The sequence below is a fragment of the Streptomyces sp. NPDC041814 genome, from assembly GCF_055590565.1.
On sequence record NZ_JBVJAM010000016.1, the window covers coordinates 55,328 to 167,863 of the forward strand.

Below are 112,536 nucleotides of genomic sequence, written 5' to 3' on the forward strand. Positions count from 1 at the left end.
GGTCCACGGCGGCCGTGATCGCGGCGACGACCTCCGGCTCGTTGGCCCGGATCGCCGCGCCGCCGCCGGCGACCGCCGACCGCGCGAGCCGCACCAGCGTGTCGGTGTCCCGCATCGGGTCGCCCGGGGGCGCCTGGCAGGACACGATCAGCTTGCCCCGGAGGGCGGTGGCCAGTTCCTGTGCGTTCATCGCAGAGCTCCCGGTTGGTGGAGGGGAAGGGTGAGGGTGAGGGCCGCCGCGCCGAGCACGGCCGCGTCGTGACCGAAGAGCGGGGCGCGCGGGACGAGGCCGCGCAGCGGGCGCATCAGCTCGGCCGCGAACGCCTCGCGCAGCGCGTCCCCGTACAGCGGTCCGATGCGCGGGACCCCGCCGCCGACGACGACCCGGTCGGGCCCGAGCGCGTTGGCGAGCCCGCCGAGCACCCGGCCGGCGGCCCGGGCGCCCGTGGTGATCGCGGTGACGGCGTCCGCGTCGCCCCCGGCGGCGCGCGCGGCGACCGTCTCCAGGCGGTCCACGGGCGCGCCGGTCAGCCGCTCGTAGTGGGCGGCGATCCCGGGCCCGGAGGCGATGACCTCCAGGTGGCCGGCTCCTCCGCAGGTGCAGGGCAGCCCGGCCGCCTCCGGGCTCGGCAGGTGGCCCAGGTGCCCGGCGATGCCGGACGCGCCGTGCACCATCCGTCCGTCGGCCGCGACCGCGCCGCCGACGCCGGTCCCGATCGCCGCGAACAGCAGCGAGGCGTGGCCGCCGTGCTCGGCGCGCAGCGCGTCCAGCTCGGGGCCCGCCGTGGCGCGTACGTCGTTGTCGCAGGCCACCGCGTATCCGGTGCGGTCCGCCAGGCCGGCGCCCAGCGGGGTCCCGGCCCAGCCCCGGATCGCGTCGGTGGCGCTGGTGACCGTGCCGGTGCGGGGATCGATGACTCCGGCCGCGGCGACGCCGAGCACGGACGCGGTGCGGCCGGGGTCGGCCTCGGCGACGGCCGCCGCGAGCGCGTCGAGCACCGCGGCAGCGCCGTCGCGGGCCGGGGTGGGCCGGGAGCACCGCGCGACCACGGTGCCGTCCGCGCCGAACAGCGCGGCGGCGATCTTCGTCCCGCCCAGGTCCAGGCCGACGACCGGCCGCCGCGTCGAAGGCGCCCCGGGGGCCGCCGTCGCAGCCGTCATCGGACCGGCGGCAGGCCCGCGTCGCGCAGCCGCCCGGAGACGTACGCGACGGACTCCGCCGACAGCTGGATCTGCGGGAACACCGTGTCGCCGCACTCGATGACCCCGAGCAGCGCGAGCGCCGCCTTGAACGAGCCGAGCGCGGACGAGCTGCGGCCCATGTCCGCCTCCGGGCCCGCGTCGACCATCGCGAACAGCTCGACCAGCCGCTCCTGCTCCTTGGCGGCCAGCGTCCAGTCCCCGGCGCGCGCGGCCTCGTAGAGCCGTACGTAACCGGCCGGGTCCACGTTGCCGATGCCCGGGACGACCCCGTCGGCACCGGCCAGCAGGGCCGCGTCCACGGTCAGTTCGGAACCGGTGAGGATGCTGAAGTCAGGGACCGGACCGTGCGCCCGGCCCTCGCGGCCGCCGAGCTCCACGACGAGCCGGCGCAGCCCGCCCTCGTCGCCGCTGCTGTCCTTGAGCCCGGCCAGCGTGCCGTCCTCGGCCAGCTCCCGGACCAGGGCGGTGGAGAGCTTGCTGTGCACGGCGACCGGGATGTCGTACGCGAACAGCGGCAGGTCCACCTCGGCGCGCAGCCGGCGGAAGTGCGCGGCGATCTCCCGGGGGTGGGTGCGGGTGTAGAAGGGCGCGGTCGCGACCAGGGCGTCCGCGCCGAGGGCGGCGGCGGCCCTGGCATGCCCGGCGACCCGGGCCGTGGTCGTGTCGATGACCCCGGCGAGGACCGGGACCCGGCCGTCGGCGGCGTTGACGACGGTCTCCAGGACCGTGGCGCGCTGGTCGTCGGTGAGGTAGGCGACCTCGCTGGTGGACCCGAGCGCGAACAGCCCGTGCACACCGCCGCCGATGAGGTGGTCGACGAGGCGGGCGAGCGATGCGGTGTCGATCTCCCCGCGGCGGTCGAGGGGGGTGCAGACCGGCGGGACGACGCCGCGCAGCGGTGCGGACAGAGACATGAAGAGGGCTCCAGACGTGAGACGTAAGATGTCTTATGTCTGCGGTACCTTAATCAGACGCTCCTGCGAACGGTCAAGGGGCACCAGCACCTCGGGAGGACGTTGTGGCGCGGCCCACCATGGCTCAGGACATCGAGCGCAGGGTCAAGGAGCTCATCCTGGAGCGCCGCCTCGCCCCCGGTGACGCCCTGCCCACCGAGACCGAGCTGATGGACCTCTTCGAGGCGGGCCGGGTCTCCGTGCGCGAGGCCCTGAAGTCGCTCCAGGCGGTCAAGGTCGTGGAGATCCGCCGGGGCTACGGGACCTTCGTGGGCTCGCTCTCCCTGTCGCCGTTCGCCGAGGGCCTGGCCTTCCGCGCCGCTGTCCGCCACCGCCAGGGCGAACCGGGCCTGGCCGAGCTGATGAAGGTGCGCGAGGCGCTGGAGGCCGGGCTCGTCGGGGCCGTCGCGGCGGGCGTCCCGCAGGACGACCTCGCCGTCCTGCGCGCGCTCGTCACGAAGATGGAGACCGAGGCGGCGGAGGGCGGCCGGGTCGCGCGCGCCACGGACCGGGCCTTCCACCTCGCGCTCTACGCCTCGCTCGACAACCACCTGCTCAGCGAGGTGCTGGACGCGTTCTGGGCCGCGATGGACCGGGTGCGCGAGGACTTCGACGATGGCCACCAGGACCCGTCGGTCACCTGCCGCCAGCACCGCGAGATCGTGGAGGCGGTCGCGGCGGCCGACGGCGAACGCGCGGTCCGCGCCATGCGCACCCACTTCGACGGCATCCGGGACCGGCTGGACGCGGGGTGACGGAGGGGGGCCTCAGGCGGAGGCGCCCGGTCCGCCCGTGACCGCCCTGACCGCCATGCGTACCGCCCGCCCGGAGACCGCCGCGTAGTCGTCGCCCGCCTCGATCGCCGTCGTGGCGGCGTTGACGATGCCCTGGAGCAGGACCGCCGTGCGGCGGGGATCGTCGTCGCCCAGCTCGGTGAGCGCCTCGGTCAGCGGGGTGAGCAGCGCTCCGTGCACCCGGCCCGCGCTCTCCCGCACCAGCTGGGCGTCCCGCACCCCGGTCAGCGCCCGCGCGATCCGGTGCTCGCCGCCGCGCACCAGTTCCAGCTGCGCGCAGACGTACGCGGCGATCCGTTCCCGGGGCGTGCGCGCCGCCGCCATGCCGGAATCGATGGCGTCCGTCCAGCGGGGCAGCGCGTCCTCGACCACGGCCGCGAGGAGTTCGGGCCGGCCCGGGAAGTACTTGTAGACGCTGTTGCGCGCCAGGCCCGTCGCCCGCGCGACCGCCGCGAAGGTGACCGCCTCCGCGTCGCCGCCCTCCAGCAGCTCGCGCGCCGCCCGCACCAGGGCCAGCCGCTGCTGGGCGTGGTGCTCGGCGACCGTGGCGGCGCTGATCCGGGGCATCCGCCCAGTCTAGGAGCCCCGCCCGGATGCGGACCCCACTTGGGGACGGTGCGTCCCCATCATCTATGTTGGCGACGCACCGTCCCTAAAACGAACCGTCCCTCCACCGAATCCTCGAAGGGAACCGCCGTGTTCCTCGCACTGCTGGAGCTGCGCGCCGCCCGAGGGCGCTTCGCGCTCATGGGGTCCGTCGTGGTGCTCGTCGCCGCACTCGTCGGCATCGTCTCCGGTTTCACCACCGGCCTCGGCGACGACACCGTCTCGGCCCTGCGGGCCCTGCCCGCCTCCCAGCTCGTCTTCTCGTCCGACGCCCGCTCCGACCAGTTCGCCCGCAGCCTCCTCGACGCGAGGACGGCCGCCGCCTGGCGTACGGACGCGGGCACCGACACCACGCCGCTCGGCGTCTCCATCACCCGCGGCACGACCGACCGGGGCGCCGAGGTCGACCTCGCCGCCTTCGGGGTCGAACCGGACGGCTTCCTCAGCCCCGCCGTCACCAGCGGCAGCCGGCTCACCCCGTCCGACACCGGCACCGTCGTCGTCTCCGACGCGCTCACCGACGAAGGGGTGGCCGTGGGCGACACCCTCGTCATCGACCGCCTCGGCATCCGGCTCCGCGTCGTCGGGGCCACCGGCCGCCTGAGCTACGGCCATGTGCCCGCCGCCTACGTCCCCCTGAAGACCTGGCAGCGGATCCGGTTCAGCACCCCCGGCGCCCCCGCCGCCACCTCCGTCCCCGACCAGGTCAGCGCCCTCGCCCTGCGCACCCCGCCCGGCACCCCGGCGGCGGACCTGGACGAGCGCCACTCCACCACCACGCTCAGCAAGGAGGAGGCGTACGAGGCGGCCCCCGGCTACACCGGCGAACGCGTCACGATGACCTCGATCCAGGTCTTCCTCTACCTGATCGCCCCGCTCGTCGTCGGCGCGTTCTTCGCCGTGTGGACCGTCCAGCGCGGCCCCGAACTCGCCCTGCTCCGCGCCCTCGGCGCCTCCCGCAGGCGGCTGCTCGCCCACACCGTCGTCCAGGCGGCCCTGGTCGTCGCGGCCGGCACCGCACTCGGCGCCGTCCTCGCGGCGGCGGTCGGGCTCCTCGTGGGGGAGCAGGTGCCCTTCAGCCTGCCGGCCACCACGCTCGTCACCACCATGTGCACCGTCGCGGCCGTCGGGCTCGCCGGCACCGCGCTCACCCTGCGGCGGGTCACCTCCGCCGACCCGCTGACCATGCTGGGAGCCAACCGATGAACGCCCCGACGCCCCGGACGCTCGAACTGGACGGCGTCACCGTCGCCTTCGGGCGGGGCGACACCCGTACCACCGTTTTCGAGGACCTGGCCCTCACCTTCGAACCGGGGGTCCTGACCGCCCTCGTCGGCCCCTCCGGCTCCGGCAAGTCCTCGCTGCTGGCCGTCGCGGGCGCCCTGCTGCGGCCCTCGGCCGGCCGGGTCCTGCTGGGCGGCGACGACCTCGCGGCCCTCACCGACGCCGGGCGCGCCCGGGTCCGCCGCGACCACATCGGCTACATGTTCCAGAGCGGCAACCTGCTCTCCGCCCTCCCCGCGGTCGAACAGCTCCTGGCCGCCGCGTACATCGGCGGCCGCAGCCCCCGCACGCACCGGCCCCGGGCCGAGGAGGCGCTGCGCGCGGTCGGCCTGGGGCACCGGCTGCGCCACCGCCCCGAGCAGCTGTCCGGCGGCGAGCGCCAGCGCGTCGCCCTGGCCCGGGCGCTCTTCCTGTCGCCCCGGCTCCTCCTCGTGGACGAGCCGACCGCGGCGGTCGACCGGTCCCAGGCGGGCGAACTGGCCGCGCTGCTGGCCGAACGCACCCGCGAGGACCAGTGCGTCACCGTCGTCGCCACCCACGACCCGGCGGTCGCCGAAGCGGCCGGCCGGGTCGTGGACATGGCCACGCTGACCGCGTGACCGGACGCGGCGGTTACGGCGTGACCGTCACCGTCGCGCTCCCCGACGCGGTCTTCCCGCCCGCCCGGTACGTCGCCGTCAGCTTCGCGTCACCGGAGGCGCCGGCCGGGATGGTGACCGGGACCTTCACATTGGCGCCCTCACCCGGCCGGGTCGCCGGGAACGCCACCGGCTTCGTCGTCCAGCCCGCGGGCACGGTCAGCTCGACCGTGCCCGCGTCGCGGCGGACGTCCATCCGGTTGACGACCCGGACGGTGATCTCCGCGGTCGTCCCGGCCTTCAGCGTGGCCGGCGGGGTGATGGTGATGTCCGCGCAGGTGCCGCCGAGCCACTTCAGGTCGAACGAGGAGTACGTGATGTGCTCGTAGTTCCCCCGCTCGTACAGCAGGCCGAGCCGCCCGCCCGGGAGCCGGGTCAGCGTCGAGTAGGCGGCGGCACCCGGGTCCACCACCTTCTTGATCGGCCAGGTCTTCCCGTTGTCGCAGGACATCTTGACCGTGAGGTTCTTGCGCGAGGTCGCCTCCGTGTTGCTGAACAGCAGCCAGGAGGACTGCGGGTCCGAGGCCGGAGCGTCGGGCGCGTACCGCATGACCGAGGCGTTGTTCGCCGGGTCCGGCAGCTCGGTGTCCTGGACGAACGGTGTGTACGTGACGCCGCCGTCCGAGGAGTACGCGACCGTACGGTACGGCGCCGAGCGGTTGTTGAGCATGACCGTGCCGTCGTTCAGCTCGACGGTCTTGTTCTCGTCGCCGCCGGGGCCGACCGGGGTGCCCATGTGCCAGGTCTCGCCGTGGTCGTCGCTGTACGCGCTGACCGCGTAGTTGGCCCCGTTGTTCCGGATGGCGTACTGCTGGATCAGCCGGCCCTTGTGGGGGCCGTTGCGCAGCTGGATGCCCTCGCCCGACGCGGCGAACATCCCGCCCCAGGCCGGGTTCTTGATCTGCCCGGTGATCCGGCGGTGGGTCCAGGTGAGCCCGTCGTCGTCGGAGTAGCTGTAGTCGGCCTGGAGGACGTTCGGATCGGACTCGTCGTTCCCGGTGGCCGAACCGAAGAAGCCCTGGTTCTCCCCGGCCGCGTAGAACAGGAAGATCCGCCCGGTGACCCGGTCGGCCAGCAGGCTCGGATCGCCGTACCCCTTGGGCGCGGCGTCCTTGCGGACCACCTGCTGCGCCTGCCAGGTCGTTCCGCCGTCGGTGCTCCGCCGCAGCACGATCCCGATGTTGGACGGCAGGTCGGCCAGGGTGGGCCGGGCGTCGTACGCGGCGAGCAAGGTGCCCTTGTTCGAGGTGGTCAGGGCCGGGATGCGGTAGTGGGGGGAGCCGACGCCGTCGACGGTCAGGTCCTGGGACGTGAGCGTGCCGGGGGCGGGCGACGCGGCCTGTGCGGTGCCGGTCGTGGTGACGACCAGCAGGGCGGCGCCGAGCAGGGCGACAGGGACGGTTCGCTGCATGGACGATCTCTCTTCTCGGAAGGGGTGGTGCTTCTGGAAGGGGGTACGCAGGCGAAGGAGGGTGCCTCCGGTCAGGAGCGGCCGGCCTGCCCCGATGGCAGGCCGGTGAACAGGGAGGCCACCCAGGCCAGTTGCTCCCGCTGCTGGTATTCCGCGCCGCCCTCGTGCCCGTTGAACGGATAGACCCGTACGTCCTTGGGCCCGGCATAGCCGTTGTAGGCGGTGAAGCAGGTGGAGGGCGGGCAGATGTCGTCCATCATCGCGATGGAGAACAGCGCGGGGGCCGTCGCCCGGGTGGCGAGCAGTGCGGCGTCGAAGTACGCGAGGGTGGCGAAGACCGACTCGGTGCGGTCGCGGTGCAGCCGGAGGTACTCGGCGATCTCGGTGTACGGCGGGCGCCCCGCGACCTCGGCGCCCCGGCGGACGTTGCACAGGAACGGCACGTCCGGCATGACCCCGGCGAGCCCCGGCACCAGCCCGGCGACCGCCAGCGTGATGCCGCCGCCCTGGCTGACCCCGGTCACCACGATCCGGTCCGGGTCGATCTCCGGGTGCTCGCGCACCGCGTCCACGCACCGCACCGCGTCGGTGAACAGCCGCCGGTAGTAGTACGTTTCGGGGCTCTCGATGCCCCGGGTCAGGAAGCCGGGCACCACTCCGGACGCGCCGCCGTCCGGATCGGCGGTCGCGCCGCCGGCCGCCGACCAGCCCTGCCCCCGGGTGTCCATCAGCAGGTGGGCGTAACCGGCCGAGGCCCACAGCAGGTTCTCGTGGGCCAGGCCACGGCCGCGCCCGTAGCCCAGGAACTCCACCACGCAGCCCAGGGGCTCGGCCGCCCCGGCGGGCATCCGCAGCCAGCCGCGCACCGGCTGCCCGGCGAAGCCCGGAAGCGTCACGTCGTACGTGCGGACCTGGGTGAGCCCCGTCCGCGTTTCCGTGAAGACGGGCTTGTCGGAGGCGTGGGTGCGGGCCTCGTCCAGGGTCCGGGACCAGAAGGCGTCGAAGTCCGCGGGGACGGGAATCGGCGGCAGGTAGTCGCGGCAGGCGTCGAGCGAGAGGTCCGTCAACGGCATGGGGGTGCCCTCCTGGGGCGCGGCGGGGGAGTGCCGGGAGCGTGAACTTCGACATCAGATGCATGACGTCAGATGTCCTATCGGCACACGGACCCTAGGCACCGCCCGAGGCGGCCGTCAAGGGGCGTTCCGGAGTCGCCCGCGCGCCCGCCCGGGCGACGGCCCCGCGCCGCGCGGCGGCTCAGCGCCGGGCGCGGGCCTCCGCGATCCGGCGGCGCACAGGCGCGTAGTGCTCGCCGAGCGCCTTCATGAATCCGGCGATGTCACCGGCCCGCGCGGCGTCCACGATGTTCTGGTGGGCGGTGATCGTCTCCGTCTCGTCGGCCTGCGTGAAGCCGTCCAGATGCGGCGCGACGATCGTGTAGACGTCCCAGAAGGCCATCGAGAGCTGGCCGATCAGTTCGTTGCCCAGCGGGGCCACGAGCTGGGCGTGGAAGGCGCGGTCGGCGTCCACGAAGCCGTGCCCCTCCTGGGCGCCCGTCTCGCGCATGGTGGCCACGAGGGCGTCCAGCGCGTCCAGCTGCTCCGCGCTGAGCCGCGAGACGATGCGGTCGGCCATCCCGCGCTCGAACAGCTCGCGCACGTCGACCAGATCGGCCATGACCTGGAAGTCGTCGTCGGGGGAGAGCAGGCCCCGGAAGGTCAGGCTCTCCACGAGCGCGGACAGGCTCAGCCGGCCGACGTAGGTGCCGTGGCCGTGCCGGACCTCCACGATGTCCAGCGCGTTGAGGATCTTGACGGCCTCGCGGACGCTGGAACGGCTGGCGCCGAGCGCCTCGCACAGGGCGGGCTCGGTGGGCAGCGGGTCCCCGGGACGGAGTCGTTCCTCCAGGATGTACCGCTTGATGCCGTCCACGACTTCCTGCCGGAGCAGCTGCCGGCCGGGTTTCGTTCCGGACATATGTGAACTCCCCACCTCTTGACCCCTCTCGATTGTCAAGCTACGTTCCCACGCTATCAAGGCATCAGACATCTGACGTCTGACGCTCAGGGTCTCGCGGTCCCCGTGAACCTGCGCCGGCCCCCGATTTCCGTCCCAGACGCCCCACCTCAAGTCCCTGGAGGACCCGTGCCCGAGCTGAGATCAGCCGGTGTCGAGCGCCGCACCTTCCTGCGTTACACCGGCGTCGTCGGCGCCGCGGCCGCCATCACGGCCGGCCTGTCCGCGTGCGGCGGGCCGTCCTCGACCGCCAACGGCTCGACCGACAAGGGCAGCGGCAGCGACCTCATCGAGGCCGGCCTGTCCTACCCGCTGTCGACCGGCTTCGACCCCATGATCACCTCGGGTGCGACCCCGTACGCCGCCAATATGCACATCTTCGAGGGCCTGGTGGATCTCGATCCGGCAACACTCGTGGCGCGGCCCGCCCTGGCCACCGAGATGCCGAAGAAGATCAACGCCACCACCTACCGCGCCACGCTCCGCAAGGGCGCCACCTTCCACGACGGCTCACCCGTCACCGCCGACGACGTGGTGTTCAGCTTCGAACGCATCCTGGACCCGAAGAACGCCTCCCTGATGGCCCAGTTCGTGCCCTTCATCGACGCGGTGAAGGCCGTCGACGCGGGCACGGTCGAGTTCAAGCTCAAGTACCCCTTCGCGCTCTTCCCGTCCCGCATCGCCGTCGCCCGGATCGTGCCCAAGAAGATCGTGGAGCCCGACCCCAAGGCGTTCGACGCCAAGCCGGTCGGCTCGGGGCCGTACAAGTTCGTGTCCGCCACCCGTGAGGACAAGATCGTCTTCGAGGCGTACGACAAGTACAACGGCGCCCACCCCGCCAAGGCCAAGAAGATGGTCTGGCGCCTGATGTCCGACCAGTCGGCCCGCGTCAGCGCCATGGAGTCGGGCCGCGTCCAGGCCATCGAGGACGTCCCCTACATCGACGTCAAGCGCCTCTCCGGCTCCGCCAGGACCGAGTCGGTGCAGTCCTTCGGCCTGCTCTTCCTCATGTTCAACACGGCCGACAAGCGGTTCGCCGACAAGCGGGTGCGCCAGGCGCTGCACTACGCCCTGGACACCGAGAAGATCATCTCCACCGCCATGGTCGGCAACGCCTCCGCCGCCACCGGCTACGTCCCCGCCACCCACCCCGACTACCACAAGGCCGCCACCGTCTACACGCACGACGTGGACAAGGCGAAGAAGCTCCTGGACGAGGCGGGCGTCAAGGGCCTCTCCTTCACCGTCCTGACCACCGACACCGGCTGGGTCAAGGACATCGCCCCGCTGCTCAAGGAGAGCTGGGAGGCCGCCGGCGTCAAGGTCACGCTCAACATCGCCCAGTCCCCGGCCCAGTACGCCAAGATCGACAAGGGCGACTTCGAGGTCCTCGTCGCCCCCGGCGACCCCTCCGTCTTCGGCAACGACGCCGACCTGCTGCTCCGCTGGTTCTACTACGGCTTCTGGCCCGAGAGCCGCTACGGCTGGGGCAGGTCCGCCGCGTACAAGAAGGTGCGGCAGACCCTCGACAAGGCCGCGCAGGCCGCCGACGAGGCGAAGCGCAAGGAGCTGTGGGGCCAGGTCACCGACCTCGTCGCCGACGAGGCCGCCCTCTACCCGATCCTGCACCGCAAGCTGCCCACCGCCTGGAACGAGAAGGCGCTCCCCGGCTTCAAGCCGCTGCCCACCACGGGCCTGTCCTTCCTGGACGTCAGCCGCGGCTGAGGGCTTCGTCAGCCCCCCGCCCGAAACCCCGGTCCGGGACGTACGACCCCACCCGGCGCGTCCCGGACCGGACCGCCCAACCGCAAGGAACCCGACGATGGTTGCTTTTCTCCGGCTCGCGCTGCGCCGCGTCGCGATGATGCCGGTGATGATCCTCGGTATCGCGCTGCTCGTCTTCGTGGTGCTGCAGTTCTCGCCGGTCGACCCGGCCTTCAACGCGCTCGGGGAGAGCGCCACACCCGAGGCCCGTGCGGCCTTCGCCGAGGCCAACGGTCTCAACGACCCGCTGCCCGTACGCTACTTCCACTTCCTCGGCCAGTTGCTCCACCTGGACCTCGGCATGACGGTCCCGCCCAGCCAGCCCGTCGCGGACCGCATCACCGCAGCCTTCCCGCTCACCCTCCAGCTGACGATCCTCGGCCTGATCCTCGCGATCGTCCTCGCCGTCGTCGCCGGTGTGCTCGGCGCGATGTACCGCGACCGCTGGCCCGACCAGCTCTTCCGGGTGCTGTCCATGGCCGGGGTCGCCATCCCCTCATTCTGGCTCGGCGTCCTGCTCATCCAGCAGTTCGCCCTGAACTCCCCGGTCTTCCCCACCGGCGGCTACACCAACCCCGCCGACTCCTTCGGCGGCTGGCTGCGCTCCATGGCCCTGCCCGCCGTCTCGCTCGCCGTCCCCGTCGCCGCCTCGCTCGCCCGCCTCGTACGGACCTCGATGGTCGCCGAACTCGACCGCGACTACGTCCGCACCGCACGCGGCAACGGCCTGCCCGTGTTCCTGGTGATCCGCTCGGTGCTGCGCAACGCGCTCGTCACCCCGCTCACCGTGCTCGGCGTCAAGGTCGGCTACCTGCTCAGCGGCGCCGTCGTCATCGAAGCGATCTTCGACCTGCCCGGCATGGGCAAGCTCATCCTCGAAGGTGTCACGGGCGGCGACGTCGCCCTGGTCCAGGGCACCGTACTGACCATCGCCATCGCCTTCCTGGTGGTCAACGTCATCGTCGACCTGCTCTACCTGCTGGTCAACCCGCGCATCAGGACGGTCTGACATGTTTGCCACCAGCCGGCTGACCACCAAGCTCTCCCGCCCCGGCATCGCCTTCCGCGCGCTGCCGGTCACCTCCCGCATCGCGCTCGGCGTGCTCGTCCTCGTCGTGCTCGGCGCGGTCCTCGCCCCGCTGCTCACCCAGAACCCGCTCACCACCGGAACGCCCGTCCAGGCACCGAGCGGTGACCACTGGTTCGGCACCGACCGGGCCGGACGCGACGTCTTCGCCCGCGTCGTCCACGGCTCGCGCTACTCGCTGGTCATCGGCCTCGGCGCCACCGCCGTCGCCCTGGTCGCGGGCTCCCTGCTCGGCGCGCTCGCCGCCACCTCGCGCAAGCTCGGCGACGAGTCCGTGATGCGCACCCTCGACGTGGTGATGTCGTTCCCGCCGATCGCGCTGGCCGCCGTCCTCGTCGCCGTCTTCGGCACCAGCATCCCCGTCATCATCTTCACCATCGCCTTCGTCTACACCCCCTCGCTCGCCCGCGTGGTCCGCGCCAACGTGCTGTCCCAGTACGGGGAGGACTACGTCGCCGCCGAGAAGGTCATCGGCGCCCGGCGCGGCTACATCGTGCTCCGGCACGTCGCCGTCAACTGCATGGCCCCGGTCATGGTGTTCGCCACCGTCATGGTCGCCGAGGCGATCATCTTCGAGGCCAGCCTCTCCTTCATCGGCGCCGGAGTGCAGGACCCGGACCCCAGCTGGGGGAGCGTCCTCGCCTACGGCCGGCAGATCCTCCTGGCCGGCGGCTGGTGGGCCACCTTCTTCCCCGGCCTCGCCCTGCTCGTCACCGTCCTCGCCCTCAACATCCTCTCCGAGGGCCTGACCGACGCGTCCGCCGCGCCCAGGTCCGCCCGCCCCGCGGCCCCCTCCGACACCCCGACCGCCCCGGACCCCGTCGAGGCCCGCTCCACCGTGGACATCGACGCCGCCCTGGCCAAGCTCGCCCGGCGTGTCAACGCCCAGGACGCCACCATCACCCCGGTCCCCGAGGACGCCGCCGAGCTCCTCGTCGTACGCGACCTCGCCATCCGCTTCCCCGACCGGTACGGCACGACCCCGGTCGTGGACGCGCTCTCCTTCACCGTCCACGAGGGCGAGACCCTGGGCCTCGTCGGCGAATCCGGCTGCGGCAAGTCCATCACCAGCCTCGCCGTCATGGGCCTCCTCGCCCGCAACGCCGAGGTCAGCGGCGAGATCCTGTACCGGGGCCGCAACCTCCTGGCGCTCCCGCCGAAGGAACGCCGCGCCCTGATGGGCCCCGAGATCGCGATGGTCTACCAGGACGCGCTCTCCTCCCTCAACCCCTCCGTACTCGTCGGCACCCAGCTCAGGCAGCTCACCTCGCGCGGCGGGACGAAGACACCGGCCGAGCTCCTCGAACTCGTCGGCCTCTCACCCGAACGCACCCTGCGCAGCTACCCGCACGAACTCTCCGGCGGCCAGCGCCAGCGCGTCCTGATCGCCATGGCCCTCTCCCGCAGCCCCCGCCTGCTCATCGCGGACGAACCGACCACCGCCCTCGACGTCACCGTCCAGGCCCAGGTCGTGGAACTCCTCGTCCGGCTCCGCGAGGAACTCGGCTTCGCCATGGTCCTCGTCTCGCACGACCTCGCCCTCGTCGGCGACCTCTCGCACCGCGTCGCGGTGATGTACGCGGGACGGCTCGCCGAGATCGGCTCCACCCGCTCCGTACTCACCGCCCCCACCCACCACTACAGCCGAGGCCTGCTCGGCTCCGTCGTCTCGCTGGAGGCCGGCGCCGACCGGCTGCACCAGATCCGCGGCGTCGTCCCGGCGCCCCAGGGCTTCGGCCCCGGCTGCCGGTTCGCCTCGCGCTGCGGCGCGGCCACCGAACTGTGCCGCACCACCACCCCGGCACTCACCGCGCGCGGCGCCGAGCAGGACCACGGCTTCGCCTGCCACCACCCCGCGAAGACCGCCCAGCTGGAAAGGAGCGCCCTGTGATCAGGCTCGACGGCGTCCACGTACGCCACAAGGCACGCAGCGGGGGCGTCTTCCGCCGCGACGCCGTCCACGCACTCACCGACGCGAACCTGGAGGTGAAGCGCGGCGAGATCGTCGGCCTCGTCGGCGAATCCGGCTGCGGCAAGTCCACCCTCGCCCGGGTCCTGACCGGCCTCCAGAAGCCCACCGAGGGCACGGTCACCTTCCACGGCCGCGACCTGTGGGAGATGACCGGCACCCAGCGCCGCCAGGACTTCGGCTCCGCCGTCGGCGTCGTCTTCCAGGACCCGTCCACCGCGCTCAACCCGCGCCTCACCGTCGAACAGATCCTCCGCGACCCGCTCGACGTGCACCGCCGGGGCACCCGCGAGGCACGCACCGCCCGGGTCGCCGAACTCCTCGACCTGGTCGGCCTCCCCGGCCACACCCTCGCCGCGCTGCCCGGACAGCTCTCCGGCGGCCAGCGCCAGCGCGTCGCCATCGCCCGCGCCCTGGCCCTGGAACCGGAACTGATCGTCGCGGACGAACCCACCTCCGCGCTCGACGTGTCGGTCCGCGCCCAGGTCCTCAACCTCCTGGTCGACCTGCGTGAACGCCTCGGCCTCGGCATGGTGTTCATCTCGCACGACATCCAGACCGTGCGCTACCTCGCCGACCGCATCGCCGTCCTCTACCTCGGCCGCATCGTCGAGGAGGGCCGCGCGGCCGACGTCGCCGGCGCCCCCGCCCACCCGTACACCGAGGCCCTGCTCTCCGCCACGCCCAGCCTGCTGGAGAGCACCGAGCGCATCGTGCTGACCGGCCCCGTCCCCTCGGCGACCAACCCGCCGTCCGGCTGCCCCTTCCGCACCCGCTGCTGGAAGGCGGACGACGCCTGCGCCACCGCCTTCCCGGAACGCGCCGAGGGGCCCGACGGGCACCGCCACCACTGCGTCCATCCCCAGACCCCCGCGTCCCCCGTACCGTCCGCAAGGAGCGCCGCATGACCGCCCGCACCCCCCGCCACACGGGAGTGATCCCGCCCGTCGTCACCCCGCTCACGGCGGACGGCGAGCTCGACCTCCCGTCGCTGGAGCGGGTCGTCGCGCACCTCATCGACGGCGGCGTCACGGGTCTTTTCGCCCTCGGCAGCTCCGGCGAGACCGCCTACCTCACCCCGGGACAGCAGGACCGGGTCATCGAGGCCGTCACGGCGGCGGCGGGCGGCCAGGTGCCGGTCCTCGTCGGCGCGATAGAGACCACCACCAACCGGGCGATCGAACGCGCCCGGCGCGCCGCGGAACTGGGCGCCGACGCCGTCGTGGTGACCGCGCCGTTCTACACCCGCACCCACGCCACGGAGATCGACCGCCACTTCCGGGACGTCGCCGCCGCCCTCGACCTGCCGGTCCTGGCGTACGACGTGCCGGTCTGCGTGCACAGCAAGCTCGACCCGGAACTGCTGCTGCCGCTGGCCGCCGACGGGGTGCTGGCCGGTGTGAAGGACTCCAGCGGCGACGACGGCTCGTTCCGCCGGCTGGTCATCGGCGCCCGCGAGCTACCGGACTTCTCCGTGCTCACCGGTCACGAGCTGGTGGTCGACGCGATGATGCTCGGTGGCGCCGACGGCTCGGTGCCGGGGCTCGGCAACGTCGATCCGCACGGGTACGTACGCCTGCACGAGGCGGCGGTGCGCGGTGACTGGGCGGCCGCGCGCACCGAGCAGGACCGCCTGGTCGCGCTGTTCGACATCGTGCGTGCCGCCCGTCCGGGCACGGCGTCGGCCACGGCGGCGGGGCTCGGCGCGTTCAAGACCGCGCTGATGCTGCGGGGGATCATCGCCACCAATGTGATGAGCCCGCCGATGCGCCCGCTGGACGCCGGGGAGACGGCGGCGGTCGCCGCCTGCCTGGACCGCGCGGGGCTCGGCACGGTCTGACCCGTACGCCGCGCGTGGCGGCGAAGACAAGAGGTCCGGCCGGACAGCTCAGGGCTGTCGGGCCGGACCTCTTCGTGCTCAGGGAGCGTCAGTTCACTTCTTCGCGGCGCGGGCGCGGCGCATCAGCAGGCCGCCACCGAGCACCAGCGCGGCACTGGCGCCACCGGCGATGCCCAGGTTCTCGTTGGCACCGGTGTGCGCCATCTGCGGCGGCTTGTGGTGCTTCGGAGGCGTGTGGTGCCAACCGGTGTGGGTCGGCGGGGTGTGCGTGGGCGGGTTCTCCACGGGCGGGGTCGGCGGGTTGTGGTGGTGGCTCGGCGGGCAGTCGTCGTTGTGGTGGTGCACCGGGGGCTTCGGGGGCTTCGGCGGGTGGTGCGGCTTCGGCGGGTTGTGGTGGTGGCTCGGCGGGCAGTCGTCGTCGTGGTGGTGCACCGGCGGCTTCGGGGGCTTCGGCGGGTGGTGCGGCTTCGGCGGGTTGTGCTCGTGGCCGCAGTTGCAGTCGTGGTCGTGGTGACCCTTCGGCGGCTTGTGGTGCGGCGGCTTGTGCGGCGGGTGCTCGGTCGGCGGGTTGCCCTCGTCGTCGCCGCCGTTCTCGCACTCGTTGCCCGCGGCCGGGTTCAGCAGGCCGACCACGTTGATGCTGTTGCCGCAGACGTTGACCGGGATGTCGACCGGGGCCTGGACCACGTTGCCCGAGAGCACGCCGGGGGACCCGGCGGCCACGCCCTGGGCGCTCGCGCCCTGCGAGCCGCCGTCGCCGGAACCGCCCTCGTTCTCGCACTCGTTGCCGAAGGCGGGGTTGAGCGCACCGATCACGTTGACCGTGTTGCCGCACACGTTGACGGGCACGTGCACCGGGACCTGAACCACGTTGCCCGAGGCCACGCCGGGCGAACCGACGGCCGCACCGTCGGCCGTGGCATCGGCGAAGGCATAGCCGCCGGAGGCGGTCAGGATGCCTGACGCCGCCGCCATGACGAGCATGCTTTTACTCAAGGCTTTTCGCATTGGTGCCCTTCCTTGGGACATTTCTTGAGGGCCCGGGGCCCTCAGTTCGTTCATCAGGCGGTGCAGCAGCCGTCGGACCCGCCCATCCAGAGGCGGCCCTCCTGGCGGAGCGGCTTGACGACACCCATAACGACGTCCGCGTGCATGGGAAACGTGAATGCCGTGAATTTTTCGTGCGCACGCGGCGGGGCTGCGAGTGAACGTTTCGTCTCTCGATTTCCGACAGTATTACTCGATCACTTTCGTACGGGCGTCCGTGTCTTCCAGGCATTCGGGTGAATGGCGATAACCAAACGTCGGTCCGCCAGTTGTTCAGGGCGCTCCGGCTACGGGGTATCCAGTACGAGAAGGGTTCATCGTGATCAAGAAGGTCCTGGCTACGGGTGCCGTCGCCGCCTCCATCCTCGGGCTCGGCGCCGCGCAGGCGATGGCCATCGGCAACGACGGTGGCACGACCTCGGTCAACGGCAACGGTGCCTCGCAGTCGTTTGGTAACGCCGTGACCAAGGGTGACGGCAGCCCGCAGTTCGACCTGGTCCAGGGCTCGCTCAACAAGCCCTGCGTCGGCCTGCCGCTCAAGGCGAACGTCGGTTCGCTCATCGGCCTCGTCCCGATCGCGGTCCAGGACGTCAACGTCCTGTCCAACCCGCAGAACCAGCAGTGCACCGAGAACTCCACCCAGGCCAAGGGCGACGAGCCGCTGTCGCACATCCTGGACGGCATTCCGGTCCTCTCGGGCAACGGCGCCGGCAACCGCTGACCCGGCCCGGCCCCCTCCCGGGCCCGGGTCGCCGGCGTTCCTCCTCCGGCCGGCCCGGGCCCGCTGCCGCCTCGCGCGGGTCGGGCGGGCACACGGTCGGCTGACCGGAACTGCATCATTCGGGCGTTATTCGAGCAATCTCCTCGCCGAGCAGTGTCGCGTACCGTCCGAAATCGTTACGAATGAGAGTGGCGGAGTTACGAGCGATCAGGTCCGCGCTCGTGCGGCACGAAAGCCGTGGCCGCTCCGGACTCCGCACAAGAAAGGGTTTCAAGTGAAGTACACCAAGATCGCCGCCGTCGCCGCCGGTACGCTCATGGCCATGGGTGCCGCCGCCCCGGCCTTCGCCGACTCGGGCGCCGAGGGCGCGGCCGTGGCCTCCCCGGGTGTCATCTCCGGCAACAACATCCAGGTGCCGGTCCACATCCCGGTCAACGTCTGCGGCAACACCATCGACGTGATCGGCCTGCTGAACCCGGCCTTCGGCAACGCCTGCGTCAACGACTGATCCACCTCGCCGAATTCTCTCGGCTCGAAAGGCCCCGGACCGCGTTCTGAACGGTCCGGGGCTTTTCCCGTGCCCAGAATTTTTCCCGCGCCCCGAGAAATCCCGCGCCGCACAGTTTCCCCGCCGTATCCGGTTCGTTAGCCAGGGAAAGGGCGGCCGGGAACACGGCCAAGAAGGCAACGTGCGGCGCGGGGACGCGACCGGAACGGCCGCCGCTGAGAAGGGAACCCGAAAGTGAAGTACGCGAAGACCGCCGCGCTCGTCGCCGGTTCCGTGGTCGCACTCGGCACGGCTGCTCCCGCCTTCGCCGTCACCACGACCACGGCCCCCAGCTTCAGCCTCGACGGAGGCGTCAACCAGATCACGGCGGCCGCCCCGCAGGCGGTCGACCCGGTGCTCGACACCGTGAGCGGCGCCGCCGAACGCCTGCACGAGGACGGCACCGTCGCGAAGGTCGCCGGCCAGGCCACCGACGCGGCCAACGGTGCGGCCCCGCTCCTCGGCGGACTCCCGCTCTCGAACTGACCCGCACCTTCGGGTGATGTGCCACAACCATTCCCGCCACGCCGAGTTGATCAGTGCGCTCGGCTCCGGCGGGCAAGTCAGAGAAAACCAGAAGGGCAGTTTCATGATCAAGAAGATGATGGCCTCGGCGGCCGTCGCCGCATCGATCGTCGGCGTCTCGGCCGCGGTCGCCCCGTCGGCCATGGCCATCGGCAACGACCAGGGCACCACGACCGTCAACGGCAACGGTGCCATGCAGGCGTACGGCAACTCCGCCACCCACGGTGACTGGAGCCCGCAGTTCGCCCTCATCCAGGGCTCGCTCAACAAGCCCTGCATCGCCCTGCCGGCCAAGGCCAACGTGGGCTCGCTGCTCGGCGTCGTGCCGATCTCGGTCCAGGACATCAACGTCCTGTCCTCGCCGCAGAACCAGCAGTGCACCGAGAACTCCACCCAGGCCAAGGGCGACGAGGCCCTGTCGCACATCCTGGACGACATCCCGATCCTCTCGGGCAACGGTGCCGGCAACAACTGACCGGCACTGACGGCGCACCACACGCGGCCCGGCGGTCGCCCGAAAGGGCGGCTCGCTGGGCCGCTTGCCGTAGTACGGGCGGCCGTTCCGCCCCGCAGCGGGTAGGGCCTGGGAATGGACCAGCACCACAGCCGGCAGCCCGACAGCGCAACCCCGATCTACGACCGGCTCCTCGCCGAGTGGCGCGCCGCCCGGGCCGAACCGGCCCCGGACCCCGGCCCCGCCCGCACGTGCGGACTCGTGCCCCCGGCGCGCACCTCGGCCGAAGCGGGCGGCCGGAGCTGACGCGGCCCGTCGAACTCATGCGGGATCGAACCCATTTGGGTGGATCAGCGGAACCGAAGCGTCCGCACGGGGTTGATCAGTACGTTCCAAACGGAACGCTCCGAAAGGTGAAGCGTGATGAAGAAGATGATGGCCGGCGCGGCAGTGGCCGTGTCCCTGGTCGGCTTGTCGGCCGCCGCGGCCCCCTCGGCCATGGCGATCGGTAACGACGGGGGCACCACGACCCTCAACGGCAACGGCGCCGCCAGCTCGTACGGCAACGCCGAGACCCAGGGCGACGGCAGCCCGCAGGCCCAGCTCATCCAGGGCTCGCTCAACGACCTGTGCCTGGGTGTCCCGGTCAAGGCCAACGTCGGTTCGCTGGTGGGCCTGCTGGTGCCCGTCGCGGTCCAGGACGTCAACGTCCTGTCCAACCCGCAGAACCAGCAGTGCGCCGACAACTCCACCCAGGCCAAGGGCGACGAGCCCCTGTCGCACCTGGTGGACGACATCCCGGTCCTCTCCGGGAACGGCGTCGCCAACAACTGATCGCGTGCCGCGCCCGCGTCGTCCGTCCTGTGCGACGCGGGCGCGTACGGCATGACGGAGGCCCACCACCCTCGCCGGGTGGTGGGCCTCTGCCGTGGTCCGGGTCAGCCGAGGCTGCGCACCGGGAGCACACAGTGCGCCGAGGTCGCGATGGTGTCCGGGTCGCCCGCGAAGGCCCGCAGCTCCGCCTCGCCGACGGGGAGGCCCGGAGCGCCCTGCGGCCAGGGACGGGTCGCGAACATCGCGTGCACCTCGCCCTGTTCGGTCGCCGCCGCCAGCCACTCGGGCGGCACCGGGTACTGCGCCTTGAAGTGCGGCAGGGTCAGGACGGCCTGGCCGGCCTGGACGAGGAGCTTCACGGGCAGCCCCGGCGTCTCGTCGGCACGCACCGGCGCACCGCCGACGGGGAGCCCGCAGCGCTGCAACGCGAGCCGCATGGCGTGCTCGCCGGCCGCCGGGCCGTCCGATCCGTCGCCCAGCGAATAGGCGAGCAGGAAGGCGGCGTCGCGCCCGCTCTGCCGGTACTCGCCGCTCCAGCCGATCAGGATGAGGGTGCCCAACTGGGCCTGGGTGAACGTGCCGGTGGCTGTCTGGGGGGAGGTCATGTGCGGCACCCTAACCGTCCGCGACCGGTCCAACTCCATGCGTATCACCCGATCGGGGGACGACTGCCACAACCGGATCCGCGCGGAATAATGCGTTGAGCCACCGCACCGCCGGGGGCTATGGTGTGCAACGAGACGGACGGCGGACCTGCCGCCGGTACCGGACCTGGACGAATGCGGAGGTGAGGACATTGACGACGGTCGTTGCGATGGGCGCTGCCCACGAGTCGAAGTTCCTCTTTGTCACCTCCGTGGCCACCGGCTGACCTCTTCGCGCTCTCACGCGCACCGCCGGGCCACCCTGTGAAGGGTTTCCCTTGTCTTTCCCGTCCTCCTCCGCTTTCTCCTCCTCCCACTCCACCGCTTCCCACCCGCTGGCCGCGTACGGCTGGGACGACGACTGGGCGGCCGAGTTCGCCCCGTACGCCGCCCAGGGACTGGTGCCCGGACGCGTGGTGCGGGTCGACCGCGGGCGCTGCGACATCGTCACGCCCGAGGGCACGATCTGGGCGGACACCGCCTTCGTCGTGCCGCGCGACCCGATGCGGATCATCTGCACCGGCGACTGGGCGGCCGTCGACGCCGACGGCGACCCGCGGTTCGTCCGTACGCTGCTGCCGCGCCGCACCGCCTTCGTGCGCTCCACCTCGTCCAAGCGCTCCGAGGGCCAGGTGCTCGCGACCAACGTCGACCACATCGTCATCTGCGTCTCGCTGGCCGTGGAGCTGGACCTGGGCCGCGTCGAGCGGTTCCTGGCCCTCGCCATGTCCAGCTCCGGCGGTGACGCGCTGCTCGGCGACGCCGCCGGGGCGGGCGAGCGCACCGCCGAACCGGTCGTCGTCCTCACCAAGGCCGACCTGGTCCCGGACGCGACCACCCTCTCCCACCTGGTCCAGGACATCGAGCGCATCGCGCCCGGTGTGCAGGTGCTCCCGGTCAGTTCCGCCACCGGCGAGGGCATCGACGTGTTCTCGGCGATCGTCTCCGGCGGTACGAGCGTGCTGCTCGGGGTGTCCGGCGCCGGGAAGTCCACGCTCGCCAACACGCTGCTCGGCCAGGACGTGATGGAGGTCCAGGCCGCCCGCGACGTGGACGGCAAGGGCCGGCACACCACCACCACCCGCAACCTCCTCGTGCTGCCCACCGGCGGGGTCCTCATCGACACCCCCGGACTGCGTGGGGTCGGCCTCTGGGACGCCGGGGTCGGCGTCGGCCAGGTCTTCTCGGAGATCGAGGAGCTGGCCGAGGGCTGCCGGTTCCACGACTGCGCCCACGAGGCGGAGCCGGGCTGCGCCGTGCGGGAGGCGATCGAGGACGGCATCCTGCCCGAGCGCCGCTACGACAGCTACCGCAAGCTCCAGCGCGAGAACCAGCGCATCGTCGCCAAGACCGACGCCCGCGTCCGGGCCGAGATCAGGCGCGACTGGAAGCGGAAGGGGGCCGAGGGCCGTGCGGCGATCGAAGCCAAGCGCGGCCGGATCCGCTAGCCGACCCCCCCGGTCGACGTCCGAAAACCGCGAGTGACGGTGCCCCGAGGGGCGCACACTGGACGGTGTGATGGACGAGCGGACCAGATACGAGGCGGTCAGCAGCCGCGACGCCCGTTTCGACGGCGAGTTCTTCTTCGCCGTCGAGACGACCGGCATCTACTGCCGGCCGAGCTGCCCCGCCGTCACGCCCAAGCGGAAGAACGTCCGCTTCTACCCGACGGCGGCGGCCGCCCAGACCAACGGCTTCCGGGCGTGCCGCCGCTGCCGCCCGGACGCCGTCCCCGGCTCCGCCGAATGGAACGTCCGGGCCGATGTCGTCGGGCGCGCCATGCGGATGATCGGCGACGGTGTGGTGGACCGGGAAGGCGTCCCCGGGCTCGCCCACCGGCTCGGTTACAGCTCCCGCCAGGTGCAGCGTCAGCTCAACGCGGAACTGGGTGCCGGACCCGTCGCCCTGGCCCGCGCCCAGCGCGCCCACACCGCCCGGGTCCTGCTCCAGACCACGGCCCTGCCCGTCACCGAGATCGCCTTCGCGGCCGGGTTCGGCAGTCTGCGCCAGTTCAACGACACCGTCCGGCAGATCTACGCCCGCACCCCGAGCGCCCTGCGCGCCGAAGCCGGTACGGGGCTGGGCGTCGCGGTCCGCGAGGCCGGTGCCACCGGCATCCCGCTCCGGCTCGCCCACCGGGGGCCGTACGCCGCCGGTGACGTCTTCGACCTGCTCGCCGCCGGTCCGGTCGCCCGCGTCGAGGAGATCACCGGGGAGCCCGGCCACCGTACCTACCGGCGCACGCTGCGCCTCCCGTACGGCACCGCCGTCACCTCCGTGGACGAGCGGTCCGCCGGGGACTGGCTGGACGCCCGCATCCACCTCACCGACCTGCGCGACCTGACCACGGCCGTCCAGCGGCTGCGCCGGCTCCTCGACCTGGACGCCGACCCGTACGCCGTGGACGAGCTGCTGTCGGCCGACCCAGTGCTTGCCCCGGACGTCGCGGCCCGGCCGGGGGTGCGCTCGCCGGGGGCGGCCGACGCCGAGGAGTTCGCCGTGCGGGCCCTGGTGGGCGACGCGGCGGCAGGTGAGCTGGTCGAGGAGTACGGCAAGGCGCTGGACGTGCCGTGCGGGGCCCTGACCCACGTCTTCCCCGAGCCGGCCGTACTCGCCGAGGCGGCCGGTGACCCGGCCCTGCGGGCCCTGGCGACCGCGCTCGCCGACGGCACCGTACGCCTGGACGCGGGCGCCGACCGCGACGAGGCCGAGCAGGAGCTCCGCCGGCTGCCCGGCATCGGCCCCGCCACCGCCGCGCTGATCCGGATGCGCGGCCTGGGCGACCCGGATGTGGACCCGTACGGCACCCCGGGCGCGAGCGGCTGGCGCCCCTGGCGCTCGTACGGGGTGCGGCGGGCCGGGTACCGCCGTCAGCCCCAGATCAGCGCGCCCAGCCAGGCGCCGGTCACGAGCAGGCACGCGAAGAGCTCCACGAGCACCGCATAGCCGGTCGCCCGCATCACCGAGCGGACCGACGCCCAGCCGGCGCCCCGGCTGCCGAGGCGCAGCCGTTCCGCCCCGAAGATCACCCCGACGTATCCGACGACCGCCCCGACGACGGGCAGCACGAAGAAGCCGGCGATGGCCCCGAGCCCGCCCAGCATCAGCGTCCGGCGCGGGGCCCCCGACTCACGGGGCCGGCGCGGCGGCAGCAGCGGTTTGAGCGCCTGGTTGAGCAGGAGCAGGGCCGTCGCGCCGATCAGCACGGCCCAGGCGGCCGGGGTCGTGTCGGTGAACGCCCACCACAGGACGGCGGCCCAGACGATCGCCTGCCCCGGCACGCCCGGCACCAGCACACCGATCAGACCGAGCAGCATCACCAGTCCGACGGCGACAAGCTGCCACACACCCATCTGACCAGCGTGCCGGAGACCGCCCGGTCCCGCCCGTCCGGACCAGCAGGCCCTAGCGGGCCACCCAGCCCCGTTCGTACGCGTGCCAGCCCAGCTGGAGCCGGGTGGAGACGCCGGTCAGCTCCATCAGGCCCTTGACCCGGCGCTGCACCGTCCGCAGGCCCAGGTCCAGCTGCTTGGCGACGCTCGCGTCGGTCAGACCGGCCAGCAGCAGCGACAGGATCTCCAGATCCGTCGGGTCGGGGCCGCCCGGCGCCTCCAGGACCGCGCCGCTCTCGCCGAGCCGCAGCGGCATGGCCTCCCGCCACACCGCCTCGAAGAGCCCGGCCAGCGACTCCAGCAGCCCCGACGCGTGCACCACCAGCGCGGCGGGCTCCGCGCCCCGGCCGGTCAGCGGCACCATGGCCAGGGCCCGGTCGGCGATCACCAGCTTCGTCGGGACCCGGGGGACCACCCGGCACTGCTCGTCCCGGCTGAGCGCCGCAGACAGCTCCACGATCCCGGACTCCAGGCCCAGCACCTCGCGCTCCACGACCACCCGGAACGAGACGCCGCGGGTGGCCGCCTCCTCCTCCGACTCGTTGTCCAGGCCGCTGACCGCGATCGGCTTCCCGGTGACCAGCGCGCACACCTCGCTCGTCGCGCCCAGCTGGAGCTGGTGGAAGCGGTGGGCCACCGCGCTCGCCCCGGTGACCACCTCGACCAGGTCGTGGACGGCCGGTTCGGCGGCGTCGGCGCGGTACTCCTCGGCGAGCAGGGCCGCCGCCAGCTCGGCCTGCTCCAGCTGGTGGCGCTGCTGGGTGAGCAGGGCCCCCAGGGCGACCCCGGGCGGTGCCGCGACCCAGCGGCCCGTGCGGGCGGAGGACTGGGCGGCCAGGCCGTGCTGCTCCAGCCGCCGCAGCGCGCGTTCCGTGTCCCGTTCGGGGAGGGCCAGCCGGTGCGAGAGATCGGACACCTCGGCGGCCCCGAGCGCCACCAGGGCGCGGTAGGCCGACTCCTGCCTCTCGTCAAGACCTATGGCTGCCAGCATCCCCGACCCCTCCCCGAGCCCGTGCGTACGCCTTCGGCGCACACGTGTGGCGAAAAGTCGCCACGGCGTGATTTCGCCACGGCACATCATCGCCGTACGGTGCGCCACTCTGCCAATGTGACGGCACAGCGGGACCGGCGGCCCTGTCCGGCGCCCGCTTCCCGGACCGGTCTGCCGGGCGTCCTTCCCGTGGGGGGTGGGGTCGTCCGGCGGACCGATTTTCCGGATGGCCGTTTTCGTACCGCCCTCGCGGTCGACAATAAGGACATGAGTCAGCAGGGGGAGAAGCCCGCGGCCCACGAGGACGACTGGTGGCGCAGGCTGTACGACGAATCCGCCCCGGACGCGGGGGCGGCCCAGGCCGCCGACAGTCTCGACGACCGGTTCGACTCGGCGTCGGACACGGTGGCGTCCGGGAAGGGCGCGGCTCACGGGACGCCGGGGGGGATACCCGGGCCCAGGGAGGAGCCGCTGCCGGCCGGCCCGGCGGCGGGCACCCGGTCGGCGGACACGGGGCCGGGCACCTCGCCGGGCGTGGTCGCGCGTCCGCCGGGGGAGGCGCCGCCGGAGCCGCCCGTCCACGCCCCGTGGGACGTGCAGGCGCCGCCCCGCGCGCCGTGGGAGCCGGTGACCGGGCCCGCGCTCCCCCGCACCTTTCCGGGTCCGCCGCCCCCCGAGCCCCCGCCGCCGCCCGCCTCCGAGGACCCCCGCGTTCCCGCCGGGCGCGAAGCGCCCCCGCTGCCCAGGCGGCCCGTCACCGAGCGGACCGAGGCGGACGGTCCCGCCCCGGACGAGGCGCCGCCGGAGCCGGTCGTCGCGCCCCGGCGCCGGGTCGGCCACGTCGGCGCCCGGCCGCCCACCTACGACGCCGAGCCCACGGCGCTGCCCGCCACCGACCCGTACGAAGTCGGCCGCGTCGTCCCGGACACGGTGCTGGACGGTGCCACGTACGGGACGTACACGCTGCGCGCCGCGTCCGTACGCGGTGACTCGGCCCGGTTCCGGGGCGAGCCGCGCCGGGACGCGCTGCTGACGGCGCGCTTCGGGACCGGGGAGAACGCGCTGGTGCTGGTGGCCGTCGCGGGCGCGTCGCGGGGCGCGGAGGGGGCGCACACGGCGGCGGCGGACGCCTGCCACTGGATCGGCGAGGCGGTCGGGCGCAGCCACGCCAGGCTCTCCGACGACATAAGGGCGGGCCGCCGCGCCGATCTGAAGTCCGGGCTCCACCGCCTCACCGACCGCGCCTTCGGCAAGCTGCGCGCCCGCGCCGCCGAACTGGGCGTCGAGCCGGACGCGTACACCGCGAGCCTGCGCTGCCTGCTGCTGTCCGCCGACCCCGACTGCCGCACCCGGGTCTTCTTCGGCATCGGCGCGGGCGGCCTCTTCCGGCTGCGCGACGGCAGCTGGCACGACCTGGAACCGGCGCTCCCACCACCCGCCGCGCTGAGCGGGGAGCCGGTGGTCGGCTTCGGCTCCTCCGCGCCGGAGAGCCCGCCCGAGAGCGCGCCCGACGGCGACCGGCTGACCATGGACCTGAACATCGCCACCGGCCCCGCCCCGTATGTCGAGGACCCCCTTCCGCCCCCTGCCGAACCGTTCCGCTTCCGTGCCTCCGTCGCCCGGCCGGGGGACACCCTGCTGCTGTGCGGGGCGGGCCTCGCCGACCCGCTGCGCGGCGAACCGGAGCTGGCCGCCGAGCTCGCCACACGCTGGTCGCCGCTGGAGGCACCGGGTCTCGGGGCGTTCCTCGCGGACACCCAGATCCGGGTGAAGGGATACGCGGACGACCGGACGGCGGTCGGCGTCTGGGAGGCGTAACCGCGCACGCCATGGGTTGATGGATTCCGGATACCCGTCCGGGCCGGGGTTTGACCCCCCGCGTCCCGGACAGCCGGACGTGCACGGAGCACAGGCAGAGGGAGTGCGTCACCCATGGCCAAGCAGAACGTGTCGGAGCAGTTCGTCGACATCCTCGCCCGGGCGGGCGTCAAACGCCTGTACGGGGTCGTCGGGGACAGCCTCAACCCGGTGGTCGACGCCGTACGGCGGCACGCGGACATCGAGTGGATCCAGGTCAGGCACGAGGAGACGGCGGCGTTCGCGGCCGGTGCGGAGGCGCAGATCACCGGCGACCTCGCGGCCTGCGCCGGGTCCTGCGGGCCCGGCAACCTGCACCTCATCAACGGCCTGTACGACGCCCACCGCTCGATGGCCCCCGTGCTCGCGCTGGCCTCGCACATCCCGTCCAGCGAGATCGGCCTCAACTACTTCCAGGCCACCCACCCCGAGCTGCTCTTCCAGGAGTGCAGCCACTACAACGAGATGATCTCCAACCCGCAGCAGATGCCCCGGCTGCTCCAGACCGCCATCCAGCACGCGGTCGGCCAGGGCGGGGTCAGCGTCGTGACCATGCCCGGCGACGTCGCCGGGCAGCCCGCGCCCGAACGGTCCGCCGAGCACGCCCTGGTCACCTCGCGTCCCACCGTGCGGCCGGGCGACGCCGAGATCGAGAAGCTGTGCCGGATGGTGGACGAGGCCAAACGGGTGACGCTGTTCTGCGGCAGCGGCACGGCGGGCGCGCACGCCGAGGTGATGGAGTTCGCCGAGCGGATCAAGTCCCCCGTCGGGCACGCCCTGCGCGGCAAGGAGTGGATCCAGTACGACAACCCGTACGACGTCGGCATGAGCGGGCTGCTCGGCTACGGCGCCGCCTACGAGGCCACCCACGAGTGCGATCTGCTGATCCTGCTCGGCACGGACTTCCCGTACAACGCCTTCCTGCCCGACGACGTCAAGATCGTGCAGGTCGATGTGCGGCCGGAACACCTCGGCCGGCGCACCAAGCTGGACCTGGCCGTCTGGGGCGACGTCCGGGAGACGCTGCGCTGCCTGACCCCCCGGGTGAAGGCGAAGAGCGACCGCAAGTTCCTCGACCGGATGCTCAAGAAGCATGCGGACGCGCTGGAGGGCGTGGTCAAGGCGTACACCCGCAAGGTCGAGAAGCACGTCCCGATCCACCCCGAGTACGTGGCCTCGGTGCTGGACGAACTCGCGGACGACGACGCCGTGTTCACCGTCGACACCGGCATGTGCAACGTCTGGGCGGCCCGCTATCTGACGCCCAACGGCAAGCGCCGGGTGATCGGTTCGTTCAGCCACGGCTCGATGGCCAACGCGTTGCCGCAGGCCATCGGCGCCCAGTTCACCGACCGGAACCGGCAGGTCGTCTCGATGTCGGGCGACGGCGGATTCACCATGCTGATGGGCGACTTCCTGACGCTCGTCCAGTACAACCTGCCGGTCAAGGTGGTCCTCTTCAACAACTCCTCGCTGGGCATGGTGGAGCTGGAGATGCTGGTCGGCGGTCTGCCCTCGTTCGGGACGACCAACAAGAACCCGGACTTCGCGGCCGTGGCGCGCGCGGCGGGAGCGTACGGCGTCCGGGTCGAGAAGCCCAAGGAGCTGACCGGCGCGCTCAAGGACGCCTTCAAGCACAAGGGCCCGGCGCTGGTCGACGTCGTCACCGACCCCAACGCGCTCTCCATCCCGCCCAAGATCAGCGCGGACATGGTGACCGGCTTCGCGCTGTCCGCCAGCAAGATCGTTCTCGATGGCGGGGTGGGCCGGATGCTCCAGATGGCGCGCTCCAACCTCCGCAACGTGCCGCGTCCTTAGCCCCCGAGGCAGCTGACGGCATGTCATGAGCGGTCGTCGCACATCCTCTTGGCACCCTCAGAGCCATGTGACATATTACTGGCGTGTTCACGAGACAGCCTCTGGATGTTGTCGTCGTCGGAGCCGGTGTCGTCGGCGCCGCCTGCGCGTACTACGCCACCCGGTCCGGCCTCTCGGTCGCGGTGGTGGACGGCGGACCGGTCGCCGGCGGCACCACGGGGGCGGGGGAGGGGAACCTCCTCGTCTCCGACAAGCCGCCCGGGCCCGAACTCGACCTCGCCCGGCTCTCCGCCGCCCTCTGGCACGAGCTGTCCGAGGTGCTGCCCGGGGCGGTCGAGTACGAGCAGAAGGGCGGCCTGGTCGTCGCGGCGGACGAGCGGTCCCTCGCGACCCTGACCGCGACCGCCGCCGGGCAGGCCCGGGCCGGGGTACGCACCACCGCCGTCGCCCCGCACGAACTGCCCGGGCTGGAGCCGCACCTGGCCCCCGGCCTCGCGGGCGGCGTCCTCTACCCGGAGGACGCCCAGGTCCAGCCCGCCCTGGCCGCCGCCCACCTGATCCGCGCCGCCCGCGACGCCGGGGCGGCCCTGCACACCGGCCGCCCGGTCACCGCCGTGCTCACCGGCCCCACGGGCGCGGTGCGCGGCGTCCGCACCGGAGCCGGGGACCTGCTCGCCCCGGCCGTGGTCAACGCGACGGGCGCACGGGGCGGGGAGTTCGCCGCGCTGGCCGGGGTGGAGCTGCCCGTCCTGCCCCGGCGCGGGTTCGTCCTGGTGACCGAGCCGCTGCCGCCGCTGATCCGGCACAAGGTGTACGCCGCCGAATACGTGGCCGACGTGTCCAGCGCGTCGGCCGCCCTCCAGACGTCACCGGTCGTGGAGGGCACCCCGTCCGGGCCCGTCCTCATCGGCGCCAGCCGCGAACGGGTCGGCTTCGACCGCACCCTGTCCGTGCCGGTGCTCAGCAGGCTGGCCGACGCGGCCGCCGCGCTGTTCCCGGTCCTCGGCGCCGCCCGGGTGCTCCGCGCGTACCACGGCTTCCGCCCGTACCTGCCCGACCATCTCCCCGCGATCGGGCCCGACCGCAGGGTCCCCGGCCTCTTCCACGCCTGCGGCCACGAGGGCGCGGGCATCGGACTCGCCCCGGCGACGGCCGTCCTGATCACGGCGGCGATCCGGGGCGAACGACCGCCCCTGGACGCGGAGCCGTTCCGGCCGGACCGCTTCGGGGCGGACACCGGGGGCGGGCGAGCCGCGTCCTCGTCCCCGTGAGCCGTCCGTCCCTCCCCGTACCGCCCGACCCACAGACAGGAGCCCCGGTGAGACGAGCACGCCGACGCGACCCCGCCCGCACCCCGGCCGGGCCGGCCGGTGCCGGGCCCGCCTTCGAGATCACCTTCGACGGGCGCCCGGTGTCCGCCCTGCCCGGGCAGAGCATCGCGGCCGCGCTGTGGGCCGCCTCCGTCCTCAGCTGGCGCACCACCCGGGTCAACGGGCGGCCCAGGGGCGCCTTCTGCGGGATCGGCTCCTGCTTCGAGTGCCTGGCCACCGTCAACGGACGGCCCAACCTGCGGGCCTGCCTGCTGCCCGCCCGCCCCGGCGACGCCGTCACCACCCAGGAAGGCGACGGACATGCCGCACCCCGGGCCTGACCGCGCCGAGGTCGCCGTGGTGGGCGCGGGACCGGCCGGGCTCGCCGCCGCCGTCACCGTCGCCGACGCCGGCCTCGACGTGCTCCTGATCGACGCGGCCGACGCTCCAGGCGGCCAGTACTACCGCGCACCCGCCCCCGGACTCGGCGCCGCCCGCCCCGGAGCCCCGCTCCACGGCCGGGGCACGTTCACCGCGCTCACCGCCCGCCTCGGCCGGCACCGCGACACCGGGCGGGTGCGCCACCTCACCGGCCACCAGGTCTGGGCGGTGACGCGGACCGGCGAGGACTGGACCCTGCACGCGGTCACCGGCCCGGACGGCGGTGACGGGGCCACCTCGCGTGCCCGCCGCCTCGTGATCGCGACCGGAGCCGTCGAGCGTCAACTCCCCTTCCCCGGTTGGACCCTGCCCGGCGTCGTCGGCGCGGCCGGGGCGCAGGCCATGTTCAAGTCGGAGCTCGTGCTGCCCGGCCGGCGCGTCGTCGTCGCCGGGAGCGGGCCGCTGCTCCAGGCCGTCGCCCTCTCCCTGGCCGGGGCCGGGGCCCGGGTGCCCGCACTGGTGGAGGCCGCCGGCTACGGGGCGTACGCCCGGGCGCCCCTGACCCTGGCCGCGAACCCCGGCCGGCTCGTGGAGGGCGCCCGGCACCGGACGGGCCTCGCCCGGTACGGCGTGCGGATGCTCACGCACCGGGCCGTCACCGCCGTCCACGGCACCGAACGCGTGGAAGGGGTCACGGTCAGCCGGCTCGACCGCGCCTGGCGCCCCGTGCCGGGCACCGGACGGCGCATCGACTGCGACGCGCTCGCCGTCGGCCACGGCCTCGTCCCGCAGATCGACCTCGCCCTCGGCCTCGGCTGCGCCACCCGCACCGGGACGGACGGCACGGCGGTCCTGGAAGTCGACGCGCGGCTGCGTACCACCGTGCCCGGAGTCTGGGCCGCCGGAGAGACCGCGGGCATCGGCGGCGTCCGACTGGCCCTGGCCGAGGGCGAGCTGGCCGCGTTCTCGGTGGTCGCCGACGCGCGGGGCGGCCCCGCCCCGGCCCGCGCGGAAGCGCTGATCCGCGGCCGTCGCCGGATGCGCGGGTTCGCCGGGCTGATGGGGGCCGTGCACCGGCCGGGACCGGGATGGACCGCGTGGCTCGACCCGGACACCGAGGTCTGCCGATGCGAGGAGGTCACGGCCGGCACGGTCCGGACCGCCGTCGCCGAACTGGGCGCTGCCGACACCCGCACCGCCAAGCTGCTCACCCGGGCGGGCATGGGCTGGTGCCAGGGCCGCACGTGCGGCTTCGCCGTCCGCGCCCTGGCCGGCCCGTCCGGGGCCGACGCCACCCCTGACCGGCGCCCGCTCGCCTGCCCGGTGCCGCTCTCCACGCTCGCCCGCGCCGCCCGGCCGGACGAGGCCTGAGCACCTGTATCCGCACCCACATCCGAGGAGCCCGTATGACCGCCGAGCACACCCGTACCCGCGCCCCCTGGCGAGGCGTCATGGTCGCCACCCCGCTCACCCTGCGCGAGGACGGGTCGGTCGACTTCGACGCCTACGCCGCACACGTCCGCGACCTCCTCGACGCGGGCTGCGACGGCGTGGTGCCCAACGGGTCGCTGGGGGAGTACCAGACCCTCAGCGACCGGGAGCGCCGGGACGTGGTGCGGGTCGCGGTCGAGGCCGCCGGGGACGGAGGGCGGGTGATGCCCGGGGTGTCCTCGTACGACAGCGCGCAGTCGCGGCGCCGGGCCGAGGAGGCCGCCGGGGCCGGGGCCGGTTCCGTGCTGCTGCTGCCGCCCAACGGCTACCCGTGCGAGGACGCGGCCGTCCGCGCGCACTACGCCGAGGTGGCGGCGGCGGGGCTGCCCGTCGTCGCGTACAACAACCCGTACGACACCAAGGTGGATCTGACGCCCCGGCTGCTCGGGCAGCTCCACGCGGAGGGGTCGGTCGTCGCGGTCAAGGAGTTCAGCGGCGATGTCCGCAGGGCGTACGAGATCGCGGAGACGGCGCCCGGCCTCGACCTGCTCGTCGGCGCCGACGACGTGCTGCTCGAACTCGCCCTGGCCGGGGCGGTCGGCTGGATCGCCGGCTGCCCCAACATGCTTCCGCGCGGTTGTGTCGCGCTGTACCGGGCGGCCGTCTCCGGGGACCTGGAGCGCGCCCTGCCGCTCTACCGGAGGCTGCACCCGCTGCTGCGCTGGGACTCCAAGCCGGAGTTCGTCCAGGCCATCAAGGCGTCCATGGACATCGTCGGCCGGCACGGCGGGCCCACCCGGCCGCCCCGCCTGCCGCTCGACGCCGACGCCCTGGCCGCCGTACGCGCCGCCACGGAGAAGGCCCTCGCCGAGGGCCTGGACTGAGAGGGGGAGGGACGATGCGCAGCCGCCACGTCTTCCACGCCGTCGACTCGCACACCGAGGGCATGCCCACCCGCGTGGTCACCGGCGGGATCGGCACGCTCCCCGGCACCACCATGGCCGAGCGCCGGGCGTACTTCATGGCGCACCGGGACGCGGTGCGGACCCTGCTGATGTACGAGCCGCGCGGCCACTCCGCGATGAGCGGGGCCGTCCTCCAGCCGCCGACCCGTCCCGACGCCGACTTCGGGGTGCTCTTCATGGAGGTGTCCGGCTGCCTGCCGATGTGCGGACACGGCACGATCGGGGTGGCGACCGTGCTGGTGGAGACCGGCATGGTCCCGGTCACCGAACCGGTCACCACCGTACGGCTGGACACCCCCGCCGGGCTCGTCTCCGTGGACGTACGGGTCGAGGGCGGGGCCGCCACCTCCGTCACCCTCACCAACGTGCCGGCCTTCAGCGCGGGGCTCGGCCTCAGCGCGGAGGTGCCCGGCTTCGGTGAGGTGCCGTACGACCTCGCCTACGGGGGCAACTTCTACGCGATGGTGCGCCTGGCGGACCTGGGCCTGCCGTTCGACCGGGCGCGGAAGGACGAACTGCTCGCGGCCGGGCTGACGTTGATGGAGGCGGTCAACGCGACCGACCGGCCGGTCCACCCGGTGGACCCGGCCATCCACGGGCTCAAACACGTCCAGCTGATCGCGCCCGGCTCCGACGCCACGCACTCGCGCCACGCGATGGCCATCCACCCCGGCTGGTTCGACCGCTCGCCCTGCGGCACGGGCACCTCCGCGCGGATGGCCCAGCTGCACGCCCGGGGCGAACTCCCACTGGACCGGGACTTCGTCAACGAGTCCTTCATCGGCACCCGGTTCACCGGGCGGCTGGTCGCCGAGACCACGGTGGGCGCGCTGCCCGCGGTCGTCCCGACGGTCACGGGACGGGCCTGGATCACCGGGACCGCGCAGTACTTCCTGGACCCGGACGACCCCTTCCCGGAGGGCTTCCTGCTGTGAGCCCGCACGGGATCCAGGTCCAACGTCACATTGTATTCTGGCCCTCCGCACGGTGCTGGAGGAACAGACATGGCCCGCCTGACGTCGCTCAACGCCATCTCGGCGCAGGAGCACCTGCGCGACCGGGTGGCGCATGCGCTGCGGGCGGCCCTCGTCTCCGGGGAGCTGCGGCCCGGCACGGTCTACTCGGCGCCCGCGCTGGCCGCCCAGTTCGGTGTCTCCGCCACCCCCGTACGTGAGGCGATGCTCGACCTGGTCCGGGAGGGCCAGGTCGAGGCCGTCCGCAACAAGGGCTTCCGGATCACCGAACTGACCGACCAGGACCTGGACGACTACACCGAGCTGCGCGCGATGATCGAGGTCCCCACGGTCGGCCGGATCGCGCGCATGGGCCTGACGCACGAGCTGGAGGCGCTGCGGCCCGTCGCCGAGGAGATCGTCGAGGCCGCCCGCCGGCACGACATCCTGGGCTACCTGGAGGCGGACCGACGCTTCCACCTCGCCCTGCTGGGGCTGGCCGGCAACCGCCGGCTGGTCGAGGAGGTCGGTGAACTCCGGGGGCGCTCTAGGCTGTTCGGGCTGAACCGGCTCTCCGAGTCCGGGCAGCTGGCCGCGTCGGCCGAGGAGCACATCGAGCTGCTCGACCTGGTGGTCGCCGGGGACGCGGAGGGCGCGGAGTCCTGCATGCTCGGCCACATGTCGCACGTCCGCTCGCTGTGGGCGGACGACCGCCGGGGCGAACCGGCGAGCCAGGCGTAACGCCTCAAGACCCCTCATACGCAAGCGTGTTGACGCGTCCAGGAATGTCGTCACAGCCGCTTCCTAAAGACATGTGACATGTGCCATTGTACTGACGGTCGCGCTTGAGGTCGTGTCCATGTCATTTTGCTGACCGTTCCGGTCGCCCGCCGTCCCCGTCCGGCCTCACCCGCGCGCCATCCCCCACGGCCGCGCAACGGCGCGCGGCCATCACACCGCTGGGAGGCGGCACGTGAAGAAACGAACGGTCCGACAGAGAGCCACCGGACTCACCACCGCGGCCCTGGCGGCCTGCCTGGGCATCGGCATGCTTGCCGCACCCGCCCCGGCCGCCGAGCCCCGGCCCACCGCCCCGGCCGCCGCGAGCGCCGCCGCGGCACACCGGACCCCCGGGCAGGTCGCGTCCGAGCCGGGCGGCCCCACCGGGCAGGCGGCCACCGCGCCCGCCCAGGACCCGGCCCACGTGGGCGAGACGGCCGCCGACCCCGCCGACCGGGCCCCGCTCAGCGCCTCCAAGGACGCGCTGCGCCGCGACTACGACGACCCGCGCGCCACCGAACCGCGCCACCCGGCCCCCTCCATGAAGCCAGGGCGCCTCGCGCGGGCGGCCGCCTGCTCCGTCGCCGACTTCACCAGCCGCACGGGCAGCGCCCTCGTCCAGCAGATCAAGGCGTCCACCACCGACTGCGTCAACACGCTCTTCTCCGTCAAGGGCAACGACGGCTACCTCGCCTTCCGCGAGGCCCAGATGGTCAGTGTGGCCAACGCCCTGCGCGACGGATCGGCGGCCTACCCGGGCGACAGCAGCACGGGCATGCCCCAACTGGTGCTCTACCTGCGGGCGGGGTACTACGTGCAGTACTACGACCCCGGCACCGTCGGCCCGTACGGCACCGCCCTGCGCACCGCGATCCAGGGCGGCCTTGACGCCTTCTTCGCCTCGGCGCACTCCCGCGACGTCACCGACGCCAACGGCGAGACCCTGGCCGAGGCCGTCATCCTCATCGACAGCGCCGAGCAGAACGCCCGCTACCTGAACGTCGTGAAGCGGCTGCTGGCCGGCTACGACTCCTCGTACAACAGCTCCTGGTACATGCTCAACGCGGTCAACAACGTCTACACCGTGACCTTCCGGGGCCACCAGCTGCCCGCGTTCGTCAGCGCCGTCGAGGCCGACCCGAGCCTGCTCGACGCGCTCGCCGGATTCGCCCGCGACCACCTGGACCTGCTGGGCAGCGACCAGTCCTACCTGACTTCCAACGCGGGCCGGGAGCTGGCCCGCTTCCTCCAGGAGGACACCCTGCGGCCCCGGGCGAAGCCGCTGGTCATCGACCTCCTCGGCCGCTCCTCGCTCACCGGGCGGACCGCGCCGCTCTGGGTCGGCCTGGCCGAGATGGCCGACTACTACGACGGCGCGAACTGCTCCGCGTACGGCACCTGCGACCTGGCCGCACGCCTCAAGAGCGCCGTCCTGCCCACCTCGTACACCTGCAGCGACAGCATCCGCATCCTCGCCCAGCAGATGTCCTCGGACGACCTGACCAAGGCGTGCAGCAGCCTGCGCGGCCAGGACGCCTACTTCCACCAGGTGGCCAGGGACAGCGGGCCCGTCGCCGGGGACCGCAACACCACCATCGAAGTCGTCGTCTTCGACTCCAGCACCGACTACCAGACCTACGCCGGGGCCATCTACGGCATCGACACCGACAACGGCGGGATGTACCTGGAGGGCGACCCGGCGGCGGCCGGCAACCAGCCGAGGTTCATCGCCTACGAGGCCGAGTGGGTCCGGCCCGACTTCCAGATCTGGAACCTCAACCACGAGTACACCCACTACCTCGACGGCCGGTTCGACATGGCGGGCGACTTCGAGGCGGGTGTCACCACCCCGACCGTGTGGTGGATCGAGGGCTTCGCGGAGTACGTCTCCTACTCGTACCGCGAGGTCACCTACGACGACGCCCTCGCCCAGGCGGGCGCGCGCACCTACACCCTGCGCACCCTCTTCGACACCACCTACGAGAACGCCGACCAGACCCGTGTCTACAACTGGGGCTACCTGGCCGTCCGCTACATGCTCCAGTCGCACCGCGCCGACGTGGACAAGCTCCTCGGTCTGTACCGCGCCGGTGACTGGAACGGTGCCCGCACCCTGCTCACCTCCACCATCGGCAGCCGCTACGACGCCGACTGGGCGACCTGGCTGACGGCCTGCGCGGCCGGCGACTGCGGCACGGCCACCAACCCGCCGACCGAGCCCACCGCCCAGTGCACCGGAAGCGACGCCCGCGAACTCGGCCAGGACTGCGCCCGGGACGGCCAGCACGCCACCCGGGGCAACTACGCCTACCTGTACCTCTACATACCGGCGGGCACCGACCGGCTGACCATCACCACCAGCGGCGGCACGGGCGACGCCGACCTCTACTACAGCTCCACCGGCTGGGCGACCACCGGCTCGTACACCGCCAGGGCCACCGGCAGCGGCAACGCGCACACCCTCACCGTCGACCGCCCGGCCGCCGGGGCGCACTACATCAGCCTGTACGGCGTGCAGGACTTCGGGCAGGTGAGCGTCGCGACGAGCTACTGACCCGGCACGCCCTCAGAGCAACCGCAGCGTGTCCGGCCCCGACCGGTCCCGGATGATCTCCACCAGCCGGTCGAAGAGGGTCGGACCGCGCCCCGCAGCCGCCCGCGCGTACTCCTCGCGCAGGCGGCTCCGGTTGCTCTCATGGGCGCGGGCGGCCAGCCGGTCGAGCCACCGGGCGGTCTCCGCATGACCCAACGTCCGCGCAGACACGGCATGGTCGCGCCACTCGAAGACGAAGTCGCCGTCGTCCGGCGCGCCCATGCCGCCGCTCAGGCAGTCCGCGAAGGCGTCGAGATTGCGGCCGAAGTAGCCGCCCGGCCCGTTCACCGCCTCACCGACCACGGTCCAGAAGCTGTCCAGGCCGGTGATCCGGGAACCCTCGATCACATAGGTCACGGTCATGGGGCCGACCCTACGCGTGCGCGTCAGCAGTCGTGGTCCACCAGGTCGAACGTCTCGTAGTGGTCGGCGGTGTAGTAGTCCTCCTGGTTCTCCTCACCCGTGACGATGCGCCGCGCGCCACGCGTAGGGGAGCCGGGGGTGATGACGGTGTACTCGTGGTAGTAGCCGGTGCTCTGCGACGGCAGCACGCCCTCGCGGTTCTGGAACACGGTGCCGTCCTGGTCGTACGGGAACGGGCCGCCGGCGTCGATGAGGTCGAGGGTGTCGTGGGCCTGGGACGGCAGGTCGGAGTAGCAGATGCTGCCGACCGACGCGGTCGTCGCCGACGCGGTCGCCGTGACCGGGCCGCCGACGAGGAGAGCGGACAGAAGGGCGGCGGCGCCGCCGAGCGTGGTGATCCGTGGGGGGATTCGCATGCTCCATGATGACGCGCGTAGACAGTGCCGCGTCAACGCCAACTCGGGTGAATTCTTCTGGAGTTAACCGTGGAGAGGGAACACATCGCGCATCGGGGGCCGCCGGGGTGCCACGACCGTGCGGCACTCGAACGGGAGTCCGTGCATGAACTACGGGCTGACAGAGCGCCAGATGTGGTACGGCACCGTGCGGATGGCCTCCTCGATGTCGATGTCGCCCACCGCCAGCCAGCGCCGCGCGATGCTCGTCACCGGTCCCATGATCAGCGACTCCAGGACGGGCAGCGGCAGCGCGACCAGCTCGCCGGACTCCTGGTGCGCGTGGAGCCAGGCGGCGAGCGGGGCGAGCCGGGCCTCTTGGGCGCCCCGGAGCTGCCGCGCGTTGGTGATGGCCTCGCGGTCGGCGGTGACCGAGTGCATCAGCCGGGCCGCGTCCGGATGCGCCTGGACGAAACGGAGGTACGTCTCCGTCAGTGCGCGCACCCCGCCGCGCGCGTCCGTCACCTGGTGCAGCGCCTCGACCACCTCCCCGAGGAGGCGGCCCAGCCAGGACTGGGCGAGAGCGAGGATCACTCCCTGGAGGCTGCCGAAGTGGTGGTAGATGCTGCCCGCGCTCACGCCGCTGGCCGAGGTGATCGCGTTCAGGGTGAGGCCGGCCTCGCCCTCGGCCGCGTACAGCGCCAGGGCGGTGTCGAGCACCTGGGTGGCCGTGGCCTCACCCCGCTGCTGCTTTGGACTCATCGCGCCGCCCCGCTTCCGGAATCTCTGGCTCCTCATGGTGGTGCCGAGAACAGCGTAAGAGAAGGTTCCGGAATTGTTTCCGGAAGTTGTTCCAATTCGCGTCCGGGTTGCTTCACACTGAACGTTTGTCGCGCCAAGTAGCGGCCGTACACGGGGATTTCAGGAGACCGGCGTGAACAACGACGACCACGCGGACAACGAGGACTACCTCGACGGAGGCATCAAACCGCTGACACCGACGGACCCGGCGCGCGTCGGGCCGTATCTGCTGCTGGGCCGGCTCGGTGCGGGCGGCATGGGCCGGGTCTACCTCGCCCGCTCCGACGGCGGCCGCACCGTCGCGGTCAAGGTGGTGCACGCGGAGCACGTCGCCGACCCGCAGTTCCGAGGCCGTTTCCGGCGCGAGGTCGAGGCGGCACGGCGGGTCGGCGAGCGCTGGACCGCGCCGGTCCTGGACGCGGCGCCGGACGCCGAATTCCCCTGGGTGGCCACGGGTTACGTACCCGGGCTCTCCCTGGAACAGGTCGTGCGGGGCCACGGCGCCCTGCCCGCCGCCTCGGTGCAGGCGCTCGCCACGGGACTGCTGCACGCGCTGAAGGACATCCACGCGGCGGGCATCGTCCACCGCGACCTCAAGCCGTCCAACGTGATGCTCACGATGGAGGGGCCCAAGGTCATCGACTTCGGGATCGCCCGTGCCGTCGGGACCGCCGTCGAGTCCCTGCTCACCAGCACCAATATGATGATCGGCACGCCCGGATTCATGGCCCCGGAGCAGGTGCACGGGGAGAGCGCGGTACCGAAGAGCGACGTCTTCACCCTCGGCTGCGTCCTGACGTACGCGGCGACCGGGACGCTCCCCTTCGGGCACGGGGCGAGCAACCAGCACGCGATCATGTACCGGATCGCCGAGGCCGAGCCGGAGCTCGAACGGGTCCGGGACGCGGACCTCAAGGCGCTGATCGCCCGGCTGCTCGTCAAGCCGGTGGACGAGCGGCCCTCGGTGGACGAGCTGCTGGCCGAGCCGGGGCGCGAGGCCGGTCCGGTCGCCTCCTCGTGGCTGCCCGCCCCCGTCGTGAGTCATCTTGCCCGCCAGTCGGCGCAGTTGCTCGACGCGGAGGCCGCGCCGCTGCGGCAGGAGGGGGACCGCCCGACGGTAGACCTCCGGGGAGCGCCCGAGGCGGCGGCGGTGGTGGAGGGCGCGAAGACGGCGGAGAAGGAGAAGCCGAAGCGCCGCCGCCGCTGGATCGTCGCCGTGCCGCTGGTGGTCGTCCTCGGCGGCGGGGGCGGCACGCTGGTCATGCTCCAGCCGTTCAGCCACGACGGCGGCGACGCGCACGCGGCGCCCCCGCTCGCCACCTCGACCGGTCCGACCGCCGCCCCGGAGCCCTCAGCGGCCGGCAGCGCGTCCCCGGCCGCGAGCAGGAGCCCGAAGGCATCGCCCAGCAAGAAGAAGACGGACCCCGGCAAGGACGGCGAGGACGGAGAGCCGGGCAGGGACGGCCAGGACGCGGGGACGACGGGCGGCGGCTCCTCCTCTACGGGCGGCGGCTCCTCCACCGGCGGTGACTCCACGAGCACGTCGGGCGGCGGGGGAGGCTCCACCACGACGAGCGGCGGCGGTTCGGGCGGCAGTACCTCGGGCGGCTCCACGAGCACCACCGGCGGCGGGGGCTCCACCAGTACATCGGGCGGCTCCGTCACCGGCGGTTCGGGCGGCGGCTCCACGGTGCCCGCGGCGTTCGTCGGCACCTGGAAGTACGCGGAGACGTACAACCCGGGCCAGCCCGGCACCATCACCATCTCCAAGACCGGCGTGGTGCGCCTGAGCGACTACGTGTACAACAACTGCCCGTACGAAGGGAAAGTGACGTCCAGCACCAGCAGCCGGATCAATGTGGGCACCCTCAAGCTCGTGGGCCCCAACCCCGGCTACTGCTACACCGCGACGGGCGCGACCTATTTCGTCACCAACGGCAGCGGCATCCAGCACGACGTCAGCGGGATGAAGTATTACTACAAGCGGGCCTGAGCCCCGCACGATTCCCTCCGGTCCGCAGGGCTCCGCAAGCGTGACCGCCGGTAGGCGGGGCATGCATTGCGTGAGCACCTTCGAGACAGGGGGCGAATGGCCGTGTGGGCGGGGGAAACGATGGAGCGTCACGAAGAGGCCCGGATGCATCGCAGGGTGGACCGGGCCGATCTGGCGGCCGTGGGCGAAGTCCGGGGCGCGGTCCGCGAGTTACTGCGCTACCGGTGGAAGGAGGAACCGGCGCAGGTCGCCGAGCTGCTGCTCAGTGAGCTGGTGACCAACGCCCTGGTCCACACGGACGACGGCGCGGTCGTCGCCGTGAGCGTCGCACCCCGCCGCCTGCGTGTGGAGGTGCGGGACTTCGTCCCCGGAATGGACGCCGAGCCGCACGTACCGCCCGCCGACGACGGTACGCACGGCCGGGGCCTGGTCCTGGTGGAGAGCCTTGCCGACTCCTGGGGGATCAGCCCCCGCTCGCTGGGCAAGGTGGTCTGGTTCGAACTGGACGGCGAACGGCCCTGACGGTCCTTCCGGACCGGCAGGGCCGCCACTTGGCATCCGCTGTCGCGCATCAGCCGAACTGCTGCTCCAGGTCCTTGAGTTTCTGCTCCAGCGAATCGAGCCGGGGCAGGGCCTGGGTGTCGTCCTCGGCGGTGAGATCGACCGGGGCCGATTCGCTCGCGCCCAGTTCAGGGACGCTCGCCGAGTTCGAGTGGTTCACGGCTTGCAGGGATGGCCGGGGCCGGAGGGGCAGCTGACCCGGCTCGGATATGGCGGGCTCCGCGACGGACGCGGAGCCCGCCGCCGGGGCCAGCGCGGCCACCTCGACCGGGGGGCCACCCCGTCCGAGCCGGCCCCAGGCCCGGTTCTGCCGGCTCAGGGCCTTGATGTGCGCCCGGTCCAGCTTCTCCTGGTCCTTTCTGCGGAGACGGTTCTGCTCCTTCTCCCTGCGGTCCTCGCGTACCTCGTCCACCGCCTCGTCCAGCGTGCGTACGCCTTCGAGGAGCATCAGCGACCACGCGCCGAAGGTCTCCCGGGGCGCGCGCAGCCAGCGCACGATCCGGATCTGCGGCAGCGGGCGGGGCACGAGGCCCTGTTCGCGCAGCGCGGCACGGCGGGTCTGCTTCAGCGCGCGGTCGAACAGCACCGCGGCCGAGAGCGACATGCCGGCGAAGAAGTGCGGGGCACCCGCGTGGTTGATGCCGCGCGGCGCGTGCACCCAGTTGAACCAGGCGGCGGCACCCGCGAAGGTCCACACCAGGAGGCGCGAGCCGAGCGCCGCGTCCCCGTGGCTGGCCTCCCGTACGGCCAGGACCGAGCAGAACATCGCCGCCCCGTCCAGGCCGAAGGGCACCAGGTACTCCCAGCCGTCGGAAAGGCCGAGGTTCTGCTCGCCGAAGCCGACGAGCCCGTGGAAGGAGAGTGCGGCGGCGACCGCCGCGCAGCAGAACAGCAGCACGTACGAAGCGGTGGCGTACAGCGTTTCCTTGCGCCTGCGCCGCTCCTCGCTGCGTTCCCAGCTGTCGTCGGCCGAGGCTGTGTCAGAGGCGCGCCTTCCGCGCGCGACCACCGCCACCGCCGCCATGACCCCCACGAGCAGCACGGCGCCCGGAAGCAGCCAGTCAAGCGATATGTCGGTCAGTCTCATGCGCGGTCCCTTGCGTCACGTAGGGCGTTTCGGGCGCCATCGTGGCGGAAATCCCGTCACGCCCAGGCGGTTTCGGGGCAAGAGAACGCCAATGGGGTGCAGGAGGGCGTCGATATGGACGTTCTGGTCGAACGCCCTTCAGCGGCTTACGCATGATGTTCGAATACCTGCCACCCGTCCGGGCGGTGTGGATCCGGCGGAGTGGATCAGGGCGCGGGCGTCAGTTTGCGGACGCGCTCCTCGTCGCACGTACGCGGACACGTGACGCAGGTGTCCTCGGGGCGCAGCGTGTAGAACAGGCAGCAGCTCGCCCGGTCCCGGGTCGGCAGCGACTCCCCGTTCGGCCCGGTCAGCTCGCGGAAGCCGGCGGTGCCGACGTACGGCCCGGTGGTCCCCGGCAGCAGCGCCTCCAGCTCCGTCATGGCGCGCCGCTCCTCACCCAGCAGGTGGGCGATGTACCAGAGGCCCTCGACGATCTCGTCGGTCGCCATCCCCCACAGGGCCCGCCGGCCCCGCCGCATCCGCGGCCGGAAGCCCTCGAGGACCGGGCCCAGGTGTTCGGCCACCGCTTCCAGCACCTCGGCCCGCAGCGCCGCCTCGTCGGCCACCACCCGGGCCCCCGGCAGCCCGGCCGCCGGGTCGTCGGGCAGGCAGGCGAACTCCCGCACCCGCAGCGTCAGATGGCCCAGCGCCCGCTGGAACGAGACGTCCTCGACCGGGACGCGGGGCACCCGGCGGTGCAGGAACCACGGCACCGTCACCAGCAGGCAGGCCGGCCACGCGTACCGGTGCAGTCCGAAGCTCGCGATCACATCGGGACGGCCCTCCTGGCCGTAGTCCCGCCGCACCTGTTCGGCGTCGAAGGCGAGGAACGTGTCCAGGGCCTCGCCGCCGGCCGCCAGCTCGTGCGCGGCCACCCAGCCGGGGCCGCCGGGGGCGCTCTCGCCCTCGGCCAGGAGCTCGGCGCGCACCCCGGGGAAGACCTCGGTCAGGCGCGCGTAGGCGTCGGCCACGGGCGAGGCCGACACCGCGGGGAGCAGGGCGGGCAGGGTCATGCGGGGACCACCGATTCACGATCGTCAGCAGGTAAGCCTTACCTTACCCTGTCGGATCGATGTTTGAACTGGGGGTCCTTGCGCCTATCGTGCACTCAGGGCGCCCGACGCGCGAGCGCGCCCGTGACCGGCCGAGGAGGTGCCCGTGGAGCGCGAGGAGGTGCGTCCCGCGTACGGTGGCGCGGCCGTGCCCGCCCCGGCCGTCCGGGTGCCCGAGCAGGCCCGCGGTGAGCACACCCACGGCGAGCACCCGCACGAGGTCCCCCGCGTCCAGGTGCGCCGGCACTCCGTGCGCGGGCAGATCCTGGAGGCCCTGCGCGCAGCCCTGGTCGACGGCGAACTGGTCCCCGGCCAGGTCTACTCGGCGCCCGTGCTCGGCGCCCGCTTCGGCGTCTCCGCCACCCCGGTGCGCGAGGCGATGCAGCGGCTGGCCACCGAAGGGGCCGTGGAGGTCGTGCCGAACCGGGGCTTCCGGGTCGCCGAGCGCGGCCCGCGCGAGCTGGCCGAGCTGGCCGAGGTCCGCGCCCTGATCGAGGTCCCCGTCATGCTGCGGCTCGCCCGCACGGTCCCGCCCGCCCGCTGGTGCGCGCTGCGCCCGCTGGCCGACGCCACCGTGGCCGCGGCGGCCGTCGGCGACCGGGCGAGCTACGCCGAGGCAGACCGGGCCTTCCACGGCGCGGTGCTCTCCCTCGCCGGGAACCACAGCCTGGTCGCCGTCGCCGACGACCTGCACCGCCGCTCCCAGTGGCCCCTGATGGACAACCCGGTCACCCGGCGCGCCGACCTGCTGGCCGACGCCTCCGAGCACACCGCGCTGCTCGACGCCCTGATCGCCCAGGACGTGGCGGTCGTCCAGTCGCTCGTACGCGAACACTTCGCGGGCGCCGACGGCTGAGCCGGTACGCGTCGGCGCCCCGGTGTCCGCTCAGTTCGCCTCGACCGTCTCCGGCGGGGGCTGGTCCAGGTGCGGGCCCAGCCAGGTCGGGACGCCGCCCAGGAGCCGGAAGAGCCGGGCCGCCTCGGCGCGCAGCCGGGTCGCCGCCTCCGGCTCGGGCTCGGCGTCGGCCAGCGCGATGAGCGCCGGGGCCGTACCGACGAGGTAGCCCAGCTCCTCCCTTATCCGCAGGGACTCCGCGAAGCCGTGCCGCGCCTCCGCCAGCTCGCCCTCGCGCAGGGCGATCAGGGCGAGATGGCGCCAGGTCGAGGAGAGCAGCAGCGCGTCGCCCTGCGCGGTGGCACCGGCGTGGGCCCGGGTGTAGGCGGCCCGGGCGGCCTGCGGGGAGTCCGCGATGTTCTGCGCGATCAGGCCGCGGCGGAAGTCGAGCAGCGGGCGGCCCTGGGCGGCGGGGGAGAGCAGGGCGGCGGCCCGGCCCAGCGCCACCCGGGCCTCGTCCGCCCGGTCCCGCACCCCGAGGAGGGTCGAGGCGTACGCGAGGTGGCCGCGCTCGCAGGCCGCAGCGCCGCGCTCCTCGTCGTCGTGCGCCATGGCCTCGGCGGTCCGCAGGGCGTCCTCGGCGTCCGTCCAGCCCTGCCCGGTGTACAGGCACCGCTCGGTCAGCAGGGCCGTCCGCTGGAGCGCCGCGGCCGGGTCGGTCGCGGCGTCGTGTTCCAGCAGGGCCGCGGCGTCCGTCCAGCAGCCGCGCGAGCGCAGCCGCCATACCGCGGTCTGGAGCGGAGGATCGTCATCTGCTGTCGTTCCGGAACCAGACATGGCGGTATGCGCCACATTGCCCTCCCCGAGCGCGCCTTCGAGCTGAGTATGGCCCGCATCACAGCATGGAATGGCACGCCGGGCCAAGAGGTCGAGGCAATGTCAGGTGAAACTTTTCACAATCGGCGGTGCGGAGCCGGACGCCCCCACCGCCCTTGTCCGGCCCGGGATTTCAGCTCATCCGCAGCGCGAGGAAGAAGTCGAGCTTGTCCTCCAGACGCGCCAGATCACGCCCCGTCAACTGCTCGATTCGCCCGACCCGGTAGCGCAGCGTGTTGACGTGGAGGTGGAGCCGGGCCGCGCAGCGGGTCCATGAACCGTCGCAGTCCAGGAACGCTTCCAGGGTCGGGATGAGCTCCGCGCGGTGGCGCCGGTCGTACTCGCGCAGCGGGTCCAGCAGCCGCGCGGTGAACGCCCGCCGCACGTCGTCCGGGACGAACGGCAGCAGCAGCACGTGCGAGGCCAGCTCGTGGTGGCCGGCCGCGCAGACCCGGCCGGGCCGGGCCGCCGCCACCCGGCGCGCGTGCCGGGCCTCCTCCAGGGCGCCGCGCAGCCCCTCCGCCGAGTGCACCGAGGCGCTGACACCGAGTGTCAGGCGGCCGTCGTCGCCGAGGCCCGCGGAGAGCGGGGCGCGCACGGCGGCGAGCAGCGCGTCGGCGTGCAGGGCGGACCCTTCGCCCTCGGCGCCGCCGTCGGACGCGGCTGCGGACGGCTCGTCCGCCGCGCCGTCCGGCCCGTCCGGGGCGGCGGGCAGCGGGACCAGGGCGATGGCCTCCTCGCCCGTGTGGGCGACGGCGATCCGGTCCGCCGAGTCGGGTCCGGTCACCGCCGGGTCGACCAGGATCTCCTCAAGGAGCGCCTGGGCGACCGGGCCGCCCCGCACCCCGGACCCGCCGTCCTCGTCCCAGTCGACCCGGGCCACCACCACCTGCCAGTGCGGCGCGGTGCCGAGGCCGGGGAGCAGGACCGGGGCGGCCACGCGCAGCCGGGCGGCGATCTCGGCGGGCGCGGCGCCCGCCTGGACCAGCTCCAGGACCTCCTGGGCGAGCCGGCGGCGCACCGTGCGGGCCGCGTCGCGCCGGTCGCGCTCGACGGCGATCAGCTGGGTGACGCCCTGGAGCAGGTCGAGCCGCGCGGCGGGCCAGTCGCTCGCGTCGGCCTCCACGGCGAGCAGCCAGTCGGAGAGCACCGACTCGCGCACGTCGCGGGCGGGCGGCACCGCGCCGCCCCGGCCGTTGTTCCGGATCGGGAAGAGCGAATACGTCGTACCGCCGAGAGCGGCCCGGTGCGGGGCGCGGCGGCCGGAGCGGACGGCGGCCAGATGCAGCCCGGCCAGCTCCGCCCCGGCGGCGGCGGGCAGCGGGGCGCCCGCGCCCGCGATCTGCCGCCCGGTGGGGGAGAGCACCCAGGCGTGGAGGTCCAGGTCGGAGCCCAGGAGATCGAGGACCACCTCGGGGCCGCCGCCCGTCGGGCCGGAGGTCATCAGCCTGCGGTGCCGGTCCACCACGGCCGCCAGGTCGCCCGCCCGCTCGCCGGACACCTGGCGCACCACATACTCGGTGATCGTTGCGAACGCGACCGTCTCGTGGACCGCGAACAGCGGCAGCCGGTGGTGGTGGCACGCCGCCACGAGATCGTCCGGGACGTCGCCGAGCTCCGCCTCGCCCGCGGCGAGACCGGCCACCCCGGCGCCCGCCAGGATGCGCACGAACGGCTCGGAGTCCGCGGCGTCCCGGCGCCAGGCCAGACCGGTCAGGACCAGCTCGCCGCCGGTGAGGTAGCGGCTCGGGTCGCGCAGGTCGGTCGTCATCACGCCGCGGACCGACCGGTCCAGTTCCTCGTCGCCGCCGAGCAGCCGCAGGCCCAGCGCGTCGTTCTCCAGCAGTGCGCGCAGCCGCATCTCGTCGCCGCCGATCTCTTTCGTTGGTACGGGTGAAGTCTGGGTGTTGCGGTGAGGCTGTTGAGCCCCGCCATTCGTTCGAATCTACAAGACATGAGCGGAGACCGGCCAACCGCTTCATGGGTTCGGTGACTGCACCAGGTGGAGCAGGGCTTGTGTACTGGGCCACACACCGCGTGAACAAGACATGAACAAGTTCGAGGGCCGGCCGTCACCCAGCCCCCCGCGCAGACCCGATTGAGAAGAAGAGAGCCACCATGGACTTCCTTCGCCCCGCAAGCTGGGAGGAGGCGCTCGCCGCCAAGGCCGAGCACCCGACGGCTGTGCCCATCGCCGGGGGCACCGATGTGATGGTCGAGATCAACTTCGACCACCGACGCCCCGAATACCTCCTGGACCTCAACCGCATCGGTGAGCTCACCGAGTGGGAGGTGGGCCAGGAGAGCGTGCGGCTCGGCGCCTCGGTCCCGTACAGCCAGATCATGGAGCACCTGCGGGCCGAGCTGCCCGGCCTCGCGCTCGCCTCGCACACCGTCGCGTCCCCGCAGATCCGCAACCGCGGCGGCGTCGGCGGCAACCTCGGCACCGCGTCCCCGGCCGGTGACGCCCACCCGGCCCTGCTCGCCGCGGGCGCCGAAGTGGAGGCCGAGTCCGTACGCGGCAGCCGGATGATCCCCATCGACGCCTTCTACACCGGCGTCAAGCGCAACGCCCTCGAACCGGACGAGCTGATCCGGGCCGTGCACATCAAGAAGGCCGACGGGCCGCAGCAGTACTCCAAGGTCGGCACCCGCAACGCGATGGTCATCGCCGTCTGCGCCTTCGGCCTCGCCCTGCACCCCGAGACCCGCACGGTCCGCACCGGCATCGGATCGGCCGCCCCGACCCCCGTTCGGGCGAAGGAAGCCGAGGAATTCCTGAACGCCGCCCTTGAGGAGGGCGGGTTCTGGGACAGCCGGACGATCATCACGCCCTCCGTCGCCCAGCAGTTCGCCACGCTCGCCGCCGGCGCCTGCAACCCGATCGACGACGTGCGCGGCACCGCGAGCTACCGCCGGCACGCCGTCGGCATCATGGCCCGCCGCACTCTCGGCTGGGCCTGGGAGTCCTACCGCGGCAACGGCCGCAGCACCGAAGGAGCCGCCTGATCATGCGCGTCAATTTCACGGTCAACGGCCGCCGCCACGAGGCCGACGACGTCTGGGAGGGCGAATCCCTCCTCTACGTCCTGCGCGAGCGCATGGGCCTGCCCGGCTCCAAGAACGCCTGCGAGCAGGGCGAGTGCGGCTCCTGCACGGTCCGCCTCGACGGCGTCCCCGTCTGCTCCTGCCTGGTCGCCGCCGGCCAGGTCGAGGGCCGCGACGTCGTCACCGTAGAGGGCCTCGCCGACTTCGCCGCCCACCGTGCCGAGGCCCACCCCGGCACCGGCTGCGCCTCCGGCGCCTGCGGCACCTCGCTGGACCGGGCCAAGCGCTGGAAGGCCGAGCCCGCCGCCGGCGACGAGACCCGCGACACCGGGGAGCTCTCCCCGATCCAGCAGGCGTTCATCGACGCCGGAGCCGTCCAGTGCGGCTTCTGCACCCCCGGCCTCCTGGTCGCGGCCGACGAACTCCTGGAGCGCACCCCGCAGCCGTCCGACGCGGACATCCGCGAGGCGCTCTCCGGCAACCTCTGCCGCTGCACCGGCTACGAGAAGATCCTCGACGCGGTCCGCCTCGCGGCCGCCCGCGCGGAAGGGGCGGTCTGAGCCATGGGCGTCACCGGTTCCCCCACCAACATCAACCAGGGCAGCCGCACCAAGGGCGGCATCGGCGAGTCCACGCTGCGCCCCGACGGCATCCTGAAGGTCACCGGCGAGTTCGCGTACTCCTCGGACATGTGGCACGAGGACATGCTCTGGGGCCACACCCTGCGCTCCACCGTCGCGCACGCCGAGATCGTCTCCATCGACGTCTCCGAGGCGCTGGCCACCTCCGGCGTCTACGCGGTCCTCACCTACGACGACCTGCCGGCCGCGATGAAGAACTACGGCCTGGAGATCCAGGACACCCCCGTCCTCGCGCACGGCCGGGTCCGCCACCACGGCGAACCCGTCGCGCTCGTCGCCGCCGACCACCCGGAGACGGCCCGCCGCGCCGCCGCGAAGATCCGGGTCGACTACTGCGAGCTGCCCGTCGTCACCGACGAGGCGTCCGCGACCGCGCCCGGCGCCCCCCTCATCCACGAGGGCCGCGACGACCACCACATCGGCCATGTGCCGCACCCCAACATCGTCCACCGCCAGCCGATCGTGCGCGGCGACGCGGAGGCGGCCGAGGCCCGGGCCGACGTGATCGTCAAGGGCGACTACTACTTCGGCATGCAGGACCAGGCATTCCTGGGCCCCGAGTCCGGCCTCGCCGTACCCGCCGAGGACGGCGGCGTCGACCTGTACGTGGCGACCCAGTGGCTCCACTCCGACCTGCGCCAGATCGCCCCCGTCCTCGGCCTGCCCGAGGACAAGGTCCGCATGACGCTCTCCGGCGTCGGCGGCGCCTTCGGCGGGCGCGAGGACCTGTCGATGCAGATCCACGCGTGCCTGCTCGCGCTGCGCACCGGTAAGCCCGTGAAGATCGTCTACAACCGCTTCGAGTCCTTCTTCGGGCACGTCCACCGCCACCCGGCCCGCCTCCACTACGAGCACGGCGCGACCCGCGACGGCAAGATCACGCACATGAAGTGCCGCATCGTCCTGGACGGCGGCGCCTACGCCTCCGCTTCCCCGGCCGTCGTCGGCAACGCCTCCTCGCTGGCCGTGGGCCCGTACGTCATCGACAACGTCGACATCGAGGCCATCGCCCTCTACACCAACAACCCCCCGTGCGGCGCCATGCGCGGCTTCGGTGCCGTCCAGGCGTGCTTCGCCTACGAGGCGCAGATGGACAAGCTGGCCGCCGAACTGGGCATGGACCCGGTCGAGTTCCGGCAGCTCAACGCCATGGAGCAGGGCACCCTGCTGCCCACCGGACAGCAGGTCGACTCGCCCGCCCCGGTCGCCGAACTGCTGCGCCGCGTCAAGGCCATGCCGATGCCGCCCGAGCGCCAGTGGGAGAGCGCCGGCGAGCACCCGGACGTGCGCGCCCTGCCCGGCGGCCTGTCCAACACCACCCACGGCGAGGGCGTCGTGCGCGGCGTCGGCTACGCGGTCGGCCTGAAGAACGTCGGCTTCTCCGAGGGCTTCGACGACTACTCCACCGCCCGGGTCCGCATGGAGGTCATCGGCGGCGAACCCGTCGCGACCGTCCACACCGCCATGGCCGAGGTCGGGCAGGGCGGCGTCACGGTGCACGCCCAGATCGCCCGTACCGAACTCGGCGTCTCCCAGGTCACCATCCACCCCGCCGACACCCAGGTGGGCTCCGCCGGATCGACCTCCGCGTCCCGCCAGACGTACGTCACGGGCGGCGCGGTCAAGAACTCCTGCGAGGCCGTCCGCGAACAGCTCCTGGAGCTCGGCCGCCGCAAGCTCGGCACCTACCACCCCGCCTGGGCCACCGCCGAACTCCTCCTGGAGGGCGGCAAGGTCGTCACCGACGGCGGCGAGGTGCTGGCCGACATCGCGGACGTCCTGGAGGACGAGGCGATCGACGTCGAGCTGGAGTGGCGCCACCGGCCCACCGAGGCCTTCGACCTGCGTACCGGACAGGGCAACGGCCACGTCCAGTACTCCTTCGCCGCGCACCGCGCGGTGGTCGAGGTCGACACCGAGCTCGGCCTGGTCAAGGTCATCGAACTGGCCTGTGCCCAGGACGTCGGCAAGGCGCTCAACCCGCTGTCGGTCGTCGGGCAGATCCAGGGCGGCACCATCCAGGGGATGGGCATCGCCGTCATGGAGGAGATCATCGTCGACCCGGTGACCGCGAAGGTGCGCAACCCCTCCTTCACGGACTACCTCCTCCCCACCATCCTCGACACGCCGACCATCCCGGTCGACGTGCTCGAACTCGCCGACGACCACGCCCCGTACGGGCTGCGCGGCATCGGCGAGGCCCCGACCCTGTCGTCCACCCCGGCCGTCCTCGCGGCGATCCGGAACGCGACGGGTCTGGAGCTCGACCGGACGCCGGTCCGGCCGGAACACCTCACCGGCGTCTGACCGGGGCTCCGCCCCCACCGCTCTCCGGGCGGTGCGCGCCACCGGCGAACGTCACACTTCCCCGCCCGCACCGCCCGGAGACCCAGGGTCCCGCCCCGCTCGCGGCCCCGACCCCCCGCACCGGAACGGCACCACCGTTCCGCTCCTTCCTGCATGAACAGTTCGTCTCGGGCCGTCCCCCGGGTCGTGCCGCCAGCGCAGTCATCCCAAATCCCGCATTTCGATTCTTCATCGCGGGTGCCCCTGTGAACCTTGGGAGTCAGGCATCATGACCCAGCAGTCAGTGCAGCCGAAGACCGGTGCGGAGGACGCGGGCCCCGGCTCGCGCGTCCCCGCCGGCAGATCGTGGCTCGACCGGTACTTCCACATATCCGACCGCGGTTCGACCGTGGCCCGGGAAGTGCGCGGCGGTGTCACGACCTTCATGGCCATGGCGTACATCCTTCTGCTCAACCCGCTGATCCTCGGCGGCAAGGACGTCGACGGCAATCTGCTCAGCCAGCCCGCCCTGATCACCGCCACCGCGCTCGCGGCGGCGGCGACCACCCTGCTCATGGGCTTCGTCGGCAAGGTCCCGCTCGCGCTCGCCGCGGGCCTCAGCGTCTCCGGCGTCCTGTCCTCGCAGGTCGCCCCCGAAATGACCTGGCCACAGGCCATGGGCATGTGCGTGATGTACGGCCTGGTGATCTGCCTCCTGGTGGTCACCGGTCTGCGCGAGCTGATCATGAACGCGATCCCGCTCCCGCTGAAGCACGGCATCACGATGGGCATCGGCCTGTTCATCGCCCTGATCGGGCTCTACAAGGCCGGTTTCGTCGGCAAGGGCACCGCGACCCCGGTGACCCTCGGCCCGGCCGGTGAACTCGCCGGCTGGCCGGTCCTGGTCTTCGCGGTCACCCTGCTGCTGATCTTCATGCTCCAGGCCCGCAACATCCCCGGCGCGATCCTCATCGGCATCGTCGTCGGCACCGTGGTCGCCGTCGTGATCAACAAGGTCGCGGACGTCGACCCCAAGATCTGGAGCAGCGGCCCGCCGGAGCTCAAGGGCTCCGCGGTCTCCTCGCCGGACTTCTCGCTCTTCGGCGACGTCGACTTCGGCGGCTGGGGCGACGTCGGCGCCATGACCGTCGGCTTCATCGTCTTCACCCTCGTGCTCGCCGGCTTCTTCGACGCCATGGCCACCATCATCGGTGTCGGTACGGAGGCCGGGCTCGCCGACGACAAGGGGCGCATGCCGGGCCTGTCCAAGGCGCTGTTCATCGACGGCGCGGGCGGGGCCATCGGCGGTGTCGCCGGCGGTTCCGGGCAGACGGTCTTCGTGGAGTCCGCGACCGGCGTCGGCGAGGGGGCCAGGACCGGCCTGGCCTCCGTCGTCACCGGCCTCTTCTTCGCCGCCTGCCTCTTCTTCACCCCGCTCACCGCGATCGTGCCCGCCGAGGTGGCATCCGCCGCTCTCGTCGTCATCGGCGCGATGATGATGCAGAACGCACGGCACGTGGACTGGAGCGACCGCTCGGTGGCCATCCCGGTGTTCCTGACGGTGGTCCTGATGCCGTTCACGTACACCATCACCACCGGTGTGGCGGCGGGCGTCATCTCGTACGTCGCCATCAAGGCCGCCCAGGGCCGGGCCCGCGAGGTCGGCGCGTTCATGTGGGGCCTGACGGTGATCTTCGTCGTCTACTTCGCCCTGCACCCGATCGAGAGCTGGCTCGGCGTCAGCTGACCCGCCGCCCCACTCACCCGCAAGGAGACCGAGATGCTGGACATCGCCGAGGAGCTCGACCGCTGGGCCGGGCAGGGACGCGATTTCGCCGTCGCCACCGTCGTCGCCGTCGGCGGCAGCGCCCCCCGCCAGCCGGGGGCCGCGCTGGCCGTCGACCGCGACGGCACGGCGATCGGCTCGGTCTCCGGCGGGTGCGTGGAGGGCGCCGTGTACGAGCTGTGCCAACAGGCGCTCGACGACGGCCTGACCCGCCTCGAACGCTTCGGCTACAGCGACGAGGACGCCTTCGCGGTCGGCCTGACCTGCGGCGGCGTCATCGACATCCTGGTGACCCCGGTCCGGGCGGACGACCCCGCCCGCCCGGTGTACGCCGCCGCGCTCACCGCAGCCGTACGCGGCGAGGCCGCGGCGGTCGCCCGCGTCACCGACGGGCCCGCCGGACTCCTCGGCCGCCCGCTCCTGGTGCGCCCCGACGGCCGTCACGAGGGCGGGCTCGGCGGACACCCCGAGCTGGACCGCACCGCGGTGGCCGAGACCCGCGCCATGCTGGACCAGGGGCGCACCGGCACCCTCACCATCGGCGCCGACGGGTCGCGCTGCGGGCAGCCCCTCACACTGCTCGTGGAGTCCAGCGTGCCCGCGCCCCGGATGATCGTGTTCGGGGCCATCGACTTCGCCGCCGCCCTGGTCCGGGCCGGCAAGTTCCTCGGCTACCACGTCACGGTGTGCGACGCGCGGCCCGTCTTCGCGACCGAGGCCCGCTTCCCGGACGCCGACGAGCTGGTCGTGGACTGGCCGCACCGCTATCTGGCCGGGACCGCGGTGGACGCCCGCACGGTCCTGTGCGTCCTCACGCACGACGCCAAGTTCGACGTGCCCCTGCTGGAGGCGGCGCTGAGGCTGCCCGTCGCGTACGTCGGCGCGATGGGCTCCCGCCGCACGCACCTCCAGCGCAACGAACGGCTGCGCGAGGCCGGGGTGTCCGAGCTGGAGCTGGCCCGCCTGCACTCGCCGATCGGGCTCGACCTCGGAGCCCGTACGCCCGAGGAGACGGCCCTGTCGATCGCCGCCGAGATCGTCGCCGTCCGGCGCGGCGGCAGCGGTGCCCCGCTGACCGGTGCGCACACCCCGATCCACCACCCCGGCGGGCTGCCCCCGGCGGGGCGCATCGGCTCGGTGGCCTGAAGCCGCCCTCGCAGCACCGCGTTCGCGACCGGCGGTTAGCCGCCACGGCACATTCGCGCCAGGCGTGGACCGTCCCACGGCGGCCGGTTTACCGGTAGATCATCACCCATGACTTTCTCCCCCTCCACCGCGACCGGCCGGGCGAGACCCGCACGCGCCGGACGCCGCACCCTCGTCATAGCCACCGCCGCGGCCCTGATGAGCGGCGCGCTGCTGCCCCTCACGGGTGCCGCGTACGCCGCCCCCGGTTCCCCCGCCACGGCAACCACCCCCGCCGCGCAGCCCGTTCACCGCTACGACATCACCCTCGTCACCGGTGACGTCGTCCATTACGCCGACGGGGCGGGCAAGCAGGACACCGTCACCGTGGACCGCCCCGAGGGCGCGACCGGCGGGGTCCACGTCCAGCAGGCCGGGGACGACGTCTACGTCCTGCCCGACGAGGCGCAGAGCCTGCTCGCGGCCGGCAAGCTGGACCGCCGCCTCTTCAACGTCACGGCGCTCGCGAAGATGGGCTACGACGACAGGACGACCGGCGGCATTCCGCTGATCGCCACCTACCCGGCGTCCAAGGCCCGTTCGCTGCCCGGCGCCCCGCGCGGCAGCAAGGGCGTCCGGCAGCTGGAGTCCATCCACGGCGCCGCCCTCAAGGCCGGCAAGGACACCGCCCGCGCCTTCTGGAACGACATCGCGCGCAGCGCCACGGCCCGCTCGCTGGACAACGGCATCGCCAAGCTCTGGCTCGACGGCCGCGCCGAGGCCGCGCTCAAGGACTCCGTGCCGCAGATCAACGCCCCGCAGGCATGGGCCGAGGGCTACGACGGCAAGGGCATCAAGGTCGCCGTCCTGGACACCGGCATCGACGAGGACCACCCGGACGTCAAGGACCGCATCCTGGAGACGAAGAGCTTCGTCCCGGGCGAGGAGGTCGACGACAAGAACGGCCACGGCACGCACGTCGCCTCCACCATCGCCGGTTCGGGCGCCGCGTCCGACGGCGTCAACAAGGGCGTCGCCCCCGAGGCCGGGCTGCTCGTCGGCAAGGTCCTCGGCAACGAGGGCTCCGGCGCCGACTCCGGGATCATCGAGGCCATGGAGTGGGCCAAGGCGGAAGGCGCCGACGTCGTCTCCATGAGCCTCGGCTCACCGGTCGCCGACGACGGCACCGACCCCATGTCCCAGGCCGTCAACACCCTCTCCGCGGACGGCGGCCCGCTCTTCGTGGTCGCCGCGGGCAACGCCTACGGCGCCGGCACCATCGGCGCGCCCGGCTCCGCCGACCAGGCGCTCACCATCGCCGCCGTCGACAAGCAGGAGGGCCGCGCCGACTTCTCGTCCATGGGCCCGCTGGTGCGCAGCTACGGCCTGAAGCCGGACCTGTCCGCGCCCGGCGTCGACATCAACGCCGCCGCCTCGCAGTCCGTCCCCGGCATCGAGGGCATGTACCAGTCGATGTCCGGTACGTCCATGGCGACCCCGCACGTCGCCGGCGCCGCCGCCATCCTCAAGCAGCGCCACCCCGACTGGACCGGCCAGCGCATCAAGGACGCGCTGATGACCTCGTCCAAGGTGCTGCCCGGCTACACCCCGTACGAGCAGGGCACCGGGCGGCTCGACGTGAAGGCCGCCATCGACACGACGATCGAGGCCACGGGCTCCGTCGCGGTCGCCGCGTACGACTGGCCGCACAGCGCCTCCGACCCGGTCACCGAGCGGACCATCACCTACCGCAACACGGGCACCGCCGACGTCACCCTCGACCTGGCGACGGACAGCGCGTCGGACGCGTACACGCTGTCCGTGAAGCAGCTGACCGTCCCGGCCGGCTCCACCGCCGAGGCCGTCCTCACGCTCGACCCGTCGAAGGTGGACGCGGGCACCACGTTCTCCGGCCAGGTCGTCGCCAAGGACGCCTCCGGCGCCGTCGTCGCGCACACCGGCTTCGCGCTCAACAAGGAGCAGGAGCTCTACGACCTCACGCTCCGGCTCCGCGACCGCTCCGGCAAGCCCATGGACGGCACCGTCGTCCTCGGCGCGCTCGGCGACCCGAACCTGTCGCCCGTCGCCGTGTCGGGCGACACGACGCTGAGGCTGCCCCCGGGCAACTACACCGCCTGGACCGCCGCCGACATCAAGGGCGACACCGCCGACTCCAAGGCCCTCGCCTTCCTGGCGGCCCCCGAGATCATCCTCGACAAGCCGGTCACGGCCACCCTCGACGCCTCCAAGGCCCGCAAGGTCAGCGTGCGCACGCCGAAGGAGTCCGAGACCCGGCAGCTGCGCTACGACATGGCGCGCACCGCGCCCGACGGCACCGTCCAGCGCGACGCGTACCAGATCCCGCTCACGTACGACCAGCTGTGGGCGGCCCCGACCAAGAAGGTCACGCAGGGCGACTTCTCCTTCCTGACCCGCTGGCGCCAGGGCGAGAAGCTGCTCGACCTGACCGCCGGTGGCCGGGACGTCCCGGCCACCGTGCAGAACGGCTCCCCGGTCGCCGAGGACAGCCGCGCCAGGCTCCGCGGCGTCTACGCGGGCAACGGCTCCGCCGCCGAGTACAAGCACCTCGACGCCAAGGGCAGGGCCGTCGTGATCCGCAGCAGCGACACGGTGGCCCCGGCCGACCGGGTCGCCGCCGCCGTCGCGGCCGGCGCGAAGGCGCTGTTCGTCGTCAACCAGGGCGACGGCCGGCTGATGGAGGCGTACGGCGACTACGGCACCACGCTCGCCCTCCCGGTCGCCACCGTCCAGCGGATCGCCGGCGAGAGCCTGATCAAGGCCGCCCAGCGCGGTGAGAAGCTGACCGTCGAGCAGCACAAGTACGCGAGCTACGTCTACGACCTGGTCGACCGCCACGACGGCACCGTCCCGGACCGCTCGCTCGCCTTCGCCCCCTCCACCCGTGACCTGGCGAAGATCGAGAACACCTTCTACGGCCACCGCGACGTCGTCGGCGGCGGCTTCCGGTACGACATCCCCGAGTACGGCCCCGGGCTCGGCTTCGCCGAGTACGAGAAGTTCCCCGGCACCCGCACCGAGTGGGTCACCCCGCTGCCGGGCGCCTCGTTCTGGTACGAGGACCACGCGCAGTACAACGCCGAGGGCACCGACACCGCGCTGGAGGAGCGCGGCGGCGAGATGGACTACCGGGCCGGCTCCACCAACAAGGCCGACTGGTTCGCGCCCGTCACCCGGCCGCGGCTCGGCACGGGCTACTGGGGGCCGTTCCGCTCCCAGTGGGGCGACATCCAGTACAACGTCACCCCGTGGACGGACGGCGGCGCCGGTCACTCGGGCGCCATGCCGGACAAGGAGTACGACACCGGCAAGGTGGCGGTCTACCAGGGCGACAAGCTGCTCGACGAGTCCCCGGGCCGCGCCGGGTACGTCGGCGACCTGCCCGACGAGAAGCTGCCCTACCGCCTGGTCCTCGACGCCTCGCGCGACGCGGACACCTGGAAGACGTCGGTCCGCACCCACTCGGAGTGGTCGTTCGTCTCGGGCGCCCTCGACCCCGAGGGCCCGTACCAGGTCGACATCCCGATGCTCCAGCTGGACTACGACGTCGCCACGGACCTCGCGGGTGACGTGCGGGCCGGCAAGTGGACCGAGATCGGTCTGTCGTCCACCACGCAGGAGTGGCTGGACGGTGCCGTGAAGGCCACGAAGGCTTCCCTGTCGGTGAGTTACGACGACGGCAAGACCTGGAGCGCGGTGTCGCTCAAGAAGGACCGGACGGGTTCCTGGACCGCACGGTTCAAGACCCCGAAGAAGGGCGCCACCGCGGTGTCGCTCAAGGCCCACGCCGAGGCCGCGGGCGGCCTCGCGGTGGACCAGGAGATCATCCGGGCGTTCGGTCTGAAGTGATCCGCTGAACCCTCGTACGAGGCGGCCGTCCACCCGGGAGCGGGTGGGCGGCCGCCTTCGCGTGCGCCCCGCCCATGTCATTTATATGCATCATACATAGAAAGTGTATGGTGCATAAGAAAGAGCTGGGTTCGGGGGCCGGCACAGCGAGTCGAAGGAACAGCGCAATGACACTGGAGAACAAGGTCGCCCTCGTCACCGGAGGAGCCTCGGGCATCGGCGAAGCCGTCACCCGGCTCTTCGTCGAGCGCGGCGCCCGCGTCGTGGTCGTCGACCTCCAGCAGGAGGCCGGGGACGCCCTGGTGGCGGGTCTCGGGGACGCGGTCGCGTTCCTGCGGGGCGACGTCTCGGACCGCGCGGTCGCCGACCGGGCGGTCGCCACGGCCGTCGAGCGCTTCGGCGGCCTGGACGTCCTCGTGAACAACGCCAGTGCCTCCCGCGTCCGCCCGTTCACCGAGCAGACCGACGACGACTGGAAGCTCGCCCTGGACACGGGGCTCTTCGCCACGCGCAACTTCATGCTCGCCGCGTACCCCGAGCTCAGGAAGGCGCGGGGCGCCGTCGTCAACTTCGCCTCGGGCGCCGGTATCGACGGCCAGCCCAACCAGGCGTCGTACGCCGCGGGCAAGGAGGCCATCCGCGGACTGAGCCGGGTCGTCGCCAACGAGTGGGCCGCAGACGGGATCCGGGTCAACGTGGTCTCCCCGATGGCGAAGACCGCGGGCGTCGCCGCCTGGGCCGAGGCCCACCCCGAGCAGTACGCCCTCTCCGCGGCCAAGGTCCCGCTCGGCCGCTTCGGCGACCCGCGCACGGACGTCGCGCCCGTCATCGCGTTCCTGGCGAGCGACGACGCCCGTTACATGACCGGTCAGACCCTGATGGCCGACGGCGGCGCGATCAAGCTCCGCTGACCTGCTCCGCCGCCTCCGGCGCGCCCGCCCCGGCGCGGGCGCGCCGGACACCGCCGCCCAGGACCGCCCCCGCGCACAGCAGCGCCGGGCCCGCCGCCACCGCGCAGCACAGGGAGAGCGGCAGTCGGTCCACCAGCAGCCCCACCGCGGCCGTGCCGCCCGACGAGCCCGCGTTGAACGCGGTGTTGACCCAGGCGCCCGCCCGGGTGCGCCGGGCCGCGTCCGCCGACTCGTCCGCGATCAGGTAGGCGGTCGTCAGCGCCGGAGCGACGAAGAGCCCGGCCGCTCCGACCACGGCGGTCAGCACGTACACGTTGCCCGCGAGACCGGCCGCCGCCACCGCGCCGGACAGCCCGGCGGCCATCACCGGCAGCCGCACCCCGAGGGGGGTCCGCCACCTCAGCGCCCCGTAGGCCAGACCCCCGGCCGCGCTCGTCGCCGACAGGGCGGCCAGCACCCAGGACACCGCCGACGCCCGGTGCATCGCCTCGGTGAGGGCCACCACCAGCAGATCCAGCGCCCCGAGGCAGAGCCCCACGGCCGCCGTCACCAACACGGCCCGCCGCAGCGCGGGCACGGCGCTCAGCCGCAGCCCGGGCCCGGCGGTGCCGTCCGCCCCGGTGCGGTGGTCCGGCTTCCCGCGCGGCACGGCGGGCGAGGTCACCAGCGCCCCCGCCCCGGCCGCGATCAGCACCGCACCGGCCAGTACGGCGGCGGCGGGCCCGGTGACCGTCACCGCGACGCCCACCAGCAACGGTCCGGAGACGTACAGGAGTTCCTCGGCCACCCCGTCGAGGCTGTACGCGCGGCGCAGCAGCTCCCGGTCGGGGACGAGGTCGCTCCACAGCGTCCGCATGACCGGGCCGAGCGGCGGAGTGCAGGCCCCCGCCGCCGTGGCGAGGACCCCGAGGACCAGCGGGGAGGCGCCCGGCCGCCAGGTGACCAGGGCGGTGACGGTGAGCAGCACCGCGTACAGGCCGGCCATCGGCGGCAGGGCGCGGCGCGGTCCGTGCCGGTCGATCAGCCCGGCACGGGCGGGGGACAGGAACACACTGGCGGCCCCGAACAGGGCCATCACCGTCCCGGCGGCCGAGTAGGAGCCGGTGGCGTCCTTGACGGCGAGCAGCAGAGCGAGCGGGGCGATGCCGTAGGAGAGTCGCCCGGTCAGCGCGGCGGCGAAGGCGCGCGCGGCGTGCGGGACGCGCAGAACAGCGGCGTACGAAGGAGTGGACATGGTCTTCCTCGGAAGGGTGGCGCGGCGGGGCCTGGCCACGGGCATGCGGGGACACCGGAGCGCCGCACCCGGGGCGCCGGGCGCGGTCTCGACGGGGTCCTACGCACGAGGAGGAAACACGCGGGCAAAGTAGCAGAGTGCGCCGCTAGCCGACGACCCCCGGGTTGGCGGCGAGGATCTCCTCGGCGACCGTCCACAGCCGGGGCACGAAGCGCAGCACCTCGTCGCGCCGGGCGAGCAGGTCGCCGGTGTGCGCGATGCCGGTGAGCTCCGCGACCGCCTCCCGGAACGCCGGCAGCCGGGCCGTGTGCAGCGCGGGCGCGTCCACGGCCAGCACCGTGTGGCAGCGGGCGAAGGTCGCCAGGATCCAGAACACCGCCTCCCGGTGGTCGACCCGGTCGATCAGCTCGCGGCTGCCGTCGACGGCGACGGGCCGCGCCCGCTCGGTGAGGTCGCCGGAGAAGGGGAACGGCGTGCGGGCGACGGGGACCGTGGCGTCGAACGTCCGCGTCAGTTCGGCGAGATGGTGCCGGACGCGCGGCGCGGACACCTCGGCACAGCCCAGCAGCGCCAGCAACTCGGGGTAGAGCGCCTCCTGTCCGTAGGCGGTGAGCACGTCGCGCGCGGCGGGGTAGCGCAGCCGGACGGTCGGGTTGCGCAGGGCGGCCACCAGGGGGACGTGCGTGGTGACCCCGGTCGGGAAGAGCCAGGCCAGCACCCGGGCGGCGAAGGGCTGCGCGGTGTCGAGGGCGGCGAGCCGGGTCTCGACGCGGTGCCGGGCGTCCAGACATCGCCGTCGTACGTGGTCCCTCCGGGCGAAGCGCGGTGCGACGTACGCGTGCAGTGCGCGCAGCCGCCCCGTGGGGTCGTCGATGACGGTGTCCCGGCGGAAGCCGCCCGCCAGGTGGTAGGCGCCCAGCACCGCTTCCGGGTCGGCCAGCAGGGACCACGGTTCGTAGGTGATCTCCAGCAGCGCGCCCCGGTGCAGGAGCTTGCCGGGCTTCGCCGGGGCCTCGGCCCCCGCCGTCACCACGACCACGTCCACGTCCGAGGAGACCGGCAGCTCCGCGTCGTCCGGCCGCCCGACCGTGGAGCCGCTGAAGTACGCCCCCAGGTGGTCCGGCGCGGGGCGGGCATGCGTGGCCACCCAGTGCGCGGCGGCGGCACGCGCCTCTCCGAGTCTCATGACCGACTCCTACGCGCCGGTCCGGCTCGGCGTCAAGAACGGGCGGGTCGCCGCCGGTAACGTCGGCGGCGTTCACCGCTCCGTCCCCGAACGCCCGGTGAGGTACCCATGCGCAAGATCGTCTACTGGATGTCGATGTCCCTCGACGGCTTCATCGAGGGCCCGGACCGGAACATCGACTGGCACACGGTCGACGAGGAGCTCCACCGCTACTTCAACGAGCAACTGGCCGGTATGGGCGGCATGCTGGACGGGCGCGTCACCCATCAGCTGATGGCCGGCTTCTGGCCCACCGCCGACCAGGACCCGGCCAACGCGGGGCCGATGGCCGAGTTCGCCGTCATCTGGCGGAACATGCCGAAGTACGTCTACTCACGGACGCTGGACCACGCCGACTGGAACACCACCGTCGTCCGCGAGGTCGTCCCCGAGGAGGTCAGGGCCCTCAAGGAGCGGTCCGGCGGCGACCTCGCCCTCGGCGGCGCCGGTCTCGCCGCCTCCTTCGCGGCGCACGACCTGATCGACCAGTACCGCGTCTACATCCACCCGGTCCTCATCGGGCGGGGCAAGCCGATGTTCCCGGCGGAGGAGACCCTGCGGCGCCTCCGCCTCACCGGCACCCGGACCTTCGGCAACGGGGTCGTGGAGCTCTGCTACGACCGCGCCGACCGGTGACGTCCCGGGACCGACCGCCCCGGGACTCCGCCGCTCAGCCCGTCCCGGTGCCGGTGACCAGGTCCATGTAGCGGTCCCAGTCCCAGTACGGGCCCGGGTCCGTGTGGTCGTTGCCCGGTGCCTCGCTGTGCCCGATGATGTGCGCCCGGTCCTTCGGGATGCCGTACTTGTCGCACAACGAGGCGGTCAGCGCGGCCGACGAGCGGTACATCGCGTCCGTGAACCAGGTCGGGTCGTCGATGAAGCCCTCGTGCTCGATGCCCAGCGACGAGGCGTTGGCGCTGCGCGCGTGGTACGCGGTGTCGGCGTCCCGCACCATCTGGGTGATCTGTCCGTCGGATGACCGCACCACGTAGTGCGCGCTCACCTCGGACACGGGGTCCTGGAACCAGCTGATCGAGCCCGCGTACGAGCCCTGCGTGACGTGGACGACGATCTTGTCGATCTTCGCGGTCCGGCCGGTGGCGTAGTTGTTCGGGTCGGCCGGGACCCAGAGCGCGGCCGGGTAGTCGGCGCTCCGGGGCCCGGTGTCCGCCGGGACCCCGTCCCGCTCCGGGAAGACCGGCCGTCCGGCCACCGTGATCCGCTCGCCGGCCGGGGTGACCGCGTCGAGCCCGTCGGCCAGGAAGGTGTAGACCGAGTCCGCGTAGAGCGCGGCGGCGGTGCCCCGCGTACCGCTGTAGCGGACGACGGCCGGGTACCAGGCATCGATGTCGTCGCGGTCGGCGGCGTCGAGGCCCAGCCCGTCCGCGTAGCCGCGCAGCAGCGCCGCGCCGCCCAGGATGTTGGCGGCGGTGTCGGTGCGCAGGGTGGCGACCGGTTCGCCGGTGAGGGCGGCGGCGCGTTCCAGGGTGTGCCGCGCCGGGTTGCTGACCAGGTGCATCACGCCGAAGCCGCCCGCCTGGCTGGGGCGTCCGGCGTGGTCGTCGAGGTGGGTCTCGCCGTACCCGACGGCGGCGAGCAGGTCGCGCGGTACGTCGAACGCCCCGGCGGCCCGGGTGAACGCACGGTCCATCGGGTGCCCGGGGTCCGCCGCCGCGAGGGCGGGGGTGCCGGTCGCGGCGAGGGCGGTGGCGGTGAGGGCCGCGAGGAGGGCGGCGCGGGTCCGGGTGCGGGCGGCGCGGGTGGGCATACCTGCTCCTGCTCTGTGGGGAGGGCGGACGGGGCCAGGGGGGGCCGCAAAGCCTGCTCACGATAGAGAGCCACCCCAGGTGTGACAATCAGCCTGCGGGCGTGTCGAAGCGCGTGCACTCCGGTGGAGTTGACGGGCCGTGGGCATGAGCGCGTCGCGCGGTATTCGTACACCTGGACGGCAGCCCACCGCACGGGGGAACGCGGGCCGGGCCCGCCGCCGACAGGGCGTATAACAGAGAACTCCGGACCGGCCGGCGTCCCCGATGGCACTCACATCTCACGCGGCAAGGCGTCACCGCGTACGACAGCGGAGAAGTGCCCGATGAGCATGAGCACGGCAGACGAGATCAGCACCTTGCTGACGGCGAACTTCGGAACCGACCCCGTGGCGATCCGCCCCGACGTGCCGCTCAGGCAGCTCCGGCTGGACTCGCTGGCGCTGGAGGAGCTGCGGCTCCTCATCGAGGACCGGCTCGACGTCGACCTGGACGACGTCCAGCTCACCTCGCGGGACACCGTCGGCCAGCTGGTCGACGCCGTGCGCCGCAAGGCCGCCGCGTGACGGCCCCCCACCGCCTGCCGCCGTTCGCCGCGGCCGTCACCGGCATCGGCCTCGTCACCTCGGCGGGCGTCGGCGCCGAGGCCACCTGGCGCGCCGTGAACGACCCCACGACCGCGCCCTGCGTGCCGCACCGGCCCGAACTGGCCGGGCTGCCCTGCGACTTCATGTACAGCGTGACCGGACTCGACACCCGGGCCGTGCTCGGCGTCGCCGCACACCGGCTGATGGACCGCTTCTCGCACCTCGCCGTCATCGCCGCCCGCGAGGCCGTCGCCGACGCGGGCCTGGACCCCGCCGTCTGGGACAGCGGCCGGGTCGCCGTCGTCATCGGCTCCGCCCACGGCGGCCTGCCCTTCTACGACGAACAGCACGCCGCCCTCACCGAACGCGGCGCCCGCCGCGTCTCGCCCAAGCTCGCCCCGCTCACCGTCGTCAACGGCGCCGCCAGCAGCGTCGCCACCGACCTCGGCGCCCACGGCCCCAGTCAGGCCGTCTCCACCGCCTGCTCCTCCGGCACCGTCGCCATCGGCACCGCCCACCAGATGCTGCGCACCGGGGCCTGCGACATCGTCGTCGCCGGTGGCGCCGAGTCCGTCTGCTCCCGGCTCCTGATCGCCAGCGCCTGCCGCCTGAAGGCCGTCTCCACCCGCCGGGACGACCCGCAGGCCGCCTGCCGCCCCTTCGACACCCACCGCGACGGCTTCGTCGTCGGCGAGGGCGCGGGGCTCCTCGTCCTGGAACGTCCCGAACACGCCCGCGCCCGGGGCGCCACCGTCCGCGCCCACGTCACCGGCTACGGCTCCGCGAGCGACGCCTACTCGGCCGTCGCCCCCGACCCCGACGGCCTCGGCATCGAACGCGCGCTGCGCACCGCCCTCGCGGACGCCGGGACCGACCCCGCCGCCATCGGCCACGTCAACGCGCACGGCACCTCCACCGTCGCCAACGACCTGATCGAGACGGCCATGCTCCGCCGCGTCCTCGGCGAGCACCCCCTCGTCACCTCCACCAAGGCGATGACCGGCCACACCCTCGGCGCCGCCGGAGGCATCGAGACCGCGCTCACCGTCCTCGCCCTCCAGCACCAGCTCGTACCGCCCACCGCCAATCTCGACGCCCCCGACCCGGACGTCCCGGTCGAGGTGGTGAGCAAGGAGGCCAGGCCCGCCGCGTTCGAAGCGGCCGTCAAGACCTCGCTCGGCTTCGGGGGCCACAACGCCGCCCTCGTCCTCACCAGGTGACCGAAGCTCATGACCGAAGAAATCATCCGCACCCTCACCGTCGGCGGGCTCCGCTACCGCTACCGCCTCCTGCCGCGCCCCGCGCCCCGCACCGAACCGGTCGTCGTCCTCGGCGGCGCCCTCCAGGGCATCCACGGCTGGCCGCAGATGGACGAGCACGTCGGCCCGCACGCCTCCGTGATCACCCTCGACCTGCCCGGCATGGGCGGCGCCGACCCGCTGCCGCCCGGCACCGGGGACGACCTGCTGTGCGCCGCCGTCACCGGCGTCATGGACGACCTGGGCGCCGACCGGTTCAATCTCTTCGGCTTCTCCTACGGCGCGTCCATCGCCTTCGGCTGCGCCCGGCGCCACCCCGGCCGGATCGCACGCCTGGTCCTCGGCGGCGTACCGTCGCACATCAGCGAGGCCCAGCGCGAGGAGTGGGGGCGCGGTCTCGGACGGCTGGAGGCCGGGGACGCGGAAGGGCTCGCCGCCCTGACCGCCGAGGCGCTGATGTGCCTGGACCCGGAGCGGCCGGTCCACCGCCGGGAGCTGGCCCTGCGCTATGTCCGCCGGTCCTTCACGCACGCCCTCACGCACTCCCCGCACGCCGAGCGCTCACTGCGCCGGTCCCTCGAACACAGCCCGGACTTCTCCGGAGGGCTGACCGGGGTCCCGGCGCTGGTCTTCGCCGGGGAGCACGACACCGTGACCTCGCCGCACCACCAGCGGGCCTTCGCGGCGACGATCGAGGGCAGCCGCTTCCTGACCATCGGCGACGCGGACCACTGGGTCGTCCTGGAACGGCCCGACGACGTGGCGGACCTGGTGGCGCGCTTCGTCACCGACCGGCCGCTGGAGTCCGCCCCGGCGCTGCTGCCGCTGCCCGCGCTGCCGCGTCCGCGTACGGTCCCGGCGGGCCACGCCGTGCCCCGGGCGGGCGGCTGAGACCGCCCGCCCGGGGGCGCCGGGTCAGCGCTGTCCGTGCCCGTGTTCCGGGGCGTTCACGTCGACGCGCACGATCTGCGGGTCGTGGTCGCTCGCCTGGTCGGCGAACTCCGCGTTGATGTGCACCACGTCGTAGTCGAAGCGGCGCACGCCCGGGCTCGTCAGGATGTGGTCGAGCGTCTGCGAGTTGCCCTCGTACACATAGTTGTACTGCTCGTCCTCCGGCAGCGTGGTGATCAGCGGCTTGAGGACCTTGCCGTCGGTCAGCGCGCCCACGGTCGGCGAGAAGGCGAAGTCGTTGAGGTCGCCGAGGACCACGACCCGCGCCGACTTGTCCGCCGCGAGCAGCGACTTGACGAAGGTGTTGACCTCCTCCGCCTGCTGCACGCGCTTGGTCTCCGAGCTGCGCACCGGCTCCTGGTAGCGGCCGTGCAGCGGCTGGTCGCCGCCCTTGGACGCGAAGTGGTTGCCGACGACGAAGACGGACTTCCCGTGGAAGCGGAACTCGCCGACCAGCGGCTTGCGGCTGTCGTCCCAGGCCGCGCTCGCGGGGGCGATCCGGCCCGGCGACACCGACAGCGTGACGCCCTTCTTCGTCTTCACGGCCGCGACGGGCGTCGTCGCGTCGCCGCCCGGACGGTCCACGAAGTCCACCCGCTCGGCGTTGTACAGGAAGACGTTGCGGATGTTGCCGCCGGGCTCGCCGCCGTCCTTCCCGTCCTGCGGGGCGACATAGCGCCACGAGTAGCGCGGGCCGCCCGCCGCGACGATCGCGTCCGTGAACCGCTTCAGCGTCGCCTCGGAGCCGACCGTGCCGTCGTTGACCGCGCCGTTGTCGTCCTGGATCTCCTCCAGCGACACGATGTCGGGGGAGGACAGGTTGACTGCGATGCCCTCGGCCAGGGTGTCGAACTTCGCCTGGTCGTCGAGCGCGTCGAGGTTCTCCACGTTGTACGTGGCGACCGCGAGCTCCTTGCCCTTCTGCTTGCGCGTGACCTCGCGCCGCAGATGGTGGTCGGTGACCGTGCCGAGCGCGGTGGCCTGGAGGTTGTAGCCGCCGTACGAGTCGTAGTCCAGGACGCCCGAGGTGGTGCCGGTGAGGACGTCGCCCACGTTCGCGGTGGGCACGGGCGCGGCCGGGTCCAGCGATATGACCTTGATCCGGCCGGTGTTCTGGTCGGTGTACGAGGCGTAGAGCGTGCCGCCGCGCCGGGTCGGGTTCTGCGCCGGCTCGACGGTCACCCACACCTCGTGGTACTTGGTCGTCGCGCCCGTGACCCTGGTGTCGGCGATCTGGACCCGGGTGCCCTCCAGGGACTCGTACAGGTCCAGCGCGTAGGCCGACGGCTCCAGGGGCAGCGCGTCGATCGAACCGCCCCCGGCCGAGGGCACGTACTCCTCGGGTACGGCCTTCGCGTCCAGCACCACCGGTGCGGGCAGCGCGTTGCCGGACGAGAGGACCGTGACCTTGGGGGCGGTGATCTCGGTGACCGACTGGGTGGTGGAGGACGGGTAGTACTCGTCCACGGTGCCGCTCACCAGCACCGAGTCGCCCACCTTGACGGCCGGGGCGGCGGAGCCGGTGTATACGAACACGCCCTCGCCGGTGCGCGGGTCGGCGTCCGGGGCGGTGTCCTGGATCCAGAAGCCGCGCGAACCCGAGGACCGGACCGCCGTGACGACGCCGGGCACCCCGGTGACCGCCCTGCCGTCCAGCGGGGAGACCCGGGTGGTGCCCTGGATGTCGTGGACGCGCACGGTGCCGGGCTCGGTGGGGTTGCCCGGGTCCTCGCCGCCGCCCGAGGTCTCACCGGCCGTGTTCACCGGGGACGGGGTTCCCGCGGTCAGGTCGGCGGCGTTGTCGTCGGTGTCCGCGAGCGAGGCCGCCCGCGCCACGGAGGCGGTGGCCGAGGTGCCCTTGGCCGGTCCGCTGCCCTCCCGGACGACCGCGGTCCCGTAGCCGACCAGGTCCACGACGCGGGTGTCGGCGGCGCAGTCGGCGGCCGTCTTGCAGGTCAGCGGTGCCGTCCCGGAGACCAGGGCGACGGTTCCGGCTGTGGCGGACATCGCGACGGTGCCCGTGGCGTCCGGGGCGGGCAGCGCCACCGTGCCGCCGGTGCCCGCCGCCTCCGCGACGAGATAGCGGCCGCCCGGCGCGACCGAGCCGGTCAGCGTGGACACCTGCCACAGCGAGCCCGCCGACGGGGCGCCCGGCAGGTACTGGACGCTGAGCCCGTCGAGGGCGTACGCGGCCGAACCGGCGTTGGCCAGCTCGATGAAGTCACGGGTCAGCGTCGCACCGGAGTTCCCGCCGCCCCCGTACACCTCGGAGATCACGGCGGTCGCGGACGGGGCCGCGAAGGCGGCGGGCAGCGCGGTCGCCGAGAGCGTCACGGCTACCGCGCCGGCCAGCAGGGCGGAACGGGTGGTGGATATGCGCACGGAGAATGCCCCTCAGAGTGTGGTGAGGGAGCACAAGCTATGCGCGTAGAACAGGCGATGACAAGGCATCAGGGGTGAATTCCGGAAAACGTTCGGTGCCGCACGGTGCTGTCCGGGACGCGGCCATGGTTTGACCGGGTTGCGCCGGTCCGGCCGCGCAGCGCGGCTGCGGCGATCCGCACATCTCACGATGCGGGGGCGCGGACCTCACCGAGCCGGCGTTCGCCGGAGTTCGCGCCCCCTCGCGTGATCAGACGGCCGGTACCCGGTCCAGGAAGCCGCTGACCGAGGTGATCCGGCCGTCACCGGCGAGCGTGGCCACGTCGAAACCGGCGACCGGCGCCGAGCCGTCGGGCGCGACCAGCTCCCACCCGAAGCGGACCAGCGAGTGATGCCCGTCCACCGCGCCGACCGGCCGGAAAGCGAACCCGGGGAACTGCTGCTGCGCCCCGCCGATGACGGCCGCCAGCTGCTCGTGGCCCCGTACGTCGGCCAGCGGGTCGGTGTACGCGGCGTCGTCGGTGAAGGCGGCGGCGACGGCCTTCTCCAGCTCGTCGGGACCGGCGTTCCAGGCGGCGAAGTAGCGCTGCACGGCGTCGTCGTACATGGTCATCGTGGGTCCCTCCGATAAGGCTTCCGGCCGGTGCGCCGGGAGCGCTGTGCTCGTGAGGAACACGATGTCGGAGGCCGCGCGGGGCGTCGATTACCTCCGGGGTAAGGGGGAGCGGGCCTTCCTACGCCTCGTCCGCGATGACATGCACCGCTGCCTCCTCGGCGGAGGCGGCGGCGCCGTCGATCCCGACGTCCTCGCCCGCCGTGCTGTCCGGTTCGTCGATGTCCAGGTCCCGGGTGAGCCGCCCGGCGCGTACGGTGCCGACCTCGCCGTCCCAGGGCTCGCCGTCCCCGTCCACGACATCGCCCACCCCGTCGCCGGGCGGGCCGTCGTCCTCGGGCCGCTCGCGCGCGAGCCGGCTCTCCAGGGACTCGCCCCGGTGCTGCTCGGCGGCGGTGGTGCCCACGTCGTCCACGGCGTAGGGGCGCTCGGGAGGCGAATAACCCCGGTCCAGGACGTCGTCCACGTCCGGATCGGCCAGGGTGTCCTCCGTGTCGAGCTGCTCGACCGGATCGGATGCCTCCGACTCCTGCTGGGGCTGATAGACGTCGTCGCCCAGACCGGCCTCGTCCATGGCGCTTCCCTTCCCGCGGCGGGGCTCCCCTTCAGCATAGGCAGCCCCCGCCCCGGCCCGCAGGACGCGCCCGCCCCTGCGTTCCGCCCGGGGCTGCGCGACCATGGACAGTGCAGGCCGGGCGAGCCCCGAGGGGCCTGCCCGGAAATGGTCGTCTGGAAAGGCCGTCATGGAGTATCCGGAGAGCTATCAGCTCGTCTTCCAGTCCTCGGCGGTGGAGGACGACGCCGTCACCGTCCACCGGACGGCACGGAGCGGGGCCGGCGGACATCCCGTCTACGAGGACGAGACCGGCATCGTACGCGCCGAGATAAGCGATCACGCGGAGGTGCGCATGCTCGCCAGCGGCGGCCACCAGCACCTGGGAACCCCTCTGGTGGTGCCGGAGAAGGCCGCCTGAACGGCTGACAACCGACGCCCGGCCCCCACCCGGACCGGGCGTCATTCGCGTGTCCGTATCACGGGACACGTACCCGTACATCATGCCGAGGCAGGACAATCCGGCCGGGCGCCTCCCACACTTGGTCGAAATTTTGCCCCTGATGAGGGGTAGCGGAAGGACACCAGGCAGACTCACCCTGTAGGAATCTCGCCACGAAGAGGATCACGCATGATCACGTTGAAGAAGGAAGACGGCCCGGCGGACCTGGACGGGGTGACCCACCTTTCCATCGGCGTCTCCTGGGACCCCACCGTCGGCAGCAGTGGCGGGCTGTTGGGGAAGCTGAAGCAGAAGAAGGGCACCGACCTCGACCTGATCGCCATCGCGATGCAGGGCGCGGACCCCGTGCGGCTGGCCGGCCTGGACTCCCTCGACCCGCTGGGCAACGGCTCGCTGACCCACAGCGGTGACAACCAGACCGGCAGGGGCGACGGCGACGACGAGACGGTCACCGTCGACTTCGCCAGGATCCCCCCGAACGTCACGGCGGTCGTCTTCGTCGCCGCCGCGTACAAGAAGGGCAGCTCCTTCCAGAACGCGCGCAACGTCAGCATCAAGGTCTACGACGCCACGGGCGGCAGCAGCCAGCAGGTCGCCGACATCTGGCCGAGCCTGCTCACCAACGACAACGGCTGCGCCGTGGCGAAGGCCATGCGCGTCGGCGCGGGCTGGAAGCTCCAGGTGATCAACGAGACCGGCAAGATCAAGCAGGGCGACGAGCACGCCCTGATGCGTTTCGCGATCAGCAAGTAGTACGCGTACGGCCCGGCCCCGGTCCGTGTGCGCCCGGTCAGTCGACCCGGCGCGCGCGGGGCGGGGCCGCCGGGTTCCCGGCGGCCAGCGGCGACCGCGCCAGCTCCACGCACCCCGCCGCGATCAGCCCCAGGGCCAGCAGTTCCGGCAGCACCCACCAGCCGGTGCGGATCTCCTCGCCGAACAGCGTCACCCCGTACAGGACGCTGATCAGGGCGTCGCCCAGCGTCAGACACGGCTGCACGGCGACGAGCGTGCCCGCCTGAAGGGCGTTCTGGAGCAGGAACAGCGCGCCGACCCCCGCCGCAGCCATGGCGTACAGCTGCCAGGCGCTGAACAGCGCCCCCGCGCCGCCCGTGTCGAGCCGTGCCATCGCGTCCTTCATCAGCGCGGCGGTCAGTGCGTAGGCGCAGGCGGCGGCCGTGGCCAGCAGGGCGGCCCGGACGTTGCCCCGGGTGGCCAGCGCACCCGCGATCAGCAGCGCCTCGGCCACCCCGGTCAGGATCAGCGCCGGCACCCACGCCGCCCCGTGCACGCTGTCGCTGCCGCCGCCCGGTGCGGCCGTCGCCATCCCGAGGGCCAGCCCCGCCGTCACGGCGGCGACCCCCAGCCAGACCGTCCGGGGAAGCCGTGCCCGCATCAGGAAACCGGCCAGGAGCAGGGTCGCCGGAAGCTCGATCACGAAGATCGGCTGCACCACGGAGATCGGCCCGGTGGCCAGCGCGACGGCCTGGCAGACGGCGGCGACGATCACCAGGGCGATCCCCGCGAGCCACACCTTCTGGCGCAGCAGATGGCCGATGAGCGACACCCGCATGGCCTCGGTCTGCGGCACGTCGAGGGCGGCCCGGCGCTGGAGCACGGAGGCGGAGCCGTTGCTGAGGGCGGTCAGGACGGCGAACAGGACGGCGATCACCGGACCATCATGCGGGCGGCCCCGCCGCGATCCCGGCTTCGCCGGGGGAGGGCGTGGCGGCCCCGGAAGCCGGCTATTAGGACGGAATCCGACCTCATGGCCGCGTAGCGTGCCGTCATGGCCGTGAAGAAGAAGACCTCCGCCGGTGCAGGCCCCGTCCCCGTGCTCACCCCCAGGGCCCTCGGCCGGGCGACCCTGCACCGCCAGCTCCTGCTGCACCGGACCGCGATGAGCGCGAAGGACGCGGTCACCCACCTCGTCGGCCTCCAGGCGCAGAACACCAAGCCGCCGTACTACCAGCTCCTGGCCCGGCTCGATGGCTTCCGGCCCGCCGAACTGTCCGCGCTGATGGAGTCCCGCGAGGTCGTCCGCATCCCCACCCTCCGCTCCACCATCCACACCCACACCGCCGACGACGCCCTCCGACTGCGCCCCCTGACGCAGCCCGCCCTCGACCGGGAACTCGCCGCCTTCCGCAAGCGGCTCCCCGGCGTGGACGTGGACCGCCTGCGCGAGCTGACCAGGGCGTACGTCGAGGAGGCGCCGCGCACCCCCAAGGCGATCCGCGAACTCCTGCTCGCAGAGTGGCCCGAGGCGGACCCGCTCGCCCTCACGATCGCCGCCCGCTGCGCGCTGCCGCTGGTCCAGGTCACCCCGCGCGGGATCTGGGGCCGCAGCGGCGCCGTCACCCTGACCACCGCCGAGCGGTGGCTCGGCCGCACGGCCGACGCGGCACCCGACCCGGAAGGCGCCGTGCTGCGCTATCTCGGCGCATTCGGCCCCGCATCGGTGAAGGACATGCAGACATGGGCCGGGGTGACCCGGATGAAGGAGGTCTTCGAGCGGCTGCGGCCCCGGCTCGTCACCTTCCGCGACGAGAACGGCGTCGAACTCTTCGACCTGCCCGACGCCCCGCGCCCCGCCGAGGACACCCCCGCCCCGCCCCGTTTCCTGCCCGAGTTCGACAACGTCCTCCTCGGCCACGCCGACCGCACCCGGGTCATCCCGGCGGACCTCAAGGGCCTCAACGGGGTGGGCAACCAGACCTATGGCAGCGTGCTGGTGGACGGCTTCTTCGCGGCGGTCTGGCGGCTGGACACCCCGCGCCAGGCCCCGCCCGTCGTCACGGTCCAGGAGGTCCGCCCGCTGACCCCCGCCGAGCGCGACGCCGTGACGGAGGAGGCGGCGTACGTGATCACGGCTATGACGCAGGCCGCGGAGCACGAGGTCCGGTTCGGATCGTTCGTGGACCTGGGGCGCTGACGGGGGCGCGGACGCGGGGGACGGTCCACGGGGCGGGGCGCGCCCTGCGTCGTCGGGGCCCACGGCGTGGGGGACGCCGGACGGGACGCGGCTACGGCAGCAGCCCCGCCCGCCGGGCCGCCACGACCGCCTCCAGCCGGGTGTGCGCGCCCAGCCGCCGCATCGCGGACCGCAGATAGCCCTTCACCGTCTCCGGGCGCAGCCCCAGCCGGTCCGCCGCCACCGCGTTCGTGGCGCCCGCGGCCACGCACGCCAGCACATCGATCTCGCGCGGCGCGAGCCGGACCTCCCGCGCCCCCGGCTCCCGGGTGCCCGTCGCCGACGCCAGCCGCCCGCACACCGCGAGCAGCTCGTCCCGGAGCGCCGGGTCCAGCACCTTCGGCATCAGGGCGCGCAGCTCGCGGTGCGCCTCCCGGACGTCCTCCCAGGCCCCCGCCGCCCCGGGAGCGGCGTCCGGCTCCGGGCGGCCCGCCGCCAGCAGCCGCCGCACCTCGTCCCGGACCGCCAGGGCCTGCTCCACGTCACGGGCGGCGGCCACCGCCGCGTCGAACGTGCGGTCCCCGAGCGTCAGCGGCTCACGCAGCGCCCCGTACAGCACCCCCCGCACCTCGCGCCGCACCACGACGGGGACGGCGACCACCGAGCGCAGGCCCTCCGCCGCGACGGCCATGTCGTATTCGTGGCTGATGTGGCGCGAGGAGCGGTAGTCGGTCACCGCGCACGGCCTGGACAGGGCCATGGACTTGCCGCCCAGGCCGCTGCCCGACGAGATGACCAGGCCCCGCAGTGCGGCCGTGCGCGCCCCGTTCACCTCGGCGATCCTGGCGTGGCGGCTGTCCGAGAGCAGCCCGCCGAAAGCGACCGGCAGCCCGCTCGTCCGGCGCAGCCGCAGCAGCGCCGCTTGCATCTCGACCGCCTCGACGGATTCCGGCACCCTGCCGCCTCTCTGCCCCGCCCCCGATGGAATGGCCGCCCCGCGACACCCCCGTCCGGGGGTGGTGAGACCTGGGTCACTGTTTACATCATGTGAGGAGTCAAAGGACCGGCCGGGTCGGTAAAGAGGAGGGCACATGCCGGAAACGAGTGCGACGGAGACGTTCCGGGCGGCCCGGGACTTCCTGCTCAGGCACCGCGAGGACTATGCCGCCGCCTACGAGGGCTTCCGCTGGCCCCGCAGCGACCACTTCAACTGGGCGCTCGACTGGTTCGACGTCATCGCCAGGGACAACGACCGCACCGCCCTGCACATCGTGGAGGAGGACGGCACCCGCACCGAGGTGTCGTTCGCCGAGATGTCCGCCCGCTCCGACCGCGCCGCGAACTGGCTGCGCGCCCAGGGGGTGCGCGAGGGCGACCGCGTCCTCGTCATGCTCGGCAACCAGGCCGAGCTGTGGGAGACCGCCCTCGCCGCGATGAAGCTGCGCGCCGTCGTCATCCCGGCGACCCCGCTGCTCGGGCCCGCCGACCTGCGCGACCGGGTCGAGCGCGGCCGGGTCCGGCACGTCCTCGTCCGTGACACCGACACCGCGAAGTTCGACGAGGTGCCCGGCCGCTACACCCGGATCTGCGTCGGCACCCCGGTCGAGGGATGGCTCGACTACGCGGAGGCCGCCGGGGCCCCGCGCACCTTCACGCCGGACCGCGAGACCGACGCGGACGAACCGCTGATGCTCTACTTCACCTCCGGCACGACCGCCAGCCCCAAGCTGGTCGAGCACACCCATGTCTCGTACCCCGTGGGCCACTTGGCGACGATGTACTGGATCGGGCTCAAGCCGGGCGACGTCCACCTCAACATCTCCTCGCCCGGCTGGGCCAAGCACGCCTGGTCCAACCTCTTCGCGCCGTGGAGCGCCGAGGCGACCGTCTTCATCTTCAACTACACCCGCTTCGACGCCGGCCGCCTGATGGCCGAGATGGACCGCTCCGGCATCACGAGCTTCTGCGCCCCGCCCACCGTGTGGCGCATGCTCATCCAGGCGGACCTGACCCAGCTGAAGACCCCGCCGCGCGAGGTCGTCGCGGCCGGCGAACCGCTGAATCCCGAGGTCATCGAGGCGGTCCGGCGCGCCTGGGGCGTCACCATCCGCGACGGCTTCGGCCAGACGGAGACCGCGGTCCAGGTCGCCAACACCCCCGGCCAGGTCCTGAAGCCCGGCTCGATGGGGCGGCCCAGCCCGGGCTTCCGGGTGGTCCTGCTCGACCCGGTGAGCGGGGAGCCCGGCGCGGCCGAGGGCGAGATCTCGCTCGACCTTTCGGCGCACCCGGTGGGCCTGATGACCGGATACCACGGGGACCCGGAGCGCACGGCCGAGGCGATGGCCGGCGGCTACTACCGCACCGGCGACATCGGCTCCCGCGATGAGGACGGCTACATCACCTACGTGGGGCGCGCCGACGACGTCTTCAAGTCCTCGGACTACAAGATCTCGCCGTTCGAGCTGGAGAGCGCCCTGCTGGAGCACGAGGCGGTGGTCGAGGCCGCCGTCGTCCCGGCCCCCGACGAGGTCCGCCTCTCCGTCCCGAAGGCGTACGTGGTGCTCGCCGAGGGCTGGGAGCCCGGACCGGACACCGCCAAGGTGCTCTTCGCCCACTCCCGGTCCGTGCTCGCCCCGTACAAGCGGGTGCGGCGGCTGGAGTTCGCGGAGCTGCCCAAGACCGTCTCCGGCAAGATCCGCCGCATCGAGCTGCGTGAGCGCACCGCCCAGGGCGGCGGCACCGAGTACGCCGAAGGGGACCTGGCATGACCGAGCTCTCGTACGCGCACGGCACGGGCACCACCGCCCTGCTCGGCGACACCATCGGGCGCAACCTGGACCGGACCGTCGCCGCCTGGCCCGACCGGGAGGCGCTGGTCGACGTACCGTCCGGGCGGCGCTGGACGTACGCGGAGTTCGGCGCGGCCGTGGACGAGCTGGCGCGGGCGCTGATGGCGTCGGGCGTGGCCAAGGGGGACCGGGTCGGCATCTGGGCGGTCAACTGCCCGGAGTGGGTGCTCGTCCAGTACGCCACCGCCCGCATCGGCGCGATCATGGTGAACATCAACCCCGCCTACCGGGCGCACGAGCTGGAGTACGTGCTGAAGCAGGCCGGGATCAGCCTGCTGGCCGCCACCCTCGCCCACCGCAACAGCGACTACCGCGCCCTGGTCGAGCAGGTCCGCGCCAACTGCCCGGACCTGCGCGCGGTGCACTACATCGGTGACGGGACCTGGGACGAACTCCTTGCCACCGCGCCCCAGGTGACGACCGATCAGCTCGCGGAACGCGAGGCGGCGCTGTCCTGCGACGACCCGATCAACATCCAGTACACCTCCGGCACCACCGGATTCCCCAAGGGGGCGACTCTCTCCCACCACAACATCCTCAACAACGGATACTTCGTGGGGGAGCTGGTCGCCTACACCGAGGAGGACCGGGTCTGCCTGCCCGTCCCCTTCTATCACTGCTTCGGCATGGTGATGGGCAACCTCGGGATCACCTCGCACGGCGCCTGCATCGTGATCCCCGGCGGCTCGTTCGAACCGGCCGCCGTGCTGAGCGCCGTGCAGCAGGAGCGCTGCACCTCGCTGTACGGGGTGCCCACGATGTTCATCGCCGAGCTCAACCTGCCGGACTTCGCCTCGTACGACCTGTCCTCGCTGCGCACCGGCATCATGGCCGGGTCGCCGTGCCCGGTCGAGGTGATGAAGCGGGTGGTGGCCGAGATGCACATGGACGAGGTGTCCATCTGCTACGGCATGACGGAGACCTCCCCGGTCTCCACGCAGACCCGCCGCGACGACGACCTGGAGCGCCGCACCGGCACGGTCGGCCGCGTCATGCCGCACATCGAGGTCAAGGTCATCGACCCGGCGACCGGCGTGACCCTGGAGCGCGGGCGGTCCGGCGAGCTGTGCACCCGCGGCTACAGCGTGATGCTCGGCTACTGGGACCAGCCCGAGCGGACCGCCGAGGCCATCGACGCGGGGCGCTGGATGCACACAGGGGACCTCGCGGTGATGCGCGAGGACGGCTACGTACAGATCGTCGGCCGCATCAAGGACGTGATCATCCGGGGCGGCGAGAACATCTACCCGCGCGAGATCGAGGAGTTCCTGTACCGCCACCCGAAGATCGCCGACGTGCAGGTGGTCGGCGTGCCCGACGAGCGGTACGGGGAAGAGGTGCTGGCCTGCGTCATCCCCGCCGACCCGGCCGACCCACCCGCCCTTGACGACGTACGGGCCTTCTGCGAGGGGCAGTTGGCGCACTACAAGGTCCCTCGCCTGCTCCAGATCCTGGAGACCTTCCCGATGACGGTCAGCGGCAAGGTCCGCAAGATCGAACTGCGGGAGAACTACGGGCGCTAGCGGCTCAGGCCGCCTCGGTCACGTCCCCCGTGCCGCCCCGCGTCGCCGCCGCCCACTGGAGGAGCAGCACCTCGTAGGCGGCGGACTCCACGGGGGACCAGTCCTGGCCCGCGCGGGCGTCCACGAGCGCGCGGATCGCCTCGTTGGCCTCCAGGGCGGAGCGCCTCGGGAGCGCGGGGGCGTGCGCGGGCGTGTCCGAGGGTGGTGAAGTCCGTGGAGTTAAGACCATGCGCTCCACTGTAGGGCCCGCCACTGACAACGGACCGCAGATCGGCAGCCGTTGGCCAGAACGTGACGGATCACACGCAGGGTGGCCGGGCGGTTTCTGTGAGGTACGACACCCCGCCCGGTCCCGGTGTCCGAAAATGTGGCGTGGGCGCGGTCAGGCGCCGGTGCTGACGAGCTCGTCCGCCGCACCGTTCACCGGCTGCGGCGTCCCGGTGAGGTCCAGCACGAACAGCGGCACACACAGGGTGTCCGCGCGCTCGCGGGCCTCCGGCGTGTAGCCCGCCAGTGAGAACAGCACCCCGCGCACGGAGCCGTTGAGCGCGTTGAGCCACAGGCACTCGACGTCGCGGAGGGCGGTCGGCCCCGTCGTGGAGTCGACCTCGGCGATCAGCCCGACCGCCCGCAGATCGATCCGCGACGCCGGCCGGTTCACCGGGTGCGTCACGTCCCGGAAGCCCAGCCAGGCCAGATAGAGGGCCGCCGCCGCGACCGCGTCCCGCGCTGTACGGATGGTCAGCGGGCGGAACGCCGGACGGGGTGCCGCCGCCGTGCGCGGCAGCGGTATGTGCGCGGGCCGGACCGCCCCGGCGGACGCCACCGGTCGCACCGGTACCCGCAGCACCGCGCCGCACGGGCAGCACAGCTCGGGCTGCGGCCACTGGTCGTGCCGCCCGCAGCCCCGGCACCGTACGGTCACCCAGTCGTCGTTCCAGGTGCGATGGGTGATCGGGACGACGGGTGCGCCGCGCAGCAGCGGCGGGGCCGTCGGCTCCCCGCACGGGCAGGGGTAGACGGGGGTCACGTACGCGTGGTCGCGGCGACAGGCCGGGCACCGTACCGGCACTGACTCCACCCCGTGCTCCCTCCGTACCACTTCCGTAATCCCTCCATGCTCCCCCAAGAGCCCGCCGCCGGGTGCGGATTCGCTCCACTCGGCGCCCTTCTCCGCGCGCGTCCCGCCTCCCTTGACGGCGGTCCGGGCGCGGCCTAGATTTGCTTCCACATAACAGAAGAAGTTTTCCGCAATGCGGAATCGGTGATTTGGTGCTCTCAGGTGGCGCGACAGAGCCCGACTCCATCCCCGACTCCACCCAGGGACGAGCAGGAGCACTCAATGCCTCGTATGACCGCTGCCCGCGCGGCAGTCGAGATCCTCAAGCGCGAAGGCGTCAGCAACGCGTTCGGTGTGCCGGGCGCCGCGATCAACCCCTTCTACGCGGCCCTCAAGGCGGCCGGCGGCGTCCACCACACGCTCGCCCGCCACGTCGAGGGCGCCTCCCACATGGCGGAGGGCTACACCCGGGCCCGCCCGGGCAACATCGGCGTCTGCATCGGTACGTCGGGGCCCGCCGGCACCGACATGATCACCGGCCTGTACTCCGCGATCGCGGACTCGATCCCGATCCTGTGCATCACCGGTCAGGCGCCGACCGCCGTCCTGCACAAGGAGGACTTCCAGGCCGTCGACATCGCCTCGATCGCCGCCCCGGTCACCAAGGCCGCCACCACCGTCCTGGAGGCCGCGCAGGTCCCCGGCGTCTTCCAGCAGGCGTTCCACCTGATGCGCACGGGCCGCCCCGGCCCGGTCCTCATCGACCTGCCGATCGACGTGCAGCTCACAGAGATCGAGTTCGACCCCGAGCTGTACGAGCCGCTGCCGGTGCACAAGCCCGCCGCGACCCGCAAGCAGATCGAGCGCGCCCTGGACATGCTCGACGCCTCCGAGCGCCCGCTGCTCGTCGCGGGCGGCGGCATCATCAACGCCGACGCCTCGGAACTCCTGGTGGAGTTCGCCGAGTTGACCGGCGTCCCGGTCGTTCCGACCCTGATGGGCTGGGGCATCGTCCCCGACGACCACGAGCTGAACGCCGGCATGGTCGGCCTCCAGACCTCGCACCGCTACGGCAACGCGAACTTCCTGGAGTCCGACTTCGTCCTCGGCATCGGCAACCGCTGGGCCAACCGCCACACCGGCAAGCTGGACGTCTACACGGCGGGCCGCACGTTCGTCCACGTGGACATCGCGCCCACCCAGATCGGCAAGATCTTCGCCCCTGACCTCGGGATCGTCTCCGACGCGAAGGCGGCGCTGGAACTGTTCGTGGAGGTGGCCCGTGCGCGGAAGGCGGCCGGCCGTCTGAAGGACCGCTCGGCCTGGGCGGCGTCCACGCAGGAGCGCAGGGCGACCCTGCAGCGCCGTACGCACTTCGACAACGTCCCGCTGAAGCCGCAGCGGGTGTACGAGGAGATGAACCGCGCGTTCGGCCCGGAGACCCGGTACGTCACGACGATCGGCCTCTCCCAGATCGCGGGCGCCCAGATGCTCCACGTGTACCGGCCGCGCCACTGGATCAACTGCGGCCAGGCGGGCCCCCTCGGCTGGACGATCCCGGCCGCGCTCGGCGTCGCGACGGCCGACCCCGACGGCTCCGTGGTCGCGCTCTCCGGCGATTACGACTTCCAGTTCATGCTGGAGGAGCTCGCGGTGGGCGCCCAGCACCGCATCCCGTACGTGCACGTCCTGGTCAACAACTCGTACCTCGGCCTGATCCGCCAGGCCCAGCGCAACTTCGACATCGACTTCCAGGTCAACCTGGAGTTCGAGAACCTCAACTCCCCGGAACTGGGCGTCTACGGCGTGGACCACGTCAAGGTGGTCGAGGGCCTGGGCTGCAAGGCCATCCGCGTCACCGAACCGGACGCTCTCCTCCCCGCCTTCGAGGAGGCGAAGAAGCTGGCGGCGGAACACCGGGTCCCGGTGGTGGTCGAAGCGATCCTGGAGCGGGTCACGAACATCTCGATGAGCGGCTCGGACATCGCGTCGGTCAACGAGTTCGAGGACGTGGCGACGGAACCGGGCCACGCGCCCACGGCGATCCGGCCGTACGCGGAGGCGTGACGCGGCAGGACCTGGGCTCCGTGGAAGGGCACCTGCGGAAAACCGTGGGTGCCCTCAGCCGGAGATCCGGTCCAGCAGCCCGTACACGGCTGCGTAGGCCACCGGCGATGCGAGAACCGCCGCGGCGAGGCCCAGGCCGCGTTCGCGCCAGGTGCGGGCCAGCGCAAGGGGCAGCGCGCAGGCGACTACGGCACAGGCGCCGGCCTGGCCGGCGTACCCGAGTGTCAGCCAGGAGTGCAGGCACTCGCTCCCGAAGAGGCCGCCGACCGCGCCCAGGGACCCGACGCGCCGCCACAGCCGGGGGCTGCGCCGCGACCAGGCGCCGGCCGTGCCGAAGAGCGGCCCTGCGACACAGGCCATGACCAGCCAGACCAGAGGGAAGACGAGGCTCCCCATGCCTCCGCGGCCCAGTTCCGCGTAACCGTAGTAGCCGACGACGAGCCCGATCTCCGCGAGCGCACCGGCGACGGCGATGCGGCGGACATCACCGACGCGCGCCGCGAGGACCGCGCCGGTGGCGAACGCGAGCACCGACCACACCCCGCCGGAGTTCGCCAACTGGCTCCAGGGCCAGGGCAGCCACCCCTGGAGCAGGTTCGTCAGGACGCCGAGCGCGATACCGGTGGCGGCACACAGCGCCGCCGTGAGGGCCGCGCGGTCCCGATCGGCGGTGGGACGCCGGAGGGCGTGGGCCGAGGTCGCCACGGGCGTGGAGGACGGGGAGGTCATAACAGTGACTATACATTCACGTTATACACGCGGTGTATAGGCGGTGGGGCTGGGCAGGAAAACGTTCGGTGGCTGCGGCGTGCTCCTTCCGGACGTCCGCCGTGCGACTTGAGCCGCGTCTCACGGCGCCTCGAACCCCGTTACGGCCAGCGCCTCGCCCACCCGGGCGGCGGCCAGGGCGTCGTGGCGGATGACGAAACTCGTGCGGTACTCCTCGTAGGCCCGGGATTCGCTGGCGAGGGCAATCCACTCGCCTGCAAGTCGGTGCCGTTCCTCCTCCAGGCGAGACGGCCATTGCCCGATCGGGATGGCCGGGATCTGCCCTTCCTTCTCGCGTCCCGCGAGGGTCTGCTCCGCGATGCAGCCGAGCACCTCGTCATCGACATACCCACCGAGGGAGACGGCGGCTTCGGACGGCCAGAGATAGTGGGCCAGGGCCCGCAGTTCGTCCAGATGCGGCAGATCGCGCTCCATGTACCGGGCCAGTCGCTGCTGGAAGGGCGACATGTCCTCCCATTCGAGGTCGTCCCAGAACTCGTGCCAGTCCTCGTCCTCGTCCTTCTCCTGGAGCCACAGGGGCAGTTCGGCTCCGAGCTCCGCGCGGACATCGAGCCGCTCGCGCACGCACACGGGGCCGGGGGCTTCCGCGACGGCGGTTTCGGTGCCGACCGGTACGTACACGACGCGCGCGCACCTTCCGGAACGGTCCTCCTGATCCAGCTGCTGATGCACGAAGAAGAGCAGTGTGCCGTCCACCGGCAGGTCGAAGCCGTCGACTCCCGGCAGCGCGGCGCAATCGACGGAGAGGAGCAGCGGCAACGGAACATTTTCGGCGGAAGGCCACTCCATGCCCACGGGCAGCAGAGGCAGCCCACCGATCTGCCCGACCGGCACACCACCACCCACGGGGGAGAGCCCGATCGATAGACGGAGATGCCGGCCGAACCTGCTGATCTCGTCGCCCGGTACGCCCAGTTCGAGCGCGGCCCGGCGAAATTCTCCCTGATGATCCATGTCCGAGAAGATAGGCGGTCCCGCTGGCCCCGCCATGACTCCCCTTCACGGGAGGGGCGTTCGGCAGTGGTGACGACGCCGCGAACGCAGTTCCTGGCGATTGCCTCGGTAGTCGCGGGGCGCTGCGGCTTGTCTCGGTTGATCAGGTTCCGAGGAGGGCTTCTCTTGCTGCCCGAGACCAGATGGATTGCTGTTTGACTGAGAAGCCCATCCGGTTCCAGTGAAAGAGGATGTGACGCGCGAGGACGGCGCGCTTGCCGGTGCTGAGTTTGTTTGATTCGGCGGCCTCTGCGAGGCGGCGGCCGTGATGTTGCAGGGACTCGATCCACGGGTGGATGGGTGTGAGGGGTCCTGTCGTGAGGAGGGGATGGGCATCGGTCAGCAGGAGGCGCTTCATGGGAGCCCTCATGCTGCTGACCTGGTGTGGCGTCACGTCATGTGGGAGCGGCCGTCGCTCTTCGACGCGGGCCCATACGTCGCCCTGCTCGCCTGCCTCCAGCCCGGCCGCCCGCATGAGGAGCGACACGGCAAGGAGCGATGTCTCCCTCGCCCCCAGTACGGCGGAGGCCCCTTCCGCTCGAATACGTGCGTAGTCAAGGACGCCTTCGCTGTCCGAGTGGAACAGAGCATGGGCGAGCGGCATTCCGGCGGGTCCGCCGAATGCGTTCGATTCCGGCTCGTACAGGGCGGGGTGCCAGCCGGCGGCCACGCCCCGTGATCTGGAGTCCTGGAGGACTGCTGCGATGTGGTCGGTGACGGCCTGCGCGGTTGCCCCCGGCGCCGGGTAGCAGCGCAGGCGCCAGTGCGGTGCCTTTCGTACGAACCACCATTGGCCGACCGGTCCGTCTGCGTGGAGGCCGGGGAAGAGGCAGGTGCGGAAGGCATCCTCCGCGCGTTCGTAGTCCACGAAGCGAATGTTGACCTGGTGCCAGCCGAGTGGGGCCGCTTTCAGCGCGGCCCGGCCGGCTGACTGATAGTGCTCGATTGCCTCGGCGAGCTGCGCGGGCGGGACGTCAATGACTCCTGCGGCATCCTCGACGCGTGCGCCGTTGAAGACGCTGTGGATCGCGTGCTCGACGCGGACCGGGTCGTAGTCGGTCACGTCAGGAGGAGGCAGGCGTCCCACTGCCCCCCGGGTGTAGTGGAAGCCTCGGCGTCCTGGTATGCGAGCGCCGCGCCCGCGCGGCCGACGAGGAAGCCGTCTTCCTCGGGGACTGCGGCCAGCAGGTATCGCTGCACGAGCGGTTCGATGCGGTTGGCGTACTCGCTGGGGCTGTCCGCGTCGGCTGCGACGCGCTGCACCGTGCGCAGGACGCCACCCACCCCGTGGCAGAGCCCGCCGTCGGCCAGCAGGTCCAGTTGGTGAGGGTCGGCGAGGCAGTAGCTGAGGGCTCGTTCGGCCATGCGTTTGCGGTCGGTGTCTTCCAGGACGATGCCGGCGAGCTGTTGCGCGCGTACGAGCCCCGGTGTGCCATAGCACCAGCTCGGTGCGGCGGGCCGGGTGGGCGAGGCGCCGCGGTGACTGATCCAGCGCGGCCAGCGCACCCCGTGGGCGTCGCTTTGCCGGATCTGGTCGAGCCATCGGCAGATGCGGCGGATCGCCTGTTCCTGGTGGTCGGTGTGTACGCCTGCGCGTATGGCCAGGGAGAGTAGTGCGAGCGGGCCGGTGATGCCGTGCGCGAGCCCGGCGTTGGCGTGCCCGCCCGGGGTGGCGCTCTGATCGGTGGCAGGAGCGTGGCTCACCCACCAGCCGGGAACGGTCTGTCCGGTGTGGTCGGTGAGCGGTTCGGTGAGGCGGACCAGGTAGTCCAGGATGCCGCGCAGTTCGGGGCCGTGGGGATTGCGGCGAAGGAGCAGGGCGCCGATCCCGGTCAGGCCGCGCAAGAGGTCGTACTCGGCGAACGTAGTTCGCCGGCCTGCGTCGATCCGGTCGTGGGCGGCCGCGAGCCGTGCGTGGGTGTGCGCGGTCACGACCTGGTCGAGGGTGTGCAGGGCCCCGGCGTAACGGTCGGTTCCGTCGGCGGCCAGGTGCAGGGCGAAGGCCATCGCCGGAGCGCCGAGGAAGAGACCGGCATCGCGGCCCTCGATGAGCGGGCCGGTGGCGGCGAGTATGCGGCGGGCCTCCGTCCAGTCGCCCGCACCGCGCAGTGCGCGCTCGATGTGCAGCAGCGCCGTACTCAAGGGGCCATGAGCGAGGGACTGGCGTGCGGACAGGGAAGTGTCGGGGGCGGACGGGGCGATGGTCACCGCGCGGCTCCTTCGGTGCGTACGGTCCAGGACAGCGCGGCGGCGCGGACCATGCGCCGGCATAGGGCCTCGGCGTCGGGGTCGATTCCGGCGACGCGGTTGTGGTGCATGTGCAGGAGGGACGGCAGCACGTTCTCCGGTGCGGGGCCCGGCCGCAGGAGCTTGCTGCGGTAGCGGGAAAGGGCGTCGCGGCGACGGGCCCAGGCGTCGAGCACGGCGTCGCCACCGGGGAAATCGTGCAGAGACGTGCCCGGGTCGTCGTTCTCGGTGAGCCGGAGGACGAGAGCCTGCGTGTGCCGGGGCGCCGTCGCTCCGTTGCCGCGCAACAGGTGTGCTGCCAACCAGGCGTGTGCTGCGCCGGGAGAACCGAGGAAGCCGGTGGCGATGTCCATGTACGAGGCCGCCGTGATGGCCGAGCGCAGCTCTGCGGGGAGACCGAGGCGCAGTTGCGCCAGCGCGGCCACCGAGTCGGCGGCGAAGTAGCCCTCGGCGGCGGCCAGGGCGGGGCCCGTCCCGTAGCGCCCGGCTTCGGGAACGTAGGTGTCCCACTGCACGCGTTGTACCAAGCCCTCATCGCGTAGTGTGTCGGCCCACTGGGCGACTTCCCAGGTCGTATCGGCGAAGTTGCCGGGCCTGGGTAGGTTGAGGCGGATACGGAGATGAGGGTCGGGGTCCGCGTACCGGACGAACCACGCCCCGGGGTCCGACAGACCACCGACCAGTTCCGAGGAGCCTTCGTACGCGAAGGACTCCCGGAACGCGGTTGCCACGTCGTCAAGCAGGTGCGGCAGGTGAGTACGGAGCACTTCGTCGGCGCGTTCGGCACTCCCGTACAGCTTCAGGTACCCCGTATCGGCCGTGCCCGGTGTCTGACCGTCCGCCCGCCGGGCCACGGTGTGCCAGCGGGGGGCCGGGGCGGTCGGCTGATCGGCGGCGAAGGACATGGTCACCTCGTGGGCGCGGCCGATCCAGCCGTAGGCGCTCTCCTCCGGTGCCTCGTGCAAGGACAGGGTGCGTTGGCGTTCCAGTTCTGCGCACAGGAGGTCGCGGTGGCCGGGTTGGTCGAGGTCCAGGCGGAGTTGCTGGTCGGTGGAGCCGACGAACACCGTGCGTGGTACGCCGTAGCGGATGCGCCAGTTGATGAAGTCCTCCGTCCAGCGGTTGGCGTCGGGAAGGTCGCGGGCGTGCAGCCGCCAGCAGGCTGCCGACAGGATGGTGCGGCCATAGCGGACTTCGGGAAGGAACGGCAACCGGGCTGCGACGCCCCAGGCGAAGGGTAGGGGGATGGCGGTGTGGAAGCGGTGGACCTCGGTCAGGAAGCGGACCAGGGGATGTGTGGCGGAACTCAGCTCCACCGCGCTCATCATCGAGGCTTCCAGGCATCGGCCCGTGGAGAGCGAGACGAGGTAGAGGCGTTCGGAGTCTGCGACGACCCCCAGGTCGTCCAGGCCGGTGGTGGCGTCCGGGTTGTGCTCGCCGACGGCCAGTACATCGGGGGCGACCAGGGGAGCACGCCCTACGTTGGAGGTGTGCCGACGCAGAGGCGGCGAGGAGACCTGGGCACGGACCGCGCCTTCGGTGAGGGTCGGCAGGCTGCGGTACGCGGCCTTCATCCGGTCCTGGTCGACGGTGTCCAGCGTCGGCAGGAACCGGCCGGAGAGGGTGCCGGCCGCGAGGGACAGTCCGACGGTGGAGAGGGTGAAGCGTCCCTCCGTCAGCGCGCGGGTGGAGTGTGCGAAGACGGTGAAGCACAGTTCGACGTGGGCCGGGAGTGCCGTGGGCTCGCCGACGGTCAGCGCCTCGATGTCCTCTTCCGTGAGCACGATTTCGCGCCGGTCGGTCAGAGCGGCGTCCTGCGCGAGGGCGAGCAAGTGTTCGTCGCGCGGCGTCGTCGCGAGAGTGGGGCGGGGCAGGACCGTTCCGCGGTATCCGACGGGGAAGCCGAGGCCGGTATCGGGGCTCGTCAGCTCACGGACCGGCACGATGGTGCCCACGCTGTAGCGGTCCAGGAAACGTGCCCGGTAGTCCTGCCAGGCCGCCGAACCACGCGGATAGGGCGTGATCCGGGCCATCAGGGTCAGCGCCTTCTCCGCCTCCCGGGCCACCGCTTCGGGCAGGATGACGTCACCGTCCGGGCGCACGTTCACAACGAGGCTCTGCTCGGCGACGCCGCTGAGTGCGGCCATGGCGTCGGTGGCCTGCGCGCGCAGGCCCGGCTGCTCGGCGGGACGGGCACGGTCGTGGCGGAGCAGCAGGCCGTGGATGTCGCGCAATCCGTCAGCCGTTGAGGTGCCGGCGCCGCTCTCATCGACCCGGGCGATCAAGTGGCCCAGAGCGTCAGGGGCGGTCATCGGCGCCTGGAGATCGGTCAGGAGTACCCGGTGCGTGACCAGCGCGCGGATCATTTCCTCAATGGCGGCATCGGTAACTGCCGGGAACTCGATGCCGAGTTCGGCCACCAGGTCGCGGACCCGGATCGGGGTACGGGCGAGCCACAAGGCCACTTCGGCGGCACGGGTGCGTCGCAGGCTGGTGTCCGTCGGCCCGTCCTCGCCTGGCTGGTTCATCACGGTGATCCGGGAGCCGCGTACGAGGTGGGTGGGGTCGGCGACGACCGTTAGGCATGGGAGGACGCAGGGGTCGCTCTCCAATGCGGAGGTGATGCTGTGCAGCCATGCGGCGTCGGCCCGCGCGGTCGCGCGGGCCAGCGGGCCCCAGTGGACGTGTGCGTCCTGCCCGGTACGTGCCACGGTCGGCCCGGCGAACAGCCCGAAGGGGGTCGCCCGGAACCGCATCCTGAGCAGGTAGCGGCCCAGGGACCGGCTGAGCCGGCGAAGGCGGCTGGGTTTGACCGGCTTGCCCGCCAGCAGGTCCCGGACGGCGTGAGCCAGCAGAGGCGAGGCGTGGCTGATGGCCGCCGCGCGGGAGGCGTCCGCCCAGACGTCTTCGATCCAGGCGCGGGTCTTCTCGACACCGGCCTCTTCACCGGGCCAGTCGAGGGCGGGGGCGGCGAGCGGAACCATCGATACTCTGATCATGGTCGCGTCAATTTGGCGGTACATCCGTACTCCTCTCGGATTGTGCCCCCGGGGGCTGGCGGTCTGCCCCGCCCGCCCCCGGGCCCCGTCAACTGCGGGGTTCTGGCACCGCCGGGTCAGCTGCCGATGCAGGTGCTGTTGGAGCAGGCCGACTGGCAGGTGGAGGTGCAGTTGTCGCCGGTGTCGTTCAGTAGCGCGCCGATGACGGGCGCCGAGGAAACCGTCTCGATGTTCAGGTCGAAGTCCCCGGCGTCGCCGCTGAAATCCGTCGCCGCCTTCAGCGCGGTGCCGGACGTGGTGCTCATCTGCTGTGCCATCTCGCTCTCCTTCAGGGAGGTGATAGAGGATGTGCTGTGCAACCTGGAGGCGGCCCGGGGCGGGCTACGGCCAGGTGATCGAGACCCGCGAGTGCCGCCGCTCGATGAGCCGGCCGTCAGCGGGAAGACGGTCGTCCGGAGTGCCCGCCGGACAGACCTCGATGTGTGCGCGGTCACCGCGGTGCTCGCGGTCCCACACCTGGATCTCCTCGACCAGGCGCCCGGCGAGCTGCTGCCCGCGCGGGCCGTGACCGATGGCGCCCAGCTCGTAGCGGTCCTCCTGATCCGTGGCCCGCGCCGTGCGGTACGCGAAGCTGTCGCCGTCCACGAGCGTGGGGATGCCGAGCGGGGACACCGAGGCGACGAGCCCCCGTTCACGCGCGCCCGGCATCGCGGCCAGCAGTGGCAGATTGTCCAACGCGGTGGTCAGCCACAGATCGAGATGTTCGTTGGACTCGCTGCCGCCCAGCGTCACACCGGACCACCGCGTGTTCCTCGGCATGGAGAGGGCCTTGGTCAGAGCTTCGGTGTCCGGCTCGGGGTGACCGTCCAGGCGCAGAGCGACCTGCTCGCCCGCCACGTCGTGCAGCACGGCGAGGCGGACCCGGTTCTCCCCGACCCCCTGCATTGGCACGAAGCCGCACAGCTCGAACCCGTCGCTGACGAGCCGGCCACCGTCGCGGACGAACGCCACGGTACGGGTCATGCCACGCATCCGCAGCGGGACGACGAGACGCCCACCCTCCTTGAGCTGGTCGAGCCAGGCCGGCGGAATGTCGGCCGCCTGCACCGTCACCACGATCCGGTCGAATGGCGCGCGGTCGGGCACCCCGCCCTCCGCATCCGCGGTGACCACGGTGACGTTGCGATACCCGGTCTCCTTCAGGAAGGCCAAGGCACGCCCCGTCACCTCCGGATCGATGTCCACGGTCACCACATGACCGGTGTCGCCGACAACTTCCGCCAGCAGGGCGGCGTTGGGGCCGCCGGAGCCGATTTCGAGCACGGACATCCCCGGAGCGAGGTCGGCCTGCTCCATCTGCATGGCCTGGACACGCGGCGCGGACACCGAGCTGATCTGCACTCCGTGCTCATCGGTCTTGGTGATCGTCGCGACCTCGGCGCCGTATGTCGATACCAGGTCTGCGTCAGGCGTGGCGAGATGCCGACGAACGTTCCGGAACGCGGCGATCACGCGGGGGCTGCGGGCGGCTCCCAGTTCGATGAGGCTCTGGGTGAGCGCATTGCGCAACTCCTGCTCTGACGGAGTCTCCACGCTGTCCGTGGTGCTCGTGTTGTCCACGCTGTTCTCCTCCTCGGCTGCTGCGCCGAGCTCGGTCGGGTGGGTGCGGGGTGTGCTCGGGGCCCGAAGAGTCATCTCGCGCCATGGTGGTAACCGCTCGACGGTCCGGCCCGTCACATTCGGGCCGCTAAGCGGCTGTCCGTGTGGCGGCCAAGCCGTATGCATCAGATAACTCCGACTTAGCTGAGCCTGGTTAGGGGGTTTGGAGCGGAACGACGATGAGCCGCTTAGGGGGTTTTGGCGATCGCTTTACCTCGCACCGTGTGTGCAAATCGCTACGTTGTGCTCAGGGGTGTCGTCCGCAACAAGATCGTTGCGGCGTGAATGGCCGACTTATCAAGGAAGGTGATTGCCGGATGCCGCACAGGGGCGACGCAGTGGGCGAGCGCGGACTGATCCTCGACTTCGCAGGGGTGCTTACCGCCAGTCCGGTCGAAGTCCACCACGCCTGGTGCGAGTCGGAGGGGCTGGCCCCGGGCGCGTGGCGCGGCACTCTCAACGATCACCCCGAGGGTCGGCGGCTTTACGCGGCTCTGGAGATCGGGGAGATCGGGCAGGCAGAGTGGAACGAGGGCACGGCGGCGCTCCTGGGTGCGCACGTGGATCCGGTGAATCTGATGGGACGGGCCTGGAGCGGAGTACCCGTGGCTCCGCGGATGGTCGCGCTCGCTCGTGCTGCGCGGGCAGCCGGCCACCGGCTCGCCCTGCTGTCGAACAGTTTCGGTCTCGACCCGTTCAACCCGTACCAACACCTCCGCATCTGGGACCTGTTCGACGTGCATGTCGTCTCAGAGCTGGTCGGCGTGGCCAAGCCCGATCCGGCGATCTACCAACTCGCTCTGGACCGGATCGGGCTGCCTGCTGAGCAGTGCGTGTTCGTCGATGATCAGGCGGTGAACCTTCCGGCGGCCGCCGGTCTGGGCATCGCTACGGTTCACGCCGAGGGCGAGAGTGAGGCCGTAGCCGTGTTGGAGGCACTTCTCGGTGTCACGGCGATACTTGAAGTCTGAACCAAACCGTCCTCCGATCGGCGGCTGTCTTGCGACTGGTTATCCGATGGGGCGGATCATCACGGTGAGGACTGGCGAGGCTGGTGACGGCTGGCTCTGGCCGATGTTTTCGTAGCCCCATGACCTGTAGAGCGCGTGGACCTTTCCCTCGCCAGCGGCGCCGTTGACCATGAGCGTCACGTACGGCTCATGTCCGGTGGCGAGGAGGGTGTCGTGGATGCGGCGGGCGGTGCCGGTCTTGCGCCAGGACGGGTGGACGCCGATCTCCTTGAGCGCCATGGTCGGGCGCTCGGTGTACTTTTCCGCCGGGGGCGGGCTGGTGCGCTGCCAGTAGCGGTCGCCGTGCTCAATGGTGTTGCTGTACGCGTAGCCGACCGGCTGGTTGTCCGCGTACGCGAGGACGGCTGTGAACCCCGGTTCGGCGGCGTGCCGGTCGATACGTTCGCCGAAGGCAGTGACCGCGTAGTTCGGCAGGTGGAGCAGCGGGGCGCGTACCTCGGCGTATACGTCGAGGAGGTCACCGCGGATGGTGTCCAAGCTGGTGAAGGTGCGCAGCTCCGTGGCGGGTACGGTGGTCATGCGGTCGTCCTCCAAGTGATGGTGTGCTCGGTCCACGTCTGGACGGTGGTGCTGCGCGGCGCGGTGGCGCGGAGGGCGGCCCCGAACTCTTGGAGCATGCGCGACACGCGGGCGTGGCGGGTCGCGGCATCTGCAGAAACCCTTATGGCGGTGGCAGTTGCGGCGTCGGCGGCCCCCTGAGCGAGGAGGGCGTGAGCGAGACGGGTCGTGGCGATGGCACGGGACCTGGCCATGTGAGGTCGGAGCGATGCCAGGCAGCGGTGGGCGTGATACTCGGCGGTCGGGTAGTCGCCGAGCGCCAGGTACGCGGAGAGAGCCAGAGAGTCCAGTTCGGCTTGATCGTAGAAGGCGAGCAGCCAGACGGGCCGGTGATCAGCGGGATCGGCACGCAGCATGGCGTCCTGAGCCTGTTCGAACGCGCGACGTGTCTCGGTCCGGTTCTGTGCCGTGCCGTGGATGGCCCCCTGGCGGGCCAGACCGAGGGAAGCGAACAGTGGGTCACGGCGGGTGAGATGCAGGTTGCGAGCAACGTCGTTGGCGGCGATCGCGTCGGCGGGGCGGCGCATGTGCCGGTACATCGTGCCTGCGTGACTCCAGATGCGGAACTTGATCGCCTGGTCACCGGACATCTCCGCGAGGGCCTGCGCCTCGCGCATGTGCGCCTTCGCAGCGTCGTAGCGCCGGCCGTCGATGGCTGCCCACATCGCGGACGAGCGGAATGCTGCTCCTGAGGCGTACAGGCTGTTGCGTACCCTCTGGGTCGCACTGCCCGCGTTCTGAAGGTTGAGTGCCTCGTCGGCGAGAGCGGTCGCCTGCTCCTCGATGCGAGGTTGCCCGCCGTGGCGGTGGTCGTTGGCGATGATCTCGGCGAAGCGCTTGTTCAGCCGGTTGACGTCGCTCATGCCGATCCGTCGGGGTGATGCGGTCCCTGGGGCTGCTGCTGCGGCAGCCGCCGCAGCAATGCCGCCGACGAGGGTACGGCGCTTCATTTCGGGGTCCTCCTGCTGCGATGAAGCTGGGGTGGGCGAAGATCGGCCCCGTGGCACGAACCCTAAGGCGACGGCGGGTAATCCCGTCACCATCTCAAGTGCCGTGCGGGTTGCTGACTTCGGCCAAGTGACGCGGCCGGCCTTCCACGCGCGGATCGATGACCCGTCGAGCCCGCCCATGCGTCCCGTCAGTTCTTCGACAGCGCTGTTCACGGCCTCGGCAAGGCTGTTGGAGCTGTGCCCATGCTCGGTCATCCACGCCTCAAGGAGGGTGTTACGGATCGCCACCATGCGGGCACGGTAGCCGCCGGGCTCTCGGCCCACCACGTAATGGGCAGGTCAAAACGCCCTAGGCGAGGTCGCTCGATGAGTGCTTGAGCGCCCTAACCAGCCTTCGGCAGAACGGAGTTATCTGGATGTCGGTCACTCTTTGCGAGTGCTCGGTGACTACTTGTTCTCTCTGCAGCAGGAGGCTCGCCATGCCCCACCAACAGCCCCGGAGGAGCCGGCTCGCGTTGGCGGATACGCTCAATGCCGTGGCTCTGGCGCGGCTGCACACTGCCGATGTTCTCGTGGGCTGGGGAGTGGCCTCCGACGCGGTCGAGACGGCGAAGCTCCTGGTTTCCGAGTTGGCGACCAATGCCGTGGGGCACTCGGAGGACGGCGAGGCGCCGACGTCTTTGCCTCCGTCGCAGAGCGGCGTGGAGACCTTCGAGCTGTTGCTGGAGGTCGTCCCCGGCGCCGTCAGGCTGTCCGTGCGGGACCGCGATCCGAGGCCGCCCGTTCTGAAGGAGGTTGGTGTCGATGCGTTGGGCGGGCGGGGGATCTTCATCGTGGCGGCGATGAGCCGGGCTTGGGGGTACTACCCGGCTCGTAACGCGCCGGGGAAAGTGGTGTGGGCCGAGATCGCGCGTGCTGCCACGGGGCCGAATGCGGGCCGCGACGCTTCGACGTCGTCTCCGGGCCTGCCCCAGACGGATGGCCTCCGGGCACCCAGAGACGCACGGGCCGAGCCGAACCTGATCGGTCGCGTGCTCGTCGGCATCAAGGATCTCTGAGCGCGCCGACCGACTGGCTGTACGTCCCCGAGCGGCCTGCCACCGCACACGCATGCAGGCGTTCGACCTACTTCACAAGGATTACCCGATGACGAAGTCGCTGACGACCGCGACGGCCACGGCTCGCGCCCTGGAGCTGGTCCTGGAGTACGCCGGTCTCAGCTTTGAGCTGGAGGAAGGCCCCGCGCCGGGTGGTTGCCGCCTGCGGTTGACTCCCTCGGCCGCCCACCCCTGGACGCACGGAGACGTGCGGGCCCACTTGCTTGCCGAGGGCGTCGTCGCCGAGGTCGCACACGGCGAACAGCCCTTGCTGTGCCCCGGCCACGAGCTGGTCCTCACGCTGCTTTCGGAGCAGGAAGTCCGCTCCCTGGAACGGCTTTTCGCGAATTACCTAGGCGAGGTGCAGAAGGCGGCACTGGAGCTGCATCGCGCGCTTGCCCACGTCGGCGTCGAACGACATCTCGAAATCGAGACCGTGGGGAGCCGGGTCCTCATCGATATCGGCATGTTCGATACGGGCGCGGCCACACTGCTCTGCCGCAGTCTCGGCGGTGACGAGTCGGTTCTGCGTGCCCTTGACCTCGGGGACTGGCATGACCACGAGCGGTTCGCCAAAGAATTGGAGCGGGTGATCGCCGCGACCGGCCAAGTGCTGCCCGTCGAGTCGGTGCCCACCTGCGGGCACTGCCGGAGCCGGCACGGCGGCCACCACATCCGCTTCGACTGCCTGGACGCCGACGACGCGCTGCTCCTCGCGGGCACGCTCTTCCGGACCGCCGCATCGGCAGAATCGGCCGGTTCCGACAACTGACATGCCGAGGCTGTGCTCGTCCTACCGTTCGCTGAGGGTGTTCTCAACCGCCCATTCACGAAACAGGGTGAGCGCCTCAGTGAGGTTGGCTGGTCCGCACGCGGCGTGGAAGGTCATTTCCGAGGTCCAGGCCATGACCCAGTCGTTCCTGCCGCGTTTGAGGTCCTGGCAGGAGATGGTGTGTCCTTCCAGGTCGGTGTCCTCCAGGTCGATGCGGATTGTCCAGCCGGGGTTGTCGCTTGTGTCGATCTTGACGCCCCACTCGTGCTCCCAGTCACCGTCGCACTGTGCGGAGTACCAGGACCTGCAGCCAGTCCAGGACGCTCTCGGCTTCGTTCATGGCGCGAGATGTTGGTCCGCCGTGAGTCCAGGACCTGACGCGGCTACTTGCTCTGGAAGTCGCGGTGGCCGAGCGGTGCGTGCGTGAGGGCCGACCGATCGGGAGGCTGTGCGGCTGGGCGGTTCCTGCGAGGATCCGGCCGTACCGGCCACCCGTGTGAAGAGCTTCGTCGGTGGCCTTGTCAGTGGGCGGGGGCACACTGGCCGGCATGATCACCTCCTCATCCGCTGCAAGCGGTGCCTCTGACTGCTCCCGGGTCTGGGTGGAGTCGTTGGGCGGCCCCTTGATCGTCGTCCCCGTCTCCGCCTTGGCCTCCTGGGGCGGAAGCACGGAGAGCGGACTCATCGCCGGAGACGGCACAGCCCCGGACGACTACGACCGGGCCTGCGCGGTGGACGATCTGGCCGGTGTGATTCCCCTTGACGAGGAGGGCGCGCAAGCGCTGGTACTGGCGGACGAGCCGGCCACCAGTTGCTATCTGCCCCAGCACCGGACGTTCCTCCGGTGGCTCGCCGCCGACTCCGAGGCCGGGTTGAGAGCCGCGGCGCACAAGGTCCTCGCAGACCCGGACACGGTGTGGGAGGAGTGCGGCACGTGGGCCACGGACGGCCCGGCGGTGCTCATGGACTCTGCCGAAGCGGGTTCCGACCTGGGCGTCGAGTACCCCGGTGGCGGGATGCCCGCCGCGGCATCGGTCTCGCTGCCCGCGGGCCGCTGGCGGGTACGCGCCACACACACCGAGGCGGACCAGGAGAGTCGGGTCGGCCTGGTCCAGCTGCTGGCGGCCGGGGCCTGAACGGTCAGTTGTGGCGCGGGAGGTCCTGTGCAGCCGCGCAGGGCCTCCCGAGCCGCTGTCTCAGCCGATGGTGAAGCGCTGGTTCTGGGCGTTCCGGTCGCAGGTGGCGGTGCGGTAGTAGCCGTTGTCCTGCTGGTAGAGGCAGCGGCCCGTGCCGACGCTCTGAAGCATCACGGCGCTGCGGGCGGCGGGCTGGACGGTGCGCCACTTCTGGTACGAGCCACCGTTGCAGCGCTGGGGGTAGACGTCACCCCGGTCGTTGCTGTCGAGACAGCGGCCCCAGAAGTTGTTCTTGAGCGTGGTGATGGTGTTGAGCTTGCCGTTCCACTGCCACAGGAGGCTTCCGCGTCCGGTGGTGCAGCGGTCGCCCTTGAGGCCGGTTTCGGAGTTCTCGCGCAGGCAGTCACCGTAGCGGTAGTTCGCGAAGCGGCTGGTGGTCGTGGTGGCGGCGGAGGCGGGCGCGGGGGTGAGGAGGGGGAGGGCGAGGGCGGCTGCGGCGATGAGGGAGGCGAAGGCACTACGGGTCGGGCGGCGCACTGAGGGGCTCCTTGCGGTGGTGTTCAGAGGTGCCTCAGCAGGATCCGCGAACTCCCCTCGACTCCACGCCTCCCACGCCTGAAACACGAGGAATACCCGCTGATGGCTGACGAAGCCTTCCGCTCCCTCGTCGGTGGAGGAGTGGAACGGATCCCGGTTGGGGAGGACCTGAGCACTGTCCGCGGCTTCGCACGGGGGTATCCGCATGGATGCAGACACGGTCACCGCCATTGCGGCGGTAGTCGTGGCACTCGGCTCTCTCTGGGTCAGCTACACACAGGCCCGGGACAGCAGGCGGCACGGTCGGCAGTCGGTGCGGCCGATGCTTCACATGCATCGCGTGAAGGCTTACGAAGGTACGGAAGCGGGACTCCGCCTCATCAACGCCGGGCTCGGGCCGGCCATCGTGACGGGCTCGGTCGTACGCCTGGACGGGCAGGTCATCGGGCAGTGGGATTACCACACGCAGCAACGCATCCGGGACCTGTTACCGACGAGTCCCAAGGCTCACTCCCTGCGTCCCGGTGCCGTGGTGTTGGCCGGACAGTCCACCTTCCTCTTCTCTCTGGACGAGTTCAGCGACGACCAGCACGGTTGGTTCTGGGATCTCGTCACTCACCGACTGGTGATAGAAGTCCGTTACGAATCCCTGTACGGCGGCGAGAACTTCATGGTGAAGCCGCCGGTCTTCTGAGGTGACACACCTCGGCCCACCGCCACGTCGGCTTCCGCCTCACCGGCAGCGCGCGAAAAGGGCGCGGAGTACGGGACCGTATCCGTACTCCGCGCCCTGGTTCGGGGAAGAACAGGGGCCGCGGCAGTAGCGCGAAGGGGGGCTGCACGGGCCTTCAGGTCTGGTGACCGGGCCGCCTCCCGCGTACCACCGCACTGGCATCACGCCACCGCCGCGGCCCTAGGGGGTGTCTGACAGATCCCCGCAGCGTCACGGTGTCTGGCACGCACGCTCGCGGCGTTGCCGAAAAGTCCTAGTAGCTCCGCTACGAGGACTTCCCGGCGCCTTGCGATCGCACGCACCAGACACCGCTCCTTCTTCTGCGCGGATCCGCCAGACACCCCCTCGTCCTGCCCGCGTCGCGCAACAACCCCTCATCCGGGTGGACGCGTCGGCGCGGGCAGGGTTCGGGGGTGAGGTCAGTCCTCGCGGAGGGCGCGGACCGCCTCCTCCACGCGCTTGCCGTACTCGGGGTCGGCCGCGTGGAAGTGGGCGAGGTTCTTCTCGATGACGTCGTCCCGGGAGACCTGGGAGAGGCCGCCCGCGATGTTGGCGATGAGGCGGTCCTTCTCGTCGGCCGTCATCAGGCGGTACAGCTCGCCCGCCTGGAAGAAGTCGTCGTCCTTGGTGTGGAGCGGTGCCTCGTGGGTGCCGGTCCAGCCCTGGACGGGGAGCGGGGCGGAGAGCGCCGTGTCCGTCTGGGCGGGGCCCGCGTACGAGTTGGGCTCGTAGTTCTTGTCGTGGCGCGAGCCGTACCGCGTGGCGTGGAGGCCGTCGCGGCCGTAGTTGTCCGCGGCGGCGGCGCGCGGCGCGTTCACCGGGAGCTGGGTGTGGTTGATGCCCAGGCGGTAGCGCTGCGCGTCCGCGTAGGCGAACAGGCGGCCCTGGAGCATCTTGTCCGGGGACGGACCGATGCCGGGCACGAAGTTGTTCGGCGAGAAAGCGGCCTGCTCCACCTCCGCGAAGACGTTGTCCGGGTTGCGGTCCAGTACCAGCCGGCCCACCCGCTGGAGCGGGTAGTCCGCGTGCGGCCACACCTTGGTGACGTCGAACGGGTTGAAGCGGTAGTCCGCCGCCTCGGCGGCCGGCATGAGCTGCACGTACAGCGTCCAGGACGGGTTCATGCCGCGCTCGATGGCCTGGAGCAGGTCCGTCTGGTGCGAGTTGCCGTCCTTGCCGACGAGCTCGGCGGCCTGGTCGGCGGAGAGGGAGCGCACGCCCTGGTTGGTCTTGAAGTGGTACTTCACGAAGTACGCGTCGCCCGCGGCGTTCGTCCACTGGTAGGTGTGCGAGCCGAAGCCGTTCATGTGGCGGTACGAGGCGGGGATGCCCCGGTCGCCCATCAGCCAGGTGATCTGGTGCGTGGCCTCCGGGGAGTTCGCCCAGAAGTCCCAGACGTTGTCCGGCTCCTGACGGCCCGTGAAGGGGTCGCGCTTCTGCGAGTGGATGAAGTCGGGGAACTTGATCGGGTCCTTGATGAAGAACACCGGGGTGTTGTTCCCGACGAGGTCGTAGTTGCCCTCGTTCGTGTAGAACTTGACGGCGAAACCGCGCGGGTCGCGCACCGCGTCCGCGCCGCCCAGCGAGTCGGCGACGGTGGAGAAGCGGAGGAACGTCTCGGTGCGGCGGCCCACCTCGGAGAGGAAGTCGGCGCGGGTGTACGCGGTGACGTCGTCGGTCACCTCGAAGTAGCCGTACGCGCCGGAGCCCCGGGCGTGCACCACGCGCTCCGGGATGCGCTCCCGGTTGAAGCGGGCGAGCTTCTCCAGGAGGTGGCCGTCCTGGAGGAGGATCGGGCCTCCGGCACCCGCGGTGGCGGAGTTCTGGTTGTCGGCGACCGGGGCGCCGGACTCGGTCGTAAGCACACGCTGCGTCATGGTGTCGGGGCGACCTTCCGTACGGGGAGCTGCTGAACTGCGACGGCCAGGGGGCAGAGTCCTGGGGGCGTGTCCGGAGCGTAAAGAGGCCCGGGATGCGGCGTCAACAGTTTGTTGAAATTCGTGGTGGGAGGGTGTTCCGGACGGTGCCGGCGCCTGGGCGCGACAGGACAGGTGTCAGCGACGGCACCGTCCGGAAGTCTGTGGGGAGGGAGGAGAGCGGCCGGGCTCAGCCCTGGACGGGCAGGCCGGACAGCCGCTCGACCGAGCGCAGCAGCGCCGAGTGGTCCAGGCCGCCGTCACCCTGCGCGCGCAGCGAGGCGACGAGCTGGGCGACCACACCGCCGACCGGCAGCGCGGCACCGACGTTGCGGGCGGCGTCCGTGACGATGCCCATGTCCTTGTGGTGCAGGTCGATCCGGAAGCCCGGGGCGAAGTTGCGGTTGAGGAAGTTGTCCTTCTTGCGGGTCAGCACCGTCGAGCCGGCCAGCCCGCCGTTCAGGACGTCCAGCGCGGCGGCGAGGTCCACCCCGGACTTCTCCAGGAAGACCACGGCCTCGGCGCACGCCTGGATGTTCACCGCGACGATCAGCTGGTTCGCGGCCTTCACCGTCTGGCCGGAGCCGTGCGGGCCGCAGAGCACGATGGTCTTGCCGAGCGCTTCGAGCAGCGGCTTCGCGGCGTCGAAGTCCGCCTGCTCGCCGCCCACCATGATGGAGAGGACGGCCTCGATCGCGCCGGCCTCACCGCCGGAGACAGGGGCGTCCAGGACCCGGATGCCCTTCTCGGCGGCGTTCTTCGCGAGGTCCACGGAGGTCTGCGGGGTGATCGAGGACATGTCGATCAGCAGCGCGCCGCGCTTCGCGTTCTCCAGGATGCCGTCGGGGCCGTACGCGATGGCCTCGACCTGCGGCGACGCGGGCACCATCGTGATGACCACGTCCGCTTCCCTGACCGCCTCGGCGATCGAGGAGGCGCCGGTGCCGCCGGCCGCCGCCAGGCGGTCGACCTTGTCCTGCTCCAGGGTGTAACCGGTGACGTCGTAACCGGCCTTGATCAGGTTCTCCGACATGGGTGAACCCATGATGCCGAGACCGATCCACGCAACCTTGGGGAGGTTGTTGCTCATGAGGGTGCCTTCCGATCAGCGTGTACAGGGGCTCCTGGGGGCCTCAGCGGGCGGGCCGCGCCGCGGCCGGGAGCCAGTCGAAGGAGTCGGCGCTCGGGCGGTCGCCGGGCTTGTACTCCAGCCCGACCCAGCCCTCGTAACCGGCCTTCGCCAGCTCGTCCAGGAGCTGTTCCAGGGGGAGCGAGCCGGTGCCGGGCGCGCCGCGTCCCGGGTTGTCGGCGATCTGGACGTGTCCGGTCCGGTCGGCGTACGCGGTGATGACCTGGCTCAGGTCCTCGCCGTTCATCGACAGGTGGTACAGGTCCAGCAGGAACTTCGCGTTGCCGAGGCCGGTCGCCGCGTTGACCCGGTCCACGACCTCGATCCCGGCCGGGGCGCTCACCAGCGGATAGCGCGGGGACTCCGGTGCGTTCAGGGTCTCGATCAGCAGTACCGCGCCGATCCGGTCGGCGGCACGGGCCGCCAGCACCAGGTTCTCCAGGGCGAGTTCGTCCTGGACGGCGGGGTCGACGCCGTCGACCCGGTTGCCGTACAGCGCGTTGAGCGCCTTGCAGCCGACCGAGGCAGCGAAGCCGGCCGCCACCTCGATGTTGGCCCGGAAGCGCTCCGACTCCGCGCCGGGCACGGAGAGCGCGCCGCGGTCGGGGCCGGGGAGCTGTCCGGCGTAGAAGTTCAGGCCCACCAACTGGGTGCCGGCGTCGTCGAGCGCCTTCTTGAGGGCGTCGAGCTCGGCCTGCTCGGGGGTGGGGGTCTCGATCCAGGGCCACCACAGCTCGACCGCCGTGAAGCCGGCCGCGGCAGCTGCCGCGGGCCGCTCCAGGAGTGGGAGTTCCGTGAAGAGGATCGAGAGGTTCACATCGAAGCGCTGGTCCGGGTAGCCCATGAGGGTTTCGGCGCTCCTTCCGTATTGCGGAAGTTTATTTCTGCTTAATGGAAGATTGCCCGGAGGGTGGCGGGGCTGTCAAGGGGGTTCCGGGAATTCGGGCCGGTCAGGAGGTCCCTACGAGTCGCGGCGGCGGCCTCGGGCAGAAGCTCCGGACATGCGAGAAGGCGGGGCGGAGACCCGTCGGCCTCCGCCCCGCCCATGCGGTCCGCTACCGCGTCACCCGGCCGGAACCGTGTCCTGGAACGTCGTCCCCGCCGCGCGGTACGCGGCCACCTTCGCGTTCACCTGCGAGGGCGTGAGGACCTGGTCCTTCACGTGCAGGACGTAGTCCACCTGCTGGTCGTACGCGCGAGGCGTGGTGCTCGTCTGCCCGGCCAGGTCGATCAGCCACTGGTTGAAGTTGATCGACATGCCGCGCTCCGGCAGGTAGGCCGCGCCGTGCGTGCCGAAGAGCTGCCCGTCGATGTAGTACGTGATCGCGTTGTTGTCGATGGTCACCACCAGGTCGTGCCAGCCGGCGTAGCTCTGCCGGGACTCGGTGTGCTGGTTGACGGCCTCCCACGGGTCGGGCCGGTAGGTCTCCCACGAGGTGGTGTAGAGGATGTTGCCGCTCTCGCCCCAGCCGCCGTTGGGCAGGTACTCGAAGTCGTACTCGGCGTAGTCGTCCGCCATCGGCGCCTTGAGGTCGTTGATGGTGAAGAACGTCTGGACGAGGTGGTCGCCGTCCGGGCCCGACTTCGGCGCGTCGTTGAACTTGACCCGCGCCGCGTACGTGCCGTTCCGGAACTTCATCGACTGGGTCAGGATCTCGGTCTGCTTCGTCGACTCGCCGGTGCCCGCCGTCGACGTCTCCAGGTTCATGATGGAGTTGCCGCTCTGCGTGGCGAACGTGACCTTGTCCGGAGCCCAGGTGGCACCGGGCACGCCGGGCCCGCCCGCGTTGGAGCGGACGCTCCAGCCGTGCGCGGCGATCTGCGGGTCGGTGTGACCGCTGTAGTTGAAGTCGTCGAACAGCGTCGCCCCGTCACCCGGCGGGTCGGTGGGGTCCGTCGGGTCCGTGGGATCGGTCGGGTCGGTGGGGTCGTTGCCCGCGGGGGCGGTGCCCCAGACCGTGGTGCCGCCCAGCTGCGCGGTCACCTTCGTCCAGTCGGTGTACGAGGTCGCGCCGGCGCCGAACGAGTAGTCGTCGCTCTGCACCAGCGGCTGCCAGCTGGACCGGTAGAACCGCAGCTGCATGTCACCGCTGTCGGCACCCGGTGCCAGGGAGCCCGCGCCGGAGGTGAAGCCGATCTCCAGGTAGCGGTCGGCGTCGGCCGTCGGATGCGCGAGCGTGCCGAACGTCCCCGTGATGTTGCCGCAGCCCTTCACCGCCCACGAGCAGGCGAACCGGTAGACCTCGCCCACCGCGTCGCCCTTGAAGTAGTAGCGGATCTTCACGTTGCTGAGCTGCACGGACCCGCTGCCGGTGTTGCGCACCTTCAGCCAGGGTTCGCTCTGGTCGGCGCTCGCACCCGTCGCGCCGGTGCGGTACTGCACGGCGATCGGTTCGCCGGCGGCGCTCGCCGTCGTGGGGACGGCGGCCAGGGCCGTACAGCCCAGGGCCACGGTGACGGCGGCCGCGGCGGCGGCGCGCAGCCGGCTCTTCGCGTGTGACTTCATGCGTCTGTTCCTTCCGGGAACGTCGTGGGGGAGTGCGACTTCAGGGGGTCGGCGCTGTTCCTGGGGATGCCGTGGTGAGCGGCCGGGGGTTGGGGGTCTCCGGTGAGTCCCCGTGGACGAAGGAGCGGTGGCTGGTGCGTGCGATCGCAAGGCGCCGATGCGTCCTCATCGCGGAGCGATTAGGGCGTTTCGGTAACGCGGCGAGCGTGCGTGCCAGGCGCCGTGACGCCGCGGGGACTTACCGGAGACCCCCAAGGGCGGTAGCGGACGCCGAGCGCGTCCAGGCGGGTGGTGTGGTGGCCCAGGCGGGTGAGGAAGCCGGGCCAGCCGTCGCCGCCGCCGGACCAGGCGCGGTCCGCGAGGGCGCACAGCCTCGGATACGTCTGGTACTCGATCCGGTCCGGGGTGCGTGCGTACTCGGTCCACAGCTGGGCCTGGGTGCCGAGCAGCCGGACCGCGTCGCCCGGGTCCCAGTCGTCGGTCAGCGAGCGGTCGCCATGCACCGTGCGCAGCTCGACGGGCGGGCCCGGCTGCGTGAGGGGTTCGCCGGGGGCGTCGGACTCCGCGTAGTCGAGGTAGGTGGCCCGGTAGTGGGCGGCGACCACCTGGTGGCCGCGACGGGCGGCGGCGCGGGCGTGAGCCGGGTCGCGCCAGGTCATCACCGTGAATTCCGGGGGGAGTTCGGTGCCGGTCTCCGCCCAGCCGACCGGGATGCGGCCCCGCTCGGCGACGTACGCCCCGATGCGGCCCATGAACCAGCCGTGCAGGGCGCGCGCGTCGGGCAGCCCCTCGGCGGCGGCCCGCTCCCGGGCCGCCGGGCTGGTCTCCCACTCGGTGGTCGGGCACTCGTCGCCGCCCACGTGGATGTACGGGGACGGGAAGACGTCCATGACCTCGTCCAGCACCGTCCGGCAGAAGTCGAAGACCTCCTCGTGCACCCCGAACACCGTGTCGCACACGCCCCACCGGGTCCACACGCCGAGCCGCCTCGACGGGTCGTTGCCCAGCTCCGGATGGGCGGCCAGGGCGGCCCGGACATGGCCGGGCATCTCGATCTCCGGCACCACCCGCACCCCGCGCGCCGCCGCGTAACGGACGAGGCCGCGCAGCTCCTGGGTGGTGTACGCCCCCGAGTGCGGGATGCCGTCGAAGCGCTCGACGGGGCCGCCCGGCGGACCGGCCATCGACTGGCTGCGGTGTCCGCCGATCCCCGTCAGCTTCGGGTAGGCGGCGACGGGCATCCGCCAGCCCTGGTCGTCGGTGAGGTGGAGGTGCAGCGTGTTCAGCTTGTGCAGGGCCATCAGGTCCACGTAACGACGCAGGTAGGAGACCGGCTGGAAGTGCCGGGCCACGTCGAGCATCGTGCCGCGCCACGGATGCGCCGGGACGTCGCTGATCTCCACGCACGGCAGCGTCCAGGCCCCGCCGCGCCGGGCCCCGGCCGAGAGCGCCTCGGAGGGCAGCAGCTGGCGCAGCGTCTGGACCCCGGCCAGCAGGCCAGGCAGCCGGGCGGCCCGCAGCAGCACCGTGTCCGGGCCGATGGTGAGGCCGTACCCCTCCTCGCCGAGGCCGCTCAGCTGCGGGTCCAGGGCGAGCACGACGCGGCCGGTGGCGGAGGGGGCGAGGGGGAGCCCGGTGCCGGGCGCGAGCAGGGTGCGCAGCAGGTCGGCGGCGCCCTCCGCACCGGGGTAGGCGCGGATGCCGGTGTCCGGGGTCAGGGTGAAGCGGCCGGGGCGCGCGGAGACCTTGCGGGGGCGGGGGACGAGGGAGTGTTCGGGGCGGGGTGCGGGCATGCGGGGCCTCCGGAAGGGGAGAGGGTTCGTCGGTCAGCCCTTGACGGCGCCGGCGGCGAAGCCGGAGGTGACATGGCGCTGGAGCAGCAGGAAGACCACCAGCGCGGGCAGGGCGAAGAGGGTGGAGGCGGCCATCGTGGCGCCCCAGTCGGTGCCGAAGGTGTTCTGGAAGGAGGACAGCCAGACCGGCAGGGTGCGGCTGTCCTGATGCTTGATGATCAGGAAGTTGGCGTACGCGAACTCGTTCCAGGCGGTGATGAAGCCGAACAGCGAGGTCGCCATGAGACCCGGCGCGAGCAGCGGCAGGGCCACCTTCCGGAAGGCGGCGGTCCGGGTGCAGCCGTCGACCTGCGCGGCCTCCTCCAGCTCCGGCGGGATCGTCCCGATGAAGCCCCGCAGCACGATCACCGAGAACGGCAGCGTGACCATGAAGTACACGAGGGTGAGCGTCGGCAGCCGGTCCAGCATGTCCGTGTCGCGGGAGATGATGTAGATCGGGATGATCAGCGACTCCCAGGGCGCCATCTGCGCGATGAACACCATGAGCATGAACTGCCGCCGACCCTTCCAGCGCAGCCTCGCCACCGCGTACGCCGAGGCCAGGGCGACGATCAGGGCCAGCAGGATCGAACTCACCGTCACCAGCGCGCTGTTGCGCCAGAACATCCCGAAGCCGTCGGCCTGTACGGCGGTGCGGAAGTGGTCGAGCGTCCAGGTGCGCGGGAAGAGCTGCGGGTCGGAGGACTGGATGTCCTTGGACGGTTTGAACGCGGTGGAGATCATCCAGTAGACGGGGAACAGGCAGACCAGGACGGTCAGCGCGGCCGCGGCGTTCAGCGGAAGCCGCCGCAGCCGGGCGCTACGGGCACGGCTCATCGGATCTCGTCCTCCTGGCGGAGCATCTGGCGGAAGTAGAGGACGAGCACCCCGGACATCATGACCACGGTGACCATCGAGGCGGCCGAGCCCAGGTCGTAACGCTGGCCGGCCAGTGCGGTCTGGACCGCGTACACGGGCAGGATCGTCGTCGCGTCGCCCGGCCCGCCCCGGGTCATCACCCAGATCTGGACGAACGCCTTGAACGTCCAGATCACCTCCAGCGAGAACACCAGCAGGAAGATCGGCCGGAGCACCGGCAGGGTGACCGAGCGGAAGATCCGGGCGCCGCTCGCGCCGTCCAGCCGGGCCGACTCGTACAGCTCGGTCGGGACCGTGGTGAGCGCGGAGTAGATCGTGATCGCCGCGAACGGCACCGACTGCCACACGACCAGCAGGACCAGGATGGCGAAGGCGGCGGTGCCGTGCGCGAACCACGGATACCGGTCGAACGAGGAGAAGCCCGCGCCGGTCAGCAGATGGTTGACGATGCCGAACTCCGAGTGGAACAGCCACTGGAAGACCGTGGTGGCCGCGATCACCGGCATGGCCCAGGCCAGCACCAGCGAACTGAGCACCACCGTCCGGGCGACCTTGCCCAGGCGCTCGGTCATCAGGGCCACCAGGGTCGCGATCACCATGATGAGGACCACGTTGACCGCCATGAACAGGAAGGTGCGCCGGACCACCTCCCAGAACCGCGGATCCGTCAGCAGCGTGCGGTAGTTGCGCAGCCCGACGAACTCCGCGTCACCGGTGATCAGCTGCCGCAGCCGGAAGTCCTGGAGCGAGATCAGGACCGCCCGCAGCAGCGGATAGATCAGCAGGTAGAGCATGCCGCCGACCGCGGGTGCGATCAGGGCGTACGGCCACAGGCCGCGCGGTTCCCCGGACCGCCGCCGGGGCGGCGGTCCGGACGTGCCGGGTACGGCCCGGCGCAGGGGACTGGGGGGTGCGGTCCGTTCCCGGATGACCGACACGGCACGCCTCCTCTCAAGGGTGTGGACGGACGAGCGGTCAGGAGCCGGAGTTCATGGCCCGGGTGATGTCGGCGGACGCCTTGGCGGCCTCCTCCGCCGGGTCGCCGCCGGTGAGGACGGCGGTCATGTAGTCCTTGATCGGGTTCTCCGCCTCGACCGCGGCCCAGCTCGGCGTGTTGGGCGTGGCGTGGCCGTTCGCCGCGCCGACCGCCATCGCGGCGGCGCCCGGGTCGGCGGCGACCGCGGAGGCGAGCGTCGTCCGGTTCGGCACGTAGCTCATGGCGACGGCGAGCTTCTTCTGCCAGGTGTCGCCGGTGAGTTCCTTGATGAAGGTGAGCGCGGCCTCCTGCTTGCCGGACGCGGTGGGGATCACCAGGTCCGAGCCACCAGTGAAGACGGCACCCGGGGTGTCGGCGGTCTTGCCGGGGATCGGGAAGAAGCCCAGCTTCCCCTTCAGGTCCGGGTTCTTCTCGATGACGACGTTGGCGCCGCCCGGGGTCGAGATGACCTGGGCGACCTTGCCCTGCGCCATCACGTCGGCCTGCGGAGGGTCGGCCTCGTCGGCGTCCTTGGGTCCCTTGCCGAGCGCCTGGAGCTTCCCGTAGAACTCCATGCCGCGCAGCGCCTCCGGGGTGTCCAGGGCGCCCTTCCACTTCCCCCCGGACTCGGTGGCGAGGTCGCCGCCCTCGTCCCAGACGAAGCCGGCCAGGGCGTACCAGGTCTGGCCCGGCAGGTAGATGCCCTGGTTGCCGCCCTTGTTGAGCTTCTCGGTGGCGGCGATCCACTGGTCGCGGGTCTTGATGGTCTTCGCGTCGATGCCCGCCTTCTCGAAGAGGTCGGTGCGGTAGATGACCACCCGGTTGGCCGCGTAGTACGGGATGCCGTACTGCTTGCCCTCGTACGCCCCCGGCTCGGCGAGGCCCTTGAGCCAGTCCTTGCCGTTCAGCTCGTCCACCTTGTCGCTGAGGTCGAGCAGCCCGCCGCTCTGCGCGAACTGGGCGACCTGGGTGTTGCCGCTCTCGATGACGTCCGGGGCGTCGTTGCTGGCGAGCGCGGCGGTGATCTTCTCGCCGATGCCGTCCCACTCCTGGATCTGGATCCGGGCCCGGATGTCGGGGTGAGCCTTCTCGAAGCCCTGGACGAACTCCTTCTGGAACTGGGCCGAGACGCTGTCGCGCATCAGCCAGACGTCGATGCTGGTCCGGCCGTCACCGGACGCGTCGGAGGAGCCGTCGTACGAGCCACAGGCGCTGAGCACGGCGGCCAGCACGAGCGCGGACCCACCGGCAAGCAAGCGGTACTTCACGGTTCACCTCTGGGAGAACAGGACCTGACCACCTGACCAGTGAAGGCCGCTGGACAGCTCACCTCTTGTTGGTGGATGAAGGTGGCATGGACCAATGGAGCCGTCAAGCCCCTTGTATTCAACGGGTTTTGGGGATCTTCCGGAGGGGTGCTCCGTGAAAGCGGCTACAATCCATCTGACCAGTGGTCCAGTGGTCAGGTAGGTAACCCGCCAGAAGGGGGCAGCGCATGGACGCCGACGCATCGGGGACGGTGCTCAAACGGGAGCGGGCCCGTGACGCCATCCTGGAAATGATCGAGTCCCGGCGCCCGGGCGACGCGATCCCGTCGGAGCGGTCCCTGTGCGCCACGCTCGGCGTCTCCCGGCCCACCCTGCGCGCCGCGGTGGACGAGCTGGTCGCGACGGGGCTCCTGGTGCGGGAGCACGGCCGGGGCATGTTCGTCGCGCCCGAGAAGATCACCCAGGAGCTGATCTCGGCCGACCTCGCCCTGTCGGTGCCGCAGGCGTCCGGGGCCTGGTCGAGCCGGCTGCTGGAGTTCACCACCGTCCAGGCGGGCGCCCGGGTCGGCCGGAAGCTGCGCATGTCACCGGCGGCCGACATCGTGTACGTCGCCCGGCTGCGGCTGGTCGACGGCGCCCCCATGGCCATCGAGCACCTGCACATCCGGGCCGAGCTGGTGCCCGGGCTCTCCGCCGAGGAGCTGGAGAGCGGCGACCTCTACGAGCACCTGCGGTTGCGGCACGACGTGCACGTCCACGAGGCGGTCCAGGCGATCGAACCGACCGTGGTGACCCGCGCCGAGGCCCGCCTCCTGGACGTCCCCGAGCTGTCCCCGGCGCTGCTCTTCGAGCGGTTGACCTCGGACACGACGGGCCGCCCCGTCGAGTACGTGCACTCGCTCTACCGGGGCGACCGCTACCGCATCGTGTCCCGGCTGGCCCTCGGCCCGGCCGCCGCCGTCGAACCGGTCGAGGGCGGCCACCATCCGGGCATCCCGCCGGGCGACTTCGCGCAGCGCGAGCCGCTCACGTCCTCGACACGGGGTGACATCCAGTCCGGGGATTGAGGGCGCTCCGCCGCGTTGCGCCCTGCGCAATGGCTGGTGCACCTCTTGCGGTGGGCCCCGGGCGGGGCCACTGTGGCTGGCACATCCGACGCGACCGACCCCACGAGGTGCCTCGCATGACGTCCCCCACCAGCCGCCGCACCCTGCTCGGAGCCCTCCTGGCGGGCGGCGCCCTCGCCGCCGCCCCCAGCCTCCCGCGCTCCGCGCACCACCCCGCGCCCCGCCACCCCCAGCACCCGTCGCACCCCGCACACCCCGCGGCCACCAGCACCCGCACCCTCTACCTCGGCACCTACACGTCGACCAGCCCGGGCGGCACCGGCATCGGCGTCGCCGCGTACGACCCGGAGACGGCGGGCATCACCGCCCGCACCGTCGTCACGGGCGTCGAGAACCCCTCGTACCTCGCCCTCCACCCCACGGGCGCCACGCTCTACGCGGTGGACGAGCAGCAGAACGGCGGCGTCACCGCGGTCGCCGTCGCCGGCGGCACCTTCCGCGTCCTGGGCACCCGGTCCACCGGCGGCGCCGGACCCTGTCACCTCTCGGTCCACCCGGGCGGGCGGTGGCTGCTCAGCGCCAACTACACGTCCGGCAGCGTCGCCGTCCACCCCCTGGCCGAGGACGGATCGGTGGGGGAGCGCACCGACCTGGTCGCGCACGGCTCGCCCGCCCCCGGACCGGGGCAGGACGGCCCGCACGCGCACCAGATCATCACCTCGCCCGACGGCGCCCATGTGCTCGCCGTCGACCTCGGGAACGACACGGTGTACACGTACCGGCTGGACGAGACGCGCGGCACCCTGGAACAGGTCTCGTACGCCGCGCTGCGGCCGGGCGCCGGGCCCCGCCACCTCACCTTCCACCCCGACGGGCGCCACGCCTACCTGGCCTGCGAACTCGACAACACGGCGGTGGTCTGCGGTTACGACCCCGCTACGGGCGCGCTCATCCCGGGCGGCCCGCAGTCCACCGGCACGGGGTCCGGCACCAGCTACCCCGCGCAGTTCCTGGTCACCGGCGACGGCCGGTTCGCCTACCTCGCCAACCGGGGCCACAACAGCATCACCCGGTACGCGATCGAGGACGGCGGGGCCGCGCTGCGCCTGCTCGACACGGTGCCCGTGGGCGGCGACTTCCCCCGGCACACCGCGTTCTCGCCGGACGGCGCCCTGCTCTTCGCCGCCAACCAGCGGTCCGGCACGGTCACCGCCTTCCGGGTGGACGCCGAATCCGGCGCCCTGACCCCGGCCGGGACCCCGTACGCGGCCCCGGCGGCGGTCTGCGTGCTGCCGGTGTAGGGCGCTAGGGTCGTGCCCGAGCCGCCCCGGCGGCGGAACGTATCTGGGAGGCACCATGCGCTTGAGAGTGGAGTTCACCACCGAGCCCTTCGATCTGGACGAGGCGCCCGCGCACGCGGTCGTGGCGCGCGAGGTCATCCAGGGGGCCGGACTGGACGCCGTCGACGTCGGTCCGTTCGGCAACACGGCGGAGGGCGGTGCCGACCAGGTGCTCACGGCGGTGGACAGCCTGCTGCGGCAAGCGCTGGCATCGGGTGCCACCCGGGTCTCGCTCCAGGTCAACGTCATCGGAGAGGACCCGAAGTGACCGGACCGCTGGACCACCCCCTCGTCACCGCCGTGAAGCCCCTCGTGGACGCCATGGGGGCCGAGCTCGTCGGCCCCGGCGAGGCGCACCCCGACGATGTGGTGCTGGCCTGGGAGGGCGAGGACGTCGTGGCGGTCCGGCTGCCGCAGCTCTCGGAGTCGCTGGACCACATCCTGGCCGCGATGGAGCGCCGGCACGGCATGCCGCTGGCCGAGCTCGACCGCAAGGCCAAGCAGGAGGCGGTCCGGCTCCTGGAGGCACGCGGTGCCTTCTCCGTACGCCATGGGGTCGAGACCGTGGCGGGGGCGCTGGGTGTCTCGCGGTTCACCGTGTACAACTACCTGAACAGGGAAAACGGCGCCAAGAGCGGGTAGTTGGGACGCTGTCGCACCGGCTGCCGATGCATGATCGATCAAGCCGCCGCCCGGACCACCGGGCGGCGGCTTTTTCTGTATACGGAATTTCAACAAACTGTTGACGTCGTGTTGCGGAGGGCGTTAGCTATCCGCAGCCCGACCAACGCACAGCGAAGAACAGCCACGGAGGCTCCCGTGACTTCGAGCTCCACGCCGGGCCTCGCCCGGCTCAACACCCAGGCGGACGCCGATGCGGCCGCCGCACTGCACGAGGTGTGTGCCAGTGCGGCATGGGGACGAGCGATCCTCGCCCACCGCCCGTACGCCACCACCGAAGCCCTGCTCTCCGCGAGCGACACCGCCACGGCGGCACTCGGCGCGGAGGACCTGGCCGAGGCCATGGCCGGTCACCCGCCGATCGGCCGCCCGAAGCCCGGGGACCCGACCTCCTCCCGCGAACAGCGGGGGATGGCCGGGGCCTCCGAGGAGCTCAAGGCCGAGATGCTCGAACTCAACCTGGCCTACCAGGAGCGGTTCGGACATGTCTTCCTGATCTGCGCCACCGGCGCCACCGGTGAGCAGATGCGCGACGCGGTGAAGTCCCGCATCGGGAACTCGCCCGAGCAGGAGCGGGGGATCGTGCGCACCGAACTGGGCAAGATCAACCGCATCCGCCTCACCCGCCTCGTCACGGAAGACGCGTAACACAAGGAGAGTCTTGAGCACCTTCGCCACCGCATCGGTGTCCACCCACATCCTGGACACCAGCATCGGCCGCCCCGCCGCGGACGTCGCCGTCTCGCTCGCCGCCCGCAAGGGCGCCGACGCCGAGTGGGTGACGCTCGGGGGCTCCGCGACCGATGCGGACGGGCGCTGCAAGGACCTGCCGGCCCTGCCGGAGGGCACCACCCACGTACGGCTCGACTTCGAGACCGAGCCGTACTTCACAGCCAAGAAGCAAGCCGAGGCGCAGCAGGACGCCCCCCGCGTAAGGGACAGCGGCGCGTTCTTCCCCGAGGTGGCGATCACTTTCGCCGTCACCCCGGGCGAGCACTACCACGTACCGCTGCTGCTCAACCCGTTCGGCTACTCCGTATACCGAGGGAGCTAGCAGACACATGCCCACGATTCTCGGCCAGAACCAGTACGGCAAAGCAGAGAACCGCGTCGTCAAGATCACGCGGGACGGCGACACCCACCACATCAAGGACCTGAACGTCTCGGTCGCGCTCTCCGGCGAGATGGACGACGTCCACTACTCCGGCTCCAACGCGCACGTCCTGCCCACGGACACCACCAAGAACACGGTGTTCGCGTTCGCCAAGGAGCACGGGATCGAGTCCGCCGAGCAGTTCGGCATCCACCTCGCCCGCCACTTCGTGACCTCCCAGGAGCCGATCAAGACCGCGCGCATCCGCATCGAGGAGTACGCCTGGGAGCGCATCGCCACCTCCGACGCGAACTCCCGCTTCATCGGGTCCGACGAGGTCAAGCACTCCTTCGTCCGCAAGAACCAGGAGATCCGCACCGCCCAGATCACCTTCGACGGTGAGAAGTGGCAGGTCGTCTCCGGGCTCAAGGACCTGACCGTGATGAACTCGACCAACTCCGAGTTCTGGGGCTACGTCAAGGACAAGTACACGACGCTCAAGGAGGCGTACGACCGCATCCTCGCGACCGACGTCTCCGCCCGCTGGCGCTACAACTGGACCAGCGACGAGCAGCGCATGCCGAACTGGGAGAAGTCCTACGAACAGGCGCGCAAGCACATGCTGCACGCCTTCGCCGAGACCTACTCGCTCTCGCTCCAGCAGACCCTGTACCAGATGGGTTCGCGCATCATCAACAACCGCAGCGAGATCGACGAGATCCGCTTCTCGCTGCCGAACAACCACCACTTCCTCGTCGACCTGGAGCCGTTCGGGCTCAAGAACGACAACGAGGTGTACTTCGCGGCCGACCGTCCGTACGGGCTCATCGAGGGCACCGTGCTCCGGGACGGCGTCGAGCCGCAGATCCCGGTCGACATGACCAACCTCTGACGCGGCGCCGCGCCGGTGCCCGCCCGTTCCCCGCGGACGGGCACCGGCCGGGCCGGAGGGAACCCTCATGGCACAGCCAGCATCCGGGCCCGCGGAAGCGGAAGGCCCTTGTCCCACCCCGCCGGAGCGTGCGGTGCATCCGGTGGACGAGAAGCTCACCCCCTCGCGGCTCCTGCCGGCCGCCCTCCAGCACATCGCTGCCATGTACGCCGGTGTCGTCACCCCTCCGCTGATCATCGGTCAGGCCGTCGGCCTCGACACGGCGGGCATGACCCGGCTCATCGCGGCGAGCCTCCTCATCGCCGGCTGCGCCACCCTGCTCCAGACCCTCGGCATCGGCGGCCTCGCCGGCAACCGGCTGCCGTTCGTCAACGCCGCGTCCTCCGCCGGCATCGCCCCGATGCTCGCTATCGCCGAGACCAACGCGCCCGGGCACCAACTCCCCGCGATCTACGGCGCTGTGCTCGTCGCCGGGGTGTTCTGCCTGGTCGTCGGACCGTTCTTCGGCAGACTCCTGCGCTTCTTCCCACCCCTGGTCACCGGCGTCGTCATCACCCTCATCGGGGTCACGCTGATGCCCGTACCGGTCTCCTGGGCCCAGGGCGGCGACAAGAACGCCACCGACTTCGGCGACATGAAGTACCTCGCGCTCGCCGCGTTCACCCTCGTCGTGATTCTCCTGATCCAGCGCTTCGGCCGGGGCTTTCTGCGACAAGTCGCGCTGCTCATGGGCCTGTTGATCGGCACGCTGGCCGCTGTCCCCTTCGGCCTCGCCGACTTCTCCGCCCTGCGCGACGCCCCGCTGGCGGCCGTGCCGACGCCGTTCGCCTTCGGCGCGCCGGAATTCCAGCCGGCCGCGATCCTCTCGCTGTGTATCGTGATGCTCGTCCTGATGACGGAGTCGTCCGCCGGGATGCTGGCCGTCGGTGAGATCTGCGACCGGCGCACCGACGGACGCACCCTCACCCGGGGCCTGCGCACCGACGGCATCGCCACCCTCGTCGGCCCCGTCTTCGGCGGCTTCCCCACCAGCGCCTTCGCGCAGAACGTGGGCGTCGTCTCGCTCACCAGGGTCCGCAGCCGTTACGTCGTCGCCGCGGCCGGGGCCGCCCTGCTGGTCCTCGGGCTCTTCCCGGTGCTCGGCGCGGTCGTCTCGCTCGTCCCGATGCCCGTGCTCGGCGGCGCCGGAATCGTCCTCTTCGGCTCGATCGCGGTCAGCGGCATCCGTACGCTCTCCGAGGCCGGCCTGGACGACAGCTCCAACATCATCCTGGTCGCTGTCGCCCTCGGCGCGGGCATCGTCCCGCTCGCCGCGCCCGGGTTCTACGCCGACTTCCCGTCGTGGGCCCAGACCGTCCTGGGCTCCGGGATCAGTGCGGGTGCGCTCGTCGCGGTCCTGCTCAACCTGTTTTTCCACCATCTCGGCACCCACGGCCGCACCGCCGTGGCACTCAAATCCTCCTAGGGTCCTGCCGTGCCCACATCCCGCATGAGAGAAGGAAGCACCATGGCAGCACC

Annotated in this window: 105 protein-coding genes and 1 pseudogene (2 of these 106 only partly in view); 59 read left to right on the top strand and 47 right to left on the bottom strand. The window is 72.0% G+C overall.

Features of this window, described 5'->3' with window-relative positions:
* The 3 genes in view from ACZ6C6_RS31350 to ACZ6C6_RS31360 are tightly spaced (each overlapping or abutting the next) and all read right to left on the bottom strand, a layout consistent with a single transcriptional unit that may run on beyond the window.
* Positions 1–190, bottom strand: the start of a protein-coding gene (locus ACZ6C6_RS31350; RefSeq protein ID WP_469207715.1) for an N-acetylmannosamine-6-phosphate 2-epimerase. 491 nt of this gene lie to the left of the window's left edge; only the first 190 of its 681 coding nucleotides appear in the window; its start codon is at positions 188–190; its stop codon lies beyond the left edge, outside the window.
* Entirely contained in the window at positions 187–1,161 is a 975-nt protein-coding gene (locus tag ACZ6C6_RS31355) for an ROK family protein (protein WP_469207717.1), read from the bottom strand. Before ACZ6C6_RS31355 ends, ACZ6C6_RS31350 begins: the two co-directional genes overlap by 4 nt.
* Positions 1,158–2,117, bottom strand: coding sequence for a dihydrodipicolinate synthase family protein (locus tag ACZ6C6_RS31360; RefSeq protein WP_469207719.1), 960 nt, complete (start codon positions 2,115–2,117; stop codon positions 1,158–1,160). Before ACZ6C6_RS31360 ends, ACZ6C6_RS31355 begins: the two co-directional genes overlap by 4 nt.
* A gap of 104 nt (positions 2,118–2,221) precedes the next feature.
* Here ACZ6C6_RS31360 and ACZ6C6_RS31365 point away from each other — a divergent pair, with 104 nt between their 5' ends.
* Positions 2,222–2,911 carry a FadR/GntR family transcriptional regulator gene (locus ACZ6C6_RS31365; protein ID WP_469207721.1) on the top strand — a complete coding sequence of 230 codons (690 nt, stop codon included), beginning with the start codon at positions 2,222–2,224 and terminating at the stop codon, positions 2,909–2,911.
* A gap of 12 nt (positions 2,912–2,923) precedes the next feature.
* On the opposite strand, the gene ACZ6C6_RS31370 is transcribed toward ACZ6C6_RS31365, so the two are convergent.
* Entirely contained in the window at positions 2,924–3,517 is a 594-nt protein-coding gene (locus tag ACZ6C6_RS31370) for a TetR/AcrR family transcriptional regulator (RefSeq protein WP_469207723.1), read from the bottom strand.
* A 129-nt stretch (positions 3,518–3,646) separates the two neighbouring features.
* On the opposite strand from ACZ6C6_RS31370, the gene ACZ6C6_RS31375 reads away from it, so the two are divergent.
* Both ACZ6C6_RS31375 and ACZ6C6_RS31380 read left to right on the top strand, forming a co-directional pair.
* Positions 3,647–4,762 (top strand): ABC transporter permease, encoded by a 1,116-nt coding sequence (locus tag ACZ6C6_RS31375; protein ID WP_469207725.1) that lies wholly within the window; start codon positions 3,647–3,649, stop codon positions 4,760–4,762.
* A complete protein-coding gene (locus ACZ6C6_RS31380) occupies positions 4,759–5,439 on the top strand; it encodes an ABC transporter ATP-binding protein (RefSeq protein WP_469207727.1) in 681 nt (226 codons plus the stop codon). Before ACZ6C6_RS31375 ends, ACZ6C6_RS31380 begins: the two co-directional genes overlap by 4 nt.
* Before the next feature lie 13 nt (positions 5,440–5,452).
* Here the strand turns inward: ACZ6C6_RS31380 and ACZ6C6_RS31385 are convergent, their stop codons facing one another.
* From ACZ6C6_RS31385 to ACZ6C6_RS31395, 3 genes are all read right to left on the bottom strand, one after another.
* Positions 5,453–6,889, bottom strand: a complete 1,437-nt coding sequence (locus ACZ6C6_RS31385) for an exo-alpha-sialidase (protein WP_469207729.1) — start codon at positions 6,887–6,889, stop codon at positions 5,453–5,455.
* A 71-nt stretch (positions 6,890–6,960) separates the two neighbouring features.
* On the bottom strand, positions 6,961–7,962 hold the full coding sequence (locus ACZ6C6_RS31390; protein ID WP_469207731.1) for an acetylxylan esterase: 1,002 nt from the start codon (positions 7,960–7,962) through the stop codon (positions 6,961–6,963).
* A 181-nt stretch (positions 7,963–8,143) separates the two neighbouring features.
* Positions 8,144–8,863: a FadR/GntR family transcriptional regulator gene (locus ACZ6C6_RS31395; protein WP_365685738.1), complete on the bottom strand. Its 720-nt coding sequence runs from the start codon at positions 8,861–8,863 to the stop codon at positions 8,144–8,146.
* 168 nt (positions 8,864–9,031) lie between these two features.
* On the opposite strand from ACZ6C6_RS31395, the gene ACZ6C6_RS31400 reads away from it, so the two are divergent.
* From ACZ6C6_RS31400 to ACZ6C6_RS31420, 5 genes are all read left to right on the top strand, one after another.
* The gene (locus ACZ6C6_RS31400; protein WP_469207733.1) at positions 9,032–10,627 is read left to right on the top strand and encodes an ABC transporter substrate-binding protein; all 1,596 of its coding nucleotides are present in this window, start codon (positions 9,032–9,034) and stop codon (positions 10,625–10,627) included.
* 97 nt (positions 10,628–10,724) lie between these two features.
* Complete coding sequence (locus ACZ6C6_RS31405; RefSeq protein ID WP_469207735.1) at positions 10,725–11,675, top strand: ABC transporter permease; 951 nt, start codon at positions 10,725–10,727, stop codon at positions 11,673–11,675.
* A gap of 1 nt (position 11,676) precedes the next feature.
* Entirely contained in the window at positions 11,677–13,644 is a 1,968-nt protein-coding gene (locus tag ACZ6C6_RS31410) for a dipeptide/oligopeptide/nickel ABC transporter permease/ATP-binding protein (protein ID WP_469207737.1), read from the top strand.
* Positions 13,641–14,630: an ABC transporter ATP-binding protein gene (locus tag ACZ6C6_RS31415; protein WP_469207739.1), complete on the top strand. Its 990-nt coding sequence runs from the start codon at positions 13,641–13,643 to the stop codon at positions 14,628–14,630. The genes ACZ6C6_RS31410 and ACZ6C6_RS31415 overlap by 4 nt, the downstream gene beginning before the upstream one ends.
* Positions 14,627–15,562 carry a dihydrodipicolinate synthase family protein gene (locus tag ACZ6C6_RS31420; RefSeq protein ID WP_469207741.1) on the top strand — a complete coding sequence of 312 codons (936 nt, stop codon included), beginning with the start codon at positions 14,627–14,629 and terminating at the stop codon, positions 15,560–15,562. The genes ACZ6C6_RS31415 and ACZ6C6_RS31420 overlap by 4 nt, the downstream gene beginning before the upstream one ends.
* Before the next feature lie 93 nt (positions 15,563–15,655).
* On the opposite strand, the gene ACZ6C6_RS31425 is transcribed toward ACZ6C6_RS31420, so the two are convergent.
* Entirely contained in the window at positions 15,656–16,546 is an 891-nt protein-coding gene (locus ACZ6C6_RS31425) for a chaplin (RefSeq protein WP_469207742.1), read from the bottom strand.
* Positions 16,547–16,928: 382 nt separating this feature from the next.
* On the opposite strand from ACZ6C6_RS31425, the gene ACZ6C6_RS31430 reads away from it, so the two are divergent.
* From ACZ6C6_RS31430 to ACZ6C6_RS31455, 6 genes are all read left to right on the top strand, one after another.
* Positions 16,929–17,330 carry a rodlin gene (locus ACZ6C6_RS31430; RefSeq protein WP_365685747.1) on the top strand — a complete coding sequence of 134 codons (402 nt, stop codon included), beginning with the start codon at positions 16,929–16,931 and terminating at the stop codon, positions 17,328–17,330.
* Positions 17,331–17,604: 274 nt separating this feature from the next.
* Positions 17,605–17,838, top strand: coding sequence for a chaplin (locus tag ACZ6C6_RS31435; protein ID WP_469207744.1), 234 nt, complete (start codon positions 17,605–17,607; stop codon positions 17,836–17,838).
* A gap of 234 nt (positions 17,839–18,072) precedes the next feature.
* A complete protein-coding gene (locus tag ACZ6C6_RS31440; RefSeq protein ID WP_469207746.1) occupies positions 18,073–18,363 on the top strand; it encodes a hypothetical protein in 291 nt (96 codons plus the stop codon).
* 103 nt (positions 18,364–18,466) lie between these two features.
* Positions 18,467–18,877, top strand: coding sequence for a rodlin (locus tag ACZ6C6_RS31445; protein ID WP_018100605.1), 411 nt, complete (start codon positions 18,467–18,469; stop codon positions 18,875–18,877).
* Positions 18,878–18,991: 114 nt separating this feature from the next.
* Entirely contained in the window at positions 18,992–19,162 is a 171-nt protein-coding gene (locus ACZ6C6_RS31450) for a hypothetical protein (protein WP_469207748.1), read from the top strand.
* 117 nt (positions 19,163–19,279) lie between these two features.
* The gene (locus ACZ6C6_RS31455; protein ID WP_469207750.1) at positions 19,280–19,690 is read left to right on the top strand and encodes a rodlin; all 411 of its coding nucleotides are present in this window, start codon (positions 19,280–19,282) and stop codon (positions 19,688–19,690) included.
* Positions 19,691–19,794: 104 nt separating this feature from the next.
* Here the strand turns inward: ACZ6C6_RS31455 and ACZ6C6_RS31460 are convergent, their stop codons facing one another.
* The gene (locus tag ACZ6C6_RS31460) at positions 19,795–20,295 is read right to left on the bottom strand and encodes a DUF5949 family protein (RefSeq protein ID WP_469207752.1); all 501 of its coding nucleotides are present in this window, start codon (positions 20,293–20,295) and stop codon (positions 19,795–19,797) included.
* Positions 20,296–20,612: 317 nt separating this feature from the next.
* Here ACZ6C6_RS31460 and rsgA point away from each other — a divergent pair, with 317 nt between their 5' ends.
* Positions 20,613–21,782 carry a ribosome small subunit-dependent GTPase A gene (gene rsgA / locus ACZ6C6_RS31465; protein WP_469207754.1) on the top strand — a complete coding sequence of 390 codons (1,170 nt, stop codon included), beginning with the start codon at positions 20,613–20,615 and terminating at the stop codon, positions 21,780–21,782.
* Between the two features lie 70 nt (positions 21,783–21,852).
* On the top strand, positions 21,853–23,280 hold the full coding sequence (locus ACZ6C6_RS31470; RefSeq protein ID WP_469207941.1) for a DNA-3-methyladenine glycosylase 2 family protein: 1,428 nt from the start codon (positions 21,853–21,855) through the stop codon (positions 23,278–23,280).
* Here ACZ6C6_RS31470 and ACZ6C6_RS31475 read toward each other — a convergent pair.
* Positions 23,205–23,687, bottom strand: coding sequence for a DUF456 domain-containing protein (locus ACZ6C6_RS31475; RefSeq protein ID WP_469207756.1), 483 nt, complete (start codon positions 23,685–23,687; stop codon positions 23,205–23,207). The genes ACZ6C6_RS31470 and ACZ6C6_RS31475 overlap by 76 nt on opposite strands.
* A 52-nt stretch (positions 23,688–23,739) precedes the next feature.
* Complete coding sequence (locus tag ACZ6C6_RS31480) at positions 23,740–24,717, bottom strand: helix-turn-helix domain-containing protein (RefSeq protein ID WP_469207758.1); 978 nt, start codon at positions 24,715–24,717, stop codon at positions 23,740–23,742.
* 267 nt (positions 24,718–24,984) lie between these two features.
* Between ACZ6C6_RS31480 and ACZ6C6_RS31485 the strand changes: the two genes are divergently transcribed.
* From ACZ6C6_RS31485 to ACZ6C6_RS31525, 9 genes are all read left to right on the top strand, one after another.
* A complete protein-coding gene (locus ACZ6C6_RS31485; RefSeq protein ID WP_469207760.1) occupies positions 24,985–26,535 on the top strand; it encodes a protein phosphatase 2C domain-containing protein in 1,551 nt (516 codons plus the stop codon).
* 114 nt (positions 26,536–26,649) lie between these two features.
* Positions 26,650–28,392, top strand: coding sequence for a pyruvate dehydrogenase (locus ACZ6C6_RS31490; protein ID WP_469207762.1), 1,743 nt, complete (start codon positions 26,650–26,652; stop codon positions 28,390–28,392).
* A gap of 83 nt (positions 28,393–28,475) precedes the next feature.
* On the top strand, positions 28,476–29,663 hold the full coding sequence (locus ACZ6C6_RS31495) for an NAD(P)/FAD-dependent oxidoreductase (RefSeq protein ID WP_469207764.1): 1,188 nt from the start codon (positions 28,476–28,478) through the stop codon (positions 29,661–29,663).
* Between the two features lie 47 nt (positions 29,664–29,710).
* Positions 29,711–30,043: a (2Fe-2S)-binding protein gene (locus tag ACZ6C6_RS31500; RefSeq protein WP_469207766.1), complete on the top strand. Its 333-nt coding sequence runs from the start codon at positions 29,711–29,713 to the stop codon at positions 30,041–30,043.
* Entirely contained in the window at positions 30,024–31,454 is a 1,431-nt protein-coding gene (locus ACZ6C6_RS31505; protein WP_469207768.1) for an FAD-dependent oxidoreductase, read from the top strand. The genes ACZ6C6_RS31500 and ACZ6C6_RS31505 overlap by 20 nt, the downstream gene beginning before the upstream one ends.
* Positions 31,455–31,489: 35 nt before the next feature.
* On the top strand, positions 31,490–32,398 hold the full coding sequence (locus ACZ6C6_RS31510; RefSeq protein ID WP_469207770.1) for a dihydrodipicolinate synthase family protein: 909 nt from the start codon (positions 31,490–31,492) through the stop codon (positions 32,396–32,398).
* A 14-nt stretch (positions 32,399–32,412) separates the two neighbouring features.
* Positions 32,413–33,414: a proline racemase family protein gene (locus ACZ6C6_RS31515; RefSeq protein ID WP_469207772.1), complete on the top strand. Its 1,002-nt coding sequence runs from the start codon at positions 32,413–32,415 to the stop codon at positions 33,412–33,414.
* Positions 33,415–33,483: 69 nt separating this feature from the next.
* Positions 33,484–34,173 (top strand): GntR family transcriptional regulator, encoded by a 690-nt coding sequence (locus ACZ6C6_RS31520; protein WP_469207774.1) that lies wholly within the window; start codon positions 33,484–33,486, stop codon positions 34,171–34,173.
* Positions 34,174–34,405: 232 nt separating this feature from the next.
* Positions 34,406–36,766, top strand: a complete 2,361-nt coding sequence (locus tag ACZ6C6_RS31525; protein ID WP_469207776.1) for a M9 family metallopeptidase — start codon at positions 34,406–34,408, stop codon at positions 36,764–36,766.
* 12 nt (positions 36,767–36,778) lie between these two features.
* On the opposite strand, the gene ACZ6C6_RS31530 is transcribed toward ACZ6C6_RS31525, so the two are convergent.
* The 3 genes from ACZ6C6_RS31530 to ACZ6C6_RS31540 form a co-directional block, all read right to left on the bottom strand.
* Positions 36,779–37,168, bottom strand: coding sequence for a barstar family protein (locus ACZ6C6_RS31530; protein WP_469207778.1), 390 nt, complete (start codon positions 37,166–37,168; stop codon positions 36,779–36,781).
* A gap of 23 nt (positions 37,169–37,191) precedes the next feature.
* Positions 37,192–37,584 (bottom strand): guanyl-specific ribonuclease, encoded by a 393-nt coding sequence (locus tag ACZ6C6_RS31535; protein WP_469207779.1) that lies wholly within the window; start codon positions 37,582–37,584, stop codon positions 37,192–37,194.
* Positions 37,585–37,734: 150 nt separating this feature from the next.
* Positions 37,735–38,325, bottom strand: a complete 591-nt coding sequence (locus ACZ6C6_RS31540; protein ID WP_469207781.1) for a TetR/AcrR family transcriptional regulator — start codon at positions 38,323–38,325, stop codon at positions 37,735–37,737.
* Between the two features lie 172 nt (positions 38,326–38,497).
* On the opposite strand from ACZ6C6_RS31540, the gene ACZ6C6_RS31545 reads away from it, so the two are divergent.
* Together ACZ6C6_RS31545 and ACZ6C6_RS31550 are read left to right on the top strand one after the other, a co-directional pair.
* The gene (locus ACZ6C6_RS31545; RefSeq protein ID WP_469207783.1) at positions 38,498–40,357 is read left to right on the top strand and encodes a serine/threonine-protein kinase; all 1,860 of its coding nucleotides are present in this window, start codon (positions 38,498–38,500) and stop codon (positions 40,355–40,357) included.
* Between the two features lie 156 nt (positions 40,358–40,513).
* Positions 40,514–40,879, top strand: coding sequence for an ATP-binding protein (locus ACZ6C6_RS31550; protein ID WP_469207943.1), 366 nt, complete (start codon positions 40,514–40,516; stop codon positions 40,877–40,879).
* A 49-nt stretch (positions 40,880–40,928) separates the two neighbouring features.
* Here ACZ6C6_RS31550 and ACZ6C6_RS31555 read toward each other — a convergent pair whose 3' ends face one another.
* Both ACZ6C6_RS31555 and ACZ6C6_RS31560 read right to left on the bottom strand, forming a co-directional pair.
* Positions 40,929–42,005 (bottom strand): DUF2637 domain-containing protein, encoded by a 1,077-nt coding sequence (locus tag ACZ6C6_RS31555; protein WP_469207785.1) that lies wholly within the window; start codon positions 42,003–42,005, stop codon positions 40,929–40,931.
* Between the two features lie 206 nt (positions 42,006–42,211).
* Positions 42,212–43,060 carry a (2Fe-2S)-binding protein gene (locus ACZ6C6_RS31560; RefSeq protein WP_469207787.1) on the bottom strand — a complete coding sequence of 283 codons (849 nt, stop codon included), beginning with the start codon at positions 43,058–43,060 and terminating at the stop codon, positions 42,212–42,214.
* A 145-nt stretch (positions 43,061–43,205) separates the two neighbouring features.
* Here ACZ6C6_RS31560 and ACZ6C6_RS31565 point away from each other — a divergent pair, with 145 nt between their 5' ends.
* Positions 43,206–43,955: a GntR family transcriptional regulator gene (locus ACZ6C6_RS31565; protein ID WP_469207789.1), complete on the top strand. Its 750-nt coding sequence runs from the start codon at positions 43,206–43,208 to the stop codon at positions 43,953–43,955.
* 30 nt (positions 43,956–43,985) lie between these two features.
* Here the strand turns inward: ACZ6C6_RS31565 and ACZ6C6_RS31570 are convergent, their stop codons facing one another.
* Positions 43,986–44,771 (bottom strand): hypothetical protein, encoded by a 786-nt coding sequence (locus tag ACZ6C6_RS31570; RefSeq protein WP_469207791.1) that lies wholly within the window; start codon positions 44,769–44,771, stop codon positions 43,986–43,988.
* A 172-nt stretch (positions 44,772–44,943) separates the two neighbouring features.
* Positions 44,944–46,671, bottom strand: a complete 1,728-nt coding sequence (locus ACZ6C6_RS31575) for a PucR family transcriptional regulator ligand-binding domain-containing protein (RefSeq protein WP_469207793.1) — start codon at positions 46,669–46,671, stop codon at positions 44,944–44,946.
* Positions 46,672–46,928: 257 nt separating this feature from the next.
* Between ACZ6C6_RS31575 and ACZ6C6_RS31580 the strand changes: the two genes are divergently transcribed.
* The 7 genes from ACZ6C6_RS31580 to ACZ6C6_RS31610 all read left to right on the top strand — a co-directional run bounded on the left by ACZ6C6_RS31580 (position 46,929) and on the right by ACZ6C6_RS31610 (position 58,495).
* Complete coding sequence (locus ACZ6C6_RS31580; RefSeq protein ID WP_469207795.1) at positions 46,929–47,819, top strand: FAD binding domain-containing protein; 891 nt, start codon at positions 46,929–46,931, stop codon at positions 47,817–47,819.
* A gap of 2 nt (positions 47,820–47,821) precedes the next feature.
* On the top strand, positions 47,822–48,418 hold the full coding sequence (locus ACZ6C6_RS31585; protein WP_143618201.1) for a (2Fe-2S)-binding protein: 597 nt from the start codon (positions 47,822–47,824) through the stop codon (positions 48,416–48,418).
* Positions 48,419–48,421: 3 nt separating this feature from the next.
* Positions 48,422–50,806, top strand: a complete 2,385-nt coding sequence (locus tag ACZ6C6_RS31590; protein ID WP_469207797.1) for a xanthine dehydrogenase family protein molybdopterin-binding subunit — start codon at positions 48,422–48,424, stop codon at positions 50,804–50,806.
* 268 nt (positions 50,807–51,074) lie between these two features.
* Complete coding sequence (locus tag ACZ6C6_RS31595; RefSeq protein WP_469207799.1) at positions 51,075–52,532, top strand: NCS2 family permease; 1,458 nt, start codon at positions 51,075–51,077, stop codon at positions 52,530–52,532.
* A gap of 33 nt (positions 52,533–52,565) precedes the next feature.
* Positions 52,566–53,717: an XdhC family protein gene (locus tag ACZ6C6_RS31600; RefSeq protein ID WP_469207801.1), complete on the top strand. Its 1,152-nt coding sequence runs from the start codon at positions 52,566–52,568 to the stop codon at positions 53,715–53,717.
* Between the two features lie 108 nt (positions 53,718–53,825).
* Positions 53,826–57,584 carry a S8 family peptidase gene (locus tag ACZ6C6_RS31605; protein WP_469207803.1) on the top strand — a complete coding sequence of 1,253 codons (3,759 nt, stop codon included), beginning with the start codon at positions 53,826–53,828 and terminating at the stop codon, positions 57,582–57,584.
* A gap of 167 nt (positions 57,585–57,751) precedes the next feature.
* On the top strand, positions 57,752–58,495 hold the full coding sequence (locus ACZ6C6_RS31610; RefSeq protein ID WP_469207805.1) for an SDR family NAD(P)-dependent oxidoreductase: 744 nt from the start codon (positions 57,752–57,754) through the stop codon (positions 58,493–58,495).
* Here ACZ6C6_RS31610 and ACZ6C6_RS31615 read toward each other — a convergent pair.
* The gene (locus ACZ6C6_RS31615) at positions 58,482–59,729 is read right to left on the bottom strand and encodes an MFS transporter (protein WP_469207807.1); all 1,248 of its coding nucleotides are present in this window, start codon (positions 59,727–59,729) and stop codon (positions 58,482–58,484) included. The genes ACZ6C6_RS31610 and ACZ6C6_RS31615 overlap by 14 nt on opposite strands.
* A gap of 145 nt (positions 59,730–59,874) precedes the next feature.
* A complete protein-coding gene (locus tag ACZ6C6_RS31620) occupies positions 59,875–60,915 on the bottom strand; it encodes a hypothetical protein (RefSeq protein ID WP_469207809.1) in 1,041 nt (346 codons plus the stop codon).
* Positions 60,916–61,023: 108 nt separating this feature from the next.
* Here ACZ6C6_RS31620 and ACZ6C6_RS31625 point away from each other — a divergent pair, with 108 nt between their 5' ends.
* Entirely contained in the window at positions 61,024–61,590 is a 567-nt protein-coding gene (locus ACZ6C6_RS31625) for a dihydrofolate reductase family protein (protein ID WP_469207811.1), read from the top strand.
* A 37-nt stretch (positions 61,591–61,627) separates the two neighbouring features.
* Here ACZ6C6_RS31625 and ACZ6C6_RS31630 read toward each other — a convergent pair.
* Positions 61,628–62,722 (bottom strand): annotated as a pseudogene (locus ACZ6C6_RS31630) (N-acetylmuramoyl-L-alanine amidase); the annotation flags it as partial.
* A 330-nt stretch (positions 62,723–63,052) separates the two neighbouring features.
* Here ACZ6C6_RS31630 and ACZ6C6_RS31635 point away from each other — a divergent pair.
* From ACZ6C6_RS31635 to ACZ6C6_RS31645, 3 genes are read left to right on the top strand one after another with little or no spacing between them, the layout of a single operon-like run.
* Positions 63,053–63,286: a phosphopantetheine-binding protein gene (locus tag ACZ6C6_RS31635; RefSeq protein ID WP_026171182.1), complete on the top strand. Its 234-nt coding sequence runs from the start codon at positions 63,053–63,055 to the stop codon at positions 63,284–63,286.
* A complete protein-coding gene (locus tag ACZ6C6_RS31640) occupies positions 63,283–64,527 on the top strand; it encodes a beta-ketoacyl-[acyl-carrier-protein] synthase family protein (protein ID WP_469207813.1) in 1,245 nt (414 codons plus the stop codon). Before ACZ6C6_RS31635 ends, ACZ6C6_RS31640 begins: the two co-directional genes overlap by 4 nt.
* 9 nt (positions 64,528–64,536) lie before the next feature.
* Entirely contained in the window at positions 64,537–65,457 is a 921-nt protein-coding gene (locus ACZ6C6_RS31645) for an alpha/beta fold hydrolase (RefSeq protein WP_469207815.1), read from the top strand.
* A gap of 24 nt (positions 65,458–65,481) precedes the next feature.
* On the opposite strand, the gene ACZ6C6_RS31650 is transcribed toward ACZ6C6_RS31645, so the two are convergent.
* From ACZ6C6_RS31650 to ACZ6C6_RS31660, 3 genes are all read right to left on the bottom strand, one after another.
* Positions 65,482–67,899, bottom strand: a complete 2,418-nt coding sequence (locus ACZ6C6_RS31650) for an endonuclease/exonuclease/phosphatase family protein (RefSeq protein ID WP_469207817.1) — start codon at positions 67,897–67,899, stop codon at positions 65,482–65,484.
* A gap of 250 nt (positions 67,900–68,149) precedes the next feature.
* The gene (locus ACZ6C6_RS31655; RefSeq protein ID WP_469207819.1) at positions 68,150–68,512 is read right to left on the bottom strand and encodes a nuclear transport factor 2 family protein; all 363 of its coding nucleotides are present in this window, start codon (positions 68,510–68,512) and stop codon (positions 68,150–68,152) included.
* Positions 68,513–68,633: 121 nt separating this feature from the next.
* On the bottom strand, positions 68,634–69,086 hold the full coding sequence (locus ACZ6C6_RS31660; protein WP_469207821.1) for a DUF5709 domain-containing protein: 453 nt from the start codon (positions 69,084–69,086) through the stop codon (positions 68,634–68,636).
* Between the two features lie 169 nt (positions 69,087–69,255).
* Here ACZ6C6_RS31660 and ACZ6C6_RS31665 point away from each other — a divergent pair, with 169 nt between their 5' ends.
* Both ACZ6C6_RS31665 and ACZ6C6_RS31670 read left to right on the top strand, forming a co-directional pair.
* On the top strand, positions 69,256–69,486 hold the full coding sequence (locus tag ACZ6C6_RS31665; protein WP_469207823.1) for a DUF6296 family protein: 231 nt from the start codon (positions 69,256–69,258) through the stop codon (positions 69,484–69,486).
* Between the two features lie 210 nt (positions 69,487–69,696).
* A complete protein-coding gene (locus tag ACZ6C6_RS31670) occupies positions 69,697–70,281 on the top strand; it encodes a TerD family protein (RefSeq protein ID WP_469207825.1) in 585 nt (194 codons plus the stop codon).
* A gap of 37 nt (positions 70,282–70,318) precedes the next feature.
* Here the strand turns inward: ACZ6C6_RS31670 and ACZ6C6_RS31675 are convergent, their stop codons facing one another.
* Positions 70,319–71,197, bottom strand: a complete 879-nt coding sequence (locus tag ACZ6C6_RS31675; RefSeq protein WP_469207826.1) for a DMT family transporter — start codon at positions 71,195–71,197, stop codon at positions 70,319–70,321.
* Positions 71,198–71,314: 117 nt separating this feature from the next.
* Here ACZ6C6_RS31675 and ACZ6C6_RS31680 point away from each other — a divergent pair, with 117 nt between their 5' ends.
* Positions 71,315–72,460 (top strand): winged helix DNA-binding domain-containing protein, encoded by a 1,146-nt coding sequence (locus ACZ6C6_RS31680; RefSeq protein ID WP_469207828.1) that lies wholly within the window; start codon positions 71,315–71,317, stop codon positions 72,458–72,460.
* Between the two features lie 91 nt (positions 72,461–72,551).
* On the opposite strand, the gene ACZ6C6_RS31685 is transcribed toward ACZ6C6_RS31680, so the two are convergent.
* A complete protein-coding gene (locus tag ACZ6C6_RS31685) occupies positions 72,552–73,394 on the bottom strand; it encodes a helix-turn-helix transcriptional regulator (protein WP_469207830.1) in 843 nt (280 codons plus the stop codon).
* Positions 73,395–73,530: 136 nt separating this feature from the next.
* Between ACZ6C6_RS31685 and ACZ6C6_RS31690 the strand changes: the two genes are divergently transcribed.
* Both ACZ6C6_RS31690 and ACZ6C6_RS31695 read left to right on the top strand, forming a co-directional pair.
* Positions 73,531–75,207, top strand: coding sequence for an AMP-binding protein (locus ACZ6C6_RS31690; RefSeq protein WP_469207832.1), 1,677 nt, complete (start codon positions 73,531–73,533; stop codon positions 75,205–75,207).
* Positions 75,204–76,811, top strand: a complete 1,608-nt coding sequence (locus ACZ6C6_RS31695) for an AMP-binding protein (RefSeq protein WP_469207834.1) — start codon at positions 75,204–75,206, stop codon at positions 76,809–76,811. Before ACZ6C6_RS31690 ends, ACZ6C6_RS31695 begins: the two co-directional genes overlap by 4 nt.
* 4 nt (positions 76,812–76,815) lie before the next feature.
* Here the strand turns inward: ACZ6C6_RS31695 and ACZ6C6_RS31700 are convergent, their stop codons facing one another.
* Positions 76,816–77,040, bottom strand: a complete 225-nt coding sequence (locus ACZ6C6_RS31700) for a hypothetical protein (RefSeq protein ID WP_164403429.1) — start codon at positions 77,038–77,040, stop codon at positions 76,816–76,818.
* Positions 77,041–77,193: 153 nt separating this feature from the next.
* A complete protein-coding gene (locus ACZ6C6_RS31705; protein WP_469207836.1) occupies positions 77,194–77,892 on the bottom strand; it encodes a hypothetical protein in 699 nt (232 codons plus the stop codon).
* 261 nt (positions 77,893–78,153) lie between these two features.
* Between ACZ6C6_RS31705 and gcl the strand changes: the two genes are divergently transcribed.
* Positions 78,154–79,938, top strand: a complete 1,785-nt coding sequence (gene gcl, locus ACZ6C6_RS31710) for a glyoxylate carboligase (RefSeq protein ID WP_469207838.1) — start codon at positions 78,154–78,156, stop codon at positions 79,936–79,938.
* A 54-nt stretch (positions 79,939–79,992) separates the two neighbouring features.
* Here gcl and ACZ6C6_RS31715 read toward each other — a convergent pair whose 3' ends face one another.
* The 7 genes from ACZ6C6_RS31715 to fxlM form a co-directional block, all read right to left on the bottom strand.
* Positions 79,993–80,667 (bottom strand): DUF6518 family protein, encoded by a 675-nt coding sequence (locus ACZ6C6_RS31715; protein WP_469207840.1) that lies wholly within the window; start codon positions 80,665–80,667, stop codon positions 79,993–79,995.
* A gap of 120 nt (positions 80,668–80,787) precedes the next feature.
* Complete coding sequence (locus ACZ6C6_RS31720) at positions 80,788–81,681, bottom strand: DUF1963 domain-containing protein (RefSeq protein WP_469207842.1); 894 nt, start codon at positions 81,679–81,681, stop codon at positions 80,788–80,790.
* Between the two features lie 142 nt (positions 81,682–81,823).
* Positions 81,824–82,783 (bottom strand): thiopeptide-type bacteriocin biosynthesis protein, encoded by a 960-nt coding sequence (locus ACZ6C6_RS31725; protein WP_469207843.1) that lies wholly within the window; start codon positions 82,781–82,783, stop codon positions 81,824–81,826.
* Positions 82,780–83,928 carry a lanthionine synthetase C family protein gene (locus ACZ6C6_RS31730; RefSeq protein ID WP_469207845.1) on the bottom strand — a complete coding sequence of 383 codons (1,149 nt, stop codon included), beginning with the start codon at positions 83,926–83,928 and terminating at the stop codon, positions 82,780–82,782. The genes ACZ6C6_RS31725 and ACZ6C6_RS31730 overlap by 4 nt, the downstream gene beginning before the upstream one ends.
* A complete protein-coding gene (locus tag ACZ6C6_RS31735) occupies positions 83,925–86,990 on the bottom strand; it encodes a lantibiotic dehydratase (RefSeq protein WP_469207847.1) in 3,066 nt (1,021 codons plus the stop codon). Before ACZ6C6_RS31735 ends, ACZ6C6_RS31730 begins: the two co-directional genes overlap by 4 nt.
* A 92-nt stretch (positions 86,991–87,082) precedes the next feature.
* The gene (locus ACZ6C6_RS31740; protein WP_469207849.1) at positions 87,083–87,283 is read right to left on the bottom strand and encodes an FxLD family lanthipeptide; all 201 of its coding nucleotides are present in this window, start codon (positions 87,281–87,283) and stop codon (positions 87,083–87,085) included.
* Between the two features lie 64 nt (positions 87,284–87,347).
* The gene (gene fxlM / locus ACZ6C6_RS31745) at positions 87,348–88,661 is read right to left on the bottom strand and encodes a methyltransferase, FxLD system (protein ID WP_469207851.1); all 1,314 of its coding nucleotides are present in this window, start codon (positions 88,659–88,661) and stop codon (positions 87,348–87,350) included.
* 281 nt (positions 88,662–88,942) lie between these two features.
* Between fxlM and ACZ6C6_RS31750 the strand changes: the two genes are divergently transcribed.
* Complete coding sequence (locus ACZ6C6_RS31750; protein WP_469207853.1) at positions 88,943–89,596, top strand: HAD-IA family hydrolase; 654 nt, start codon at positions 88,943–88,945, stop codon at positions 89,594–89,596.
* A gap of 39 nt (positions 89,597–89,635) precedes the next feature.
* On the opposite strand, the gene ACZ6C6_RS31755 is transcribed toward ACZ6C6_RS31750, so the two are convergent.
* Together ACZ6C6_RS31755 and ACZ6C6_RS31760 are read right to left on the bottom strand one after the other, a co-directional pair.
* Positions 89,636–90,175, bottom strand: a complete 540-nt coding sequence (locus tag ACZ6C6_RS31755) for a GNAT family N-acetyltransferase (protein WP_469207855.1) — start codon at positions 90,173–90,175, stop codon at positions 89,636–89,638.
* Positions 90,172–91,455, bottom strand: coding sequence for an XRE family transcriptional regulator (locus ACZ6C6_RS31760; RefSeq protein WP_469207857.1), 1,284 nt, complete (start codon positions 91,453–91,455; stop codon positions 90,172–90,174). The genes ACZ6C6_RS31755 and ACZ6C6_RS31760 overlap by 4 nt, the downstream gene beginning before the upstream one ends.
* 224 nt (positions 91,456–91,679) lie before the next feature.
* Between ACZ6C6_RS31760 and ACZ6C6_RS31765 the strand changes: the two genes are divergently transcribed.
* Together ACZ6C6_RS31765 and ACZ6C6_RS31770 are read left to right on the top strand one after the other, a co-directional pair.
* A complete protein-coding gene (locus tag ACZ6C6_RS31765; protein WP_469207859.1) occupies positions 91,680–92,222 on the top strand; it encodes an ATP-binding protein in 543 nt (180 codons plus the stop codon).
* An 88-nt stretch (positions 92,223–92,310) separates the two neighbouring features.
* Positions 92,311–93,033 (top strand): hypothetical protein, encoded by a 723-nt coding sequence (locus ACZ6C6_RS31770; RefSeq protein WP_469207860.1) that lies wholly within the window; start codon positions 92,311–92,313, stop codon positions 93,031–93,033.
* A 21-nt stretch (positions 93,034–93,054) separates the two neighbouring features.
* On the opposite strand, the gene ACZ6C6_RS31775 is transcribed toward ACZ6C6_RS31770, so the two are convergent.
* A complete protein-coding gene (locus ACZ6C6_RS31775; RefSeq protein WP_469207945.1) occupies positions 93,055–93,282 on the bottom strand; it encodes an Imm53 family immunity protein in 228 nt (75 codons plus the stop codon).
* Between the two features lie 299 nt (positions 93,283–93,581).
* Here ACZ6C6_RS31775 and ACZ6C6_RS31780 point away from each other — a divergent pair, with 299 nt between their 5' ends.
* The gene (locus ACZ6C6_RS31780; protein WP_469207862.1) at positions 93,582–94,169 is read left to right on the top strand and encodes an Imm21 family immunity protein; all 588 of its coding nucleotides are present in this window, start codon (positions 93,582–93,584) and stop codon (positions 94,167–94,169) included.
* A gap of 60 nt (positions 94,170–94,229) precedes the next feature.
* Here ACZ6C6_RS31780 and ACZ6C6_RS31785 read toward each other — a convergent pair whose 3' ends face one another.
* Entirely contained in the window at positions 94,230–94,706 is a 477-nt protein-coding gene (locus tag ACZ6C6_RS31785; RefSeq protein WP_469207864.1) for an RICIN domain-containing protein, read from the bottom strand.
* 205 nt (positions 94,707–94,911) lie between these two features.
* Between ACZ6C6_RS31785 and ACZ6C6_RS31790 the strand changes: the two genes are divergently transcribed.
* A complete protein-coding gene (locus ACZ6C6_RS31790) occupies positions 94,912–95,400 on the top strand; it encodes a hypothetical protein (protein WP_469207866.1) in 489 nt (162 codons plus the stop codon).
* Between the two features lie 458 nt (positions 95,401–95,858).
* On the opposite strand, the gene ACZ6C6_RS31795 is transcribed toward ACZ6C6_RS31790, so the two are convergent.
* The 8 genes from ACZ6C6_RS31795 to ACZ6C6_RS31830 all read right to left on the bottom strand — a co-directional run bounded on the left by ACZ6C6_RS31795 (position 95,859) and on the right by ACZ6C6_RS31830 (position 105,945).
* Positions 95,859–97,316, bottom strand: coding sequence for a catalase (locus ACZ6C6_RS31795; protein WP_469207868.1), 1,458 nt, complete (start codon positions 97,314–97,316; stop codon positions 95,859–95,861).
* 229 nt (positions 97,317–97,545) lie between these two features.
* Entirely contained in the window at positions 97,546–98,445 is a 900-nt protein-coding gene (locus tag ACZ6C6_RS31800) for a 2-hydroxy-3-oxopropionate reductase (protein WP_469207870.1), read from the bottom strand.
* A gap of 43 nt (positions 98,446–98,488) precedes the next feature.
* Complete coding sequence (locus tag ACZ6C6_RS31805; protein ID WP_469207872.1) at positions 98,489–99,328, bottom strand: TIM barrel protein; 840 nt, start codon at positions 99,326–99,328, stop codon at positions 98,489–98,491.
* Positions 99,329–99,547: 219 nt separating this feature from the next.
* Entirely contained in the window at positions 99,548–100,990 is a 1,443-nt protein-coding gene (locus ACZ6C6_RS31810) for a cellulose binding domain-containing protein (RefSeq protein ID WP_469207874.1), read from the bottom strand.
* Between the two features lie 179 nt (positions 100,991–101,169).
* The gene (locus ACZ6C6_RS31815; RefSeq protein WP_469207876.1) at positions 101,170–102,783 is read right to left on the bottom strand and encodes a beta-N-acetylhexosaminidase; all 1,614 of its coding nucleotides are present in this window, start codon (positions 102,781–102,783) and stop codon (positions 101,170–101,172) included.
* Between the two features lie 33 nt (positions 102,784–102,816).
* Positions 102,817–103,659, bottom strand: coding sequence for a carbohydrate ABC transporter permease (locus tag ACZ6C6_RS31820; protein WP_469207878.1), 843 nt, complete (start codon positions 103,657–103,659; stop codon positions 102,817–102,819).
* Positions 103,656–104,639, bottom strand: coding sequence for a carbohydrate ABC transporter permease (locus tag ACZ6C6_RS31825; protein ID WP_469207880.1), 984 nt, complete (start codon positions 104,637–104,639; stop codon positions 103,656–103,658). The genes ACZ6C6_RS31820 and ACZ6C6_RS31825 overlap by 4 nt, the downstream gene beginning before the upstream one ends.
* A gap of 37 nt (positions 104,640–104,676) precedes the next feature.
* The gene (locus ACZ6C6_RS31830) at positions 104,677–105,945 is read right to left on the bottom strand and encodes an extracellular solute-binding protein (RefSeq protein ID WP_469207882.1); all 1,269 of its coding nucleotides are present in this window, start codon (positions 105,943–105,945) and stop codon (positions 104,677–104,679) included.
* Between the two features lie 227 nt (positions 105,946–106,172).
* On the opposite strand from ACZ6C6_RS31830, the gene ACZ6C6_RS31835 reads away from it, so the two are divergent.
* The 9 genes from ACZ6C6_RS31835 to ACZ6C6_RS31875 form a co-directional block, all read left to right on the top strand.
* Positions 106,173–107,012: a GntR family transcriptional regulator gene (locus tag ACZ6C6_RS31835; protein WP_469207884.1), complete on the top strand. Its 840-nt coding sequence runs from the start codon at positions 106,173–106,175 to the stop codon at positions 107,010–107,012.
* Positions 107,013–107,128: 116 nt separating this feature from the next.
* Positions 107,129–108,313 carry a lactonase family protein gene (locus tag ACZ6C6_RS31840; protein ID WP_469207886.1) on the top strand — a complete coding sequence of 395 codons (1,185 nt, stop codon included), beginning with the start codon at positions 107,129–107,131 and terminating at the stop codon, positions 108,311–108,313.
* 55 nt (positions 108,314–108,368) lie between these two features.
* Positions 108,369–108,620 (top strand): YkoF family thiamine-binding protein, encoded by a 252-nt coding sequence (locus ACZ6C6_RS31845; protein WP_073861495.1) that lies wholly within the window; start codon positions 108,369–108,371, stop codon positions 108,618–108,620.
* On the top strand, positions 108,617–108,994 hold the full coding sequence (locus ACZ6C6_RS31850; RefSeq protein ID WP_469207888.1) for a helix-turn-helix domain-containing protein: 378 nt from the start codon (positions 108,617–108,619) through the stop codon (positions 108,992–108,994). The genes ACZ6C6_RS31845 and ACZ6C6_RS31850 overlap by 4 nt, the downstream gene beginning before the upstream one ends.
* A 177-nt stretch (positions 108,995–109,171) precedes the next feature.
* Positions 109,172–109,681 (top strand): 2-oxo-4-hydroxy-4-carboxy-5-ureidoimidazoline decarboxylase, encoded by a 510-nt coding sequence (uraD, locus tag ACZ6C6_RS31855; RefSeq protein WP_365685855.1) that lies wholly within the window; start codon positions 109,172–109,174, stop codon positions 109,679–109,681.
* 13 nt (positions 109,682–109,694) lie between these two features.
* Complete coding sequence (gene uraH / locus ACZ6C6_RS31860; RefSeq protein ID WP_469207891.1) at positions 109,695–110,087, top strand: hydroxyisourate hydrolase; 393 nt, start codon at positions 109,695–109,697, stop codon at positions 110,085–110,087.
* A 7-nt stretch (positions 110,088–110,094) separates the two neighbouring features.
* On the top strand, positions 110,095–111,018 hold the full coding sequence (gene pucL, locus ACZ6C6_RS31865) for a factor-independent urate hydroxylase (RefSeq protein WP_265539547.1): 924 nt from the start codon (positions 110,095–110,097) through the stop codon (positions 111,016–111,018).
* Positions 111,019–111,085: 67 nt separating this feature from the next.
* A complete protein-coding gene (locus tag ACZ6C6_RS31870; RefSeq protein WP_469207893.1) occupies positions 111,086–112,483 on the top strand; it encodes a nucleobase:cation symporter-2 family protein in 1,398 nt (465 codons plus the stop codon).
* 42 nt (positions 112,484–112,525) lie between these two features.
* Positions 112,526–112,536, top strand: the 5' portion of a protein-coding gene (locus ACZ6C6_RS31875; protein WP_469207895.1) for an 8-oxoguanine deaminase. It continues 1,387 nt past the right edge of the window; the window shows 11 of its 1,398 coding nt (coding positions 1–11); it begins with the start codon at positions 112,526–112,528; its stop codon lies off the right edge, out of view.

Coding starts and splice junctions, on each gene's coding strand:
- fxlM (WP_469207851.1), bottom strand. CDS start 88,661: ATGACTCTTCGGGCCCCGAGCACACCCCGCACCCACCCGACCGAGCTC.
- ACZ6C6_RS31480 (WP_469207758.1), bottom strand. CDS start 24,717: ATGCTGGCAGCCATAGGTCTTGACGAGAGGCAGGAGTCGGCCTACCGC.
- ACZ6C6_RS31810 (WP_469207874.1), bottom strand. CDS start 100,990: ATGAAGTCACACGCGAAGAGCCGGCTGCGCGCCGCCGCCGCGGCCGCC.
- ACZ6C6_RS31410 (WP_469207737.1), top strand. CDS start 11,677: ATGTTTGCCACCAGCCGGCTGACCACCAAGCTCTCCCGCCCCGGCATC.
- ACZ6C6_RS31590 (WP_469207797.1), top strand. CDS start 48,422: ATGGGCGTCACCGGTTCCCCCACCAACATCAACCAGGGCAGCCGCACC.
- ACZ6C6_RS31670 (WP_469207825.1), top strand. CDS start 69,697: ATGATCACGTTGAAGAAGGAAGACGGCCCGGCGGACCTGGACGGGGTG.
- ACZ6C6_RS31445 (WP_018100605.1), top strand. CDS start 18,467: ATGATCAAGAAGATGATGGCCTCGGCGGCCGTCGCCGCATCGATCGTC.
- ACZ6C6_RS31390 (WP_469207731.1), bottom strand. CDS start 7,962: ATGCCGTTGACGGACCTCTCGCTCGACGCCTGCCGCGACTACCTGCCG.
- ACZ6C6_RS31425 (WP_469207742.1), bottom strand. CDS start 16,546: ATGCTCGTCATGGCGGCGGCGTCAGGCATCCTGACCGCCTCCGGCGGC.
- ACZ6C6_RS31715 (WP_469207840.1), bottom strand. CDS start 80,667: ATGACCTCCCCGTCCTCCACGCCCGTGGCGACCTCGGCCCACGCCCTC.
- ACZ6C6_RS31505 (WP_469207768.1), top strand. CDS start 30,024: ATGCCGCACCCCGGGCCTGACCGCGCCGAGGTCGCCGTGGTGGGCGCG.
- ACZ6C6_RS31395 (WP_365685738.1), bottom strand. CDS start 8,863: ATGTCCGGAACGAAACCCGGCCGGCAGCTGCTCCGGCAGGAAGTCGTG.
- ACZ6C6_RS31680 (WP_469207828.1), top strand. CDS start 71,315: ATGGCCGTGAAGAAGAAGACCTCCGCCGGTGCAGGCCCCGTCCCCGTG.
- ACZ6C6_RS31635 (WP_026171182.1), top strand. CDS start 63,053: ATGAGCACGGCAGACGAGATCAGCACCTTGCTGACGGCGAACTTCGGA.
- ACZ6C6_RS31360 (WP_469207719.1), bottom strand. CDS start 2,117: ATGTCTCTGTCCGCACCGCTGCGCGGCGTCGTCCCGCCGGTCTGCACC.
- ACZ6C6_RS31780 (WP_469207862.1), top strand. CDS start 93,582: ATGATCACCTCCTCATCCGCTGCAAGCGGTGCCTCTGACTGCTCCCGG.
- ACZ6C6_RS31625 (WP_469207811.1), top strand. CDS start 61,024: ATGCGCAAGATCGTCTACTGGATGTCGATGTCCCTCGACGGCTTCATC.
- ACZ6C6_RS31845 (WP_073861495.1), top strand. CDS start 108,369: ATGCGCTTGAGAGTGGAGTTCACCACCGAGCCCTTCGATCTGGACGAG.
- ACZ6C6_RS31690 (WP_469207832.1), top strand. CDS start 73,531: ATGCCGGAAACGAGTGCGACGGAGACGTTCCGGGCGGCCCGGGACTTC.
- ACZ6C6_RS31470 (WP_469207941.1), top strand. CDS start 21,853: ATGGACGAGCGGACCAGATACGAGGCGGTCAGCAGCCGCGACGCCCGT.
- ACZ6C6_RS31805 (WP_469207872.1), bottom strand. CDS start 99,328: ATGGGCTACCCGGACCAGCGCTTCGATGTGAACCTCTCGATCCTCTTC.
- ACZ6C6_RS31490 (WP_469207762.1), top strand. CDS start 26,650: ATGGCCAAGCAGAACGTGTCGGAGCAGTTCGTCGACATCCTCGCCCGG.
- ACZ6C6_RS31695 (WP_469207834.1), top strand. CDS start 75,204: ATGACCGAGCTCTCGTACGCGCACGGCACGGGCACCACCGCCCTGCTC.
- ACZ6C6_RS31515 (WP_469207772.1), top strand. CDS start 32,413: ATGCGCAGCCGCCACGTCTTCCACGCCGTCGACTCGCACACCGAGGGC.
- ACZ6C6_RS31660 (WP_469207821.1), bottom strand. CDS start 69,086: ATGGACGAGGCCGGTCTGGGCGACGACGTCTATCAGCCCCAGCAGGAG.
- ACZ6C6_RS31835 (WP_469207884.1), top strand. CDS start 106,173: ATGGACGCCGACGCATCGGGGACGGTGCTCAAACGGGAGCGGGCCCGT.
- ACZ6C6_RS31665 (WP_469207823.1), top strand. CDS start 69,256: ATGGAGTATCCGGAGAGCTATCAGCTCGTCTTCCAGTCCTCGGCGGTG.
- ACZ6C6_RS31420 (WP_469207741.1), top strand. CDS start 14,627: ATGACCGCCCGCACCCCCCGCCACACGGGAGTGATCCCGCCCGTCGTC.
- ACZ6C6_RS31370 (WP_469207723.1), bottom strand. CDS start 3,517: ATGCCCCGGATCAGCGCCGCCACGGTCGCCGAGCACCACGCCCAGCAG.
- ACZ6C6_RS31790 (WP_469207866.1), top strand. CDS start 94,912: ATGGATGCAGACACGGTCACCGCCATTGCGGCGGTAGTCGTGGCACTC.
- ACZ6C6_RS31535 (WP_469207779.1), bottom strand. CDS start 37,584: ATGCGAATCCCCCCACGGATCACCACGCTCGGCGGCGCCGCCGCCCTT.
- ACZ6C6_RS31575 (WP_469207793.1), bottom strand. CDS start 46,671: ATGCGGCTGCGCGCACTGCTGGAGAACGACGCGCTGGGCCTGCGGCTG.
- ACZ6C6_RS31405 (WP_469207735.1), top strand. CDS start 10,725: ATGGTTGCTTTTCTCCGGCTCGCGCTGCGCCGCGTCGCGATGATGCCG.
- ACZ6C6_RS31610 (WP_469207805.1), top strand. CDS start 57,752: ATGACACTGGAGAACAAGGTCGCCCTCGTCACCGGAGGAGCCTCGGGC.
- ACZ6C6_RS31570 (WP_469207791.1), bottom strand. CDS start 44,771: ATGTCTGGTTCCGGAACGACAGCAGATGACGATCCTCCGCTCCAGACC.
- ACZ6C6_RS31520 (WP_469207774.1), top strand. CDS start 33,484: ATGGCCCGCCTGACGTCGCTCAACGCCATCTCGGCGCAGGAGCACCTG.
- ACZ6C6_RS31645 (WP_469207815.1), top strand. CDS start 64,537: ATGACCGAAGAAATCATCCGCACCCTCACCGTCGGCGGGCTCCGCTAC.
- ACZ6C6_RS31605 (WP_469207803.1), top strand. CDS start 53,826: ATGACTTTCTCCCCCTCCACCGCGACCGGCCGGGCGAGACCCGCACGC.
- ACZ6C6_RS31595 (WP_469207799.1), top strand. CDS start 51,075: ATGACCCAGCAGTCAGTGCAGCCGAAGACCGGTGCGGAGGACGCGGGC.
- ACZ6C6_RS31800 (WP_469207870.1), bottom strand. CDS start 98,445: ATGAGCAACAACCTCCCCAAGGTTGCGTGGATCGGTCTCGGCATCATG.
- ACZ6C6_RS31735 (WP_469207847.1), bottom strand. CDS start 86,990: ATGTACCGCCAAATTGACGCGACCATGATCAGAGTATCGATGGTTCCG.
- ACZ6C6_RS31750 (WP_469207853.1), top strand. CDS start 88,943: ATGCCGCACAGGGGCGACGCAGTGGGCGAGCGCGGACTGATCCTCGAC.
- ACZ6C6_RS31355 (WP_469207717.1), bottom strand. CDS start 1,161: ATGACGGCTGCGACGGCGGCCCCCGGGGCGCCTTCGACGCGGCGGCCG.
- ACZ6C6_RS31655 (WP_469207819.1), bottom strand. CDS start 68,512: ATGACCATGTACGACGACGCCGTGCAGCGCTACTTCGCCGCCTGGAAC.
- ACZ6C6_RS31870 (WP_469207893.1), top strand. CDS start 111,086: ATGGCACAGCCAGCATCCGGGCCCGCGGAAGCGGAAGGCCCTTGTCCC.
- ACZ6C6_RS31475 (WP_469207756.1), bottom strand. CDS start 23,687: ATGGGTGTGTGGCAGCTTGTCGCCGTCGGACTGGTGATGCTGCTCGGT.
- ACZ6C6_RS31770 (WP_469207860.1), top strand. CDS start 92,311: ATGACGAAGTCGCTGACGACCGCGACGGCCACGGCTCGCGCCCTGGAG.
- ACZ6C6_RS31700 (WP_164403429.1), bottom strand. CDS start 77,040: ATGGTCTTAACTCCACGGACTTCACCACCCTCGGACACGCCCGCGCAC.
- gcl (WP_469207838.1), top strand. CDS start 78,154: ATGCCTCGTATGACCGCTGCCCGCGCGGCAGTCGAGATCCTCAAGCGC.
- ACZ6C6_RS31530 (WP_469207778.1), bottom strand. CDS start 37,168: ATGACCGTGACCTATGTGATCGAGGGTTCCCGGATCACCGGCCTGGAC.
- ACZ6C6_RS31555 (WP_469207785.1), bottom strand. CDS start 42,005: ATGAGACTGACCGACATATCGCTTGACTGGCTGCTTCCGGGCGCCGTG.
- ACZ6C6_RS31600 (WP_469207801.1), top strand. CDS start 52,566: ATGCTGGACATCGCCGAGGAGCTCGACCGCTGGGCCGGGCAGGGACGC.
- ACZ6C6_RS31620 (WP_469207809.1), bottom strand. CDS start 60,915: ATGAGACTCGGAGAGGCGCGTGCCGCCGCCGCGCACTGGGTGGCCACG.
- ACZ6C6_RS31755 (WP_469207855.1), bottom strand. CDS start 90,175: ATGACCACCGTACCCGCCACGGAGCTGCGCACCTTCACCAGCTTGGAC.
- ACZ6C6_RS31840 (WP_469207886.1), top strand. CDS start 107,129: ATGACGTCCCCCACCAGCCGCCGCACCCTGCTCGGAGCCCTCCTGGCG.
- pucL (WP_265539547.1), top strand. CDS start 110,095: ATGCCCACGATTCTCGGCCAGAACCAGTACGGCAAAGCAGAGAACCGC.
- ACZ6C6_RS31740 (WP_469207849.1), bottom strand. CDS start 87,283: ATGGCACAGCAGATGAGCACCACGTCCGGCACCGCGCTGAAGGCGGCG.
- ACZ6C6_RS31615 (WP_469207807.1), bottom strand. CDS start 59,729: ATGTCCACTCCTTCGTACGCCGCTGTTCTGCGCGTCCCGCACGCCGCG.
- ACZ6C6_RS31450 (WP_469207748.1), top strand. CDS start 18,992: ATGGACCAGCACCACAGCCGGCAGCCCGACAGCGCAACCCCGATCTAC.
- ACZ6C6_RS31720 (WP_469207842.1), bottom strand. CDS start 81,681: ATGGATCATCAGGGAGAATTTCGCCGGGCCGCGCTCGAACTGGGCGTA.
- ACZ6C6_RS31815 (WP_469207876.1), bottom strand. CDS start 102,783: ATGCCCGCACCCCGCCCCGAACACTCCCTCGTCCCCCGCCCCCGCAAG.
- ACZ6C6_RS31820 (WP_469207878.1), bottom strand. CDS start 103,659: ATGAGCCGTGCCCGTAGCGCCCGGCTGCGGCGGCTTCCGCTGAACGCC.
- ACZ6C6_RS31585 (WP_143618201.1), top strand. CDS start 47,822: ATGCGCGTCAATTTCACGGTCAACGGCCGCCGCCACGAGGCCGACGAC.
- ACZ6C6_RS31460 (WP_469207752.1), bottom strand. CDS start 20,295: ATGACCTCCCCCCAGACAGCCACCGGCACGTTCACCCAGGCCCAGTTG.
- ACZ6C6_RS31385 (WP_469207729.1), bottom strand. CDS start 6,889: ATGCAGCGAACCGTCCCTGTCGCCCTGCTCGGCGCCGCCCTGCTGGTC.
- ACZ6C6_RS31510 (WP_469207770.1), top strand. CDS start 31,490: ATGACCGCCGAGCACACCCGTACCCGCGCCCCCTGGCGAGGCGTCATG.
- ACZ6C6_RS31560 (WP_469207787.1), bottom strand. CDS start 43,060: ATGACCCTGCCCGCCCTGCTCCCCGCGGTGTCGGCCTCGCCCGTGGCC.
- ACZ6C6_RS31485 (WP_469207760.1), top strand. CDS start 24,985: ATGAGTCAGCAGGGGGAGAAGCCCGCGGCCCACGAGGACGACTGGTGG.
- ACZ6C6_RS31540 (WP_469207781.1), bottom strand. CDS start 38,325: ATGAGTCCAAAGCAGCAGCGGGGTGAGGCCACGGCCACCCAGGTGCTC.
- ACZ6C6_RS31760 (WP_469207857.1), bottom strand. CDS start 91,455: ATGGTGGCGATCCGTAACACCCTCCTTGAGGCGTGGATGACCGAGCAT.
- ACZ6C6_RS31455 (WP_469207750.1), top strand. CDS start 19,280: ATGAAGAAGATGATGGCCGGCGCGGCAGTGGCCGTGTCCCTGGTCGGC.
- ACZ6C6_RS31795 (WP_469207868.1), bottom strand. CDS start 97,316: ATGACGCAGCGTGTGCTTACGACCGAGTCCGGCGCCCCGGTCGCCGAC.
- ACZ6C6_RS31380 (WP_469207727.1), top strand. CDS start 4,759: ATGAACGCCCCGACGCCCCGGACGCTCGAACTGGACGGCGTCACCGTC.
- ACZ6C6_RS31580 (WP_469207795.1), top strand. CDS start 46,929: ATGGACTTCCTTCGCCCCGCAAGCTGGGAGGAGGCGCTCGCCGCCAAG.